Below are 115,343 nucleotides of genomic sequence, written 5' to 3'. Positions count from 1 at the left end.
TCAAAGGAATTATCATCAAAGGGCAAGGCTTCGCTGTCTCCAAGAACCATTTCAATTTTGCTGGTTAAACTCTTTTCAGCAACCTTTTGTTTTCCTACTTCGAGCATACCGGCAGAAATATCCAGACCAACAATTTTTTGGGCATTGGTTTTTAGGGCCATGTTAATGGCAAGGTCGCCGGTCCCGGTGGCAATATCCAAAATACTTTCGGGATTGGTGCCATTTATCATGGCCACCACTTTTCCCCTCCATTTTACGTCGATGCCAAATGAAATAACTCTGTTCAATCCGTCATATTTTCCCGAAATGGTATCAAACATCTGGGTAACCTGTTGCTTTTTACCTAGTTGAGAATCTTCATAAGGTGTAATCTTTTTCTCCATCTGTAAAATTTAGACAAATATACTATTTAGAATTCATCTTGTCGAGTTAATTTTATAAATGGCTGACAATCTATTGAACTAATAATAATTAATATATATTTGTAAGGTAAATTGTTTACAAAAATAAATGAAAATAATTATTGCAGGTGCTGGTGAGGTAGGCTTTCATTTGGCAAAGCTTTTGTCGTACGAATCACAAGACATAACGCTTATCGACAATGAAAAAGAGAGCTTGAATTATGCCGATACCCATTTAGATATTAAAGTGCTAAGAGGTGATGCAACTTCTGTGTCTGTTTTAAAGGAAGCCAGGGTTGATTCTTCCGACCTTGTTATTGGCGTAACCGCATCTGAAACTACAAATATTACCCTTTGTTTACTTGCAAAGCAATTGGGATGTAAACGTACCATTGCCAGAATATCCAATACCGAGTTCATTCATAATAAAGATGAAATAAAATTTGACAAACTTGGTATTGATGAGTTGATTTCGCCCGAAAAACTGGCTTCTGAAGAAATCCAGCTATTACTCGACCAATCTGCTTTTAACGATAGTTATGAATTTGAAGAAGGGGCCCTCATTATGGTAGGGACTTCCTTGCAGCGGACGGCCCCTTTTGTGGGGAAAACCGTACAAGAAGCCGCTAATATTTTTCCCAAACTGCATTTTATGCCCATAGCAATACAGCGGTTTGGTACACAATACACCTTAATCCCAAGAGGTGATGCATATTTTAAGGAAGGCGACCAAGCATATTTTGTTACCCTCAAGAAAGGTGTGGACGAATTGTACAAGCTTACTGGAAAAACCAAAGAAGACATTAAGAATGTAATGATTCTGGGCGGGAGCAAAGTAGGATTTAAAACAGCAAAAAATCTTTGTAAAAGTAAATTCAGGGTGAAGCTTATTGAAAAAGACAAAAATAAAGCTTTCGACCTGGCCGATGAATTGCCCAATGCATTAATAATTAATGGAGACGGAAGGAATGTAGACTTACTTGAAGAAGAAAATATTAGCGATATGGATGCTTTTATTGCCGTTACCGGGAATTCTGAGACTAATATTATGTCCTGTTTAATGGCAAAATCTAAAAATATTAAAAAGACAATCGCGCTTGTCGAGAACATGGATTATTTTCAGTTATCACAATCCATTGGAATAGATACCCTTATCAATAAAAAATTATTGGCCGCAAACAATATATTTAGGCACATCAGGAAAGGCGAAGTGGTAGCCTTGACCAAATTGAACAATTTAAATGCAGAAATGCTGGAGTTTATAGTAAAACCATCTTCTGCGGTAACTGGTAAAATTATAAAAGACCTGGATTTTCCCCGTTCTGCAATTATTGGGGGCGTAATACGAAATGGAAAGGGCATTATTGCATTGGGGGATTTTAAAATTGAAGCAGGAGACAGGGTTGTGGTTTGTTGTTTGCCGAGGTCTATTTCCAGGGTAGAAAAACTTTTCTTATAACTTTCTTCATGAAAAGGCTCAACACTAAAATAATATTTCATTTTATGGGCTTGCTTTTACTTTGCAATGGTGGGTTTATGTTGTTGGCCTCCATTGTAAGCGGTATATACAGGGACGGGGCAACACTGGAAATAAGCTTTGCAGGCATTACGACTGTTTTAATAGGGGTTTTGCTGATGTTTGTTACGCACAATCATAAAAAGGAGATAAAAAAACGCGATGGCTATATTATTGTTTCCTTCGGATGGATATTTATGACACTTTCGGGAATGTTCCCTTATCTATTTACCGGAGCCATACCAAGTGTTACCAATGCTTTTTTTGAAACAATGAGTGGCTACACCACAACGGGAGCCTCTATTTTAAACGATATTGAAGTACTGCCCGAAGGGATTCTTTTTTGGAGAAGCACCACGCACTGGATAGGGGGCATGGGAATTATTGTTTTGGCAATAGCCATATTGCCTTTATTAGGCATTGGCGGGATGCAGCTTTTTGCTGCGGAGGCACCCGGTCCAAGCGCAGATAAGCTTCACCCCAGAATTACCGATACCGCAAAAAGACTGTGGTTTATATATGTGGGCTATACTTTTGCAGAAACATTATTGTTGAAATTGGCCGGGATGGATTTTTTTGATGCTATTAACCATGCAATGGCAACCCTTTCCACCGGAGGTTTTTCTACAAAAAATGCAAGTTTGGCCTATTGGAACGATAATCCGCTTATTCAATATATCGTTGTATTTTTCATGTTCGTGGCAGGAGCCAATTTTATATTGAGCTATTTTGCTTTTAAAGGTAGAGTGAAAAAGGTTTTTGAAGATTACGAGTTTCGTTTTTATGGTTTGCTGGTACTTTGTGTAAGCATTGTAGCAGCACTTGTTATTTATTTAAAAGCGAATGTCCCTGTTAGCGAATACCATCCCATGGTATTGGGAGCTGCCGAAAGTTCTTTTAGGCATGCAATGTTTCAGGTAATTTCCGTAGTTACGACCACGGGGTTTGTATCGGCCGATTATACAAGTTGGACACCTTTTTTGACCATTGTTTTTTTCGGATTGATGTTCGTTGGTGGGTCGGCAGGTTCAACGGCCGGGGGCGTAAAAGTAGTAAGGCATTTATTAATGATAAAAAACGGCTTGCTGGAATTTAAGCGCACGCTACATCCTAATGCCATCATTCCGGTGCGTTACAACAAAAAAACGGTACCTGAAAAAATTATATACAACATCCTTGGCTTCTTTATTATTTATATGCTGTTGTTTATAATTGGTGCGGTAGTATTGGGGTTGTTGGGCTTGGACTTCGAGTCGGCCATCGGTGGGGCTGCATCTTCTTTAGGAAATATTGGCCCAGCTTTGGGATCATTGCATCCGCTCACTAATTATGATTCGCTTCCCATACTTGGGAAATGGTGGTGCTCTTTTTTAATGCTCTTGGGGAGATTGGAGCTTTTTACGGTGTTGATTTTGTTTTCGCCTTTCTTTTGGAAACGAACATAGCAAGAAAAAAATTCAGCCAAATTCATAAAAAGGGGGTTTTTCCCCTTACCTATTTCTACAGGTTTTATGATATTTGTTAAAAGTCTTTGCCATCAAGGCAATGATGAAAGTTTGAGGGAATTAAGAAAAAAATGCGAAGCCTTGGCTTCGCATTTTTATTTTTAAAAACTATTTTGTTTAAGCGGTATCAAGAAAGTGCTTCTTTTATTCTTTTGATGGCTTCTTTAAGCTCGGCTTCTGAAGCAGCATAAGAAATCCTGATGCAGTTGGGGTTACCAAAAGCTTCACCTGTAACCGTAGCTACATTTGCTTCTTCTAAAAGAAGTAATGAAAAATCTGATGCATTCTCTATTTTTTTACCTTTAATTGTTTTTCCGAAGAAATAAGATATGTTTGGAAAGACATAAAAGGCGCCTTCCGGTACATTTAGTTGAAAACCTTCTATTTCACCTAAAAGACGAAGTACTAGATCCCTTCTTTCATGAAATTTGTCTATCATGTATTTAATTTTGCTCACCGGGGCTTCCAGCGCGGTTATGGTTGCCCGTTGTGCAATACAGTTGGCACCACTGGTAATTTGACCTTGCATTTTATTGCATGCCCGGGCAATCCAGTCGGGAGCGCCTATGTAGCCAATTCTCCATCCTGTCATGGCAAAGGCCTTGGAGACTCCGTTTACGGTTACCGTCCTGTCGTACATTCCATCAATAGAAGCAATGCTTGTATGCCCGTCGCCAAAATTTATGTGTTCGTAAATTTCATCTGAAACAACAATGATGTTTGGGTGCTTTCTCAGTACAGCGGCAAGCGATTCTAATTCTTCTTTACTGTAGACGGAACCACTTGGATTGCACGGGGAGCTGTACCAGATCATTTTTGTCTTTGGGGTAATGGCTGCTTCCAATTGTTCGGCAGTCATTTTAAAGTCGTTTTCAATAGAAGTTTGAACTTCTACAGGGACACCCTCGGCAATTTTCACGATATCAGAATAACTAACCCAGTACGGTGCCGGCAAAATTACTTCGTCGCCCGGATTGATAACGGCCAAGGCTACATTGGCCAATGATTGCTTGGCGCCCGTAGAAACTACAATTTGATTTGGTGTATAATTAAGTCCGTTATCTCTTTTAAATTTGTTAATGATGGCTTCTTTTAAATCAGCATAACCATCAACCGGGGAATAGCTGTTGTAATTTTGGTCAATGGCCTCTTTGGCCGCATCTTTAATAAAGTCTGGCGTATTAAAGTCTGGTTCGCCCAAACTTAAACCAATTATATCTTTCCCTTCGGCCCTCAACTCCCTTGCTTTTGCTGCCATGGCAAGAGTTGCGGAAGTTGCCATGTTTAAAACTCTTTCAGATAATTGTTGTGTCATAAAAAAGATTGTTGTTTAATTATAAACATATGTAGGCTTTTCGCCTAACGCTTTTAAGTGTTTAAAGTGCGAAATTATGGCTTTTCTTGTAGTTTTATACTCGTAATAAGGTAAATTAAACTCTTTTGCCGTTTCTCTAACAATTTTCGCAATATTTGTGTAATGTACATGGCTAATATTAGGGAAAATATGATGTTCTACCTGATGGTTTAAACCGCCAGTAAACCAGTTTACAATTTTATTTTTTGTAGAAAAATTGGTCGTGGTGAACAATTGATGAATTGCCCATGTATTTTTTATGGTGCCCGTTTCATCGGGGATAAATGTGGTGGCTTCGTCTACAATATGGGCCAATTGAAATACAATACTTAAAATAAGCCCGGCGGTATAGTGCATTACAAAAAAGCCGATAAGGACTTTCCACCAAGCAAGCTCTATAAAGAACATTGGGATTGCAATCCATACCATAATGTAGATGATTTTGGTAATGATGAGCACGCTCCATTCTTTGGCGGGGTTTGGGAATTTTCCGTAAGACAGCTTTCGTTTCATGTAGCGTCTCATTTGTTTAAAATCGGTCGTAATGGCCCAATTAAGTGTTAACAGCCCATAAAGAAAAACAGAATAGTAATGCTGAAATTTATGAAAACGCCTCCACTTTGAATGTTTGCTGAAGCGGATAATCCTTCCGGCATCCAAATCTTCGTCGTGCCCGGGAATGTTTGTATAGGTATGGTGCAGTACGTTGTGTTGTACTTTCCAGTTGTATACGTTTCCAGCAAGTATGTATATGCTTGCCCCCATTATTTTATTGATCCATTTTTTAGAAGAGTACGATCCGTGATTGCCATCGTGCATGACATTCATTCCAACACCGGCCATTCCAATACCAATAACAATGGTGAGCAATAATTGTATCCATTGGTTCATGTTGATGGTCAAAATTAAAAAATAAGGAGTAAGGAAAATGGCAAACATAATAGCCGTTTTTAAGTAAAGTTTCCAGTTCCCGGTTTTTTTAATATTTTTTTCCTTGAAATATAAATTGACCCTGGAATTTAAAGTTTTAAAAAACTTGGCAGGGTCTTTTCTCGAAAATTTAATTGTATTGTACGTTTTCATAAATTGTTGTAACATTTATATCCTTCATCATTAAAATACAAGGAATTGTAAGTTGACAAAAATAGAAATAATAAAAGTGTCTAACACTGTAAAAAGTTTAAAAGTGCATGTTTTATTGCCTATTTTTGTTAAAATTTTTAAAAAGATGACTGCGCAAATTATAAAAAAATATTTTCCCTCAATTACTGACGATCAATTTGATAAATTTAGCGAACTCGAAAATTTATACAAAGATTGGAACAGTAAAATTAATGTAATTAGCAGGAAAGATATAGACGAATTGTATGTGCGCCATGTATTGCATTCTTTGGGGATAGCAAAAGTACAGCCTTTTAATCGCGGCGCCTCTATTTTGGACGTAGGAACTGGCGGCGGTTTTCCCGGCATTCCTTTGGCTATTTTATTTCCTGAAGCAGAATTTATGTTAATCGATGCCATTGGCAAAAAAATTAATGTTGTTAACGAAGTAGTTGCAGGTTTGGGGCTGCAAAATGTTACCGCCGAACAAGTACGTGCCGAGAATGTAAAAGAGCAGTTTGATTTTATTGTGAGCAGGGCCGTTACCAACATGCCTGATTTTGTAAAATGGGTTAAGGGAAAAACCAAGAAAGAATCCAACCACAGATTGAAAAATGGTATTTTATACCTCAAAGGAGGGGACTTGTCTGAAGAATTAGCAGTGTACCAGACTGCCATAATATTTTCCCTTCCCGATTATTTTGATGAAGATTTTTATGAAACCAAGAAAGTGGTTTACCTCCCTCTAAAATATACAGGAAGGAAATAGGAATGTTTTTTAATGATTTTAATAAAAAATCGGCTCATAAACATAGGTTTAAGAGCCGAAAAGAGTATCTTTTTTAGATAGCCGGTAACCGGGCTGACGTTAAATTTTCAGCATAGAATGGTATGTATATCTCCAACTTTTTAAGAAATGATGGATATACTGCACTTTACGGCTTAAAAAACTTGGTTTTGGTTTTTTTTGAAGCTTGTCTTCAAAGTCCTTTATTTTCCTGAGCAAAATGTTTTTGTTTTTGGCAATAAAGATCCGTTCTATTTCAGTTTCCTTTGCTTTTTTGTTGCTTGAGGTATCCAAAATAGAGTATTTAATGCTTAAAATACAACGTTTGTCATCTTCTTTCATCATGATTTCATTTTAAGTTTAAAATTCAAATATAATAAATATTTACATTAAAATTACATTTTGATAACATTAAATTAACATTAAGCTTATAATTTACTGAATTTCAGTAGTTTAAACTTTATAAAACTTGTAATTAAAAACAATGTACTCCTCCTTTGGAGCAGTCAAGAGGCTATGGAGTGTATCGCTTTCATAATTGGCGATCGATTGGTTCGATCTTGACATTAACCATTATGTTATGACTAATAATAGATGAAGAATCAGTATTAATAAAAGAAAACCCTTGAAAAATTAATCTCAAGGGTTTTTATGGTGATTATGTTCCTAGGGATTATCCTAAAAACGGATATCTGTAATCTACAGGGGTAACAAAGGTTTCCTTAATAAGCCTTGGTGATACCCAACGCAATAAGTTTTGAGATGATCCTGCTTTGTCGTTGGTTCCAGATGCCCTGGCGCCACCAAATGGCTGTTGGCCAACTACCGCGCCTGTAGGTTTATCGTTTATATAAAAATTTCCAGCACAGTTTTCGAGCGTTCTTGTTGCTTCTTCAATAGTGTACCTATCTGAAGAAAAAACAGCGCCTGTTAATCCATACTCGGAAGTGTTGTCTACAAGTTCTAAGGTTTCGCTCCACTTTTTGTCTTCATATACATAAACGGTAACAACGGGCCCAAAAAGTTCTGTTGTCATGGTTTTGTACCGTGGATCGGTTGTAACGATAACGGTTGGGTGCACAAAGTACCCTTTGGATTTATCATAGGTGCCACCTACGTAAATTTCTGCTTCGTTGTCTTTTTTTGCTTGGTCAATATAGCTTGCAAGTTTATCAAAAGAACCTTCATGGATTACAGCGGTAATAAAGTTCTCCATGTTGTTGGGAGCTCCAATTTTGAAAGATTCAACATCTACTTTTACGTAATCCAGAATTTCAGTTGCAATAGATTTTGGCAGATAGACCCTTGAGGCAGCACTACATTTTTGTCCTTGAAATTCAAAAGCACCACGTGTAATGGCTGTGGCTACTTGTTTTGGGTTTGCAGATGGATGTGCAACAATAAAATCTTTTCCACCTGTTTCACCAACAATTCTAGGATATGTTTTGTAGGTGTCGATGTTGTCCCCGATTTTTTTCCAGATACCTTTAAATACCTTGGTTGAACCGGTAAAGTGTATTCCTGCAAAATCTGGACTGGCCAACACAGTATTGGTAATCATTTCGGGGTCGCCATATACTACATTGATTACCCCGTCTGGTAATCCGGCTTCTTTAAATATATCTACAATAATTTTTGCAGAATAGATTTGGCTATCGCTTGGTTTCCAAACAACAACATTCCCCATCATGGCAGCACTGGCTGGTAAATTCCCGGCAATAGCCGTAAAGTTGAACGGCGTTACGGCATATACAAATCCTTCCAAAGGCCTGTATTCCACACGGTTCCATATGCCTTCGTCTGACTCTGGCTGATCGTCGTAGATTTTTGCCATGTACTCGATGTTGAATTTCAAGAAATCGATCAACTCACAAGCCGAATCGATTTCGGCCTGATGGATGTTTTTAGACTGAGCTATCATTGTAGCGGCATTTATTTTGGCCCTGTACGGACCTGCAATTAAATCTGCTGCTTTTAAGAAAATAGCTGCCCGTTGTTCCCAACTTAGGGCGGCCCATTTTTTTCGGGCTTCTAGATTGTTTGCAATTGCCTTTTCAATATGAGATTTTTCGGCCAAATGGTACTGCCCCACAATATGTTGGTGGTCGTGAGGAGGAGATAAAGGCTTGGTATTGCCTGTTTTTATTTCCTCGCTGCCAATGTAAAGTGGAACATCAACTTTGCTGTTGAAAAATTCATCATACTGTTTTAATACAGCCTCTCTTTCTGGGGAGCCCGGCGCATAAGTTTTAACGGGTTCGTTAACTGCCGCAGGGACATGAAAAAAGCCTTTTCCCATACTTTTTGATTTAAACATTAAATTTGCCCCCAAAGGTACTAAATGCCATAGGGTTTAAAAAGTAAAATTGTGTTAAAGGGGATTTCTTTAGTTCAAGGCAAAAGGAGCGTGTAGTTTAAAAGTAGGGATAATTACCCTAAAGCGTCTCGTGGAAGTAAAGTTTACCATATTATAATGACCCCGCATGGCCCCGATGGGCGATGTTAACAAACAGCCAGAGCTGTACGTGTGGGATTCGCCGGGCTTTAAAACCGGTTTTTTGCCAATAACGCCATCGCCGTCTACTATCTCGACTTCGTTGAGGGCATCAAATATTTGCCAGTGCCTTGAAGTAAGCTGTACAGAGTCTTTGCTTTGGTTTTCAATGGTAATCTTGTAACCAAAAGCATAGTGCATTTTATAGTTCTTGAAGAAAGTTCCTTCAAAACTGGTTTTTACCGTAATCTTTATGCCTTTGGTTATTTGTGTAATCATAGTTAATAAGTGAGTGCACTTACAAATAAAATCATGGAAAACGAAAACAAGGCTAAAATAAGAAAAATAGTATTAAGATATATAAATTTAACAATTGTTTTGAATCTTTTCTCCTTGTAAAAGCCTCGCATTGATTTATATAGATAAAGCAGGAATACTATTAAGGCTATCCAATGAAGGTTTATATTGAAAAACCATTTTATAAGGAAGGTTATAATGAGCAAGAGGATGAAAAGGGTCTGTGTATGAAAGCTGAAAATTAAATGGTCTATGTAGTAAAACTTCTGCTTTGGGTAAACCAGCCATATAAAAATGGAAAAAACGGGCAGGTAAAAGAAGATTACAAATGGTAGCTTTGAAACCAGATTTTCAAAAAAACTCCCCGGATGATGATAAGATTTATATGAGCTTTTTGCAATGCTGAAAGCAGTTTTGTTTTCTAGGGTGCTCTCTATTTTTAAGCGTGAAAGTGCATCTTCGTACTGGCGGTATTTTTTTGCTTGTATGCCATTAAAAAAATATACTGTTTTATCGTATATGCTATTGAACATAGGTTTTTGTTCAAGTTCGGCAAAATAGGCTTTTGGATCGAGGTCTAAATTGTCGTTTTTTTCTTTAGGACTGTATTTTGTTATTAGAGAGTCTATTAAAGCCGTATCCTCTTTATTTGTGCTGGCATCTTTTATTTGCTGAAGCGTTGTTTCAATATGTAAACTGTCCTGAAGGAGCTCGTTGTTCCAAAACTCGTCAATACTGCTAAAGTCGCTATTGTAGCTTATCATCAGAAAATATAAAATGGTAATGCTGAAAAAGAATCGGAAAGGGTTGGTGTAGGTGGCTCTTTTTCCCTTTATGAATTCTGATGTAATTTTTCCTGGTCTTAAAATAAGTGCGGTAAGCGTTTTCCTCAGCTTTGAGTCATAAGAGAAAACGCTGCCCATTAATTCCTCGGTTATGTCGAAAACAGAAATCTTTTTGGTGCTGTTTAATTGTCCGCAATTTGGGCAAAAACGATCGCTGCTTTCAAGGGGGATTTTACAATTAAGGCATTGTGTGCCCCTGTATTTTAACTCAGACCGGGTTGTGTTGTCCATATAATGAAAAGGTGTTAGTTGGAAATATCTGTGGACGAGGCACTTCCTATGCCAATAATGCTGTCGTAATTGTTGCCAAATTCACGGTAGTAAACTAAAATGGTATAAGTGTTTTCGGTTTGCCAAAAATTTCCGCAGATAAAGTTGAGATCGGTAATGCCTTGGTCGTTTACTTTTATAAATTTATAGTTGTAAAAACCTTGTTTTAATAAAATGGCCGTATTGAGTGTATTGGTTTCTTCGTTAAACTTAAGCAGGTTTTCATCTGTTAGGGTGTAATTGTTGAATTTTCCATAGACATATATTTTGTCCAGGCCAATGGTATTGTTATATTCCAGGCTAAAGCGTATAAAAGAATAATCGGCTTCGCGGTCGGGGTTTTGGCCGGTGCCATCAATACTCCTAATATAAAAGTCGCCATTAATGTCGGGGTTGTATGTGTAAGGTTTGTCCTTTCTTATTTCATTGGTATAAAGGTAATGGTTGTACCTATTGGTAAGCTTCACTGTTGCAATGCTGTTATTTGCAACCCTGATTTCTTTGGTGTCGAACCAAAAATATTCGTTCCCCCCTTCAAAAGTGGCTTCTTTATCGTATTTGTATATTAGTTGGTTTCCTGAGATAAACTGGGGTTTTAGCCCTGTAATCATGGTAGAGAAGTTGCTGTTTTTTATAAGGGCGACTTTAACTTCCTGTTGTGGGTTTACAAGTTCATAATCTGGTGAATTAATAAAAAACTCCAAGCGTTGGGCCTTGTCGATAATGTCAAAATTACGGGATCTCTTGGTAACCGCACCTACTTGGACAAGCTCTTTGTAAACAGCAAAACGTCGCGAAAATATAACTTCACCGGTATTGTCTACAACTTTTAAAATATAATTTCCAGTTACCTTAAACTTAGTTTGCTGGTTGGGGAGCGTTAACTTATAATTAGTGTAAGGTTGAATGGTGGAGAGCGAGTTTTGGTAGCGCATGATACGCTGGTCGTCGATTCCGTCTAGAAATTGAGACTTTAAAAGCTTGGAAGGGGACCAATCATAATTGCAGTGTTCAATTTTATAATAATAATCTTTCTCATCGGCATACAGATCGTCAAAGGTCAAATTAATGCTTTCCCCTATTTTTACAATAGGAAATTGATCGCCTTCATAGCTCGATTTAAACACGATTGATTTAATGTTTGCCGGGGGGGCTATTTCTTTTTGAACTTGTGCCGTGCATATATTGCCCAATAACAAGATAAAAGCGAAAACCTTATAGTTGAAAATCATTGTCGTTGTCCATTGTTTGGGCTAAAGATACACAAAATACCAACTGTGTTGGTGTTGATTGTTAAAGCACTGAAAAATATAGGTTTTTATTATGCGAACTATGTTTTAATTATTAAATTTGCACGAATTTTTGAGTTAACTAATTTCATTAGATAGATAGCATGTCAAACGACATTAAGATTAGAAAAGGCTTAGATATTAAGCTGAAAGGCGAGGCGGAAAAACTAGTTTCTGATGCGCCAAGATCTAAAAACTTCGCTATTAAGCCTACCGATTTTCATGGTGTTACGCCAAAAATGGTTATCAAGGAAGGTGAGTCTGTTAAAGCCGGAGATACTATTTTTTATTCAAAGTACAGCGACAGGGTAAAGTTTGTTTCGCCCGTTAGCGGAACTTTGAAAGAAATCCGAAGAGGGGCAAAACGAAGAATTTTAGAGGTCGTAATCGAAGCTGATTCAGCCGACACTTACAAGGAATTTGGTCAAAAGGACGTTGAAAAAATGTCTGGAGATGAAGTAAAGGAGCATTTGCTGGAAGGCGGATGTTGGCCATTCATCAAACAAAGGCCATACGATATTGTAGCAAACCCGGAAGATGCCCCCAAAGCAATCTTTATTTCAGGGCTTTCAACGGCGCCATTGGCCGCCGATGTTGAGTTTGTCCTGGAAAAAAGAAAAGAAGAGTTTCAGTTCGGGCTTCAGGCAATATCGAAACTTACCACAGGCAAAACCCACCTCTGCGTAGACAAAAAGTCCGCTTCGTTTTTAAACGAAGTAAAGGGCGTTCAGCTACACACGGTTTCAGGCCCCCATCCTGCTGGGAATGTTGGTGTTCAAATTCACCACATAGATCCCATTAACTCAGGAGAACGCGTTTGGGTTGTAAGCCCGGAAGATGTGGCAATTATAGGCTCCTTTTTTAAAACAGGAAAGTTCGATGCCACCCGTGTTGTTGCCGTAGCAGGGACCGAAGCTCCAAAAGCACAGTATTTCAGGTTTAAAATAGGTGCTAATGTAAAAGACATTATAGGTCAGGTACCGGCTAATGTCCGTATTATCAGTGGAGATGTGCTTACCGGAGATAGAATATCTAACGATGGTTTTATTGGTTATTACAGTAGCACAATTTCCCTAATTCCAGAAGGAAATACCTATAGAATGTTTGGATGGTTGCCTTTTAAAGACAACAATATCCCAAGTATGTCCAAAACTTCTTTGTCTTGGCTGTTCCCGAATAAAAAATATAAGGTGGACACCAATTTAAACGGCGAAGAAAGGGCATTGGTTGTTACAGGGGAGATGGAGAAAGTAATGCCAATGGACATATACCCAATGCAACTTCTTAAAGAATGTATGGTATTAAATATAGAGAAAATGGAAAATCTGGGGATCTATGAAGTGGCTCCCGAAGATTTTGCATTGGTAGACTATGTTAATACTTCTAAGCTTGAAGCACAAGCCATTATCAGGGAAGCTTTAGATGTAATGATAAAAGAAGTTGGTTAAATAAAACGTAAGATATGAACGCTTTAAGAAAAAAGTTAGATCAACTAAAAAAACCTTTTAACAAAGGGGAGAAATGGGAGAAATATGCTCCCGCAATCAATGCATTCGATACTTTTTTATTTGTGCCCAACCATACCACAAAAAAGGGAGCGCACATTCGTGATGCAGTAGATTTAAAAAGAACAATGATTACCGTAGTTATAGCTTTGTTGCCTGCCTTAATTTACGGGATATACAATACAGGCTACCAGCATTTTTCACAATTGGGTGAAGCATTTACGTTTATGGATGCATTTACACATGGTTTGTGGAAGATATTGCCTATGATTGCAGTTTCATATATAGTAGGTCTTGGTATTGAATTTATTTTTGCCATTTACAGAGGCCATGAAGTAAACGAAGGGTTCTTGGTAACCGGATTGTTGGTGCCAATGATTATGCCGATAGACATTCCTTTATGGATGGTTGGCGTTTCAGTAGCTTTTGCCGTTTTAATTGGTAAAGAGGCTTTTGGAGGAACCGGGATGAATATTTTAAACCCTGCATTAACTGCAAGGGTTTTTGCATTCTTTGCATATCCTACTTTTATGTCTGGAAATAAAGTATGGGTCTCTGACGCTAGTAAAATCGATGCTATTTCGGGAGAAACAATTTTAGGTACTTTGGCTGCCGGAAAAGACGTGCATTACAGTATGTGGAATATGTTTGAAGGAGCCATTCCAGGATCAATTGCAGAAACATCTACTTTGTGGATTCTATTTGGAGCCGCCATTTTAGTGCTTACCGGAGTAGGAAGCTGGAGAATTATGGCTGGCGGGGTAATAGGTGGAGCATTTATGGGCTTCCTTTTCAATCTATGGGGAGCAAATGATTTAATGTCCTTTCCTTGGTACCAGCAATTAATTGTTGGAGGATTTGCCTTTGGTATTGTCTTCATGGCCACCGATCCCGTATCTGCCGCCCAGACACAAAAAGGAAAATGGATATACGGAATCCTTATCGGGATATTCTGTATCATGATCCGTGTTTTCAACCCGGCATATCCAGAAGGGGTAATGTTAGCAATTTTATTAATGAACGTCTTTGCGCCGACCATAGACCATTATGTAATTCAGGCTAATATCAAAAGAAGAAAGAAACGTTTATCTGCCGTTAAGGTAAAATCAGCTTAATTATGAATAGAGATAGTAACGCATATACATTTATATTCGCAACTATAATGGTTGTTGTAGTAGCATCTGCACTTGCATTTGCCGCTACTTCCTTACAGCCTAAGCAAGCTGCAAATATTAAAATAGAGAAGATGCAAAACATCTTGTCTACCATAGGGGTCACAGCAACTAAAGAAGATGCAGAAGAAACCTATAAAAAATACATTACAGAAGAGGTTGCCCTCAACAGCAAAGGAGAAGTGGTAACAGATGTAGATCCTTTTAAAGTAGACCTTGCAAAAGAGCTTAAAAAAGATGAGGGGAAACAACGCTTTCCATTATATATTGCAGATGTGGAAGGCAAGAAATATTATGTTATACCACTACGTGGAGCCGGATTATGGGATGCCATTTGGGGATATATTTCTTTAGAAGATGATGTAAATACCGTTAAAGGAGCAGTTTTTGATCATAAAGGCGAAACTCCCGGACTGGGTGGTGAGATTACACAAGCTTGGTTTCAACAACGGTTCCAAAACGAGAAGATATATGATGAATCTGGAAATTTTGTAGGAATTACAGTTCAAAAAGGATATTCAGGTGGAGACAATAAAGACGACAATGCAGTTGATGCTATTTCCGGGGCTACCATTACCGGAAACGGTGTAACGGCAATGATACACAACAGGTTGGAATATTACCTTCCATACCTAAAGGAACAAAATACTAAAGTAGCTTTAAAATAAATATTATGGCTGACACTGAAAACAAAAAAGAGAAATCTCCCGTGGTGCTTTTTGTTGCTGAAGAAAAAGAACCACTTTTCTCTAAGAAAAACAGAAAATTATTAACAGATCCTTTAAACGACGATAATCCGATTACCGTACAGGTATTGGGTATTTGTTCTGCATTGGCAATTACGGTTCAGCTAAAACCTTCTATCGTAATGGCCATTGCTGTATTGGTGGTAGTTGCTGCCAGTAACGTTATTGTATCGCTTTTAAGGAACTTAATCCCTAACAGGATCAGGATTATTGTTCAATTGGTGGTAGTGGCCGCTTTGGTAATCTTGGTTAACGAGGTGCTCAAGGCCTATGCCTACGACGTGAGTAAGGAACTTTCGGTTTTCGTTGGGTTGATTATTACCAACTGTATTGTAATGGGCCGTTTGGAGGCCTTTGCCTTGGGGAACGGACCCTGGAAGTCTTTCCTTGACGGAATTGGAAACGCAGCCGGTTATGGAATGATATTAATTATCGTAGCGTTTTTTAGGGAACTTTTGGGTTCTGGAAAATTGTTTGGTTTTGAGGTTCTTGGACATAAAGGGGTAACCATTGCCGAGTCTACAGGATTGTACGCTCTAGGATATCAAAATAACGGTTTAATGCTGTTATCGCCAGCCGCCTTATTGGTTGTTGGTATTATTATTTGGGTACAGCGTTCCAGAAACCGTAAGTTAATAGAAAAACATTAAGCATCAGACTTTAAAAAATATTTAAAATGGAATATGTAAACCTTTTTGTAAAAAGTATTTTTGTTGAGAACATGATTTTTGCCTATTTCTTGGGGATGTGTTCTTACTTAGCGGTTTCTAAAACCGTAAAAACTGCTGTTGGTCTTGGTGCTGCTGTTATCTTTGTATTGGCAATTACAGTGCCTATCAACTTTTTATTAGATAATTACCTGTTAAAGCCCGGGGCTTTATCTTGGCTTGGGCCAGAATATGCCGAGCTTGACCTTAGCTTTTTAAGTTTTATCATGTTTATTGCCGTAATTGCATCCATGGTACAACTTGTAGAAATGATTGTGGAGCGGTTTGCTCCCGCATTATACGGTGCTTTGGGTATTTTCTTGCCATTAATTGCGGTAAACTGTGCAATTCTTGGTGGATCGCTATTTATGCAACAAAAAGATTTTGGTGGTGTATCCGAGGCGGCCGTTTATGGATTAGGCTCCGGTGTGGGCTGGTTTTTAGCAATTCTGGCTATTTCTGCTGTGCGGGAAAAGATTACCTACTCAAATGTTCCTGCTCCATTAAGAGGCTTGGGAATTACCTTTATCATAACAGGACTTATGGCGCTTGGCTTCATGAGTTTTATGGGAATTAAATTATAAATCGTATTTAGTTAATTAGCATATGGATTATTCAGTAATCATAGCAAGTTTAATAGTTTTTCTGGCACTTATTTTTGTATTGGTAGGAATATTATTAACCGCAAAAGCAAAACTCGTTCCTTCGGGTCCTGTAACATTAAAAATCAACGGGGAAAAAGATGTTGAAGTTTCGTCGGGGGGGACCTTGTTATCAACTTTAGGAAATAGCAAAATATTTTTACCTTCTGCCTGTGGTGGTGGTGGTACCTGTATCCAGTGTAAGTGTATCGTGAAAGAAGGTGGGGGGCAAATGCTTCCAACCGAAGAACCGCACTTTACCCGTAAAGAAGCCGCCGAAGGATGGAGGCTTGGATGTCAGGTAAAGGTAAAACAGGACATGGTTATTCAAGTACCGGAAGAGGTATTTGGTATAAAAAAATGGGAAGCAGAAGTTGTTCGTAACTGGAACGTGGCTTCTTTCATCAAAGAATTTGTTGTACGTATACCGGAAGATATGGATTACCAAGCGGGTGGATATATCCAAATTGAGATTCCGCCGGTGGAAGTTAAATATGAAGATATTGATATTACTGCTCACCCCGAAGAACACGAAGACCCTAAAAAATTCCAGCTAGAGTGGGATAAGTTTAATTTATGGCCTTTGGTGATGAAAAATACCGAGATTGTTGAAAGGGCCTACTCAATGGCTTCTTATCCTGCCGAAGGAAGGGATATTATGTTGAACGTGCGTATTGCTACCCCGCCATGGGATAGAAATAAAAATGGCTGGATGGATGTAAATCCAGGTATAGCATCTTCTTATATATTTTCCAGAAAAGCGGGTGATAAAGTTGTAATTTCCGGACCTTACGGAGAGTTCTTTATCAACCCAAGTGAAGCAGAGATGCTATATGTTGGCGGTGGAGCCGGAATGGCGCCAATGCGTTCACATTTATACCACCTCTTTAAAACCCTTAAAACCGGTAGAAAAGTTACATATTGGTACGGTGGACGCTCTAAACGTGAATTGTTTTACTTAGAGCATTTTAGGGAACTGGAAAGGGATTTCCCTAACTTTAAATTTTATATTGCCCTATCCGAGCCTTTAGAAGAAGATAATTGGAAAGTAAAAGATGGACTTGATGGCGAAGGGGATGGTTTTGTTGGCTTTGTTCACCAAGTAGTTATCGATAATTACTTGAACCATCATGAAGCCCCAGAGGATATAGAATTCTATTTCTGCGGACCGCCATTAATGAACAAGGCTGTTGAAAAAATGTGCGACGATTTTGGTGTGCCACCAGAGAATGTTCGTTTTGACGACTTTGGAGGATAAACAATCATTACACAATATATAGATATAAAAAACCACGCTTTTCGACGTGGTTTTTTTATCATTAAAATTCAGCATTTATTTGGCTTCAACATTTATAATATTGGTTTCGTCCCCCGATTTAAATTCAACGGTTTTTAAACGGTTGTCTCCCGGAAGTTTAAAAATAAGGACAGCCATGCTTGTAAAAGACTGTTCTTCGCCTTCTTCAATATTGTATTCTATAATAATGCTGGACCCAATTCTTTTTGCATCATCAATTTCTATAATCTCTTTCCTATTGCTTTCAGGGAGTAAAATTACGCCAACCCTATTTTTATTAAAATCAATTTGGGTCACTTCGTTGTTCATGGTTTTGGCAGCCCCAAATTTTTGGTCGAACTCCTGTTGGTTGTCAATGGTAAAAAACTGAATTACATTGGGTGCAATATCTTTTTTTGGAAAATAATTAGCTACAATTTCTGTTTTCATAGTTTCTGGTTTTCCAGCACGTGTAAAATCGTTATCACTGCTATCGGAGTTGTTGCCCTTTTTATTGTTGCAGGACATAATCATTGTTGCGGATAGCGCTATAAAAGCTATTTTTTTAATATTCATAATGTTACATTTTTTGTTTGCAATTATAGTAATAAAAATAATCTATAAGCAAAGATACTAAAATCTATTGTAGCTTTTCATCAACCGAACAAATTCTGCACGGTACCCTTCTTTGTCGACCCCTTTGTTGTTTTCGGCCAAGTTTACTATTTGTTCTTTGGTGGCACCGTTTAAATATTCAGAATCCCTTAAATACATCCCCCACATGGCAACAGCCGAAGCAAAGTTAAAACCGACATTGTTCGATGATGGTTTATCGTCAACCGGGTGTACTATTTCTTTGCTGGTTTCTCCATCGGGTTTTTTATACCTGAACTTTATGGTAAGCAGTTCGTTTCCATAAGTATTGTTAGCAGTTGTTTTGGTATATTTTAAAGAATCTATATCTTTTAAATACGGGCTATCAATACCTGCTGGAATAAGCTCGTACAAAGCGGTCACGGTATGTTCACTGCCCAATTCGCCTGCATCTTTGGTATCGTCTTTAAAATCTTCGTCGTTTAAAAGCCTGTTTTCGTATCCAATTAATCTATATGCCTGTATCTTTTCGGGGTTAAATTCCACCTGAATCTTTACATCTTTGGCAATGGTATAAAGTGTGCCTCCAAACTCGGTGCCTAAAACACGTTGTGCTTCCTGCATGGTATCAATATAGGCATGGTTTCCGTTTCCTTTATCAGCTAGGGTTTCTAGCTTGGAATCTTTGTAATTTCCCATTCCAAAGCCCAAACAGGTTAAAAAAACACCACTTTTTCTTTTTTCTTCAATGAGGTCTTCCATTTCGCGGTCGCTGGAAGGGCCTACGTTAAAATCGCCGTCGGTGGCAAGAATTACCCTATTGTTTCCTTTTTTTATAAAATTTTCCTGAGCTGTTTCATAGGCAAGTTGCAAACCTTTGCTTCCGGCTGTCGATCCCCCGGCTTCGAGTTTGTCCAAAGCTTCTAAAATTTTGTTTTTGTCACTGCCCGGGGTAGGTGGGAGTACCATTCCTGCCGCACCTGCATACACCACAATGGAAACCTGGTCTTTAGGGCGTAATTGACCGACCAATAATTTAAAGGCCGATTTTAACAATGGCAGTTTGTTGGGGGCCTGCATGGAACCCGATACATCAATGAGGAATACCAAATTTGATGGAGGAATGTTGTCCAACGAAACGTTTTTCCCTTGAATTCCTATTTTTATAAGTTCGTGCTGCTCGTTCCATGGCGCTTTGTTCAACGTGGTTTCAATTGAAAAAGGGTCGTCTCCTGTGGGTTGTTTGTAATCATACTTGAAATAATTGATCAATTCTTCAATTTTAATAGCGTCCTTTGGTATTTCCTCTCCGTTGTTAATCATGCGTCTCATGTTACTATATGAAGCCTTGTCAACATCAATTGAAAAAGTGGAAAGTGGCTTATAGGTAACCTGCTGAAAGCCATTCTCGTTAATTTCGTCATAGCTTTCAGTGTTTGCTTGAGGAGATGGGGGGTGCACTATTTGCGTGGAATATGTACTTATGCCCCTTATTACATTCATGTTTTTCTTCAACTCTGCAGCATCTTTCACAATCATAATTTCTTCCAATTCTTCACCAGATGGCTCCAATTGTATGTTAAGCTCTTTGCTTTTTTCTTTGACCGTAATTTTTTTTGGTTTCATCCCCAAGAATGAAAAAGAAAGAACGTCCCCGGTTTTGGCGGCAATGGAAAAACGGCCGTTATAATCGGTAGCCGTACTGGCATTGGTTGTTGTATTTACAATGTTTACACCCGGTAGCTGGCTTCCGTCTGATGCATCGGTTACTGCTCCCGTAATCTGTCTAGTCTGGGCTGTAGTCCATGTGGTACTAATAATGAACAATAAAATATATAAGCTTCGCATATGTATAATTTTTACTTTGTTTTTTGTAAAAATCAACATCTGTGCCAAAAGGGCCGTACCAATAAATACCGTTTGACTTAAAAATATTGGTTAATAACTTTTTTGTGCTTATTCTTCCTATAGATTTGTGTAATTTTACTGAGCTTGCTTTTATAACTACAAAGACCGAAAATTTATTAAACGATCCTTATGTCGATAGAACTTACTACACAAGAACTACACAATTTAGCAATGAATGTTGTTGGAAAAGATTTGGAGAAGCAGGGCTTTGAATTTATTTCGGTTAATAGCCAATTAAAAAAAGATCCGCAATTTGTATGCTTAAAAAACAAGAAGCTTCATTTTGTTGTTGTAAAGGCAGTTTTATATCCTAACAATCCGGGAAAATATAATGTTACGTATATGGAAACCATGAAGGAACATGCGTTAAAATTTAAGGCCCGTACATATTATGCCGGCGTTGGTATTGCCAACGCAAAAAACTATGAAGCCCCTATAACTAAAAACGAAAACTATATCATTAACTATAATGGCATTATTGAAATCTAAATTATTACTATGGCAACTAGGATTGGTTGCTGTTTTTTTTATAGGATGCAATTCTCAGGCAGAACCTAACTTTAAAGTAGAACAGGGATATGCACTCGGTACGACTTACAACATAAAGTACGAAGTAGAAAACGAAACAGAAGACCTTAAAGGCCAAATCGATGCCGTTTTTGATACGGTAAACAAATCCATGTCCACATACCTTCCAACGTCAGATATATCTGCTATTAACAGAGGCGATTCTGCCGTAGTGGTCGATAAATACTTTCGGGAAGTGTACCTAAATGCAAAACAAATATGGCGCAAGACCAATGGTTTTTTCGATCCCACCGTGGGCGCTCTTATAAATGCCTGGGGGTTTGGGCCTGAAAAGGCCATAAACCATATGGAAGATTATCAAGTTGACAGTATTTTGGAATTTACTGGTTTTGATAAGGTTTTTATGTCTGATGATTATAGGATTATAAAAAAGAATAAAAACATATACCTGGATTTTAATGCCTTGGCTAAAGGATATACCATCGACCTTATTGGAAGGATGTTTGAAAGAAACGGCGTGAAAAATTACCTAATCGAACTGGGCGGTGAAATTTTAACCAGAGGGAATAGCCAAAACACAAATAAGATTAAAAATTGGGTGGTGGCCATTGACAGCCCTATGCAGGATAAGGAACAGCGCGTTTTAATTGCCAAGGTAAAGCTTAAAGACAAGGCAATGGCCACGAGCGGTAACTACCGTAAATTTAGGGTAGACGAAACAACGGGCGAGCATTATGTGCATATTATAAACCCATTGACCGGATATCCCCAAAAAAGCAGTGTTCTAAGTGTTTCTGTGGTGGCCGATAGCTGTATGGTGGCCGATGCTTATGCAACTGCCCTAATGGTAATGCCCTTGGAAAAGGCAAAGGAACTTTTAAAAGTAACCCCGGAAATTGATGCATACATCATTAGCGCCGATAAAGATGGAGACCTTATTGAATATAAAACTAAGGGCTTTCAGGAGTTGCTTTTGGAATAACAATTTAATTAAAACCGAACGGCGCCTCACTTTTTGGGCTTATGGCACACGGGAATAATCTCGTTGGGGTTAAGAGCATAGCGCTGAATGTCTTTGGAAGATAGTTGTTTTGGGTAATCAACTTCTTCTACTTTAAAGCCTATGTTTCTTAACCTGTTAAAATAATCCATTCCATATACGCGGACATGGTCGTATTGACCAAAGATTTTGGCACGCTCTTTTCTGTTGGTTATGGAATCGTCTTCAAAGGTATTTTTTCTGTTGATATCCTGTGGAATTTGAAAGATGCCCCATCCACCGGGCTTCATTACACGGAACAATTCCTGCATGGCCTTTTCATCATCTTTAATATGCTCAAGTACATGATTGCACAAAATAACATCATATGTGTTATCTTCAAAAGGAAGATTGCAAATATCGGCTTTTACGTCGGCTAAAGGAGATTCAATATCGGTGGTGGTATATTCAATATTGTTTAATTTTTTAAAGCGTTTGTAAAAAGCCTGTTCTGGGGCAAAATGAAGCAATTTAATAGGGGTTTTAAAAAAATCTGTTTCATTGGTAAGGTACAGCCATAAAAGGCGGTGCCGCTCCAGAGAAAGTGTTCCGGGGGCCAGTACGTTGTTTCTTTGGTTGCCGTAACCATAGGGCAAAAACGATTTATAACTTTTGCCGTCTATCGGGTCGGTATATGTGTTGCCTTTGTATAGAACGACTATAAGTGGCCGGACCCAATAGCTTAATTTAATGAGCAGGGGCCTGGGAACGGTATTTAAAACAAGTTTAAAAAGCTTTTTCAATTAAAAGTGGCTATTTTGCGGTTACATGGTTTTTAAACTCAGCTTCCTCGTTGCTTTCAATCCCCAATGCATCATATATGTATTTAAATGTGGAAAGGATTTCGGGTTGCCCGTTAATAAGGGCTACATCATGCTCAAAATGTGCGCTTGGTTTTCCGTCGGCGGTAACAATTGTCCAACCGTCCTTTAATTGTTTTATACGATGGGTACCCATATTAATCATTGGTTCTATGGCGACCACCATACCTTCTACAAATTTTTTGCCACGCCCCCTTTTGCCGTAGTTTGGCATTTCGGGATCTTCGTGCATTTTTTTCCCTAATCCGTGGCCTACCAATTCCCTAACAACGCCATATCCGTGATTTTCGCAATAGTTTTGTATGGCAAAGCCAACATCGCCCACGCGGTTACCGTGTTTAAACTCACGAATTCCAACATACAAAGATTCTTTAGTAACCTGGAGTAATTTTTTGGTTTCGGGGTCTACTTCACCAATTTCAAACGTATATGCATGGTCTCCGTAGAAACCATTTTTCAAGGCGCCACAATCTATGGAAACAATATCGCCCTCTTTTAAGGGGGTGTCTGTTGGGAGCCCATGTACCACTGCTTCATTGGTGCTTGTTAATAGCGTGGAAGGACAGCCGTACAAACCTAAAAAACCGGGCTCGGCGTGGTGGTCCCTTATAAATTCTTCTGCAATTTTATCTAGGTGCTTTGTGGTAACGCCCGGCTTTAATTCTGTAGCCAACATGCCTAATGTTTTAGAAACAATAAGGGCACTTTCTCTCATTAATTCTATTTCTTCGAGCGTTTTTATTTTAATCATATTGCGTTTTTTAAACTGAAAAATTAACCTGCTGTGCGGTTGTTGTATTTAAGTGCATTTGCTTGCCATGTAAGCTTGCTGCTTTGCAACTTTTGTTGTTATTTATGAATCAAACAACTTTAATAACAGCATGCAAAAATAAGTATTATTTTTTAGTTTTTACGTGTTTGGCTTTCTACAAAGGGTTTTGTTGTTTGAGACGGCCATATGCTTGCTGCTGGTTCTAGATTGAGTCAAATATCCTGTTTGTTTGACAAGGAAGGGGAATAATGGCGATAGATGTATAAAAAGAGGATGGTGCCGTAAAAAAATCGAGGCCATTCTTTACGGAATGACCTCGAAATATATATGTTTGGTATAACTAATTTTGAACTTTCTCCTTGAACTTATCGAAGTCTGATTCTCCTTTTTGTTCAGGCCAGCTATTGTTTGAAGTGTCAACATCGGCAGTTTCGGCCTTCGGATCGACTACAATACTGGTAATCTCCTTATTGGTGGCTTCAACTATTTTTACCTCTTTGTCGTTCTTTCTCCAAATTTCCACGGGATACGTAATATCCTTTTTCGTGCCATCTTTATAGGTATATTCAACAATTAATGGCATTGGGATACCGCCCGGCTTGTTGAAGCTTACTTCGTAAAAATATTTTGGTTTTTCCATTTTAGCCCTTTCAGTAGGCGTGAAATTGTCCATTAAGTACTCGTTGAGCGACTTGAAGTTGTCTTCTTCCGATCTTTTTGAAACTTCGTTTTTGTAATCGTCGCTATCTTCAGCAACTAAATATACAAGGTCTGGAAGGTCTGATTCGGCCATGCCTCTTTCTTCCAGAATTTCTTTTACACGTGCATTTGGAGTAGATGAAACATAATATTTTTTAACGCCTTCTACGCCTATGTCAACATGGTCGGTCGTGTAGAACCATTCTCTCCAGAACCAGTCTAGGTCTACCGCCGAGGCATCTTCCATGGTCCTGAAAAAATCTTCGGGGGTTGGGTGTTTAAACATCCAGCGCTGGGCGTATGTCTGGAAAGCATAATCAAACAAATCGTGCCCCATAACGGTTTCCCTTAAAATATTTAAGGCAGTTGCGGGTTTTGCATACGCATTGGCACCCAACTGGAATACATTTTCGGGATTGGACATAATGGGGGCGATAAAATTTTGGTCGCCTTTCATGTAGTCCACAATTTTGCTGGGTTCGCCTCTTCTGGAAGGATATTTCCCGTCAGGGCCTACCGCTTCCGGATGGCTTTTTGCAAATTCCTGTTCGGTCAAATATTGGCAAAAAGTATTGATGCCTTCGTCCATCCATCCCCATTGACGCTCGTCTGAATTTACGATCATTGGAAAATAGTTGTGGCCAACTTCATGGATAATCACGCTAATCATTCCAAATTTAGTACGGTCGCTATAGGTGCCGTCTTCATTTGGCCGTCCGTAGTTCCAGCAAATCATGGGATATTCCATTCCCTGGTTTTTTGCATGCACCGAAATTGCTTTTGGATAAGGATAAGCAAAGGTATGGTGCGAATATGTCTTTAAGGTTTGTACAACGGCTTTTGTGGAATATTCTTCCCAAAGTGGGTTTCCTTCTTTTGGGTAAATGGAGACGGCCATGACCGTTTTGTTTTCACTTGTTTTTACGGCCTGCATTTCCCAGATATATTTTCTGGAAGTTGTAAAGGCAAAGTCGCGCACATTTTCGGCTTTTAGCCTCCATGTTTTTTTGTCTGTAGCATGCCCTTTTTCGTTTTCTCTTGCTTCGTCTTCGGTAACGATAAATACAGGCTTTTTATATGAAGTCTTAGCTTTCTCGTAACGTTTCAACATTTCGTCTGTTAAAACTTCTTTTGGATTTTGAAGCACCCCGGTACCGTCCAGGATATGATCGGCAGGAACCGTAATGTTTACCTCAAAATTTCCAAATGGTAAAGCAAACTCTCCACTTCCCCAAAATTGATGGTTTTGCCATCCTTCTACGTCGTTGTATACGGCCATGCGAGGATAAAACTGGGCAATAACATAGTTTTTATTTCCGTCGGGGAACAGCTCGTAACCACTACGTGCCCTGTCGATGGTATGATTGTTTACATTGTACCACCACTCGATATTGAACGAATATTTTTCTCCCGGCTCCAGTGGTTTGGGAATGTCTATACGCATCATGGTCTGGTTGATGGTGTGCGGTAAGTTTCTGCCTTTGGTATCTTTTACCGATTGAATATTGAACCCACCGTCAAAAGGGGCTTTGTAATATTTATTGGCAAAGTTTGCCGTTTCTTCTGCTGGGGGAACACCGCCACCGTTTCTTAAGGGTGCCTTGGAATCTTTGGCCCTAACGTTTTGGTCTAATTGAACCCAAAGGAACTCTAATTTGTCAGGGGAATTGTTGGTGTAGGTAATGGTTTCTTTACCAGTAATTTTCTGGCTTTCGTCATTAAGCTCGATATCCATTTTATAATCTGCCTGCTGTTGGTAATAAGCTGGACCGGGAGCCCCGGATGCGGTTCGGTACATGTTTGGAGTAGAAAACTCCTCGTACATTTGTCTGAATTTGTTAGTGTTGGAATGGCCCTGTTCTGGCTCCTCGCTGCCGTTTTCCTGAGAAAAAACCGCACTAAAGGACAAGAAGCAGAAACCTGCTAATAAGTACTTGAATTTATGCATAGTTGTTTAGAATGAATTAGGTTTGAAAATTAAATAATTTGAACACTATTTATAATTAAAGTTACAATTTTAACATAGCTTTATCATTTTCTTTTACCAGCATAAAACTTTTTTTGTGTTTTTTTATGCTTATATGCACGACATTTTGTTGTTCCGGATATATATCATATAAAACTTTGCTTTCAACACTAATGTATTTTAGGCCTTCCGGATGAACGTCTGGAATCTCTAAGTAAACTTTCATTACGTCAACATCGTATTCCTTGCCAATATAATTCCAGTCGGTTTTTTTTCCGTTGATACGTATCACAAACTTGTCATGGAGGTACTTTTCAATATAATTGTCTGCGTTTTTTAATTCGTTGTCGCTCATTAATTTAGGTTCTATGCCGTAGCGTTCTTTTAAAAGTTTTTCAATATCGTCTATAAAATAACGGGATATCATTTGGATGGCCTGATCTTCTTCGGCATAATTTACATCGGTAACGCTTACATAGAATTTATGAAAGCTATTGAAACCAAATAGCGAAACAATAAAAAGTAGCAATAACGGCGTTCTAAAAAGTTTTTTAATATGCATGGCTGTTTTTTTATTTCAATCCGTTGAGTTTTCTAAAATCGATACTTTTGGCATTTAGGTATTCTAAAATGCTTAGCGTGTTCTGGTCTTGAAAATCCTTAAAGGATGGGTCGGCAGCACAAAAGTACATAAAACGATCTATATAATCTTCGGGGATTTTTAAACCTTCAACAAAGAGTTCGATTTCAAACCGGTCTTTGGTTGCCTGAATTTTCTTTTCCTCTTTTTGAAGGCGGATAAGTTTTTTGATTTTCTTTATTTTTCCGTTGAGGGTATTTATAAGAAGACTTAACGGGCCGCCAGAAGCACTCATAAGCATGCGTTGTGAATATTCGGGGCGTTTAACCGTTGCATTGGGCAACCCAAGGGAAACTGCGTTTATGGGGGTTTTTACCCGGTTGTACTGAATATCCTTGCTTAAATCTCCCGACAAATTATACGGTGTTACAAAAACGGGTTCGAGGACATTGACCTTTTCTGTTAAAGCAATTTCAAGATATCCATTGTCGATAATGGTATTGTTTATGTGCACAAATTTTACTTCGAATTGAAGCGCAGAAAAAACCAATGTATCATTGAGTTTTACCGGAATATTAAATTCCCCTTGCCGATTGGTAATGGTTGCAGCATTTGAGGTTTTATTGAGAATGTAAATGCCTTCGGTTTCAACAGCATTATCTACAATTTTTCCATGTATTTCCTTTCTAGGGAGTTGGGCATTTAGGTAAACCGGGATCAACAGTAAAATTAATATTGGTAAATTAGTTTTCAGAGGCTTTTAATGCGTTAAATTCTTTGCTTTGATCCACCAAAAAATCAATAAGTTCAAATTCATTGCTCTTTTTCAGCAAGGTTTTAGATGGCAGTTTGTCGTCTACATAATATAGAAACTCATCAATTTGGTCTTGCGGTACTTTTAGATCGGTCACAAAAAATTCATCATCGTAAACCTGGCGTAATACTTGGCTGGGCATCAGCACAATTTCTTCCCCTTTTTCTTTATTGGACTTGAACAAGGCCTTGTAAATATTTACAAAATTTAGCCCGTCCTTCATTCCCCTTTGGCTCACGGGAATTGCATAATTGGTTACATCGGTAGCCTTATCGGTTTTATAATCAACCTGTTTAAATTCTTCATTTTTAAGCTGTATGTACGCTTCCCGGTTTTCTGGGGTAATTACCACTTCGTCCAGTTCGGTTACCTTTTCGTTTACTTCAACCACAATGCGTTTGTTTGCTATAATCGCCTCGGTAATTTTTACGGTTTTTAATTGGTAGTTCATGGCGGCAAAAGCCAGTTCGTCGCCCACATTTACCATAATTTCAAATTCACCTTCGTTATTGGTAATTGTTGCGCGCTCGGTAGTAATGTTGATAACATTTTCATTGGGTACGCTGGTATTTTGGTAAAGCACCTTCCCTCTTATTAAAGTTCCATCAGTTTGTGTATGTGCAATAAAGGGGGCGATAATTAAAAGATATAATATGAATATTTTTTTTTGCATTGGAATAGTTTCTAATATTAAAGAAATTACAACTTACCGAAATTTAAAAGAAAAGTGATGGTAATCTTTTGTTAAATCCTATTTTATGTGAATAAAACGAAAAAATTGCGGCACCTTAAATAAATATGGGCTAAAAGAGTTGGTTACTTTATATAAATTTACAAAAAAATGGAAACAGAATAGCATGAAAAAATTAATAATTGCAAGCACTTCTACCGTTCACGAAAGCAGCTACTTAGCTTATATTTTAAGTGATTTGAATAAGTTTTTCGATAATGAGGATGAAATAATTTTTATCCCTTTTGCACGTCCTGGCGGAATTTCTCATGACGATTATACCAAAATTGCCCAAAATGGCTTTGCTCAAATAGGAAAGAAGGTCACCGGGCTCCATACATATCAAGATCCGGTTGAAGCATTGAGAAGCGCAAAGGCCGTATTTACAGGGGGCGGAAATACTTTTTTATTGGTTTCGCAACTATACGAATACGGCATAATGCCCATTTTGAGGGAGCGTATTTTTGAAGGCATGAAATATTTTGGCACCAGTGCCGGGGCCAATATTACCGGGTTGACCATGCAAACCACCAACGACATGCCCATAATTTACCCGCCGAGCTTTAAAACATTGGGTGCGGTTCCCTTTAACATAAACCCGCATTATCTTGATCCGGTTGAAGGCTCAAAGCACATGGGGGAAACAAGGGAAACCCGTATAAAAGAGTTTCATAAAATAAATACACAGCCCGTGGTTGGGCTCCGTGAAGGAAGTTGGCTTGAAGTTAATGGCGAACAAATAGTTTTAAGGGGAAATTTGCCTGCCCGGATTTTTGAGCAAGGAAAAGAGCCTTATGAGGTAAATTTAGGAAACACCTTAACGCTTTAATCTTTATGCGTTTTTTTTGAAGAAGCTGAAAGTTGTTGAATTTCTTCTAGTTCTGCCTTTGTTAAATAGCGCCATTGTCCCACGGGAACATCCAGTGCAACGTTCATGATTCGTATGCGTTTTAATGTTTCAACATGATATCCCAAATATTCGCACATACGCCTAATTTGGCGGTTTAGGCCTTGGGTTAAAATAATTTTAAAGGTTCGCGTGTCTACCTTTTCAATGTGACATTTTCGGGTTATGGTATCTAAAATAGGGATGCCGTTACCCATGCGTTTTATAAAATTATCGGTAATGGGTTTGTCGACCGAGACGATATATTCTTTTTCGTGTTTGTTTCGAGATCGCAGGATTTTATTAACAATATCCCCGTCATTGGTCAAAAATATAAGTCCTTCACTGGGCTTGTCCAGTCTACCGATAGGGAAAATGCGTTTTGGGTAGTTTATAAAATCAATAATGTTGTCTTTTTCCACCCTGGTATCTGTAGTACAAACAATGCCCACGGGTTTGTTGAACGCCAAATAAACAAAATCGTTTTTTGGTGCTGCAATCAACTTTCCGTCAACCCGAATTTCATCGTCGGCACTCACTTTGGTGCCCATCTCGGGGATAGTCCCGTTAACGGTTACCCGTTTTTGCTGGATAAGTTTATCGGCCGCCCTTCGGGAGCAGTAACCCACTTCGCTTAAATACTTGTTTATTCTGGTCAGTTCTTTTTCCATTTCTATTTAAAGGTACATATTTCCCATAAAAAAAGCCCAACATTAGGTTAGGCTTTTAGAGCGGGAGACGAGGTTCGAACTCGCGACATTCAGCTTGGAAGGCTGACGCTCTACCAACTGAGCTACTCCCGCATAAAATTTATTTATTGGTTGTAATAAAACAACTCGTTTATTCTTTTTAGTGTCCAATACGCTCCTTTAATCGAACATTTTGTTTGGCGCGAGCAAATACCAACTGACTTGCCCGAAACTACTTTTTGTAATGGCGGGGCTACTCCCGTGTTTACGGGTTGTGAGGGCAAATATAAAAAAACTCTTAATTTCTTTCCAAATATTTTTTGGCGATTTTATTTTGAAGACATGTGCGAACGAACATTTTAAATTACCGTATCTTTATGACTCTTTAAAAGTGAAAAATATGAAATTCAACATACAACATGAAGCATCTGCAAGCAAAGGAAGGTTTTATGTAGAAGACAATGGCAAAACATTGGCCGAAATGACGTATTCGGTGGCAGGTTCAGACAAAATAATAATAGACCATACAGATGTTGACGATTCTTTGCGGGGCATGGGGGTTGGATTGAAACTGGTGGAAACTTCGGTAGCATATGCCAGGGAGAACAATATAAAAATACTTCCGTTATGTCCGTTCGCAAATGCACAGTTTAAAAAACATGCCGAATTTCGCGACGTTTTGGTTTAACTAGAAAAAAATGAACGAAATAAAGGTAATTACTTCAGCGGAGGCACATAAAGTAAGGCATCCCGTTTTAAGGGAAGGAAAACCATTTGAAACAGCCATCTTTCCTGAAGATGATTTAAAAGATACGTTTCATGTTGGTTGCGTTTTGGAAAATGAGCCGATAGGAACAGTTACTTTCATGCAAAAAGGCAAAGAGGAGTTTAAAGCAGTAAATCCCTATCAACTTCGCGGAATGGCAGTGCTGCAAAATCATCAAAAAAAGGGATTGGGAGATTTAATGGTAAAGAAAGGGGAAGAGCTTGTAAAAAAGCACAATGGAGATTTAATATGGCTGAACGCCCGGGAAATAGCTGTTGGTTTTTATAAAAAGATAGGCTATCAAGTACATGGCGGTGCTTTTATGGTGGCGGGTATTGGTCCCCATTATTTAATGTATAAAACATTGATATAAAACCGAGACTCTTAAATTAACAATCATAATTTTCAATTTAACATAAAAAACCATGCATTTTTTATCAGAAACAGTAGAAAATTACATAGAACAACACTCTGAAGATGAGCCTGAGCTTTTACGGGAACTTTCCAGGGAAACACATTTGAAGGTTTTACAGCCAAGAATGCTGAGCGGCCATTTTCAGGGACGTGTATTAAGTGTGCTTTCTAAAATGAAAAGCCCCAAAACAATATTAGAAATAGGGACTTATACGGGCTATTCTGCCATTTGCCTTGCGGAAGGGCTAGATAAGGAAGGTGTTTTGCATACCATAGACGTAAACGAGGAATTGTTTGAGTTACAGCGGCGTTATTTTGATAAAAGTGGGTTTGGCGATAAAATTATTCAGCATACTGGAAATGCCATGGATATTATTCCTTCGCTGCACAAGAAATTCGATTTAGTTTTTATTGATGCTGATAAAGTCAACTATGCTAATTATTTCGATTTGATTATCGATAAAATGAACCCGGGTGGAATTATTCTATCAGATAATGTATTATGGAGCGGAAAAGTTGTTGAAAAAGTAAAGGCAAACGACAAAAACACCAAGGCTTTGCTGACATATAATAAAAAATTAAAAGAAGACCCGCGTGTAGAAACGGTTTTACTTCCTATTCGGGATGGCTTAACATTAAGCCGTGTTATTTAGGAATCCATTTTTTATGGATTTGATAAAAGAACAGGGCAATTAAAGTGCCAACGAGTGCCCCGACCAATATGTCTGACGGATAATGAACGCCTACATAAATCCTGCTAAATGAAAAAAAGACCGGCCATATGTACAAAATGTATATCCATTGATATTTATTCCTTAATATAAGTACGATAAATGTAGTTAACGCAAAAGAATTGGCCGCATGGCCGGAAAAAAAGCTATATGAATTTGGTTCTATAATAACGCGTATCAATTCGGTCAGGTCACTATTGCCACTGGGCCTGGTTCTGGCAATTATAGCCTTTACCAAAGATGTTATTAAACTTGTAGTAAGTACAACGGCCAATGTTAACAGGATACTTTTTCTTAAGGGCTCTTTTTGGTAAGTCTTAAAAACTAATATCAGGATAAATATATAAAGAGGAATCCAAACAATGGGCTGTGTAATTGTTTGCCAAAAATAATCATAGTCCTCAATACCGAGGTTATTAAGAAAAATGAGGAGTTCCCGGTCGTATTCCAGGAGTTTGTCGAGCATTAAAGTTTACGTTTTACAGACCCTGTAAAATCTTCAATATCGTCGCGTACCTTGCCTATTTCTTCACTTATCCCCTTGGTGACGTCTTTGTCCAGCCCGTTTTTTTCTGCACTTTTCTGGATTTCGGACTTTACCTCATTGGTTGCGTCCTTAAGTTGACGCATTCCTTTTCCCAGCTCTCTGGCAATGTCAGGAAGCTTGTCTGCTCCAAAAATCATCACTACTAAAAATAGGATGAATACAATTTCTGCTCCACTAATAAATAAAAACATATTTTTTTCTTCCCTTTAGTCGACTAAAAAGTCTGTACAAATATAGTGAAGTTTATTTCCAAAAAAGAAAAAGTTTTTATAAATGCACATCATTCTGCATAGGGGTTTTTATAATCTTTGCCCTGTAGAATTTGTAGCATGTCTTCTTCCATTGTATGGATGGGGTATTCTACAATCCTGTTCATTTCTTTTCCGTCCTTATAAAAAATAATGGTGGGAACATTAATAATGTTAAGTCCTTTTTCTAAGTTGGCCGGGGTTGTTTTATCCCTCGACATGGTAATGAGCGTAAAATCATCATAAGAATATCCTGCCTTGTCCATAATATTAAAAAATACAGGGACTTGGTGTTGGCTGTCGCTGCACCATGTTCCCATAAAAATTTTAATGTTCATGCCTTCTAGAAGGGGCTTTATGGCTTCAAGTGTTTCTTTATCAACTTTATAATCGTTGTAATTTTCATCAAACCATTCTTTATAAGGGGCTTCTTCAAGTGCTTCCCTTGATTGTATGCCCAATAGTATTTTTTCTTGAGTTTCGGTGCTGTTTTGGTCAACATCGGAAACACTATTTTCAACGGCCTGGGTCGTTGCAGTGTCCTTTGAGCTTTTTTTGGTTTTATCGGCACAGGAAATGCCAAACAAGAATATAAACGAAATGAGTACGTACCTTATCATAAAAAAAATTTATGCTAACAAAGTACAAAGAAAAAAGCGACCGTCAAATTAAATTTATCGATCGCTTTTATATAATGGTTTTTCAGTTCTTTACACTAGAGAATGCCTGGTCATTGCCTCAGGTTGTTGTATTCCCATAAGTTTTAGAATTGTAGGGGCGATGTCTCCAAGAACGCCATCTTCTATTTTTTTTATGTCATTGTCAACCAAAATAATGGGTACCGGGTTTGTGGTATGCGCTGTGTTCGGGCTGCCGTCTGGATTTACCATAGTGTCGCAATTACCATGGTCGGCGATTACTATGGTGGTATAGCCATTTTTTGTGGCCGTTGTAATTACGTCGTTGGCGCATTTATCTACGGTTTCACATGCTTTAATGGCTGCTTTCATTACTCCGGTGTGCCCAACCATATCTGGATTGGCAAAATTCAGGCAAACAAAATCAACTTCACCCTTTTCAAGTTCGGGAACAATTTTGTCACGAATATCATAAGCGCTCATTTCTGGTTTTAAATCGTATGTTGCTACTTTTGGGGAAGGGCAAAGCAAGCGTTCTTCGTTAACAAAAGGTTCTTCGCGCCCACCATTAAAGAAAAAGGTAACATGTGGGTATTTTTCGGTCTCGGCGATCCTAATTTGTTTCTTCCCTGCTTTGGAAACGGTTTCTCCGAGCGTATCTATGATGTTATCTTTATTGTAAATTACATGGACTCCCTTAAAGGTTTCATCGTAATTGGTCATGGTAACAAAATACAGATCCAGTTTGTGCATGTTCTGTTCATGGAAATCTTGTTGCGAAAGAGCTTGTGTTAATTGTCGGCCCCTGTCTGTCCTAAAATTAAAAAAGATTACTACATCGCCTTCTTCAATTTTTGCAATGGCATGGTTGTTTGCATCTTGTAAGACAATGGGTTTTATAAATTCGTCGGTAATGCCATTGTCATAGCTTTCTTGCATGGCTTCCAAAGCATTTTTATAAGGAGCTCCTTGGCCATTGACTAATAAATCGTAGGCGAGTTTTACCCGTTCCCAACGTTTGTCCCTATCCATTGCATAATACCGACCAATAACCGATGCAAGCCTTGCATTTGTTTTTGCACAATGTTTTTGTATTTCCTCGACAAATCCCTTGCCGCTTTTTGGATCTACGTCGCGCCCGTCGGTAAAGGCATGCACATATACATCTTTTAGGCCATATTTATTGCCTGCATCCAGCAGCCCTTTTAAATGATTTATGTGCGAATGGACGCCACCATCACTCAACAATCCTAAAAAATGTACTTTTTTATGGTTCTCCTTGGCATATTCAAAGGCTTTTTTTAGTGCGGGTTCGTTGGCTAGGGTGTTGTTTTCCACGGCCATGTTAATTTTGGCCAAGTCTTGGTATACAATTCTCCCTGCGCCTAAGTTCATGTGTCCAACCTCGCTATTTCCCATTTGCCCGTCGGGCAGGCCAACGTTCATTCCGTCGGTGCGGAGATTGGCATTGGGGTATTTGATGTATAGGGAATCTATAAAAGGGGTGTTTGCATTGTCGATTGCTGATATTTTAGGGTCCGGCGATTTGCCCCAACCATCTAAGATCATCAATATTACTTTTTTGTTCATTATCTCGTGCTTATTGTTTGTCTACTTCAAAGATACTACTATAAATATTTTTACGGAAAGCTAAACAATGGTTTGTTGACCTATACAATTGATATAAAAAAATTATTGAAAAATAATAGTAATATAACATTCTGGCAGGTGGATAGTTAAAATTAATATAAAGAAGTTAAACATACGTTAAAGCACAGAAAATACTGAAACATTCCTTTGGGTAAGACGTCTTTCTAATATAACCAGTAAAATTTATTCTCATGAAAAAGTTAGCATTTGTTACCGCCTTACTCCTTACAATTGGAGTGACTTTTGCAAACACATCAAAAAACGAAAAAGACTTTGAAACAAACACCCTTGTTTCTTCCATTGCAGTTACGCCAAACGTATCGCCTTTTTGCATGTCTATTGTTAAAGGAGATTACGAGACTGTAAAAAAACTAATCGATTTAGGTGCCGATGTAAATGCCAAATCCAACGGGATGACCCCCGCCATGTATGCGGCTAAATTTAACCGTGTCGATATTTTAGAACTGTTAATTGCCAAGGATGCCAATTTAAAGGCAAAATGCTCCAAAAAAGGGCTTACCGCTCTGGAGTATGCCGAACTGTCTAATGCAACCGATGCTATTGCAGTTCTTAAAAAAGCATTGAATTCTTAAATCTCAGAATTTAATTTATTTGATTTAGCGATCTAAAAAAATCCCGCAAAGGCGGGATTTTTCATTTTAAGGGTAACCGTATAAAAACATTGAACATTTAACCATAAACTATTGTAATCCATGGTTACATCTTTTAGTGTTTTATATCGGGAAACCGGTAAACAGCCTATAAAAAAATGCATAAATAACTACTCCCAAGGTAAATGCACATAGCCATGTAAGTGCCTTTAAAACAGTGGCGAGATATTCATTTTTTAAATCGGCAAAAGAATTTGTGTAAAGTTGTTTAAGAAGTAAAAATGTTGTCATAATAAATTATTTAAAACTAATTAATAAATTAATGTTTAGCTTTAAATAGATTATTACAAAGTAGAGAATTAGGGGGTAAATTTTACCTTACATCCGTAAAGCTATCTATTTTTTGACAACATAAAAAGTAAAAATACAAGGAAACGATAAGTTACTGGAATTTTGGATAAAATGCAGTTTTACAACGTTTTATATTTGTCTATTGCTTCTTCAATCTTTTCTATCCTGTTTTCGGGGTCGGGATGCGTACTTTGAAACTCGGGAGTCCTGTTTGGCCCTGCGGCCTGCTTTAATATTTCCATGACCCCGATCATTTCTTCGGGATTGTACCCACTTTCAATCATAAACTTAACGCCTAAATCGTCGCTTTCCAATTCGTCATCCCTGCCATATTTCATATTGACCACATTGGCAATAACTGCGGCCATTTGGGTCGTGGCCTGGCTATCGCTACCTACGGCAACGCCGCTTAGCAAGCCTTGTGTTAGTCCTTGTTTAGAAATCCTGTCGGCAGAGTGCCTGCCTATAACATGGCCAATTTCATGCCCCAAAACCCCGGCCAATTGGTCTTCGTTTTGTAATTGAGAAAAAAGTGCATAGGTTATAAACACTTGTCCACCGGGCAATGCAAAGGCATTAATTACGTTTTCATCGGCAAGTAGATGAAATTCAAACTGATACGGTGTTTCGGCGGCAATACTATTTTTAACAAGTTTTCCCCCAACCTGATCGACAAGCAGTTGATATTTGTTTTCCGGGTGGAGCCCGCCGTGCTGCTGTGCCATTTGTGGCGCACTCTGCAACCCAATGGCAATTTCTTCTTCAGGTGATAGCGATATGTGCTGTTTCTTTCCGGTATAAGGATTTGTTTCAGAAGATGCGCAATATTTAATAATTGCAAAAAGCACAATGGCAATCCCTATAAAAAGCCGGACCCTGTTTTTACCTAACATGGTTTTAATCAGTTTAAATCAACATCCTAAAATACAAAAATTAGTCCTTCAACTCAGGATTTATGTCCATGATGTTATCCTCGATATAAGTGTTCATAAAATCGGGGGTTAAATATTCGCTCCCCAATAATTTATTTTCCCGTAAAATAGCAATAATATCAAGTTTTTTGTATGCAACGAGCATGGGCTTGGAAATTGCCTTGTAGCTATAGTGCCAAGGCTCATATTTAAATCCCTTTCGCTTGGGGTCGTCGGTATAGACCAGGTAAAACCCAAAGTCGTTGGCATGTGCATCGAGCCATTCCTTTAATTTGCAAAACGGGCCGTTCCCATGAAATTTACCTGCATCGAGCACATCCCCTTCGGCCGGGACCGCACTGTCTATAATATCCACATCGGTCCCCCAATGGTGCCTGGAAGTTCCCGGAATGGTAGAATATTCAACTATTTTTTCAATGGCTTCTTCCGGCAAAAGCCCAGCGTTTGTATAAGCTTTGTACTTACGCTCCCAAATGGATTTTTGCCTGTTAAAACTACGGTATCCCGACACCACTTTTATATCGATCCCTTTTTTTCCGGCAGCTTTTTTCATCTTTAAAAAAGCATTATAAGCATCTTTTTGCAGGCCAATTCCTTCACCAAACAGCTCCGGCTCCCCTTTTCCTATTAAAATGGCCTCCGAGTATGTTTGGCCCGTTATGGTCCCGTAAATAATTGAAAAAACAATGATTAAAATTCTTTTCATTACTATTTTTTTATTTTGAAGCCCAAATATATGGGCATTTATGCCTTTGTATTTGCCCGCTTTCGTTACTACACATTTTATGGTGTGGCCAAAAAATGGGGCAGTTAACGCAATCGGGGCTAGCAGGAAGCGCCTGCGGGTTTAAGCATTTGCAGAAAATTGCAAAAGCTATTATGCAATAAATATACGCAGAAACAAGTTTGGTTTCAATTTCGGCAGGTCATGTATAAGGATTTTTAAATCTAGCAATATCTCCATCTGCAAATAATTTAAGTGCCTGCCCCGTTTACATAAGTAGCTTCTACACCCTTTGTAATAGAAAGCTTGTTAATTCATAAAAGCCATAAAAACGTCAAATCTGCACTTCTTCCTTCAAAAATATCTCCCTATTTTTGCCTAAACCTCAATTTTATGCAGTTTAAAAACACAAGGGAATTTGCAAGGTCGCTCGATGCCCAAGACAGATTGACTTCCTATAAAGAAGAATTTATCTTTCCCGTAATCAATGGTAAAAAAGTAATTTACTTTACCGGTAATTCTTTGGGGCTTCAACCAAAGCGTGCTCAAAAATATGTAAACGAAATCATGAACGATTGGGCCGGACTTGCGGTAGAGGGGCATTTTAAAGCAGAAAAACCATGGTGGGACTATCATGAGCACCTGGTCAGACCATTGGCAAAGGTGGTGGGGGCATTGCCCGAAGAAGTTACCGTAATGAACACGCTTACGGTAAACCTTCATTTTTTAATGGTATCGTTTTACAGGCCCACTAAAAAGAGGTTTAAAATAATCTGTGAGGAAAAAGCTTTTCCTTCCGATCAATATATGTTGGCCAGCCAGGTGCGGTTTCACGGTTTCGACCCGAAAGATGCCATTGTGGAAATAAAAAAGAGGGAAGGTGAGAATTTTTGGCGTACCGAAGATGTGTTAAAAACCATAGAAAGTACCGGGGATGAATTGGCTTTGGTGTTAATTGGTGGGGTTAATTATTACAACGGACAGGTCTTTGACATGGAAACCATAACCAAGGCCGGAAAAAAAGCCGGGGCCTTTGTTGGGTGGGACTTGGCGCATGCTGCTGGAAACATAACTTTGCAATTACACGATTGGGACGTAGATTTTGCCGCATGGTGCAGCTATAAATACATGAATAGTGGTCCGGGGAATGTTTCGGGTATTTTTGTAAATAAAAAATACCACGGAAAAAAAGACATCCCCCGTTTTGAAGGTTGGTGGGGAACCAAAAAAGAAACGCGCTTTTTAATGGAACCCGAATTTGAGCCCATGCCAAATGCCGAAGCATGGCAAGTGAGCAATGCCCCGGTAATTTCGTTTGCTCCATATTTGGCATCATTGACATTGTTTGATGAGGTCGGTATGGAAGCATTAATAGCAAAAAGGGACCTGCTTACCAGCTATTTGGAGTTTGTACTAAAAACCATTGATGATGAAATTGGCATTAACGATGTGTTCGAGATCATAACTCCCCCCGAACGTGGTTGCCAATTGTCCGTATTTCTTCATGGGCAGGGAAAACCACTTTTTGATTATTTAATGGAAAACGGCGTAATAACCGATTGGCGGGAACCCAATGTAATTAGATTGGCACCGGCACCGTTTTATACTTCTTTTGAAGAAATGTACGAGTTTGGACAGATACTTAAAAAAGGAATATTGGAAAATTGATAAAAAAATGCCGACGGGTTTGTTGAAGTTCCAATTTTGAAAAATTTCAACAAACCCAACTCGACACAATGGTGTATAGACTTTCTTTTTTCCTAGGCCATTGGTACTTCCATTAAAAGTACTTTGGCATTGGTGTCAGCGGTAATGGCTATTTCTGAGGCTTCCCGGATGCCCATTCCGTCTCTTTGGTTTAATTTTTCACCATTTATAGTTACATCGCCAGCCAGTACAAATGCGTACAGTCCATTTTTAGCATGGTGCAACTGGTATGTTAGCGATTTTTTTGCATCCATTTCAGTGATGTTGAACCACGCGTCCTGATTAATGCTAACGCCTTCATCATCCATATCTGGGGAAACTATTTGTTGCAACTTGTTCTTTCTGTCTTTTAGCTGCAAACTTATTTGGTCGTATCGAGGTGTTACATTGCGCTTTTTGGGCATAACCCAGATTTGCAAGAATTTCACCTCTTTATCTTTGTTTCTGTTGTATTCGCTGTGTACAACCCCGGTTCCTGCCGTCATCGATTGGATGTCGCCTTCTTTTATAACCTTTTTGTTTCCCATGCTATCTTCATGTTCTAAATCCCCGGAAAGCGGGATGGAGATAATTTCCATATTGTCGTGGGGGTGTTTTCCAAAGCCCATGCCCGGGGCAACGGTATCGTCGTTTAAAACTCTTAAGACACCAAAATTCATTCGTTGTGGGTCGTAATAGTTTGCAAAACTAAACGTATGGTAACTGTTTAACCAACCGTGGTTGGCATGTCCGCGGGTATTGGATTTGTGTATAATCTTTTTCATGTTTTTTTCTTATTTTTATTAGGTACTTAGACGTATGATGAGGGCTTTTCTTACATTTAAACAGGCTGACGAAAGTACAGAAAGATTGTTGTTAATCTAACCATTTTAATTGGGTATGTATTCTTTACGTTTAATATTTAACAATCAAAAATATTTTTCCGCCGCCTGGGTTTTTGCCTCCCTGAACATTCTTTTTGGTACATGGGCCATATACATTCCGCAGGTAAAGGAAAACCTACAAATAACAGAAGGGCAATTGGGCATTGCATTGTTCTTTTTTGCCTTCGGGACATTGGTATTTATACCTTTTACCTCAGTAATTATTAAAAAACTTGGTCTGGGAAAAGCTACCATTGTGGCAATTATTGGCTATGCCATTGCTTTTTTACTGCCATTTATGGCTACTTCATATTTTTTATTGGCCTTTAGCCTGTTTATAGTGGGCGCAACATCGGGGTTTACAGATGTAGCAATGAATACACTGGTCTCTGAAATCGAAAGGGAAGATAGAGCAAGTTTTATGTCGGCTTCCCATGGATTTTTTAGTTTGGGCGGTGTTATAGGTGCGGGCGTTGGAAGCTATTTAAAATTATTTATAGAGAGCCCGTTGCTTCATATGTGCTATGTTTCTTTGTTCGTGTTGATATCGAACATAGTGCTGGTTAAAAATTATATACATATAAAAGGGACAAAAAGGGGGAAGGAAGTAATGGATTTTAAGTACTTAAAACCATTGCTTGGCCTGAGTTTAATTGGGTTTTTAATTATGGGGAGCGAAGGGGCCATTGCAGATTGGAGCGGCCTGTACTTAAAAAATATAACTATGACAAGTTCTACGGTCCTTATTGGGCTTGGCTATACCATTTTTTCTGCAACGATGACCACAGGAAGGTTTCTTGGAGATTATATTGCAAGCAAGTTTGGGGCATTAAAAATAATAATTGCCGGTGCTCTTTTGGGGGCAATGGGGTATATTTTAATACTTACGGCATACACATTTGTTGCCTTGGCTGGCTTTGGTCTTGTCGGACTGGGATTTTCGGTAATTATTCCAGAGCTGTTCCGGCTTGGTGGAAAAGTAGAAGGTGTAGAAACATCAAAAGGAATTTCTTTTATTGCAGGAACAGGCTATGTTGGGTTTTTAACCGGCCCTGTTTTGCTGGGTTTTTTGGCTGATATTGCCTCTTTAAAACTTAGTTTTATGGCATTGTTGCTTGCTGCCATAATTGTATTTGTTATAGCTTCGATTTTGAGGCATCAATAAAATATTAATCTTCTGAAGTTTTTACGCTTACATTGGTAAAATAAAGTTTAAAGACACCGTTTTCGTTTTGGTGCATCGTTGCTATTTTTAAGCCTTCAATATCTTTGTAGTCTTCCCAGGTCGTTATCATGCAATTGGTTGGGTCGTTGTTTTCCCTGTAGACCCATTCTTTTACCATATTATCTTTGTCTATATAGAAATCATAAGCATCGCCGGGGGTATAACCGCCTTCGGAGCTATAAACAATAGTAACTTTTTGCAAAGAATCCTTGCTAATGGGGGCTTGGGAAAGAATGGGGTCTTTATATTCAATTCCGTCGTCCCAAATTAATTTATAAGGGGCAAGCAACCAATATACATCGTTGATGAAGTTTTTATCGGCGGCCAATTCTTGATCGCTTAAAATCTGACTCCGGTTAAAATCCAGTTCTTCACCGTTTTTTATAAGTGTGATTTCGTTTTTTTTAGGCCTCCATTCCCAACTTCTTTCAAAATGTACGGTGTCCCTGTCTACATTAAAAGTAAATTTAATTTCATCTACTTTGTTCCAGTTCTCAAAACCATGGGCATATGCTATTTTTTCAAGCGGATTCAAGTTTTTGTTTGTTTCCTTTTTACAGCTTCCCAAAAGAAGAAATAAAATTATAAGTAGGCTAATGTTTTTCATCTTTCTTTATTTTTTAACTGATTGTCCATAATCAATTACAAGTAATGATTGTGCTCAACCTCATATTAGGCATTATTTTATGGCCAGCAACGGGTAATCAGAATTTTTTATAAAAGTAATTATATTTTAAAAAATGGAGGGTGATTTTTGTTGTAGCGTACTTTTTTATCTGTTAATGGAAGTATTTTTAACGCAAATGAAAATATATTTTAATGAAAATGAATGATTTATAATGCTTTTTTTCCACATAAAACTGCTCAAAATAAAAAGCCTCCCAATTTAAAATCGAGAGGCTTTTCCCTAAACTAATACCTACTACTATGTAATGATTACTTTATATACGAAGGAAAATTACTTTTGGATTTCGAAAATGTAATTTTTTTTAAATTTTATGGCCTTCTTCCAGTAGCAAGCCGATAAAGTATACCAATAATGGCCAAAACCAACAAGATATGGATTAAACTTCCAACAGCTTCACCAAATCCAAAATAGCCAACTAGCCATCCTATTATTAGAATTACAACGATAAGCCAAATTATATCTCTCATAATATTAAATTTTTTGGTCTTCCGGTAATTATAAATCCAGAAGATAGTTAATATTATTAAGGTAGGAATAAGTATCTAAAAATGTAGGAGATTTAACAGTATTTAACTTGTAATCACCTATATATCAATATTAAAAATAAAAACCCTTGCTGTTTTGGCAAGGGTTCATTGAAATATATATAGACGCTTGGAGCGGTATTTTTTTATCGTATTTGTTATATATACGGGGTATATATTAATACGGATTATACGGCTTTGTTAAAAAAACATTAAAGTTAATGTAAGCTAGATTTTCCCTAAGCAAAATAGCCTTTATGAACCTGAAAAAAAAAGCCACCTTTTTGGTGACCTTTTAAATTATTACGCTTCCGGGGTTAACTTGTTAACGCGTTCTTGATATTCATTAATTGCTTCCCTTACCATATCTACATTGTCAGAGGCCCTTTGGTGGGCATCTTCCATTACTTTTTCTAATTTGGCATCGGGATGCTGAAAAAGATCGGTAATTACATGATTGATTTTGTCAATACTGCTTTCTTGAGTATTCTTGATATCTTCTAATTTAGAAAGGATCTTCCTCATTCTATCCAATTTGTTTTCGCTCATAATGTTATATTTTATTTTTCATATAATATACAAAATTTTCCTAATATGTTTACTTTCAATTTGTTTCATATATGGGCGTACTTACTTTTTTAATAAAATCATGGATTGGTTTAAAGGAAAACGAAGTTGGTTTTTAAAACAAAAAATGGCTAAAGAATACTAAAACGGTACTATTGCTCAATAAATGCAAGAAATTGTTAACTTTGTGATGCATCCCGCATAAGCGGGACTTTTTATATTTTATCTTCTCATGCAAACGCCAAAAAAAATCGCTATAACGGGCAGCGGGCTCGTAGGAAGTTTATTAGCTATTTACCTAAAAAAAAGAGGCCATCAGGTGGACGTCTATGATAGGCGGCAGGATATCCGCACCATGAATTTTTCGGGAAGGTCTATAAACCTGGCAATGTCCAAACGCGGCTGGAAGGCTTTAGAAATAATCGGGATGGACAAGCCAATAAGGGAAATAGCAACTCCAATGGACAAACGCGCCATTCATGTACCGGGCAAACCAGCATATTTTCAATATTACGGAAAAGAAGGCGAGGCCATTTATTCTATTTCAAGGGGGATACTTAATAAAAAAATGATCGATTTGGCCGAGACCGAAGGGGTAAATTTTATTTTTAACTCAAAAGTTTGGGATGTTTCCCTGCCCGAAGCCATTATTTATACCGGGGATAACGAAAAAGAAGAATGGACACCGCACCAGTACGATTTGGTATTTGGTGCAGATGGGGCCTTTTCAAGGATTAGGCATAAAATGCAACGGCGGAGCTTGTTTAATTATAGCCAGCATTTTCTTGATACCGGCTATAAAGAATTAAGTATACCGGCCAATAAAGATGGGTCGCATAAGCTTAACAAAAATTCGTTGCACATATGGCCAAGGGGTAACTTCATGCTTATTGCGCTGCCAAACCTCGACGGAAGCTTCACCTGCACGTTGTTTATGCCATACGAAGGTGTAAATTCTTTTAAAAACCTGGATTCCGAACCAAAGGTCGAGAAATTCTTCAGCAAACATTTTGAAGATGTAAAAGACGATATACCTTATTTAATACGTGACTTTTTTAAAAACCCAACAAGTTCTTTGGTTACCATAAAATGTTTTCCGTGGATATACGAAGATAAAGTGGCACTTATAGGAGATGCGGCACATGCTATAGTCCCTTTTTATGGACAGGGAATGAACGCAGGCTTTGAGGATATTACCATATTGAACGATTTAATGGAACAACATGCCGACGATTGGCAGACCATTTTTTCTGAATACCAACAGGCACGAAAACCAAATGCCGATGCGATTGCCGAATTGAGCTACAGAAATTTTATGGAAATGAGCTCTAAAACAGCCGATGAGCGTTTTTTGCTTCGGAAAAAAATAGAGAAACACTTTTCTGAAAAATATCCCGGTAAGTGGATTCCTCTATATAGCAGGGTTACATTTTCTGAAAACTCATATGCCGAAGCACTCCAGGTCGGAGATTTTCAAAAGAAAATTATGGATGAGGTGATGCAGATTGACAATATTGAAGAAACATGGAATAGTGAAAAAGTAGAAAATTTCATCCTGACAAAGCTAAGCAATGAACAAGATTGATTATAACGGAAAAAGCTTTAAAGCGGTCTCGAATACCGAAAATGGGGAAACTTCAAATGAGACAATTTTTAAGTATGTCCAGCAAGGCAAAATCTTAACAGCTTCTTACGCAGGAGGAAATATTGTGTCGGGGCACTTAATTGGTATGGTAAATGAAAATGGAGAAATAGATATGCGCTACCATCAAATAAACAACAAGGGTGTTTTGCAAACCGGAACCTGCAACTCTGAACCCGAAATATTGAAGGACGGAAGAATTAGGCTACATGAAAAGTGGAAATGGACTTCAGGCGATGAATCATCGGGAATATCTATTATTGAAGAAATAATATAAGGTTATAAGAGTTAAAAACACACTAAAAAATAACTATCACTTCGTTATTTTCCATAACTTTATAAATAACCCAAAATGAAAAATATAAGTATTTTATGGAAATTCTCGTTATAGGTGCCACTGGAAGGACAGGACGCCACATAGTTAGAATGGCACTCAACGAAGGACACCGTGTAACAGCTTTTGTAAGGTCTCCAGAAAAACTGGATCGGCCACAAACCGGGGTCAAGGTTGTGCAAGGAGACGCACTGGACGCAACTGCTGTACACAACCTTATTAACAATAATAATTTTGACAGTGTGGTAATTGCCATTGGTGCCGATACCCTAAAATGCTCGAATGTACGGGGAGACAGTACAAAAAACGTGATAACGGCCCTTGAAAACAGAAATGCCCCAACCCGATTGTGGATAGTGAGCTCCGTAGGGACCAATGAAAGCATGGACCAGTTGGGCTTTTTTAGTAAGGCCTTTGTAAAAACTATTCTAAAAGGACATATAGCAGACCATACCAATCAAGAAAATTACTTAAAAGAGAGCTCCTTGCCATATACTATTGTGCGGCCAACGGGATTAAAGGATGAAAGTTCTAATGGAGGCTATATTGTTCTGGAAAAAGGAAGGTTGCCAACCGACAGGGTTTCAAGACAAGATGTAGCCCATTTCATTATAAAAAACATCGATAATGAGGCTTATTTAGGAAAGGCAGTTACCTTAACCTCTGCAAAAAAAGATTAAGTTTTTATTGATACCCAGCTGCTTGTAATGAAAATAGCTCGGCATACAAATTTTTATTCTTCATTAATGTCTCATGCGTTCCTATTTCAAGGATTTTTCCATCTTTTAATACCAGAATCCTATCGGCCATTCTTACGGTACTAAACCTGTGTGAAATTATAATGCTTGTTTTTCCTTTGGTAAGTCCCATAAACCTTTCAAAAACCTCAAATTCGGCTTTTGCGTCCAGGGCAGATGTCGGTTCGTCCAGAATAAGAATAGCTGCATCTTTCATATAGGCTCTTGCCAGTGCAATTTTTTGCCATTGCCCGCCCGAAAGTTCCTGCCCTTTATTAAAGCGTTTTCCCAATTGTTGTTTATAGCCTTTGTCCAGTTCTTTTACCACTTCGGATGCCAAGCTTAGTTCTGCCGCATTTTCAATACGGCCCATGTTTTCTATTTCGTCTATTTTGCCAACGGCAATGTTTTCCTGAACGGTAAACTCGTACCTGAAAAAATCCTGAAAGATTACACCGAACATTTTTTGATATTCGTCTTTGTTGAACTTTCTAATGTCGGTCCCATCGAGGTATATGGTTCCCGAAGTAGGCTCGTAGAATCTTAAAATAAGTTTTATCAAGGTGGTTTTTCCAGCACCATTTTGTCCAACAAAAGCCATTTTTTCACCGGATTTCAATGTAAACGAAACCCCAGAAAGCACCCTTTCGTTACTGCCCGGATAGCTAAAGGCAACATTGTCTATAAAAAAACCTTCGGTAATTTCACTTGGGATCGGAACTTCTTTTGAATGATCTTTTTCAACATCCAAATCAATAAAATCAAAATAATCCTTTAAATACAATGCGCTTTGGGCTATGTTTGTAAAGCGCGAAAAAAAGCCTTGCAAGTTGTTCCTTAACCTGTTGAAAGAGCCGCTTAAAAACGTAAGTTCCCCAATGGTGATTACGCCCGTAAGTACGCGGTAAATAATTAAAATATAGGCGGCGTAATACGACAGGACTCCCAATAAATTAAAAACGGCGCCATAAGTACTTCTTTTTATTGCCAGTTTTTTGTTGAGTTGGTAGTATTCATCAGAGAGTGCCTTAAAACGGTCGGCAATATAATTGGTAAGCCCAAAAAGCTTGATTTCTTTCGCGGTTTTATCATTTGCCCCTACAAAACGTAGATAATCCAGTTCCCGGCGTTCGGACGTCCAGCTTCTGGCCAGGGAATAGCTTTGAGAGCTAAATTTTATTTCATTTATAAATGAAGGGATGATACTTAAAATCAAGATTAAGATAAGGACAGGTTCAAAATAGATAAGCCCTGCAATAAGGGACACCATGCTGATAACGCTTTGTACTTGGCTAAGTATGTTCGACATTAAATTAACACGGCTGGTTGTTTGTGTACGGGCCCGCTCCAGTTTGTCGTAAAAATCGGGGTCCTCCAACTGGTCAATCCCTATTTCGTTGGTCTTTTTTATAATGCTTACCGATGATTTGTTGGCGTATAAATCTCCGAGAAGGCTGTCGGTAAGGGTGATTAAGCGACTGATAAGGTCTGAAATTAAAGCTAGGGAAAGTTCTAAGGCCACGTATTTCCATAAAAGTGAAAAATCTTTTCCAGAAGCATTTATTTGCGTTATGATTTCATCAATAATTAATTTTCCAACCCATAATAGTGCTATGGGTGCAAACGCATTTATGAGTCTGGCCAATGTATTGATGAGGTACATTGTTTTGTGGGTTTTCCATATTTCTGATGAAAAACGCGGAATGTACTTAAAAGCGGCAAAAGAATCTTTAACAGATGTTTTTTCTTTTTTTTGGTCTTTTATGGATGCTAATTTTCTTGGCAAAGCAATGAGTTGTATGAAAGGAAGATAAAAATAACGAAAAAGCCCCGCAATTTTGCGGGGCCGTGATAAATATTTTGTTTAAAGCATTAAACGGAAGCAAATATATCTTCCATTTTTTGTTTTTCTTCTTCTGCTAAAGTAGGGTCTACAAGAATTCTACCGCTATGCTCATCGGTAATAATTTTTTTACGAGAGGCTATTTCCATTTGCACCTGTGGTGGAATGGTAAAGAAAGACCCTCCAGAGGCACCACGCTCAATGGCAACTACGGCCAAGCCGTTTTTAACGCTGCTTCTTATTCTTTTGTAGGCTCCAAGCAATCTTTCCTCGATAAGCTCTTCATGCTCAATGCTCATGTTCATGAGGGCTTTCTCTTCTTTTTCAGTTTCTTTTAAAATGTCGTCAAGCTCTCCTTTTTTGTGCTTTAGGTGATTTTCCCTTTCGCTTAAACGCTCTTTTGTTTGAGAAATAACCTCTTTCTTTTGCTCAATCTGGACCTTGAATTCTTTTATATGTTTTTCGGCCAGTTCGATTTCTAATTCCTGAAATTCAATTTCTTTGGAAAGCGAATTGAATTCCCTGTTGTTTCGAACGTTTTTTTGTTGCTCGGTGTATTTTTTGATAGAGACTTTTGCTTCTTCAATGAGGTTCTTTTTGTTAGAAATCTCATGGGTTATTTCTTCAAGGTTCCCGTTGAGTTTCTCCAAACGTGTTTTTAAACCTTCAACTTCATCTTCAAGATCTTCTACCTCCAAAGGTAATTCCCCACGAACATTTCTAATCTCATCGATACGTGAATCGATAAGTTGCAAATCGTATAAGGTTCTTAATTTTTCTTCTACTGTTGCTTCTGTTTTCTTTGCCATATTTCTTTATAAATACTTGACGGGATTTGTATTACAAACTGATAAAACGACTGCAAAATTAGTGAATTTTTTTGTAAGATACTCAACTAAAAGACTTTTTGTGAACTGTTCTGTTTCATAGTGGCCTATATCTGCTATAATCATCTTGTTTTCAGCTTTATAAAAGTCGTGATATTTCACATCGCCGGTAATATAGATGTCTGCTCCGGAAGCAATGGCGCTGGAAATGCCAAATGCACCGCTGCCGCCCAATACCGCTACTTTTTTTATTTTTTTGTCAATTAGTTTAGAATGTCTTATGCATTCGGTTTGCATGTGTTCTTTTACGAATTTAAGAAAATCTGCCGGATTTTGAGGGGTTTCCAGCTCTCCGATCATGCCAATACCGATATGCTGATTGGAGTTTTCCAGCGTTGTTATTTCAAAGGCAACCTCTTCATATGGATGATTGTTGAACAAGGCCTTTAATATTTTAGCCTCTGCATGTTTGGGGAAGGTAATTCCAATTTGCGTTTCTTCTTCGTAATGTGTTTTTCCTTTTTCACCAACAATTGGGCTGGAATTTTCGTTTCCTTTAAAGCTGCCTTTTCCTTCAACGTTAAAACTGCAATGGTCATAATTACCAATAGAACCGCCTCCGGCATCAAACAAGGCTTCCCTTACTTTGTTGGCTTCTTTGGTAGGCACAAAAGTAAGTAGCTTTTTTATGGTATGTTTTTGGGGGATGAGCACTTGTTTGTTCTTGAGTCCCAAAACCTCGCATATTTTGGCATTTACACCCACAAAGCTATTGTCTAGGGCGGTATGTATGGCGTAAATGGCAATGTCGTTTTTTATTGCTTTATGCACGACGCGCTCGACATAGTTTTTTCCTGTAATTTTTTTAAGTCCGCTAAAAATAATCGGGTGAAAACTTACAATAAGGTTGCAGTTTTTTTCAATAGCTTCGTCTATAACTTCCTCCAACGTATCCAAGCAAACTAGCACACCGCTTGCTTCGTTGTTTTTATCGCCTACAAGCAGACCTACATTGTCAAAATCTTCGGCATACGGCAAGGGCGCTAGTTCTTCTATTCCATTTATTACTTCCTGAATAAGCATACGATCATTTTTTTTCAAAGATAAAATATTCTAATTTCGCTTTTATGCGAAGTTGGAGAAAATTACTTTTACCACTTTCCTGTATATACGGAATAGTGATTTATGTAAGAAACTGCTTATTTGATGCTCAGGTGCTCAAATCGGTAAGTTATGAATTCCCGTTGATCTGTATTGGGAACCTAAGTGTTGGCGGAACTGGAAAAACGCCCATGACAGAATACGTTGTCACGTTTTTAAAGGAAAAATATAAGGTTGCGATTTTGAGCAGGGGTTATAAAAGAGCCACAAAAGGTTTTGTTTTGGCAGCTAAAAATGTAAGTGTGCGGGATATAGGGGACGAGCCTTTTCAGTATTATCATAAGCTAAAAGGAGTTACCGTTGCGGTTGATGAAGACAGAAGGCACGGGATACGGAAATTGGAGGCTAAAAATGTTGAAGTAATTGTTTTGGACGATGCTTTTCAACACAGAAAGGTAAAAGCGGGGCTTAATATTTTGCTAAGCACGTATTCCGAACTGTATACCGATGATTTTTTATTACCGGCAGGGAACCTTAGGGACTTAAAATCGCAGGCCAAAAGGGCCGACGTTATTGTCGTGACAAAATGCCCAGAGGAATTGAATGTAGAAAGCCGGGAAGAAATTGTAAAAAAATTGAAGATTGCCCCGCACCAAGAGGTGTATTTTTCTAAAATAGCTTATAGTGATACGGTAAGGAACACCGCTGAAGCCATTGGCCTCGATGAACTTAATGACAAAGAAATTACACTGGTTACCGGAATTGCTCATCCAGGGCCCTTGTTGGAATATTTAAAGAAGAAAAAAATTCACTTTAAGCATCAAGTATATGCCGATCACCATAATTTTACAACGTCGGAAATTGAATCTTTAAAGAAGAAGCCTTTTGTCCTTACCACCGAAAAAGATTTTGTAAGGCTTGAGCCGTATCTGGAAAATTTATATTATTTGCCCATTACCACGGCTTTTTTAGCAGATGAGAAGAATTTTCAGGCCCGGATATTGAATTTTACTACTAATAATTCCTAAGCATGGCTTCCGGTCCTCAGGATAGAAGCACCAATTATTTTATAAAAAGAATCGGGTTTAAATGGCTTGGTAATAATGTCGTTGCATCCCGAGCTAAAGAAATCGTCTGTACTTTCGTCCAGGGTTAGGGCCGTTAAAGCAATAATAGGGATGGTTTTGTTGAACTTCCGGATTTCCTCGGTAGCTTTCAGGCCGCTTATTCCTGGCATATGGATATCCATTAAAATTAAATCGTAATTATTTTCTTTGGCAAGTTTAATGGCTTCGTAGCCATTATCGGCCACATCGGACGATATTCCTTTTTTGGCAAGCATTTTTTTGGTAATGACCTGATTTATTTTATTGTCTTCTACCACCAGTAAATGCAAGTTGCTTAGGGAAGCTTCTTCGAGTTCTTCTGTTTTTTCCTCCTCTATTTCTGAAGGGTCTGGGGCCTGGAATTCCAAATCGAAATAAAAAGAGCTTCCCATGCCCAGCTCACTTTTCACATAAATATCGCTGTCGAACAGGCTTAAAAGGCTTTTTACAATGGTAAGCCCCAGTCCTGTACCGCCATATTGCCTGTTGATTTGTATGGAGCCTTGAGAGAAACTTTCAAAGATATTTTTTTGCATTTCCTCAGAAATCCCAATGCCATCGTCATTAACTTCAAAATGAATTTTATAATGGTCATCACTGGCACTGATGAGTTTTGTAAGTAAAATTACTTTGCCGTTTTCGGTAAATTTCAGGGCATTCCCAACAAGGTTAATTAAAATCTGGGAAAGCTTTAGTGGGTCGCCTATAAGTTTTTTAGGCGTGTTTTTGTCCATATCAAGGATAATGGAATTTTTATTTTCTTTTGCGGTTTGGCTTAAAGAAAACGTTACGTCTTCCAGTGTTTTATGCAGGTCGAACAAAGTACGTTCTGCGGTTAATTTGTTGGCATCTATTTTATTTATCTGAAGGATGTCATTGATAAAATCCAAAAGGTATTCCCCGGAAAATTTCAGCGATTTTAAATGCTCTTTTTGGCTGTCCTTGGGGTCTTCTTCCAATAATAAATGTGTGAGCCCGGTTACGGCATAAAGCGGGGTCCTTAATTCGTGGCTTACCGTAGATAGAAACTGTCCTTTGGCTTTCATGGCCCTTTCGGCTTCTTCTTTGGCTATTTGCAGTTCCTTGTTCTTTTTTAAGAGTAAATCGTTTGTTTTAAATTTTATCTGGTTATTCCTGTACAGCGAAATAGTTAACAGCGAAATAATAATAAGCAACGCCGAACTAAGCACCGAAGTTAATTTAGAGATATTTACTTTTTGTTGCTGTTCCAGCTCGTCCTGGCTCATCCTTGCAATAACATTGTTTAAAAACTTGGCTTCATTGGCATAGGCGGCTTCGTTTTGTTTTCTTATAATTTCGGGGTTGAAATATTTTTGGAGGATGCTATCTGCCTTTTTGTAATATAAAAGTGCGGCATAATAATCTTCTTTGGCATTGGCTATTTCATATCTTAAAGTATTTGTGCCGTATAAAATACGTGGGAACTTATGTCGGGCGGCAACCCTTAATACATTGTCAAGTAGTATGTTAGCACTTTCATAATTGTTTTCTTTGGCATAAATCCGGGCCAGGACAAGTTGTGAAGAGGCAAGCAGATATTCTTTTTCATATTTATGATCCGGAGGGATCATTTTTTGTAATATCACTTTGGCCTTATCGTAATCTTTCAGCTCAAAATATATTAGTGCTTGGTTGAACAAAACAAGATTTAGAACACTTTTGTCGTTGTAATCTATGGTTTTTAAGGCTTCGTCTATGTGCTTATAGGCGTCCTCCCTTTTGTTTTTTTTGGCTTGTATATACCCTTCAAGAATAGCTGTTAATGCCCTTCCGTTGTTGTATTTGTATAAATTTAAAACTTCCCGTGCTTCTTTTAGGTAAATCTCGGAATTTATAGGTTTGTTGTATTGAATGTTTAAGCGGGCGTACAAGTTGTAAAAATCAATAATAGCTTCTGCATCATCAATGCTGGCGGCAATTTGTAGCCCTTTTTCAATTTCTAATAAGGATTTTTCGAAACTGCCTTCATTTTTATATTCATAGATACGTTGGGTAATGCTTTCAATGCTATCATTTAAGGCAGTACTTTCTTGTGCTCCTATAGGAATAGGAGACAGGTATAATAAGATTATTAGGACAAAAAAGCGCATAATTATACTAATGCTAAGCAGTAAATATAATTATTTCTATTTAATAAGATGAATTAAATCGACAATACGACTACTATAACCGAATTCGTTATCGTACCAACCAATAATTTTTACCATTTTTCCTATAACCGAAGTCATTTGCGCATCAAAAGTACAGGAATACGGAGTATTGATGATGTCTACAGAAACAATGGGGTCTTCGGTATAAGAAAGGATGTTTTTCAGGTTCCCTTCAGAAGCTTTTCTAAACGCCTGATTTACCGCTTCAATAGAAGTTTCCTTGGTAACGTTAAAAGTAATATCGGTTAAAGACCCATCTGGCACAGGAACCCTTATTCCACAACCTCCAATAACTTTGCTGAGCTCGGGAAAAATGCCGGTAAGTGCTTTTGCTGCTCCTGTTGTGGTTGGTACAATAGACTGCCCCGCAGCCCTTGCCCTTCTAAGGTCCCTGTGCGGTTGGTCGTGCAAACTTTGGTCGCTTGTATAAGAATGTACGGTGGTTATATAAGCTTGCTCGATACCGCAAAGGTCTTTTATTACCTTTATCATGGGTGCTGCATTGTTGGTTGTGCAGGAAGCATTGGAAATAATGGCTTCACTACCGTCCAGTATATGTTCGTTTACGCCCAAGACAACCATTTTAATGCTTTCGTCTAAAGGCGGTACCGTCAAAATCACCTTTTTTGCTCCTCCAATAAGATGGTGTTGCAAGAAGGTTTTTGTTTTATACTTGCCTGTCGCTTCCACCACAATATCGACATTAAAGTTTTTCCAATCTATTTTTTCAATCGAACTGCAATTCAGCAGGGGAAAGGAAACGCCGTTAACTATTATGTGGTCCTTGTCATGGCCTACGGATTTTTTCAATACCCCATGAATACTGTCGTATTTTAATAGATGACTTAATGTTATGGTATCGGCAAGATCGTTTATGGCAACAACCTCTATGTTTGGTTGTTCTATAAGTAACCTGAAAACGGTGCGGCCTATTCTTCCGAAGCCATTAATGGCAACTCTTGTTTTTTTCAATGCAGTAACTAAATTGATTATGTTAAGTTAACAGGGGCTATTTTTTATTTAATATGTTTATGTGCTTTATAAGAAGACCTTACCAAAGCGCCACTCTCTACGTGCCTAAACCCAAGGTCCAGACCAATTTCTTCGTATTTTTTAAATTGATCGGGAGTGATGAATTGTTTTACTGGCAAATGTTTTTTTGAAGGTTGAAGGTATTGTCCAATGGTAACTACATCTACATTGGCGTTCCTGAGGTCGTGAAGCGTTTCTATAACTTCTTCTTCCTGTTCTCCAAGGCCGAGCATAATACCCGATTTGGTCCTGTTGATGCCTTGGGTTTTTAAATATTTTAAAACTTCCAGGCTACGGTCGTATTTTGCTTGAATGCGTACTTCGCGGGTTAACCTTCTTACGGTTTCCATATTGTGGGATACCACTTCGGGGGAAACATCAACGATACGGTGTATGTTACGTTCTACACCCTGAAAATCTGGAATCAACGTTTCCAGCGTCGTGTTTGGGTTCATCCTTCTGATGGCCTTTACGGTTTCGGCCCAGATGATGGAGCCCATATCTTTTAAGTCGTCCCTGTCTACCGAGGTAATAACAGCATGTTTAATGCTCATTATTTTTATGGAACGGGCTACTTTTTCAGGTTCTTCCCAATCTATTGTTTCTGGCCTTCCGGTTTTAACACCGCAAAATCCACAAGAGCGGGTGCATACATTCCCCAATATCATGAATGTAGCAGTCCCTTCCCCCCAGCATTCGCCCATGTTAGGGCAACTTCCCGAGGTGCAGATCGTGTGGAGGTTGTATTTGTCTACCAAGCCCCTTAGTTCTGTATATTTTTTTCCGGTCGGTAGCTTTACCCGTAACCATTTGGGTTTTCCTTTTTTTGGTGGGGCAATGCTACTTGCAGTATCTATGCTCATATCAAAATATTATGAATGCAAAGATACAAAGTTAAGTTTGAAAATTGAGTTAAATGGTTGTAAGATACCATACCGAAAAACCCATCAGAAATAGAATCCCTGCCCAGCTTAAAATATGCATTTTAAGACTCGGCTTCCATTTTTCGGGCATATGCTTGGATGATACCAGTTTATAGTTGATAATAGCATAAAATGGCGCAGTAATGAAAGACAAGATGGTGGCAACGTCAATAAGGGTTTTCATTTCCGACATTAAAAACAGTAAAATGGCAATGGTGCCCGTTACCAAGATCAATATCCAAATGACAAGGTTGTATTTCCCTTGTATATTGAACAACAATGTTGTGCTTTTGGCCATTGCCCTTGGTGAAGCATCCAGGGTTGTAAGGGTAGTGCTAAACATGGCCGTAAATGCGGCGATGGCAATGATGTAATGAGCATAGGGACCTAATGTGTTGGTGTACATATTTATAAACTGAAACGCAAACTGTGTGGCGCCATTATTAAAGCTTTCGTTGGAGCTATGCATGATTAGCGCACCCAGACTGATAAAAAAGATGCCTAAAATAACGGTACCGATATAACCTATATTGAAATCGGTTATGGACCTTTTTGTTTTATAAGATTTTTGAACCTTCTTTTTTTCCAGAGCCCATAAAGAATGCCATACAGAAATATCCAAAGGTGCGGGCATCCATCCCATAAAAGCTATTAAAAAAGTCAACCCCGTTGCGCCGGTAGGAATAATTTGGTTAAAGCTGAGTGTCTCTTTAATTTCGGTAGCAGCAATAACAATGGCAATAAGGGTGCATATGGTTAAAGCGGTTATAATAACCTTCATTAAATTATCAAGTAATTTATATTTACCAATAATTAAAATAATCATACAGAGAAAAGTTATGATGATACTCCAGACGATAGGGTTGGGGGTAATACCGAACAGATTGGAGGCCAATCCCGCAGTAACAATGGTTACAGCGGTCTGGATGGTAAACATAGTGGTGAAGTTTAATATAAAATAGGCGTAGAGCACCCCTTTGCCAAGTTTTTTATAGCCGTCCAAAAGGCTTTCTCCCGTGGCCATTGCATAGCGCGGCCCATATTGAAAAAAGGGATATTTAAACAAATGGACCAACAACAATGCCCATATTAAGCCATAGCCATAATCGGCTCCTGCCCGTGTGGACTGTACAAGGTGAGATACCCCGATAGCGGCTCCCGCAAAAAGTAATCCGGGCCCCAGTTTTTTAAAAAAGGTCTTCACTAAATTTTAATAATTGGCGGTTAATTATTTGTGCGTGAAAATAAGAAAATTTTAAGCTTTTGGTGAGATTTATTTTTTTCAATGCTTTTTTTGAAAAGGTTTTGAGCCTAGAAAAGAGGATGTTATTTTTTTTTAGCGATAATTTCTGCCAATAATTTTTTTGCCCGTAAAAGTTTTACTTTGACATTGTTGAGGGGTTCGTCCAATTCTTTGGCAATTTCATCATAAGACAGTTCTTGGAAATACCTCAAATTGATAACCCTTTGGTAATGTGGCTTTAGTTTTTTTATGTGTTGAAGAAGGGTGGCTAAATTTTGTTCTGTAATAAGTTTGTCTTCAGCGGTAGGAGCATCATCGGCTAGGTTGTAAACGGTGTTTTCTTCCTGTTGCGATATTTTATGTACAAGTTCGAGTTTCTTTTTCCTGATAAGATCTATGTGGATGTTCTTGGAGATAGTAATGAGCCAAGTTTTAAACTCATAAGTATCGTTATAGGTATTGATTTTATCAAAAGCTTTGGAGAATGTCCTTATGGTAATATCTTCGGCTTCGTTTTCGTTTCGGGTACGCATAAGTTGAAAGTTGAATACATCGCCCCAAAAATTATCCAAAAGAAAACTAAATGACTTTTGGTCGCCTTTTTTTGCTTTTTTGATGTATTCTTTTATGTTTTCTGAGGTAACTTCCAATACACTTTGGTGTTTAGGTTCCAAATAAAGATACTAAATTGTCGGAAAAATGAAGAACATACAAACTTTTTATGGTTTATAAATTTCCAAATTTTAGGTGTAAAGAGTTGTGTACTTATGGAAATTAATTATGCTGTGGGGCGGTTTTTTTACAATCTTGTTCGTCCGGCATTTTTCCGCAAAAGCTACAGGCTTCTCCTTCTTTATTTAAAAATGGGGATTGACTAGCACAGGTCCCTGCAAATTTACCATCTTTTTTAGACCATATTTTTATTGCAATTCCTGCAAATGCTAACCCTAATAAAACTACACTTATTAATAAAAGTTTCATGTTTCTGTGCTTTCTAAAATTAGTCGGGATAAGGGGGTAAACATTTCACTGGAAAGAGCAATTTTGAAAAGCTCTCGGGATTGTTGCCCGTCTCGACAAAATATTGGTGCAAAGTTACAAAACCAAAGACAAAATAATCTAAACGTAAGCTTAAAAATACGGTATAAAAAGTATAACCCCAGAAAAATCTGAGGTTATACAAGTGGCTGTTTAAGTGTTATTCTGTTAATTTTATATTGGCTACTTCGCTATCTATAGAGGCAAAGTTATCGTTGCCCTTGGATTCAATGGTAATTTTGTAATTGGACGCATTGTCTTTAAAGGGTAAGGCCATTAATTTTCTGTCTGCTTTTTCAATGACCCCAAGGCAAACCATTTCTCCGTTTATTTCGGCCCACATTTTAAGTTCTTTGTCCTTTGGCAGTTCTGGCATGGACAAAACATTTATGGCAGAGAGTTTTTCTTTCGGGTTTACATAGGCAACCGACCTAAGGTTTTTGGCACGCTCGTTACCTTTAATAATGTATTTGCGCGTTTCCGGGTCGTTTAAAACCGCATACTTGCTTTTAATATTCTCCAACTTTGCATTGGTAGATACGATGTCGTTTTTAAGGTTCTCTATTTGGCTGGCTACTGTGTTTTTTTCAGTAGAAAGCAACCTGTTCTGTTTCCATAAAGTAATTGTGGTGGCACCAAATAATAAGGTGGTAACACAAGCAGCAATAAAATACCAAGGAACACTTTTTTTAGGGGCACTTGCAGCAACGGTTTTGGTTGCTTTAACTTGTGCCATCACTTCGTTTTTTACGTTTGAAGGAACTTGCATGGCATGTGCTTTTGCGTATAGTTCCAAATTTTCTTGCAAAGTAATGTATTCCTGCTCTACTTCAGGGTATTTGCTTATAAAGTGCTCAATACGAACCTCTTCCTCCTGACTTACTTCGCCTAGCATATAGCGTTCCAGTAAGTCGCTTTCCAAAAATATTTTTACTTCATTTTTCATGGCTTTAACTGAATTATCAAATAAAACAAAATTGACAATGTAGCAGGATCATATATTCGTCTTAATTCTCTTAATCCTATCTTTAACCTGGATTTAATAGTACCTAAAGGAATGTCCAGTTCTTCGCTTGCTTCTTGTTGTGTCATGCCTTTGAAGAATAAGGCCTCCATTACAATTTTGTACTTCTCGTCAAGGGAGTTTAAATGTTTCTTGATATCGATGTGTTCCGGATTTACACTTTCAACTCCTAAATTATATACGTCTGAAACTTCGATTTGGATTTCTTGATCGCTTTTTAAATTGGCACTCCGTATTTTATCGATGGCCGTATTGCGCGTAATTCGGAACATCCAGGTAAAAAGTTTTGATTTTTTTGCGTCGTAAGTATCAATTTTTTTCCAGATTTTCATCAAACTAATCTGTAAAACGTCTTTGGCAAGGTCTTCGTCCTTGGTAATTTTCATGGCGACGCCAAAGAGCGTATCTCCATAATATTCGTATAAAAGAGACATCCCTTTTTCATCCCTTTTTTCGAGAAGTGTTATTATATTCTTTTCTAGAAGTTGACTCATCCGATTTTACTTGAAATATATATTTGGGGCATTACCATAGAAGTCAATTTATCAATGGGTAAATCCAAAAGTATTAATTAAAACGTTAAAAAATGCCAGTGCGTATATTTTTCTTTCTTTAGCTCTTTTTGGATATCAGTAGACATTTACTTCCGGCTCTATCAAGATATTAAATTTTTCTTTTACAGATTGTTGTATTTTAAGGGCAAGGTCCCAAAGTTCCTTGCCAGATGCATTTCCGTAGTTAACCAAGACCAGTGCCTGGTTTTTATGGATTCCGGCATCGCCATAGCGCTTGCCTTTGTACCCGCATTGTTCAATAAGCCATCCGGCCGGAATTTTAACTTCGGTTGCCGATACCGTATAATGGGGAATTTCGGGATATGTTTTTTTTAAGGTTTCAAACACTGAGGTTGGCACTACTGGATTTTTAAAAAAGCTACCGCTATTACCCAGCTCTTTTGGGTTGGGCAGTTTGCTTTCGCGAATATTTATAACCGCATTGGAGATTTGCCTGATGTTCGGGTTTTTTATTCCCTGCTTTTGTAATTCGGCCCCAATGGCACCGTATGAAATGTTGATATTATGATTGTTGGATGTAAGCCTAAAAGTTACCGAGGTGATAATGTACTTCCCCTTGTTTCTTTTGAAGAAAGAATCCCGGTAAGCAAACCGGCAATCTTCCCTTGTAAACGAAACGAGTTCAAGCGTATTTGCATCGAGGGCTTCGCACGAATGAAATATATCTTTTAGCTCTACCCCGTAAGCACCAATATTTTGAATGGGCGCCGTACCTACATTTCCGGGAATAAGAGAGAGATTTTCAAGTCCGCCCAGGTCTTTGCCAATGGCCCATTGTACAAATTGGTGCCAATTTTCCCCGGCAGCCACTCTTACATAGGTAAAGTCATTTTCCTTTAAAATAATATCAATGCCCTTTAAATCTATTTTTATTACCAATGCTTCAATGTCCTGCGTTAATAGCATATTACTGCCTCCCCCAAGAACAAATTTTTTTGGGTATGTCTTTAATTGCAATACCTCTTTAAGCTTGTCAACAGAAGAAACAGCAATAAAGTTCTTTGCTTTAACAGCTATTCCAAAGGTGTTAAAAGGTTTTAAGGAAACGTTATGTTCAATAATGTCCGTTTTATGCATTGTATTTTTTTAAAGCCTCTTTTATTATAGTTACGGCCTTTACCAAGTTTTCTTTTTTAAGCACATAGGCAATACGAACCTGATCGTAGCCAATGCCCGGGGTAGAATAGAATCCTGCCGCCGGTGCCACCATAACGGTTTCTCCATTTAGGTTGAATTCTTCGAGCAGCCATTGTGCAAAATCGTCTGTATTTTCAACAGGCAGTTTTACAATGCAATAAAAGGCTCCTTGTGGTTTTGCTACCGTAACACCTTCTATTTTGTTCAGTTCGGTTATTAACAAATCCCTTCGTTCTACATATTCCTCAATTACTTCGTCAAAGTAACTTTGCGGGGTATCCAGAGCGGCTTCACTTGCAATTAAAGCAAAAGAAGGCGGCGAAAGGCGTGCTTGGGCAAACTTTAAAGCCGTGTTTATTATTTCTTTGTTCCGGGAGATCATGCAACCTATCCGGGCTCCACACATACTGTATCTTTTTGATACCGAATCTACTACAATGGCGTTGTTTTCCAAGCCTTCTTCTTGAAGTATTGAATAATGCTCGGCACCGTCGTATGCAAATTCCCTGTACACTTCATCTGCAATCAGGAAAAGATCATGCTTTTTAACAATAGCTGCCAATTTTTTTATTTCTTCCCTTGAATAAAGGTAGCCGGTTGGGTTTCCGGGGTTGCAAATAATTATGGCCTTGGTTTTTGGGGTAATAAGTTTTTCAAAATCTTCAATGGGCGGGAGCGCAAAATTATCGTCAATTTTAGAGACCACGGGAACCACGTTTACACCCGACGCTGTAGCAAAACCATTGTAATTGGCATAAAATGGTTCCGGAATAATAATTTCGTCTCCCGGATCTGTAATCGACCCCATGGTAAACATAAGTGCTTCAGAACCCCCGGTGGTAATGATAATTTCGCTTGGATTGATATCTATATCCCTTTTTTTGTAATATTCGGCAAGCTTGGTTCTGTATTCTTCAGAGCCTTCGCTCCTGCTGTACTCTAATATTTCCAACGTATTGTTTTTAACGGCATCCAACGCCACTTGAGGAGTTTTAATATCGGGTTGCCCAATATTTAAATGGATAACATTAACCCCTCTTTTTTTAGCATCCTCGGCATACGGGACTAACTTTCTAATAGGCGATGCAGGCATTTTTAAGCCTTTCTCAGAAATTATCGGCATATCTCAAATTTTATATCGTGCAAATTTGCAAAATATATTTCATAAATCATTACATCCATGCGGGAGTTATTAAGGGGATTGAATGTTAAATTCTTAAAAAAATTGCATAAAATTTATTAAATTTATACTGATTTCAGTAAGGCTTTGGGTCATGGCTGTTTTAAAACATATTATCTCCTTATTATTGTTAACCGTTTGTTATTTTTCATATGGTCAGGGAGGCTTTAGTTTAAAAAGCGGGGAAAAACATGAAAAAGTCAAGTTTGATTTTGTAAACAACCTTATAATACTGCCCGTAACCGTAAATGGTGTGGAACTTTCGTTTATTCTTGATACGGGCGTGAACAAACCCATTTTATTCAATATTACCCAAACGGATTCCGTAAAGATTAATAATTCCGAAAAAATCCTTATCAAAGGTCTGGGAGATGGGGAGCCCGTTGAGGCAATTCACTCAAAGAACAATAGATTTCAACTGGGCGATGTATTTAACTACAATCAGGATTTTTATTTAATAGCCGACAGCAGCATCAATTTTTCACCCAGGATTGGGTACAGGGTCCACGGGATTATTGGCTACGATTTGTTGAAAAATTTTATTGTTGAAGTAGATTATTCAGCAGAAAAGATAAAGTTTTACGACCCCGATGCATATTCATATAAAAGATGCCGAAAGTGTGAAACCTTGCCACTGACCATTGAAGGGAGCAAGGCCTACATAAATGCCAATATAAAGCAATATACGACCATTGAAGAGATAAATGTGAAGCTTTTGCTCGATAGCGGTAGCTGCGATGCCATTTGGCTTTTTGAAAACAATGAACAGGCAATAACGGGCCCTATTAAATTTTTTGACGATTTTTTGGGTTTTGGGCTCAGTGGTAAAATTCACGGTAAAAGGGCGCGTGTGCAGCGGTTTGGAATTGGTGATTTTGAACTGCACGAAGCAAAGGTGGCCTATCCCGACTCTACGGCATTACAATACATAACGCGTATGGACGACAGGAACGGCTCGGTCGGGTCCGAGATTTTAAAACGGTTTGATATGGTGCTGGATTACCCAAATGCGAAAATAACCTTGAAAAAGAACGGGAGTTTTAACAATCCCTTTAAATATAACATGAGCGGGATTGAATTGCAGCATAACGGACTCAGGCTGGTTAAACAATTGGTGGACGACGTGGAATCTGGCTATGCAAATACCAATGAAAACGGAATTAAGGTATATACCCGTAATCAATTTAGTTTTGAACTGCACCCCGCCTTGGAAATTGCCCAAATAAGGGAAAACAGCCCTGCGGCCCTTGTGGGATTAAAAGAAGGCGATGTAATCGTTAAGGTAAATAACAGGTCCATATACAGGTATACCTTGCAGGAAGTAAGCGAGATGATCAACGAGCGGGAAGGCAAGAAAGTAAACTTAACAATAGACCGCAAAGGTTCCATCCTTAAGTTTTCTTTTGAATTGGTAAAGGTTTTATAAACGAAAAAGCGGCTCCGAAGAACCGCTTTTTTAACTTTTAATAATCAAAAAAAATTATTTCCCTGTGCTATTTGCCAATACGGTACCTTTAATTTTAATGGCTACCGTGGGCGTATCTGCATTCGATTCCACAGTAATGGTCTTTCTTATGGGTCCAACACGATTGGTATCATATTTAACCTCGATTACTCCTGTGTCGCCGGGAGCAATGGGATCTTTCGGTTTTTTGGGTATCGTGCATCCGCAGCTTGAGCGGACATTAGAGATTACTAAAGGAACTTCTCCTGTGTTTGTAAACTCAAATACACGAACTCCATCGCTTCCTTTAGCGATTTCACCATAGTCGATCACGTCTTGTTTAAATTCTATTTTTGCTGTTTTTTCCTGAGCTTGGGCCGCAAAACCTATCACTCCAACAAATAATAGCATTAGTAATTTTTTCATCGTTTTTCAGATTTAAGTGAATATCAAATTTAATTACTTTTAGTTAACCCGCAAAATTTATTGATTGCCTTTTATAATCCTACGGATATAGCTACTTTTGCATTCTTAAACCAAAAAGTGTTCCGAAAATGAATATTCCATCAAAATATGATGCCAAATCGGTTGAAAACAAGTGGTATGAGTACTGGATGAAACACGATTTTTTTCATTCAGAACCCGATGAAAGAGAGCCATACACCATTGTAATTCCGCCGCCAAACGTCACGGGAGTATTGCATATGGGGCACATGCTTAACAACACCATTCAGGATGTTTTGATAAGAAAGGCCCGTTTAAAAGGGTACAATGCCTGTTGGGTGCCAGGTACCGATCATGCCTCTATTGCCACCGAAGCAAAAGTGGTTGCCAAACTAAAAGAACAGGGCATTAATAAAACCGATCTTTCCAGGGAAGAATTTTTGGAACATGCTTGGGACTGGACGCATGAATATGGAGGCGTGATACTCGATCAGCTTAAAAAGCTGGGCTGTTCATGCGATTGGGACCGGACCAAATTTACAATGGATGGCGATATGTCAGCAGCTGTAATAAAGGTTTTTGTCGATTTGTACGAAAAAGGATTGATTTACCGCGGTTACCGCATGGTAAACTGGGATCCAGAAGCAAAAACGACCCTTTCCGATGAAGAAGTGATTTACGAAGAACGGCAAGGATTGTTGTATTACATATCGTATGCTATAGAAGGAAGTGATGAAAAAATTACCATTGCTACCACTCGCCCGGAAACTATTTTAGGAGATACTGCCATTTGCATCAATCCCAACGATGAACGTTACAGCAACTTAAAAGGAAAAAAAGCAATTGTTCCGTTGGCCGGACGCGTAATTCCCATTATCGAAGATGAATATGTGGATTTAGAATTTGGGACAGGTTGTCTGAAAGTAACCCCTGCACACGACGAAAACGATAAAAAACTGGGCGACAAGCACAATCTGGAGGTTGTTGATATTTTTAACGACGATGCCACCCTAAACAGTAACGGGCTTCATTACGAAGGAAAAGATAGGTTTACGGTAAGAAAGGAAATCTCCAAGGAATTGGAAGAAAAGGGTTTTTTGGTTAAAACCGAAAACCACCTTAATAAAGTAGGTACTTCCGAGCGTACCAAAGCTGTAATTGAACCAAGGCTTTCCGATCAATGGTTTCTAAAAATGGAAGAGTTGGTAAAACCTGCCTTAAAAGCAGTCTTGGACGATAAGGAAATTAAACTTTTTCCTTCTAAATTCGAGAATACCTACCGCCATTGGCTGGAAAACATCCGCGATTGGAATATCTCCCGGCAATTGTGGTGGGGGCACCAAATACCCGCATATTATTACGGAGATGGCGAAAACGACTTTGTGGTTGCCGAAAATGCCGAAAAAGCATTGCTAAAAGCCAAAGAAAAATCGGGAAAAAGTGCTTTAACGGTTAACGATTTAAAACAGGATGAAGATTCTTTGGATACATGGTTTTCTTCTTGGTTATGGCCCATGAGTGTCTTTAACGGTATTGTCGAGCCCGAAAACAAAGAGATTTCGTACTATTACCCAACCAACGATTTGGTGACCGGCCCCGATATTTTATTTTTTTGGGTGGCAAGAATGATTTTTGCCGGGTACGAATTCCGTGGCGAAAAACCCTTCAGCAATGTATACTTAACCGGTTTGGTGCGTGATAAACAGCGCAGAAAGATGTCAAAATCTTTGGGAAATTCCCCAGATGCGTTGAAGTTGATTGAAGAATTTGGAGCCGATGGAGTTCGTGTGGGCTTGCTGTTGAGCTCAGCCGCCGGAAACGATTTGTTGTTTGACGAGGCACTTTGCCAACAAGGAAAGAACTTTGCCAATAAGGTATGGAATGCCTTCCGTTTGATAAAAGGGTGGGAGGTTGCAAATATTGAACAGCCAGGGTATGCATCAATTGCTATTGAATGGTATAAGAATAAATTTCAGCATACTTTAAAAAATATAGAAGACCAGTTTTCCAAATACAGGATTTCTGATGCCTTGATGGCTACCTATAAACTTGTTTGGGACGATTTCTGTTCTTGGTTATTGGAAATGATCAAACCTGCATACCAACAGCCAATCGATGCTAAAACATACAAAGAAGTAATTGCTTTGTTTGAAGCCAATTTAAAGTTGTTGCATCCGTTTATGCCGTTTTTGTCAGAAGAAATTTGGCAACATATGGAAGAACGCAAGCCCGAAGAGGCCTTAATTGTTTCGCATTGGCCCGAAATTGAGAATGTAGATGAGAAAATTATAGGTGAATTTGATTTTGCAGCTGAGGTAATTTCTGGCATTAGAACCATCCGAAAGGAAAAAAACATTGCTTTTAAAAACGAGATTTCCGTTTCTGTAATAAATAACGAAAAGGCTTCTACAATGTTCGATTCTATTATACAAAAACTGGGCAATATCGATACGCTTTCTTATGTAGATGATAAAGTTGAGGGGGCTATTTCCTTTAGGGTTAAATCCAACGAATATTTTGTTCCTGTAGCTGGAGCTATCGATGTGGAAGGGGAAATAAGTAAGATTGAAGAAGAATTAAAGTATACGGAAGGCTTTTTAAGGTCGGTTCAAAAGAAATTGTCGAATGAACGTTTTGTAAACAATGCCCCCGACAAAGTGGTTGCAATGGAGAAGCAAAAAGAAGCCGATGCTTTGGCAAAAATTGAAACCCTTAAAGAGAGCCTTGCGAGTTTGAAATAAGACTCCTTTTTTCTTATTAATACCTTACTATTTTTAAATAGAAACAAGCCAAAGACTTTTAATCTTTGGCTTGTTTTTTATATATAATGTAGGAATATACTATTGGAATGAAAGCAATTGTTAAAATAGTGGCTATAAATACCTTGGAAAAAAAATATTTTGGGATTAATAAACTTGCAATGATTACAAAGGTACCTGCAATCATCCATAATTTTCCGGTCATTACATGTGTTTTTTTCCAAACAGATTCGTTTTCGAGTGTCCATGGAGTTTTTACACCAATAAAATAATTGGGCTTAACGGTTTGCATATAATTCCCCAAAACAGCTATAAAAAACCCAATAAGCAAAAACATACTATTTATGTTTAGCGATTCTTTTTTTACGGCATAGATTATATAGCAGGCCGAAGCACTCATAAACAACACTAGAAAAAATTTAATACGGTCGTATTTATTCCCCATTTCACCAATCCTTTTTTTAGGATCGATTTTGGGCGCAAAAAGCATGATTAAATAGGTGAGCAGGGGCAACAATATTGGAATAACAATGAGCTGTATTTTGCCTCCCCAGCGGTCTATTTCACCTTTATAATTAAAGTGCAGGGGGATTTTTTCGTCCAAATCGTTCCATATAATTGCCAAATAGATAAATGGTATTGCCACAATAATTAAATAGCACCACTCGGGAATCTTAAGGGTTTTCATCTGTTTTGTTTTTTAAAGTTAGTATCCAGTTTAATAAGTCATCTAGAATGGTCGTGTTTATGGAGTATATAACAAATTGGCCATCCTTTTTGCTATTGACCAGGTCTGCTCTTTTTAAGAGCTCCAAATGGTGCGAGATACTAGGTTTTGAAATATTGAACTCATTGGCAATTTCACCAGCGCTCAAATCCTTTTCTTTTAATAGAGATAATATCTCTCTCCTGGTGGAATCGTTTAAGGCTTTAAAAAGATGGTTCATTAATTACATATTTAGGTAAATATCTAAATAATTTTGATGAAAACAAATTTCTAGTAAAAAATATACTATTTATACTTAAAATATTCCTTAACTAGTTTGATGTATTTTTCCTTGGCTTCGTTTTCGGTCATACCCCTGGCCTGAAAGAGCGCATTTGCTTTGAACGCATTAATTATGGAGCGCCTGCTGCTTGGCGGCTCGCTATTTTGAGTAGCTTTTTTATAATAAGCATAAAGGCGCAACAAAAAATCTGCCGGAAACAGTTCTTGGTAATTATTAACGCGCTCTACGGCTTCTTCGAATTCTTTATCTATTTTTTCTTGATTCATTTTTAGGATGCAATTACATCAACTCCCCCCTTAACTTTTTGGTGCAATGCAACCTGTACCTCTGCATCTAGGGGAAGAAAAAGGTCAACACGCGAACCAAACTTTATAAACCCGGCATCGGTGCCCTGTATTACTTCTTCTCCTACTTTTGCATAATTAACAATACGCTTTGCCAATGCACCGGCTATTTGCCTATATAAAACTTCTCCATATCCCGGGTTGTTTATAACCACCGTTGTGCGTTCGTTCTCTTCGGATGCTTTTGGGTGCCACGCCACCAAATATTTTCCAGGATGATATTTGCTGTATTTTACAATACCGCTTAATGCATAACGGGTAACGTGTACATTTATTGGGGACATAAAAATAGATACCTGAATGCGCTTTTCCTTAAAGTATTCTTTTTCAAAAACTTCTTCGATTACTACAACTTTTCCGTCAACAGGGGCTATAATGTTTTCATCTGAAATTGTGGTAGAACGTTTTGGGTTCCTAAAAAACTGAAGTATCAATATCAATATGGCCAATAACGATAGCTGGATCAACGTTTTTAGCCAATATGTATGAATGTAAAACTGTGCCGTAATTACACCAATGGCTACCAAAATAAACGTAACGATAATAATTTTATGGCCCTCTTTATGAAACATAATAAAATATTTGAAGTGTTAGGTAAGCAAAAGGCGCTGCAAATATAAGGCTGTCCAATCTATCGAGCAAGCCCCCGTGGCCGGGTAAAATGGCACCGCTATCTTTTACGCCAGCCAGCCGTTTAAATTTAGATTCTACCAAATCTCCTATAGAGCCGGTTATGACAACAACAATAGTAAGAATAAACCATTGTGCCATACTTAGTTCGTTACTGTAAACATATAGTAAGTAGGAGGCTATTAATGCAAATACCAGTCCTCCAATAAAACCTTCAATGGTTTTTTTTGGGGAAACGCTGGGAAAGAGCTTGTGCTTGCCAATACTTTTTCCTACCAAATAGGCAAACGAATCGTTTACCCAGATCAATATAAAAATACCAATAATTAAAGATTTTGCAAAATGGCCTACTTGATAGGGGATCATTGTTAAAAAGATGCACCCGCCGCCAATATAAAAAAGAGTTATAATAAATTTTTGCAGGTTGGAATAGCCCAGCTTTTTAGTTGAAAACAGTTTTAGGATCAATGCTAGGTTCACGGCAATGCATACCGCGAGCAAAACAGTCCGCAACATGGTTTGTTGGTAGATTTCGCCCAACAAATAGATAAATGCCCACCATAGGGAGAGAAACGCAAGAAATATGTAATAACCGCTTAAGCGAATAATTTTTTTAAACTCGTAAATGCAGGTAATGCCAAAAATCAAAAACAGAAAATCAAAAGCGTCATTGCTTAGAAATACGGCCGATAACAGTAAAAAAACATAGAGAATACCTGTTAAGGCACGTTTAAAAAGTTCTTTCACAAGGTTGTTAGTTTTTTAGTTTTAGTCCAATTGCTGTTAGGTTGTCCTACAAGTCTTCCAGCAATAGCAAATATAAGTTTTTTGAACTACTTCCGTAGGTAAGAAAATCTTTTTCTTCTTGTATGCTGAAGTGCTTAATGGTCGTAATGTTTGTGGGGATTTGATTTTTGTTTTTGTTTTTAATACCCCTGAGGCCTTCGCCAATGGTATCGACCAGCTGACTTGTAGTTGCAAAAATGATAAAATTGTCGGGAAGGTCGTTTAATTTACTTTCTTTAATTTGGTTGGACGAGATAAGAATGGCACCATTGTCTGCAACAAGGTTTTCACATGGGGAAAGCAATAAGGTGGCGTTATGGCAATTGTTGGAATTACTAAACTTGTATTTCTTAAAAAGATCGTTCAGTTTTGGGTCCAAACAGCATATATGTTCTTTTGTCCAGTTATTTTCTGATAAAATATTGTTGAAGCATTCATGAATTTCCTCCAATGAGTCGCAATAGAGAAACTTGCCACCATTTTTTTTGAAGTTTATGGTGAATTTTTCATCTGTAGGAAGCTTTATTTCCGGCATAAACTTTCCTCTTTCATCAGCTCCTGCGCCAGACGCTTCTTTCTTTTGTTTAGATCCGAAAAGTTTTTTAAATAAGCTCATTCTGATTTTGTGGGGGAATTATTTTTTATTTTTTCAAATTTTTGATGTATAAATGTATAAAATTATTAATGATAACGAAGAAAACGGGAGTAAATTTTGTAAACTACTCCCGTTTGTTATTATTTATTTTCAAGTAATGTTTGTTCTTCTTTCTCAAAAGGGCGCTTTCCAAAAATTCTTTCAAGGTCATCTTTAAAAATCACTTCTTTTTCAAGTAAATGCTCCGCCAGTTCGGTAAGCTTGTCTTTGTTTTCTTCCAATAATTTTACGGCCCTTATATATTGTTCTTCTATTATTTTAGAGATTTCTTTGTCTATAAGCTGAGCTGTCTCTTCGCTATATGGTTTCGAGAAATTATAATCGGTTTGTCCGCTGGAATCGTAATATGTTAGGTTCCCGATCTTTTCGTTTAGACCATATATGGTTACCATGGCCCTGGCTTGTTTTGTAACCTTTTCCAGGTCGCTTAATGCGCCGGTTGATATTTTGTTGAAGATTACCTTTTCTGCAGCCCTACCGCCTAATGTAGCACACATTTCGTCTGCCATTTGCTCGGGCCTTACAATAAGCCTCTCTTCGGGCAGGTACCAGGCAGCTCCCAAACTTTGTCCGCGGGGAACAATAGTTACTTTTACCAATGGTGCAGCATGCTCGAGCATCCAGCTTACGGTAGCATGGCCTGCTTCGTGAAAAGCAATTGTTTTCTTTTCGCCGGGCGTAATAATTTTGTTCTTTTTCTCAAGTCCGCCAACAATCCTATCTACGGCATCTAGGAACGATTGTTTGTCTACAGCTTTTTTACCATTTCTAGCAGCAATTAAAGCAGCTTCGTTACAAACGTTTGCAATATCGGCACCGGAAAACCCAGGGGTTTGTTTTGCCAAAAATTCCAAGTCCAATGTTTCGGCGGTTTTAATAGGTCTTAAGTGCACCTCAAAAATCTCTTTACGCTCCCTCACATCGGGAAGGTCAACAAATATTTGACGGTCAAAACGTCCGGCGCGCATCAATGCTTTGTCCAGAATATCGGCCCTGTTGGTTGCGGCCAAGACAATTACATTTGTATTGGTGCCAAAGCCATCCATTTCGGTTAAAAGCTGGTTTAAGGTATTTTCGCGTTCGTCGTTGCTTCCGGTAAAGTTGTTTTTTCCACGTGCCCTACCAATGGCATCAATTTCATCAATAAAGATAATAGCAGGCGATTTATCTTTAGCTTGTTTAAATAGATCACGGACCCTTGATGCTCCCACACCAACAAACATTTCAACAAAATCCGATCCCGATAAGGAAAAGAAAGGAACTTTTGCTTCTCCGGCAACTGCTTTTGCCAATAAGGTTTTACCTGTACCGGGAGACCCTACCAACAATGCTCCTTTTGGAATTTTACCTCCCAATGAGGTATATTTTTCGGGGTTTTTCAAGAAATCTACAATTTCCTGCACTTCTTCTTTTGCGCCTTCCAATCCGGCAACATCTTTAAATGTTACCTTCATATCGGTTTTTTCATCAAATAGGCGTGCTTTAGATTTCCCGATGTTAAATATTTGTCCGCCTGCACCTCCAGCGGCACCTCCGGACATTCTTCGCATTAAGAAAATCCATATACCAATGATAAGCACAAAGGGGAGGATGGAAAACAACAATTCCCCGAAAAGGTTCGATTCCTGCTCGTATTCTACCGAAGCAGAGAGTTTGTTGTCGTGAATGGTTTTCTTGATATCGTTCTCGAAATTCTGCAAATCGCCATATTTTAATTGATATTGCGGGATTTGCGTGCTCGACGGGATTAATGTCTTGCTAAGTGCATTTTTATGAATGTCTTTTTCTTTGGCCTGTTTTGTCAAGTATACCTTGGCCTGCCTTGCATTGGTAATAATCTGTATTTTACTTACATCGCCTTCCTTTAGGTATTCTTGCAATTTTGCGGGCGTGATGTCGGGTGGGGTTTGCCAGCCGCTACTGCCAGAAAAAAATTGCATGCCTATAATTATAACCAATATAGCTCCGTAAATCCAATATGAACTGAATTTAGGTTTCTTTGGGTTTGTATTGTTACTGTTCTCTTTTGCCATTAATCTTTTATTCTTGTCCGGCCTTTGTGTATACCAGGCCCGATAATGTTTCGAAATATCTTAATCCTTGTTTTTAAATGCGCGGTAATTTAGTTTGACGAAATCGCGGTTAGCTTTGCGTCGCCCCATAATCCTTCAATGTCGTAATATTCTCTTATATGTTTTTGAAAAACATGAACAACCACATTTACATAATCCATCAGTACCCATTCGGCATTCTCTGTACCTTCTACATGCCATGGTTTGTCTTTAATTTCTCGGCTGACAATTTTTTGAATGGAATTTACGATGGCGTTTACCTGTGTGTTCGAAGTACCATTACAGATTATGAAGTAATCGCAAACCGTATTTTCAATATCTCTTAAATCCAAAATATTTACATCTTTCCCCTTGACCTCTTCAATCCCTTTTAAGATAACTGTTATTAATTGATCTGCGCTACTATTCGTTTTTGCCATTAAAAATTTTTATTTTCACAAAGTTATTATTTTTTTAGCTTTTTGACTATTCAAATTAACATAACATTACATATTTCTAATGTAGTAATTTAAATGAATTTAATCAAACTTGATGCCACCGATTCAACCAACTCCTTTTTAAGGCAGCTGGCAATACAAAAAGAACTCGAAGATTATACCGTTGTAACCGCAAACAGACAAGATGCCGGAAGGGGGCAAATGGGTACAAAATGGGTTTCTGAAGCTGGGAAAAACCTTACGTTTAGCGTTTTTAAGCGAATTGAATGCCTCGATAAAGACGAGCTTTTTTATTTAAGCATGGCCGTATCTTTGGCCATTTACGACGCCCTGGTTTATTTTACAATCCCTCAATTAAAAATAAAATGGCCAAACGACATTTTGTCAGTCAACAGCAAGATATGCGGTATTTTAATCGAAAGCATTATACAAAACGGGAAATTAAGTGCTTCCATAATAGGGGTGGGGCTTAATTTAAACCAAACCAATTTCGACGGTGTTACCAATGCTTCTTCCCTAAAGAAAATTACCGGGGTCTATTATCAAAAAGACGAAGTATTGCTAAAGATCATCGAGAACATTGAAAAATACGAGGCCTGGATTGTTAACAGAGAGCTTTCAAAACTAAAAAAGGCATACGAAAAAAACCTTTTCAGAAGAAATAAACCTTCCACTTTTAAGCTGAACAACGGTACCCTCATTATGGGCTTCATCAAGGGCGTGGCAAATAATGGTTGTTTAAAGGTGCTCATGGAAGACAACGTAATGAAAGAGTTCGATTTAAAAGAATTGAAGCTGCTTTATTGAGTTGAGGGTTTAGGATTGAGAGTTCAGAGGTTCAGGTTTCAAGTTTCTGGCTATTTTTTTTAGACTCCTATCAACTATCAACAAAAACCTAATTCCCTTCCTTTAAATATGTATCGCGTACTTTTTTAAACAAATCAGACGAGTACACAAAATTGGTAACGGCCTCGTTGTCGGTTTTAAATATTTCTTTGTTGGTACCTTCCCATTCCTTGTAGCCATCTTTTAAAAAAACAATCTTCTCGCCAATTTCCATTACCGAGTTCATATCGTGCGTATTAATAATGGTGGTAATGTTGTATTCTTGGGTAATTTCATGTATCAAATTATCTATTACAATGGCCGTTTTGGGGTCGAGGCCAGAGTTAGGTTCGTCGCAAAACAAGTATTTAGGCTTGTTTACAATGGCACGGGCAATGGCAACGCGCTTTTGCATCCCCCCCGATATCTCAGAAGGCAGTTTGTTGTTGGCATCGACCAGGTTTACCCTTTCCAGTACAATAGATGCCCGTTCGGCCATTTCGTTTTTAGAGAGTTTGGAGAACATCCGCAGGGGGAACATAACGTTTTCTATAACGGTCATGGAGTCAAAAAGTGCACTTCCTTGAAAAACCATGCCCATTTCCTGCCGCAGCTCGGTACGTTGGTCCTCGTCCATGTCGGCATAGGCACGGTCATTGTATACAATCTTTCCCTGTTCGGGGCGGTGCAGCCCCAGCAGGCATTTTAGAAACACCGTTTTCCCCGAGCCGCTCTGCCCGATAATAAGGTTGGTCTTTCCTTTGTCAAAACACGTAGAGATGCCTTTCAATACCTCCGTATCTCCAAACGATTTATGTATATCTTCAACAATAATCATCAGCCTAACAACATTTGTGTGAGTAAATAATTGGCAATAATAATGGCAACGCTCGTCCAAACAAACGAAGAAGTACTGGCCTTGCCCACTTCAAGTGCACCACCTTTCATATAATACCCATAAAAGGAAGGGATAGTTGCCAAGATAAAAGCAAAAACAATAGTTTTGGTAAACGCATAAATAACATGAAAGGTGTTAAAATCTACCTGCAATCCCTTTATGAACTCGGCACTGGTACTGTAGCCGCCAAAAACCGCGGCTATCCAACCACCAAGAATACCCATGTACATGGCAATGGCAATTACAAAAGGGTAGAGCATGAGCGCCACAATTTTAGGGAACACCAAATAATTCAACGAGTTCACCCCCATAACCTCCAAAGCATCTATCTGTTCAGTGACCCGCATGGTACCTATACTCGACGTAATATAAGAACCCACCTTTCCCGCCATGATAATAGAGGTAAATGTGGGCGCAAACTCCAGGATTACCGACTGCCTCGTGGTAAAGCCTACCAGGTATTTCGGTATCAAGGGGTTATCTATGTTCAGGGCCGTCTGTATGGCAACTACACCGCCAATAAAAAAGGATATAAAGATAATAATACCCAACGACCCGTATATAAGATCGTCTATTTCTTTAAAAATCAGGTTTTTAAGCATGGACCATTTTGTATGCCTGCTAAAAACTTCCTTTAGCATGATAAAATAACGCCCAAAATTTTCAATATAAATCATGTAATTCAAATAGAACAGCTAAAGTAAAAAAATAAAATTACATCTCTTTTAACCAATATTTAAACTTCTCGTTATTTTAAATTGCTAGTTTTACAAAAATTAATAATCCTAATGAAAAACTACGTATTATTGGGCCTTGCAATTATTGGCTTATCTACCGCCAAGGCCCAGGAAAAAACAGCAACTCAATTGTACACAAGGCCAAAGCTCGTAGTAGGCATCATGGTAGACCAAATGCGCTACGACTACATCCCCCGTTTCTGGGAACGATACGGAAACAATGGTTTTAAACGCATGGTAAACGAAGGCTTTAACTGCAAGAACAACCATTTTAACTACATCCCCACCAAAACAGCCGTTGGGCACACCTCGGTATATACCGGGACCACCCCAAAAATACATGGTATACTGGGGAACGATTGGTACGACAAAGAAGAAGAAAGGATGGTCTACTGTACCGAAGACGCTTCGGTAGCATCTCTTGGCACCACCACCGATGCCGGAAAAATGTCGCCCAAAAGGATGCTATCCAGCACCATGACAGACCAGCTCAAGCTCGCCACCGTTTCCCGTGGCAAGGTAATAGGCGTATCGCTCAAGGATAGGGCCTCCATACTGCCCGCCGGGCACGCCGCTGATGCCGCATACTGGTTCCAGGGCGGAGACGAGGGGCACTGGATAACCAGTACCTACTACATGGACAAGCTGCCAAAGTGGGTAGCCAAGTTCAACAAGTCCAATGCTGCCGAAAAATACAACAAAACATGGAATACCCTTTATGACATCAATACCTATACAGAGAGCATTGCAGACGACAACGAGTTTGAAGGCCCGTTTAAAGGTGAACAGGCACCCGTATTCCCGCACGACATACCCAAACTATGGAACGACAACGGGAAATTCGACCTCCTCAAGGGCGTGCCCTATGGCAATTCCCTTACGGTAGACTTTGCAGAAGCCGCCATAGAAGGCGAAGAACTAGGGAAAGACAATATAACCGATTTTCTCGCCGTAAGCTTCTCGGCAACCGATTACGTAGGCCACCGATTTGGCGTAAGCGCCAAAGAAACAGAAGATACGTACTTACGTTTGGACCAAGACCTGGCTAGACTCTTTGCCTATCTGGACAAACAAGTAGGCAAGGGCGAGTATACCGTTTTCCTTACTGCCGACCATGCCGCTGTTGAGGTGCCAAGTTATTTGGAGAGCCTAAAAATACCCGGGGGGTACTTCAGCAAAAAGGAATTTTACGACCCCTTGAACAAATTTCTTTCCGAAACCTTCCATAGCGATAAGCTCATAAAAAACATGTCCAACGAACAAATATTCCTGGACCAAGAAGTAATCAAGTCGCTCGGGCTAACGTCCACAGAGGTTGAAAATGCAATAGTTAACGAAATAAAGAGCTATAAAAACATAGCCGAAGCATACACCGCAACCGCCATGAGGAATCAAGAATTTACACATGGCATTGCCCACAGCCTGCAAATGGGCTACAACCAAAACGGGTCCGGGGACGTGCTTATTGTACTGCGTCCGGGATACATTCCATCGACTTCCCGTACAGGCACAACGCACGGTTCCGGTTATACATACGATACCCATACACCCCTGCTGTTCTTTGGCAAGGGTATAAAACACGGGGCCACCGTAAAACGTACCGAAATACCCGACATAGCAAGTACCATATGTGCCTTATTGGGTATAGAATTTACCAGCGGAAAAAGCGGAGAGCCCATACAAGAAGTATTGGAATAGATTTTATAAGAAGTTGCCTATTGACTAAAAGGCATTGCGGTGTGTATCATATGTAGCAATGTCTTTTATGAGTTCCTTCTAGAGATGTATCGTCTGGAGATACTGTTTAAATCGGAACTAGAAAAAGAACAAACCATCCTATGGGGTTTTATTTCCCCTAGGGTGGTTTTCTTTTTGCAAAACAAATAAGTGCCCATCCCGAAATAGTGCAGGGCCATTATCTTCAATACAGCACTCATTTGCCTATAGCAGCAATACCAAGCAAAGTAACAGGTTATGTGTATATGGAAGCAGGGGGTCCCATCACGAATTAAATAAAGATAAAGTAAGCGTTAGCATAGATAAGAGGCATGAAGTCATACAGAGCCTCGCACAAAATGAAACTTTTAAATAAAGAGTCAGTTAAAAACCCCCGCAAGTCTTTTAACCTTGTTGGGCTTTCCTAATGAAATAATGCACACTCATAAAGTTAAGAACGGACGTGTGCTATAAAAATTTCCTTTTAATATTTTCCATACGGTAATTTCTAATAAAGGCACCTTCTTTTTGAGTAACAAGAAAAGGGGCTTTTTCTTTTTTGGCATTAAAATAGCCTTTCAGGTTATCTGTAAAAATTTGTACTTTTTTTTGTTTCCATGCCATTTTTCCAGAGGCAATGGCGGTAATTAAAAAACCGTACCGCATGGTGTACATGGCTTTTCCCTGAAGCATACGCGCCTTTTTGTTATAAGATGCTCCGGTGGGGCGTAAATGTTTTACCTTTAAAGAGGTAGCTGTATATATTTCAAAGTCATGATAACGGGCAAGCAGTTCGTCTACGGTATCCCACCCCATGGCGCACCGTAGTCCGCCAATAGCTTTATAGCAGTCCTTGGTGTAGGCCTTAAAGGCACCACGAACATGGTCGTTCCCCATAGGATGGTTGAGCTTCCATGTACCGTTATTGGTTTGTTCATAAGCAAAGCCGCCGGCAATGCCCACATGGGGTTGTTGATTGAAAATACGGGCAATGGTTTCAAAATACGTATCGGGCAGGATAAGATCGGCGTCCAGCTTTACCAAAAAACCGTATTCATCGTCAAGAACGGCCAGGCCTTTGTTAAATGCATTAACTACCTTGCTCCCCGGCATATGTTCTTTTGTAGAAGTTACATTGAGCTTGGTTATATAGGCGTGTTGTTGGGCAAAAGTATCTATAATGGTTTCGGTAGCATCGGTAGAATTATCGTTTACAACTACCACACGTTTGGGCAAAAGCGTTTGACATGCAATACTTTCCAGTGTATGCTTTAAAAAACTTTCTTCGTTATGGGCAGGAATAACAATATAGTAGTTCATTATAAAAAGTCGTTACTTTTTAATCCTTTCGGCATATATTATATAATAGCGTGGTGTAAAAGACCGCAACAATGGCCTAAAGCCTATTTTTTTGACCGGGTTGGTAAACTTTTCCCGTTTTTTAATCTCCCATCCGGCCTTTTCAAGAAGCCAGTCAAACTGCCAATCTTCAAATTCGTGGTAATGCCTGTCCCATGCATCGGTTTTACTTCTGTATGCAGGAGCAAACCACAACCTTAACGGCACCGAAGCAACAAGCTTGTTGCCCTTTATTTTTGTTAAGGCGTTAAAAGGAGCAATAAGGTGTTCGAAAATTTCGAATGCGGTAACTACATCGGCATGGGTGCCTTCAACAGTACGAAAATCAACATCCAAATCTTCGCCCTTGGTATTGGCAACGTGGTAACCACGGTCCTGCATTATCTTGCTAAACGGGTTTTCAATGCCAAGGTCCAATACATTGGCCGGGGCCGGGACGGTAGCTTCTAGAAATTCAATGGTTTTTTTATAGCGCTTGTTCGGAAAGCTATTTTCGTACATACTAATATTTATAAACGAGCGCATTAATATTCATGCCCGCGCCCACACTTGCAAATATAACAACATCTCCTTTATGTAGTTCCTGATTGGTAATATTTCCTTTTTTAACAGAATCAAATAAAGTGGGTATGGTTGCTACCGAACTGTTGCCAAGCTCATGGATGTTCATGGGCATGATCCCGCTTGGTACCTCTTTATGGTATAATTTGTAGAAACGGTGCAGGATGGCCTCGTCCATTTTCTCGTTGGCCTGGTGAATAAATATTTTTTTTAATTGGTTAATGGAAACACCGCTTTTATCAAGGCATTCTTTCATGGCAACAGGTACGTGGGTTACGGCAAATTCGTAAATTTTTCTTCCATACATTTTAATGTACTTGGTATTACAGGTAAGGGCTTTGTTATAAGATTTTCCAAAGAACAGATAATAAGCTTCGTCGTGAGCATACGTAGCCGATGCGTGCGATAATATGCCGCCGTCTTGGGCAGTAGCCTCGATAACCGTGGCACCGGCACCGTCTGAATAGATCATGGAATCCCTGTCGTGGCTATCAACCACTCTCGATAAGGTTTCTGCGCCTATGACCAGGCATTTTTTTGCCATTCCGGCCTTAATGAAGGCCTGTGCCTGGATAACGCCCTCAATCCATCCGGGACAACCAAACAGCACGTCGTAAGCAACGCATTTTGGATTTTTAATTTTAAGGGAATGTTTTACCCTTGATGCAATGCTTGGCACAGTATCGCTCTGGTCGGTGCCCTTTTTAATGTCGCCAAAGTTATGGGCCACTATAATGTAGTCAAGGGTTTCTTTGTCCAGTTGAGCATCTTCAAGGGCCTTTTCGGCAGCAAAGAAAGCAATGTCGGAAGTGGTATGCTGGTCGAGAACGTACCTTCTTTCTTTAATACCGGTTATAGCTTTAAACTTTTCTATTATAACTTCATTGGGATGATGAAAAGGAGATCCATCAACATTTAAAAACTCATGTTGTGCAAAAGTGCTGTTTTCTGTAATATCAGGAGGGATGTAACAACCTGTGCCTGTTATTTTTATATGCATATAGATGTTGGTTTTACCAAAGATACAATTAATACAAACATTACTATTATGCATGCATAGTATAATTTACGACGTTCAACGAGAACGTTTTAGTTGCCAAGTAAAGAAAAAGAACATGAAAAAAGCCTTTCAGATAAATGAAAGGCTTTGTATATATAGTGTATATGGGTTTTTCTATTATGCATCCATATAATCTTCAATGGGAGCACAAGTACACATTAAATTACGGTCTCCATAAGCTTCGTCTACACGTCTAACGGTTGGCCAAAACTTGTTTTCGGCAATGTGTTCCAACGGATAAGCAGCCTTTTCTCTTGAATATGGGAACTCCCAAGTAGAAGCCGTAAGCATTTTTAAGGTGTGCGGTGCGTTTTTAAGCACATTGTCGGCTTGATCGGCTTCGGTAAGCGCTTCAATTTCTTTTCTAATGGAGATCAAAGCGTTGCAAAACCTATCCAATTCGGCCAAGCTTTCACTTTCGGTAGGTTCGATCATCATGGTACCGGCAACAGGGAAAGAAACCGTAGGTGCATGGAAACCATAATCTATCAATCTTTTGGCAATATCGGTTACTTCAATGCCTTTTGCTTTAAACGGCCTGCAATCTATAATCATTTCGTGGGCGGCCCTTCCTTTTTCTCCGGTATACAGTACATTATAAGAGCCGTTTAGCCTTTCTTTTATATAGTTTGCGTTTAAAATTGCGGTACTTGTAACTTGCTTTAAGCCTTTTGCGCCGAGCATTTTTATATAGCCATAAGAAATCAAGCAAACAAGGGAACTTCCCCAAGGAGCAGCAGAAATAGCATCGATGGCATTTTTACCGCCCATTTTGATTATAGGGTTTGATGGTAAAAACGTTACCAAATGGCTGGCAACACATATGGGTCCAACGCCGGGCCCCCCGCCACCGTGTGGAATGGCAAAAGTTTTGTGCAGGTTAAGGTGGCAAACATCGGCACCAATGGTTGCCGGGTTTGTAAGTCCTACCTGAGCGTTCATATTAGCGCCGTCCATATATACTTGTCCGCCATTATCATGGATAATTTTGGTAATTTCTTTAATAGAAGATTCAAATACCCCGTGCGTAGAAGGGTAGGTAACCATTAAAGCGGCCAGTTCGTCTTTGTATTTTTCGGCTTTGTCCCGAAGGTCCTCAACATCAATGTTCCCTTTTTCGTCGGTTTTGGTAACAACAACCTTCATTCCTGCAAGTACGGCAGAAGCGGGATTGGTACCGTGCGCCGAGGCCGGGATTAAACAAATGTTCCTGTTATTATCGCCACGGGATTCATGATAAGCCCGAATGACCATAAGACCGGCAAATTCTCCCTGCGCCCCGGAATTGGGTTGAAGCGAGGTTCCGGCAAATCCTGTAATAACGTTAAGCTGTTCTTCTAAAGTTTTAAGGACTTCTTGGTATCCGGCAGCTTGTTCTACCGGAACAAACGGATGGATGTTTCCCCACTCGTCCCAGCTTAACGGAAGCATTTCTGAAGCGGCATTAAGTTTCATGGTACAAGAGCCCAGTGAAATCATGGAATGGTTAAGCGCAAGGTCTTTGCGTTCCAGTTTTTTAATGTAGCGCATCAAAGCAGTTTCTGAGTGGTAAGCGTTAAACACTTCATTATCCAGAAAAGAAGAAACGCGCGCAGATCCGTTTAAAATGGCACGATCTTCGATCAATGCATCAATGGAAATGGTATTTTTTCCTGCGGCATCGGCAAATATCTGAACGATTTTATTCAGATCGGCCAATGTGGTCGCTTCATTTAAGGAAATGGCAACTTGATCGTTACCGATATATAAGAAGTTTACTTCCTCAAGTTCGGCGATGCTTTTTACCTGTTGTACATCTGCTTTAATTAAAATAGTATCAAAATACGATTCGTTTAATTGCCCGTAACCTAATTTGGCGAGTGTATTGGCAAGTGCAACGGTAGAATTGTGTACTTTATCTGCAATGTATTTTAAACCTTTAGGGCCGTGATATACTGCATACATTCCAGCCATAACGGCCAAAAGCACCTGTGCCGTACATATATTGGAAGTGGCCTTATCTCTCTTTATGTGCTGTTCCCTGGTTTGCAGGGCCATACGAAGGGCGCGGTTGCCGTCCATATCTTTGGTCACGCCAATAATTCTTCCGGGAAGGTTACGTTTGTAGGCTTCTTTTGTAGCAAAATATGCCGCATGCGGCCCACCGTATCCAAGAGGGATACCAAAGCGTTGTGTGGTTCCTACAACGACTTCGGCGCCAAATTCCCCGGGAGGGGTGAGGTTTACCAAACTTAAAATATCGGCAGCAACGGCTACTTTTATGTTGTTTTTAGTTGCTTCAGAAACAAATTCGACATAATTATAAACAGCGCCGTACTTTCCGGGGTATTGTAAAAAAGCACCGAAAAAGTCCTGAGAAAAATCAAAAGAAGTATGGTCGCCAACAACGAGGTCTATTTCTAAAGGCATGGCATGCGACTTTAAAACCGACAATGTTTGCGGCAAAACTTCATCAGAAACAAAAAACTTGTTAACGTTGTCTTTCTTTTGCCCGCGGGTCCTGGCACTAAATAGCATGGACATAGCCTCGGCGGCGGCGGTACCTTCGTCGAGAAGCGATGCATTGGCAATTTCCATTCCGGTAAGATCGCAGACCATGGTCTGGAAATTTAACAAGGCTTCTAACCTTCCTTGAGCAATTTCGGCCTGATATGGGGTATACGCCGTATACCAGCCCGGGTTTTCAAGAATGTTCCTTTTTATAACCGAAGGAGTAATAGACTCGTGATAACCAAGGCCAATGTACGTTTTAAAAATACTGTTTTTTGCGGCCAATTGTTTAAGATGGGCCAGATACTCGTGTTCTGTCATGGCTTCCGGGAGATCAAGGTCGGTTTTTAACCTGATACCGTCGGGGAAGGTTTCATACAGTAATTCATCTATGTTTTTTACACCAATTGTACTGAACATGGTGTTTAAATCCTCTTCTTGGGGGCCGATATGCCGGGTAACAAAAGAATCTGTTTTCATTATAACCGTCTAAAAATGTTTTAATTTGCGCAAAAGTACATATATTATTTGTTTAAAAAAGTACTTTTGAACTGGCTTTGACCTGCTAAGTGAGATTTAACATAGTTTAATGCTTGACCAGTAGCCCGTTCGGGCAGAAACCGAAATATTTTTTGTTTTTTAACTTGTTCCCAGAGAACTTTTTTGGGGTTTGTTGACTGATGTTTTTAAATGCTGTAAACATTAAATTATCTTTTGTTAATTTGTGACCATGAAGCTGCTTAAACAGATTTTTGATTTTTACCTAGACTCCAGCATTCACGTAGCTTTGGCGGTATATGCGCTAGCGCGGATAACAATGCTTAGTTTTGGTCTGGGTTATGATGAAGTAATAAGTTATGCACTTTTTTTTGGTACTATTGTAGAATATGGCTTTATAAAGTACAGCTCGCTTGCCAAGCACTATCTTTTTGTGGATAAAAAATATTTAAAGACCATACAGTTTTTTGGGGGCATCTGTTTTATTATTGCGGCTTATTATGTTTTTCGGCTTAATTATAAAACACTTTTTGTTGCAGGCGGACTCGTAGTCCTGGCATTTTTGTATGTAGTCCCTGCATTGACCACAAAAAGGAACATAAGAAGCCTAAAGGGCATAAAAATATATATTGTGGGGCTAACATGGTCTGTTTCTACCGTTATCCTGCCGCTTCTAAACAACGATATGCCCATGCAGGCTAATGCCTATGTGGAAGTATTGCAGCGTTTTATCTATATTATTGCTATTATGATTCCGTTTGAGATAAGGGATTTAAATACAGATGAAGCATGGTTACGAACCCTGCCACAGGTTTTGGGCGTTCGTTGGGTAAAATTATTGGGGACGCTTTTGGCGGTATTCTTTTGCGTTTTAAGCTTGTTTAAGTACAATTTTGCGTATAAATATCAACTGGTGGAGCTTGGGGTTGGCGGACTTATAATTTTATCTATTTTGTTTGCAACAAAAAATAGATCAAAGTATTATGCCAGTTTTTTTGTAGAAAGTATCTCGGTGGTGTGGTGGCTTGCCATGCTTTTGGTTTAGCATTTGGAGTTGATGTTCTTTCTCATTTCTTCCTTTTTGTCGGGGTTTAAGGTCTTTATTTCGGCTTTGTTACAGAGTTGGGTTAGGTTCCTGTTCTTTTTAGTATAAGATTTGGTTGCCCTGCACCACATCAATCTAAGGTTGAGCTTCATTTTTTCTATAAAAGTAGCTTCGCCATATTGCACCTTGTCGCAAATCTGCTTTGCTTCTTCGCAAGAAGCAAAAAGGATATTTTTTTTATTACTCATTTTTAAACCAATTATTTTCTAAACAATCCATTAAAGCGGTTCTGGCACGATGTACTATTACCCATAAATTAGACGCAGTGATATTCAGTTCTTTACAAATATCTTCTGTCTCCATGCCCTGTATTGTTTTTTTTATAAAGACATCGGCTTGTTTTTTAGGAAGCTTCATAAGGCATTCCTGAATGGCAATTCCTAATTCTTCGTTTTGTAAAACATCTTCTGCATTGAGATCGAATGGATCTGCCACCCGTTCTTCCAGCCAGTCACCATCTTGGTCGTCGGCATTGGTGTAGCCCATTTTAATTTCAGCTTTGCCCTTTTTTGAATTTATTTTTCGGTAATGGTCAATTATTTTTCGTTTTAAAATAGAGATAAGCCAAGTACGTTCTGCGGCATCTCCTTTAAAATTTTCAGCAGATTTTAATCCGGCCAGAAATGTTTCCTGAACTAAATCTTCGGCTACAATGGTGTCGTTCACTCTGGTAATGGTGTAGTTAAAAAGGTAATCTGCATATAGATCCACCCATTTGGAAGGATTTAGTTTGTGTTTAGGCACGCCGAATAAATTTCTTTCAAAAATATAATAAAAACTTTAATTATCACTTTTGTAACTTTACATTTTAAGAAAATACTGGCTTAAAAGAAAATGATTACTTACTTTAAAAAATAAGCGCATGAACAAAAGTATATTTATAGTTTTTCTGCTGATGGCTACACAATTTACTTTTTCTCAAGTACAGGACGAAGATATTACTGAATTTAAAAACGAATTGTCTGAAAACGACATGCTTTTGGACGTGAGGACCCCGAAAGAGTATCGGGAAGGATATATTGAAAATGCAATCAATATAGATGTGAAAAGTGATGATTTTGTTGAAAAGGTGAGTGCATTGGATAAAAATGCCAATATATACCTTTATTGTAAAGCTGGTGGCAGAAGCGCTAAAGCCTCTGAAAAATTAGCGGCCCTGGGCTTTAAAAACATCCATAACCTGGATGGTGGTTTTGATGCTTGGGTAAATGCGGGAAAACAATTTGTCAAGGAATAAAATTGAAATACACTTTGCCGATAAGAAAACTATTTATCGGCAAAGCGGTCTGTTTTTTTAAATTATTTCTTTTCAATAAGTCCGGCCCTTCTTAACAAAGCATCTGGTTGAGGTTCTTTGCCCCTAAAGCGTTTGTAAAGCTCCATGGGGTCTTCTATACCCCCTTGGGAAAGCACATTGTTTTTGAATTTGGTAGCAACTTCCTTACTAAAAATTCCTTTTTCCTTAAAATATTCAAAGGCATCGGCGTCGAGAACCTCGGCCCATTTATAGCTGTAATATCCCGCCGAGTAACCGCCCTGAAAAATATGAGAAAAGGCTGTGCTCATACAGGTTTCGGGAGTTTCCGGGTACAATCGGGTAGCTTCAAAAACAGCATCTTCATGTTTTTTTACATTTTCAATGTTACTGGGGTCTGTGCCGTGCCAGCTCATGTCGAGCATGCCAAAGCTTAATTGCCTAAGGGTTTGCATCCCTTCCATAAAAGTAGCCGATTCTTTAATTTTCTCTACATATTCCATCGGGATAATCTCTTCGGTTTGGTAATGTTTTGCAAAAATTTCCAAGGCATCTTTTTCATAGCACCAGTTTTCCAGTACTTGACTTGGAAGTTCTACAAAATCCCAATACACACTGGTTCCGCTTAAACTCGGATATGTGGTGTTGGCAAGCATACCATGGAGCGCATGGCCAAATTCGTGAAATAAGGTAGTTACTTCATTGAAAGTTAATAATGAAGGTTTGGACTCGGTTGGTTTGGTAAAATTGCATACAATGGAAATATGTGGCCTTGAGTTTTCCCCGTTTAATTTATACTGTCGCTTGTAAACTGTCATCCAGGCACCGTTTCTTTTTCCGCCACGCGGATGGAAATCGGCATACAGAATTGAAACAAGTTCTTTGTTTTCGTCCAGTACTTTGTATGTTTTTACGTCTTTATGGTATTTGTCTATTTCGGCAGTTTCTTCAAATGTAAGTCCGTACAACCTTTCTGCAACCGTAAAAACCCCGTTGATAACGTTTTCGAGTTTAAAGTAGGGCTTTAGTTTTTCATCATCCAGGTTAAAAAGTTTTTGTTTTAATTTTTCGGTATAAAAAGCACCGTCCCATTTTTCAAGTTTGTCTATACTGCCCAATTCCTTTGCAAAATTTTCGAGTTGGGTATATTCCCGTTTGGCGGCAGGTTTGGCTTTGGTCAGCAATTCTTCCAGAAAGAGGGTTACTTTTTCCGGAGTTTTTGCCATGCGTTCTTCCAAAATAAAATGCGCATGTGTTTTGTAGCCCAACAACTCGGCGCGTTGTTGACGAAGATTGGCAATTTGCCTGATGATTTCCCGATTGTCGTATTTGTTGCCTTGAAAAGACTTGCTCCCAAAGGCAAGCGACATTTTTTTGCGGAGCTCACGATTTTCGGCATAGGTCATAAGCGGGATATAGCTTGGGTAGTTTAAGGTAAAGACCCACCCGTCTTTATTACGTTCTTTGGCTTCTCCGGCAGCGGCCTCCAACGCACTTTCAGGAAGCCCTTTTAATTGGTTTTCTTCTGTAATATGAAGCTCGAAATTATTGGTTTCGGCCAACACATTTTCTCCAAATTTAAGGCTCAGCGTAGAAAGTTGTTTGTCAATGTCCCTTAAAATGTCCTTTTTATCGTTGGCTAGATTTGCACCGTTTCTGGAGAAACTTTTATAGGTTTTTTCCAAGAGCATTTGCTGCTCTTTGTTGAGATTTAATTTTTCTTTTTGTTCCCAAACAGATTTTACTCTTTTAAAAAGCGTTTCGTTGAGGCGTATATCGTTACCGAATTCAGATAAAAGCGGAGAGATTTCCTGTGCGAGCTTTTGAATTTCCTTATTGGTTTCGGCACTGTTTAAATTGTAAAAAATAGAAGTAATCCTGTCAAGTTGTTCGCCCGAAAATTCTAACGCCTCAATCGTATTTTTAAAGGTTGGGGCTTCCCTATTGGTAGTTATTGCGTTTATTTCTTCTTTGGTTTTTTGAATTTCCTTTTTAATAGCCGGAAGAAAATCTTCATTTTTTATTGCTGAAAAAGGAGCTGTTTTATAGGGGGTTGTAAACGTATTGTTAAGCAAATTTGCCATAAGTTATTTTTTTATTTCTTTTTCTGAAGTACAAAGTAATAAACTTTATGTAGAATGTGGTTTCTATTTTAAAATTGATTAACATTTCTTGAAGTTGCAAAAAATAAAGTTTTGTGTTGTATTGAAGGGAGTGGTATGGTTATGGTAACCGATATTGATTTGTTTAAAATTTTTATTAAAAACTCTTTGTAATGATGCCTCGTTGTATTGCCGTACAGCAATGCCGCTACATTTTTTTGGCCCGTTTGTAGAAAAAGCACCCAAAATAAGGTGTCCGTTTACCGATATTGCTTTGCAGGCCAATCGAGCATATGTTTTAATGGTTTCTGCTTGGGTTAAAAAATGAAAAGCAGCACGGTCGTGCCAAAGGGAATATGTTCTGTTTGGGGTAAAATCAACAATGTTACATACAATCCATGTAACCTTTTTTGCATGCTCCTCGCCAAGCCTTTCTTTAGCACGGTCGAAGGCGGTCTTGGAAATATCCAATACAGTAATATCGGTATAGCCATTCCGTAACAAATAATCAACCAAAAAGCTATCGCCGCCGCCAACATCTATAACGGCTTCATTTTTTTTAAGCTGAAGTGCTTCGATATAGTCAATAGATGTTTTTGGAACATCTTGAAACCAGCTTACTTTGTCAGGCTTTTTGGTTTTATAGATGTCTTCCCAATGTGTTTTTGCATCAAAATCGCTCATTTAAACGCTTATTTTGTACCTGTTATCGATTATTTGGCAATTCAGCAGTAAATATAAAACCGCCAAGGGCGGGAATGTCGTAAATGTTGGCATAATACAACAATAGAAAAATAGACATTTAAAATACACATCAAACCTACTTATTCAAATTATAGCTGTGTAATGCGTTAACCTGAAGTAAAAAGGATTGGCAGAAAAAAATAGGCTCTATCCCCGGGCCTATTTTTTTATTTCCTGTGCGCCCTTAATAACTTTATCTTTAAGGGATTCTTTATAAGAAACAATAGTTGCCTGAATTTCCTTATTGGAGCTTCCAATAATTTGTGCTGCTAAAATCCCTGCATTTTTGGCACCGTTTAAAGCTACCGTTGCTACCGGAACACCGCCGGGCATCTGAAGGATAGAAAGTACAGAATCCCATCCGTCTATAGAATTACTGCTTTTTACCGGAACCCCGATAACGGGCAACGGAGACAATGAAGCTACCATTCCTGGAAGGTGTGCAGCACCACCAGCGCCTGCAATAATAACCGAAATTCCTTTTAGATGGGCATTTTTACCAAAATCGTACATTTTTTCGGGGGTTCGGTGTGCAGAAACTATGTCTACCATGGTCTCAACTCCTAATTCTTTTAAAACGTCTATTGCGTCCTGCATAACCGGGAGGTCACTTGTGCTCCCCATAATTACTGCTACTTTGGCCATACTTTTATGTTGAAGGTTTTAAAACGGTAAAGGTACGAAGAAGCCGGAAGATGGAAGCCCGAAGCGGGGATTTTTTATTTTTATAGGTTTGTGGAATGATTTTATCAAATAAACTTATCGATACTATTAAACCAACAATGCCTTACATAAAATTCCAGGGCTAAGAATCTAATCTTCTGCAATTACTTTAATGCTTTTCTTAACAAGCTCGGCTGTTTTTCTGGCTTCATTTACATTGGGGTTTACAATGGTAACGTGCCCCATTTTTCTAAACGGGCGAGTTTCCCGTTTTCCGTATATATGCGGGGTAACGCCTTCCATATCCATGATTTTCTCGATATTTTTATAAACAACGGGACCTGTGTGATCTTCGGCACCAACAAGGTTTACCATAATACCGGCAACCTTGCTTTCGGTAGTTCCCAATGGAAGTCCCAAAATAGCCCGGATATGCTGCTCAAACTGATTGGTATAACTGGCTTCAATACTGTAATGGCCACTGTTGTGCGGGCGCGGGGCCACTTCGTTTACCAAAATTTCGTCGTTTTGTGTCTGGAACATTTCCACGGCCAATAAACCAACATGTTGGTATGCCTGCGAAACTTTTAAAGCCACCAATTGTGCTTTTTTGGCTACGTTTTCATCAATACGTGCCGGACAAATAACATATTCCACTTGGTTGGCTTCCGGATGAAATTCCATTTCTACTACCGGATACGTTTTTACGTTTCCTTTTGGGTCCCTCGAAACAATTACCGCCAGTTCGTTTTTAAACGGTATCATTTTTTCGGCAATACATTCTGCGCTCGGCAGCCCTTCCAGATCAGAATATGTTTTAATAACCTTTACGCCTTGTCCGTCGTACCCAAAGCGGGCACTTTTCCATACAAATGGGAAGGAAAGCGATTCGTTTTTAATCGCCGTAAGCATCTCGTCTGGATAGGCAAAACGTGTAAAGTCTGCCGTAGGGATGTTGTTGTCTACATAAAACAGTTTTTGTTTGGCCTTGTTTTGTATGGTTTTAAGCGTTTTAGCCGATGGATATACTGTTTTCCCTTCTTTTTCCAATTGTTCCAAGGCATCAATATTTACGTTTTCAATTTCAATGGTCAGTACATCTGTTTTTTTACCAAATTGGTAAACAGTATCGAAATCCATCAAATCGCCTTGAAAAAATTCGTTGCAGGCAATTTTGCAGGGGGCTTCATTGCTTGGGTCGAGCACCAGCGTGTAAATATCAAATTTGCGAGTTTCGTATAGCAGCATTTTACCAAGTTGGCCACCGCCTAAAATTCCCAATTTAAAATCAGAAGAAAAATAGTTCATTATACGAGTTTATATGTTTGAATAAGGTTATGAGTTTTTGGTTTTTAAATACCAAGCACAAACTTTTGCAAAAATACAGTTTAAAATGAAATAGGAGCGATAATACTGCGCTATCTGTATGAGGGGATTATGGAAAAACAAGCTTAAAAAGCAAGCTGTTTAGGTAGGAGAAATAGCACATAACCGACTTTTTTTGTAAGTATTGCTTAAAAAAATAACTTTTTTGATGTGAAAATAATTGACAAATAGTTGAAATCGATTAAATTTAAAGGAAAAACAAAAATCTAAATAGTATCTTTGCAACTTTATAATTTTAAGAAACTTGATTAAGCTTCACGACACATATTTTGAGCCTTTTATTTCTGCCGAAGAAATAAATGCTGCCATTGAGCTAATGGTAGAAAAGGTAAAAGCCGACTTTAAAAATGAGACGCCCATTTTTATTTGTGTCCTTAATGGTGCGTTCATGTTTGCTTCAGATTTTATAAAAAAATACGATCAGGACTGCGAACTCAGTTTTGTAAAATTGAGCTCGTATCACGGAATATCATCAACAGGAATTGTAAAAACACTATTGGACGTGCCAGACAATGTAGAGGGGCGTAGCGTAGTAATTCTTGAAGATATAATAGATACGGGAAAAACGGTAAAAGAACTGGTCTCCATGTTCTCCAACATCAACGTAAAAAAATTTAAAATAGCTTCCATGTTTTACAAACCCGATGTCTATTCGGGGGAATACAACATAGATTACGTAGGCATAGAAATCCCCAACAAATTTATTGTGGGGTACGGGCTTGATTATGACGAATTAGGAAGAAACTTACCAGAAGTATATCAAATAAAAGAAGAGTAAATATGATCAATTTAGTGCTGTTCGGGAAACCGGGTGCAGGGAAAGGTACACAGGCTAACTTTTTAAAAGAAAAATACAATTTAAAACACATATCCACCGGCGATGTATTTCGTTACAATATTAAAAATGGGACCGAACTGGGGACGCTGGCAAAATCGTATATCGATAAAGGCGATTTAGTGCCCGACGAGGTGACCATAAATATGTTGAAAGATGAAGTTGATAAAAACCCGGATGCAAGCGGATTTATTTTTGATGGATTCCCCCGCACCAATGCACAAGCAAAAGCACTAGACAGATTGATGGAAGAAAAAGGAATGAAGATACATGCTACCATTGCCTTGGAGGCCGATGATGAGGTTTTGATTCAGCGTTTGTTGGAAAGAGGCAAAGTAAGCGGGCGCAGTGACGATCAGGACGAAAATAAAATAAGAAACCGTTTTGAGGAATACAACCAAAAAACAGCTCCTTTAATGCATTATTACAAAGAACAGGACAAATTCCATAGCGTAAACGGAATTGGCAGCATTGAAGAAATTACAGGAAGATTAAGTAGGGTTATAGAGGCTCTTTAAAATAAAACGCTCTTAATGATATAAATTCTACTGTCATACTGAGCCTGTCGAAGTATATTTAACCTATAAATACAACAAAGTCTTCGACAAGCTCAGACTGACACTAAGTTCTTCAAAAACTTTTAAGGCGCGTTTTTATATTAAAAAAACATATTTAAATGACAGAAGGAAATTTTACAGATTACGTAAAAATAAAAGTAGCATCTGGAAAAGGAGGACAGGGTTCTGCACACCTGCGTAGAGAGAAGTATGTTGCCAAAGGTGGTCCCGATGGTGGCGATGGAGGCCGTGGCGGTCATATTATCGTGAAAGGGAATAAAAACCTTTGGACTTTGTACCATTTTAAATTTAAAAAACACTTTCAAGCCGGTCATGGCGAGCATGGCGGCAAACAAACAAGTACAGGTGCAGACGGGCAAGATGTGTTTATAGAAGTACCTTTAGGGACACAAGTAAAGAACCCGGAGACCGACGAAGTACTTTTTGAAATTACCGAAGACGGAGAAGAAAAAATAGTTGCAACAGGGGGCAAAGGCGGATTGGGGAACTGGCATTTTAAGTCGTCTACCAATCAAACCCCGCGTTATGCACAACCGGGGCTTCCAGGTGAAGAAGCCGAACTTTTATTAGAGCTAAAACTTTTAGCAGATGTTGGCCTGGTTGGGTTTCCCAATGCAGGAAAATCCACGCTTTTATCGGTAATAACTTCGGCAAAACCAAAAATTGCCGATTACGAATTTACTACTTTAAAACCCAATTTAGGCATTGTGGAATACCGCGATTACCGCACTTTTGTCATGGCCGATATTCCCGGGATCATTGAAGGAGCATCAGAAGGAAAAGGGCTCGGGCACTATTTTTTACGCCATATTGAACGTAATTCAACGTTGCTTTTTTTAATTCCCGCCGATACAAAAGATATTTACAAAGAATACGAGGTATTGTTAAACGAACTCCAAAAATACAATCCCGAATTATTGGATAAAGAGCGTTTGGTGGCCATTTCAAAGGCAGATATGCTTGACGAAGAATTGAAAAAAGAAATGAAACAGGAGCTCGACCAACAATTTACAAATGTAGAATACCTGTTTATATCTTCAATAGCCCAACAAGGTATCCAACCATTAAAAGACAAACTCTGGGAAATGCTAAATAAAGGAGAGGAAAAAGTCTAAGTAGCCCATTTTTTACGTATTTTTAGTAAAAGATAAGTTATGAAAACTCTATTTGCATCCATATGTATATGCTTTTTAATTTACTCATGTTCAGGGGTTAAAGTGACCTATGATTATGATAAAAAAACCGATTTTTCGCAATTCAAAACATATGGCTTTTACCCAAAAATGCAAAGCGGGCTAAGTCAGCTGGACGAAAAAAGGTTGTTTCGCAGTATTGACAGTGTTATGCAGGCCCGTGGTTATGAAAACTCAGCTTCGCCAGATTTATATATCAATATTGAAAGTTCAAACAGACCTAAGCCCGTAAATAGTTCGGTAGGTATCGGCATTGGCGGTAGTAACAGAAATATAGGCGGTGGGGTATCTGTTGGTGTGCCCATTGGGCAACAAGACCAATACCGCCAAATTGTCTTCGATTTGGTTGATGTAGATAACGATGAACTTATTTGGCAGGCAGTAAGCGAAGGAACTATATCTGAGGCCATGACCCCCGCAATGCGCGAGGCAAAACTCAAAGAGGTGGTAGAAAAGGTTTTTTCTAAATATCCGCCGGAATAACTGCAAAATAATTCCATGAATAGATTTTAAGGGTTCCCAGTTTGACCAAGATTGCCTATTTACTATCTTTACGCTCGATTATCAATTACAGAAATACAAACATTGAAGATACATTTCATCGCCATAGGCGGAAGTGCCATGCACAATTTGGCATTGGCATTACAACAAAAAGGATATACCATAACCGGCAGCGACGATATAATTTACGAACCTTCCAAATCCCGTTTGGAGGCCAAAGGTTTATGCCCGGATGAGTTTGGTTGGTTTCCCAAAAAAATCACCGCAGATTTGGATGCAGTTATTTTGGGAATGCACGCCAAGCCGGACAATCCCGAATTGCTGAAAGCGCAAGAACTGGGTTTGAAAATTTATTCGTACCCCGAATTTATTTTTGAGCAAAGTAAATACAAAACCCGGGTGGTTATTGGAGGGAGCCATGGTAAAACAACCATAACTTCCATGATTCTCCACGTACTTCATTACCATGACAAGGATGTGGATTATATGGTGGGAGCACAGCTTGAAGGCTTTGAAACAATGGTAAAACTTACCGAAGAAAACGATTTTATTGTTTTGGAAGGCGATGAGTATTTGTCTTCCCCCATTGACAGGCGACCCAAATTTCATCTATACCAACCCAATATTGCCTTGTTGAGCGGTATTGCTTGGGATCATATCAATGTATTTCCAACCTTCGAAAATTATGTGGAGCAGTTTCAGGTTTTTGTCGATTCTATTGTTGAAGGCGGAAGCATTACCTACAATAGCGAAGACGAAGAAGTGTTGAAAGTTGTAGAAGCTTCTGAAAACCAAATACGCAAAATACCCTATTCTACGCCCGAATTTACTGTTAAAGATGGCATAACCTATCTTGAAACCCCCGAAGGAGAAATGCCCATTGAAGTTTTTGGGAGGCATAACCTGAACAATCTCGCCGGCGCTAAATGGATTTGCCAGCATATGGGCGTTGACGAAGACGATTTTTACGAGGCCATTGCAAGTTTTAAAGGCGCTTCCAAGCGGTTGGATAAACTGGCTGAAAACTCAAAAAGTGTTATCTACAAAGATTTTGCGCATGCGCCAAGCAAGGTCAAGGCAACGCTTACAGCCGTAAGGGAACAATATCCCGATAAAAAAGTAGTGGCTTGTTTAGAGCTGCATACCTACAGCAGTTTAAATGCCACTTTTTTAAAGCAATACAAAAATACGTTGAACAATGCCGATACAGCCGTGGTTTTTTATTCGCCCGAAGCGGTAAAAATAAAGAAGCTTGATGAAGTAACTACCGACCAAATAAAAGAAGCTTTTGAAAAAGAAGGGTTAATCGTATATACCAATCCAGATGCGTTCAAGGACTTTATTTTTAACTTGAATATGGGCAATACGGCCTTACTTTTAATGAGCAGCGGTAATTATGGAGGCCTTGATTTTGAAGCGGTAAAAAAACTGATTGATTAGAGAACTCTTTAAAAAGTTTAATTGAAGGTCATCAATTCTTAAAAAGCAACAATCAAATCCCAAACTGTCTTAAATGATGATCTAAATGCTTGTACTGCATTTGTCCCCATTGTTGTTTGGTGAACTTCCCGAAAACGGGATGGGGCGGTAACTCATTTTTTGTTTTTAGTTGATGGTATTCGGTTATCAGGCCAATTAATTTGTCTTTTTCCTGTTCAAAGTTTTTAGGGTTTTCTACAACAAATTCTTTTGCGGTCGGTAGGCCATGTTTCCACGGTTTGTCGTTATAGAGCATGGGCTTGAACAGTCTGGACGCCCATTTAAAAAAGAGATTTGTCTTAACGGTCAGTTTTCCCATGGCAACTTCCATAGGTTTTTGGCAATGGTGCAACATTTGAGAGACATTCATAGTGCCCCATTCTGCTTTGGAGGTTGGCGTAAGCTGTTTAATGCGGGAAAGGGTTTCGCGGTACGCTTCTTCAGAAAATATAGACTTCATATTGGGTATAGAGTGGTTTGTTTTTTATGAAAGATACAACTTTTTGTAGAATTTAGTATCTTTATAAAATGAAAGAAAATCCCCCGTACTTTTCGATTAAAACTGGAATACAGACGACCGTCCCAGAGAAAAACTTCTTATAAAAAGCAAATCAGCATTGTCCGATGCAGAGCTTGTGGCCATTCTATTGGGCAGTGGAAGCAGGAACGAAAGTGCTGTTGCATTATCTCAGCGTATATTGGCTTCCGTAGATAATAATTTAAATAGATTGGGTAAGTTAAGTATTGGTCAGTTATCCGCTTTTAAAGGTGTGGGAAAGGCCAAAGCTGTTTCAATTGTAGCCGCTTTGGAATTGGGCAGGAGGAGAGGTTCAACGGAAGACCTTGCCAAGAAGAGGATCAAGAGCAGTAAAGATGCATTTTCCTTAATGCAAACCTATATAGGCGAGCTCGACCACGAAGAGTTTTGGATTGTATACTTAAACAATTCCAATGCGGTAATTAAAACCCTTCAATTAAGTAAGGGCGGCATTACCGGGACATTGGTAGATGTTAGGTTGGTCTTAAAGCAGGCACTGGAGCTTAATGCCACCGCCATGATCTTGGCGCATAACCACCCATCAGGGACCTTAATGGCAAGTGCGGCCGATAAAGAGATAACAAAATAAATAAAAAATGCAGCCGAAGGAATGGATATAAAGCTGTTAGACCACCTTATTGTAACCGAAAAATCTTACTTTAGCTTTGCAGACGAAGGACTTTTTTAAAAATGCTATTAGTTTATACGTATAAAGTTACACCGAGATTAACCTATATCATGAGGCATATTTTTACAAAAATGCTTCTCATAGATATAAGTATAACTACCAAGGTGGAAGATTTTATAGCCCATAAGGGCCCTAAAATAACATATACCAAACAACCTTTACAGAGCGAGTTTTTTGTTAAAAGCCATGAGCTGTTGTTCGAGCAGGGAATTTCAGATGTGGAAATTAATGTTCAGGACTGGAACGGGGTGCCGTGCTTTTTTCCAACTACGGAAAAATGTGCATTGCCTTTTGATATTTTTGCTGCTAGTTTTTATTTGTTGAGCAGGTACGAAGAATATCTGCCGCATGTAAAAGACGAGCATGGCCGCTTTCCGGCAAGCGAGAGCCTTGCGTACCAAAACAGGTTTTTAGAATTGCCCGTTGTGGATATTTGGGTACTGAAATTAAAAAAAGCCTTGCAGGAACGGTTTCCCGAAATAGAATTCCCGAAACGTACCTACCAGCAAACATCCATAATGGACATAGCCTCGGCTTTTGCCTACAAAAAAAAGGGCTTCATCAGGACCCTAGGGGGAACACTTATAGATTTAACTTCCCTAAAACTGGGGAGGGTATTAGACCGTTATCTGGTATTGTTGGGTTTTAGAAAAGACCCTTTGGACTTTTTCGACAGGCTTACGGCATTTCATAAAAGGCACAAGGTCTCGGCTATTTTCTTCTTTTTAATGGCCAATTATTCAACGTACGATAAAAATATTTCGGTAATCAACCCCACCTTTCGCTCCTTGGTTAAATCGGTGGCCGATTATAGCATCGTGTCGTTAATGGCTTCTTATAACTCGTTCAACGACATTGCCGAACTTAAAAAAGAACGTAGAAGGCTTATAGACTTTATAAACCGGCCGGTAAAAAGGGCACGGCAACGCTTTAACCGGCTTAACATACCAGACACATACCGTTTATTGGTAGATGCGGGCTTTAATGAAGACTATACTATGGGATATACCAAAGAGGTTGGTTTTAGGGCGGGAACTTGCACTCCGTTTTATTTTTACGATATAAGCTTTGAAGAACAGATACCTATTAAAATCAATTCTTTTTGTATTCAGTATACTGCATTGTACAAATACAGGAGTGTGAGAAAGGCTCAGGAAAAAATTGCCGAAATTTCGCAAAGGGTTCGTGCTGTAAACGGAGAATTCAATATTGTGTTCTCGAACGAAATTTTAAATATGCACGAGCGGAGTTCGTGGCAGGATTTATACATTAATTACATAAAAAGCAATAACGAAAAATGAAATGGAAGGATGAAGGTATTACCGATGTTTTTTTTGACTTGGACCATACGCTATGGGATTTTGAAAAAAACTCCCAACTTACCTACGAAAAAATTTTTACCAGCAATAATGTAGCAATTGACCTAACCGAATTTCTAGAGGTTTATGTTCCCAATAATTTTAGGCTATGGGAATTGTACCAGAAGGACAAAATAACAAAAGAGGATTTGCGGTACCAGCGCCTTAAAACAACTTTTGACGCCCTGGACATGGTTGTTTCTGATGAAATGATACTAAAACTATCAGATGAATATATAAAATACCTCTCTACGTACAATCATTTATTTAACGATTCCATAGAAATACTGGAATACCTGTTCCCCAATTATAAACTTCATATCATTACCAATGGTTTTGCCGAAGTTCAGCAGGGAAAACTTAAAAACTCCAAGATAGACCATTATTTTCAGGTAATAATGAATTCCGAGACTGCAGGCGTTAAAAAACCAAACCCCATCATTTTTAAAATGGCATTGAATCAGGCCAAGGTAAAGCCAGAAAAAGCCATTATGATAGGTGATAGTTACGAGGCAGACATCCTTGGTGCAAAAAACGTTGGCATGCACACGCTTTTCTATACGCCCTTACATAAAAATATAAACATTAATACCCATAAAATTAACACGTTAAGGCAAATAAAAAACTATCTTTAATAAACAATACTTTGTTTTTTAAACCGTTTTATTTACATGCCAATACCAACTAAAAAATATAGACCTTACTTATTGTTGTTGCTATGCAGTATGCTTTGGTGTTCTTGCGTAAAAGATGTAGATTTTAGCCAGGCCGAAGACTTCAGGTTAGAGCCCGTTATGGAGGTAAGCTTGGTTTATTTCGACCTCCCCGCTTCGTTAATTGGCGAAATCCCGGATAATACAACAGGCTATACCGTGAAAGATTCAACTAAAATAGAACTGTTCTCCGAGCCTTTCTTTGACGATAACCTGCAAAAAGCCACTTTTACTTTTGAGTTTACCAACACCATAGAGCGTTCTTTTTCAGCAAATATAATTTTATACAACGAGGCCAATGTGCCCATAGACAGCATTCCTATTTCTATTGAAGCGTCTTCGGGAATCCCCATAAAGGTAACATCTATTGTAACTTACAACGAGGCCGACATCCAAACAATAAAAAACATGGAAAGCCTGGAAGTGGTATTGTCCCTCGATAGTGGCACCCCAAATTTGCAGCCCGATTCAGAAGGCGTGCTCGACCTTAGATCCGCAGGAACCTTTTTTATGTCAATAGATGACAAATAAACAAGCAATAGCATTCCTCCTTTTTATATCGGGCATATGCACATATGCTCAAAACAAACAATTGCTGTACAATTTTACCGAAATCCCACAGTCGTTAATGGTCAATCCCGGTGCCACTATACAAAACAGAGGGTATTTTGGCATACCCGTGCTCTCGGGCATATATGTAAATGCAGGCTCAAGCAATATGTCGGTTTACGACCTTTTTGCCGATAATGGCGTAGATTTTAACACCAAGGTAAACAATATGGTATATTCATTAAAGGCGGGGGACGTACAACGGGTTAACCAGCAATTAGAAGTGCTAAATATAGGCTTTAAAATAGGGGGGCATTTTGGTAAAAGTTACATTACCTTTGGCGCATACCAGGAAATAGATTTTTTTAACTATTGGCCAAAAGACCTAGCCATTTTAGCTTACGAAGGAAATGCCCCAAATATAGGTAGAGCCTTCAACTTATCACACCTTAACGTAAAAGGAGAGCTGTTAACGGTATATCATGCCGGGTACCATAAAATGGTAAGCGACCGGTTTAGCTACGGGGTGCGCGGAAAAATATATTCCAGCATTATAGATTTTACTTCAACTAAAAATAGCGGTACGTTTATAACCACAGAGGGAGAAAATAATTTTTACAGGCATGCCTTGGTTTCAAATGTAGAAGTAAAAACTTCGGGCTATGCCAGTTTACGGGAAGACGACGTAAATGGTGGCCGGGACGTTGTCAATAAAATGATGCCTAGGGCTTTTCTTGCCGGAAACTTGGGGCTGGGCATCGATTTTGGCATTACTTACAGCCCAAACGAAACATGGACTTACACGGCCAGTATTCAAGATTTGGGTTTTATATATCATAATAAAGACGTAGAGCGTTATACCTTAAAAGGACAAGATGCTATTGAGGGTATAGAACTTCCGTTTGATGATATTTTTAACGATACCGGACTTTCCAACAATTGGCAGGAGCTTGTAGACGAGATAGAAGAAGCATTCCCCCGGGATACTATTCGGGATCCGTACACCACCATGAGGCCCGTAAAGTTAAATGCGGCCGCAATATATAATTTTGGGGGATACGCGGGAAAGAATGCGTGCGATTGTACTGCGTCTGGCTTCGATGGTTTGATAAATTCGGTAGGGTTGCAGTTGTTTGCCGAAAAAAGGCCTAAATATCCCGAGGTAGCCCTTACCGCCTTTTACTACAGGAGGTTAGCACAGGCATTGCGTATAAAGGCAACCTATACCGTCGATAAATTTTCAAAAAAGAACATCGGTCTTGGATTGTCAACGCATTTTGCTAACTTTAACTTCTATTTATTGGCCGATAATTTGTTGGAATATTATAATTTAGCCAAAGCAAATAACGCATCAATACAGCTGGGATTTAACTATATGTTCCCAATGAGAAACTAAAATTTTTTTTAAATGAAGAAGCTATTATTTTTAGGGTTGGTTTTTATGTCAATTTCAATCCTTGCACAAGAAAATGTAAACAACTACAAATACATTATCGTTCCAAAAAAGTTCGATTTTTTAAAGGAAGCAAATAAATATAGGGTCAATACCTATACCAAGTTTATGTTCGAAAAGGCTGGCTTTAACGCCATTTATGACGACCAAAAACCGGCCGACCTATTGGCAAACCCTTGTTTGGGCCTAAAGGCAAACGTACTGGATAACTCCAACCTATTTACAACCAAAATGAACGTCACCTTGGAAAATTGCCAAGGGGCCATTATATACACTTCAGACGAAGGGAAAAGTAAAATAAAGGAATATGAAGGCGCATATCAGGAAGCCCTGGAAAATGCCTTTGTTTCCATTAAAGGCCTAAACTATAACTACCAGCCCGTAGAGAACACCCAAGTATACGTTCCCTCGCAAAACAATACCGTTCCCGCAACAACAGCGGCGGTGGCGGTTACGGCAAACACGGCTGCCAATCAGGCAACAAGCGTAACACCACAAACCACGGCACCGGCAACGGCCACTTCAGTAGAAACCAATACTAACACCCTATTCGCGCAACCTATAAACAACGGTTACCAATTGGTAGACACCACGCCAAAGGTTGTTTTTAAAATAACAAAAACCACGCAGCCAAACTATTACATCATTCAGGACAAAAATGGTTTCCTTTATCAAAAAGATGGCAAATGGATAGCCGAATATTACGAAGGCGACGAGCTAAAAAAGCAGGAACTGCAAATAAAGTTTTAGGCATTCCGTATTAAAATAATTGCCCCGAAAGGGCATATAAATAAAAATAAACAAAAAACCTCAAGATTTTCATAGGTCTTGAGGTTTTTTCATTTCTACCAAAAAAAGATATACATAGGCGCACTAGCTATCCATACAGGCATATATAGAACAGGCAGGATAAATTGACATACCGGTACAAATCCAACTGCCAATGGCATCCACATACTTTTTTGTAACCAAAATGGTCAATACATAGTCAAACCATCAAAATCAATAATTAAAAATCAAGAAATGAAAAACACATTCTTTTTAAAATGCCTGTTAACAGTAACTTCCATTTTCTTCCTTAATTATCAATCTATTTGCCATGCACAAAATATACAGTCCAATATAGATAGTTTGATGCAAAAACAGTACCGCCCGCATGAAACCGGGGCCAGCTTCCTTATCGCCAAAAAGGGAAAGATTATATACAAAAAAGCATTTGGCCTCTCCAACCTTGAGTTAAACGTTCCTATGGAGCCCGATAATGTTTTCGAAATCGGTTCCATAACAAAACAGTTTACGGCCATAGCCATTTTAATGCTCATGGAAGAAGGCAAATTGAATTTAGAAGACACCATAACCAAATTCATCCCAGATTATCCTCACGGAAATAAAATTACAATACATCATCTATTGACCCATACTTCTGGAATTAAAGACTTTACCAGTGTTGATGGATTGAATGAAATATCAAAAAAAGACATGACGCCAACAGCACTCATTAATTTTTTTAAAAACGAGCCAATGGACTTTTTACCGGGTCAACAATACAAATATTCAAACTCCGGTTACATTCTACTGGGTTACATAATAGAAACAGTCTCTGCAGAAAGTTATGCCCATTTTATTGAGCAGCATATATTTAAAAAACTACAATTAAAAAACACCTATTATGCTAGCCATAAAAAAATTATAAACAACAGGGCTTCGGGATATCAAAAAAAAGACGGTAAGTATATAAACAATACCTACATAAGCTTCTCTTTGCCATACTCGGCAGGGTCCATTATGTCTACCGTAACCGATATGTACAAATGGAATCAGGCTATAAAGGACAACTTGTTAATCAGTAAACAAACCACCAAGAAAGCATTTACAAATTATACGTTAAACAATGGAACGCATATCGACTATGGCTATGGCTGGCACATTAAAACAAAAAACAACGTGCAGCGTTATGAGCATGGTGGTTCCATTTTCGGCTACAAGTCAATGGGGGTTTATTTGCCCGCGCAAGATATTTATGTAATCGGGTTGACCAACTGCAACTGCAATTCGCCAACACAAATTACAAAGGAAATAGCCCAATTGGTTGCAGAAAATTAAATTTAAATACAGGGGAAGCCGTTAAATTAAAAACGACAACCACTCAATCTTCAATACAAGAAATGGACTGTTTTATAGGAAGTTTTTCTGCTGAAGGCCTTCCTATAGGACATTTCATAAAAACGCATAACAATCATTCAAATTAAAAATCGTAAAATAAGAGGTTATATGAATAAAAAGAAGAAGTAGATTGGTAAATAGGATTCTTACATGTTCATTTAGCATTCTCGCATGCGCCAAAAAGGAAATTTGTACCAACAAAAAAGGCGAGGGCACATCGGCTCAATACGTGGGCATTTGCAAGTGGGGCAATGTAAAAGTTACAGTAGTAAACAGGAGTTGTGTATATGTTAGCACATACTACAATAAGCATATGTGCAAAGCATAATGCCTAATAGCCATATTTATTTTTCCAACGGTTCTTTAAAAAATCCCTTAAAGCATTTTCTCGTTGGTTGTTCCCGGGATTGTAGAAAGTAGTGTTCTCCAATTCCTGCGGAAGAAACTCTTGCTCCACAAAATTATTGGTGTAACTATGTGCATATTTATAATCTTCGCCATAACCAAGTTCTTTCATAAGTTTTGTAGGTGCATTTCTTAGATGAAGCGGAATAGAAAGGTCGCCTGTTTGCTTAACGGCCGTTATGGCCTTGTTAATGGCCTCGTAAGAAGCGTTGCTTTTTGGAGATGTGGCCAAATAAACTGCACATTGGCTTAAAATAATACGTGCTTCCGGATAACCAATAGTGGTAACCGCTTGAAATGTATTGTTGGCAATAACCAGAGCAGTGGGGTTTGCGTTGCCAATATCTTCAGAGGCGGCAATAAGCATCCTTCTGGCAATAAATTTTACATCTTCGCCACCCTCTATCATACGGGCAAGCCAATACACGGCACCATTGGGGTCGCTACCCCTGATAGACTTAATAAAAGCCGAGACGATATCGTAATGTTGTTCGCCGGTTTTATCATAGCGTACAATATTCTTCTGTACCTTTTTCATTACCAAGTCATCGGTAATGGTAATGGCATCTTTATCTTCAGAATTAATGACCAGCTCAAAAATATTTAGCAGTTTTCTTCCGTCACCGCCAGAAAGCCTCAGCAGAGCCTCGGTTTCTTTTAAGTTAATGCTTTTCTCTTTCAGCAAACGGTCTTCTTCAATTGCCCGCTTCAAAAGTGCTTCCAGGTCTTCCTTGTTAAAGGCGTTCAAAATATAAACCTGGCAACGGGAGAGCAGGGCGGGAATTACCTCAAAGCTTGGATTTTCGGTAGTGGCGCCAATAAGCGTTACCCAACCTTTTTCAACGGCGCCCAAAAGCGAGTCTTGCTGTGATTTACTAAACCTATGAATCTCGTCTATAAACAAAATAGGGTTCTTGGCTGTAAAAAGTCCGCCACTTTGCTTTGCCTTGTCAATAACTTCCCGTATATCTTTTACGCCGCTGTTAATAGCACTCAAGGTATAAAAAGGCCTTTTGCTCTCATGGGCTATAATATTTGCCAATGTGGTTTTTCCGGTGCCGGGAGGGCCCCATAAAATCAATGAAGGAATGGCCCCTTTTTTAATTTGGGACGTTAAAGAGCCGTCGTCGCCAACCAAGTGTTTTTGACTAATGTATTCTTCTAAACTTTTAGGGCGTATACGTTCTGCTAAAGGTTCATTCATAATCCAAAATTACAATTATAACTACAAGGGCTCAAGTATATTTCTGACAATTTATCAGTAAATTTAAACTGGTTCTAATTTTGATGAGGATTGTACATGCAAAAAGACGACAGTTTAAACTTTTCTTTATGGATGCTTATATACCCGCTCTTTTTTGGCCTTGCCATTTGGGGTGTGTATTGGTTTGAGTTAAACTTTGGCTTCGATTTTTCCGATTATGGAATATACCCACGGAGTTTTAAAGGGCTCAGGGGCATTTTTTTTAGCCCATTTATCCATGGTTCCGTAAGTCATTTGTACAGCAATACGCTGCCTTTAATGATATTAAGTGCCGCACTTTTTTATTTTTATAACAAAATAAGTTGGAAGGTAATTCTCTTGGGCATCCTTTTTAGCGGCCTGTTAACATGGCTCATCGGGAGGCCTTCTCATCATATTGGTGCCAGCGGACTTATTTATGTGCTGGTAAGTTTTATATTTTTTAAAGGCATTATAGCCAAAAACAAGCGTTTAATAGCATTGTCTCTGGTCACGGTTTTTTCATACGGGAGCATGTTCTGGTTTATATTTCCCATAAAAGAAGAAATTTCCTGGGAAGGGCACCTTTCTGGGTTTATGGTGGGATTGGCACTGGCATTTATATTCAAAGACGAAGTCCTTCGCAAGGAAACATACGAATGGGAGCACGAAGATTTTGACGAAGCCAGCGACCCTTTTTTAAAGCACTTCGACCAGGATGGCAATTTTATTGAAAATACAGTAGATGAAGCCGAAGCATTAGGGCAGGATAACAATTCTATATCGATTACCTATCATTATATTGAAAAGGGCAAAGAAAAAGATTCCAATGAATCAAAATAGAAAGGCCTTTAAAACAAAAAAATAGAGAAAAGCCGGGTTATACAGGATAATTTGTTTTACAAACGTTGCCTTACCACTTCATACAAAAAAGCACCACAAGCCACCGAAACATTCAAAGACCCGATTTCCCCCAAAAGCGGCAGCTTTGCCTTTTGGTCTGCAACCTTTAGGATAGAAGGGGAGATGCCCGCATCTTCAGAACCCATTACAATTGCAGTTGGCAGTGAAAAATTGGCATCATAAACAGTGTTGTCTGTTTTTTCGGTAGCCGCAACAATTTGAATCCCCGACGCCTGCATATGGAAAACAGCATCCTTAATATGGTCTACCTTGCAAATGGGCACTTTAAATACTGCCCCGGCCGAAGTTTTTACGGTATCGGCAGTAACGGGAGCCGCTCCTTTTTTCTGAATAATTATCCCGTGCACGCCAGTGCATTCGGCGGTACGTATTATGGCACCAAAGTTTCGCACATCCGACAATTGGTCCAACAACAAGAACAATGGCGTAACCCCCGATTCTATAGTCTGCATAACCAAGTTGTCAAGGTCGTGAAACTCAATGGGCGAAATATTGGCAACAACCCCTTGATGATTTTTTTTGGTAAGCCGGTTAAGCTTTTCAACGGGTACATAAGCTTTATTAATATCGTTTTTCTTGATAAGCTTGTCAAGCTCATGAAACAGGTTTCCTTGCAATCCTTTTTGAACAAAGACCTTATCTATTGTTTTACCCGATTGAATGGCTTCCATAACCGCGCGGATACCAAAAATTTGATAGTTGTTTTCCATGTGGCAAAAGTACATGATTTTTTTTATTGGGAACTTAGTAAAGCACTCAATATAAAAAATCATGTACTTTCCTGAAGTGAAACCAAAATTTATACTTTTTTGAAATGGATTTTAGTTTTACAGAAGCAAAGTACATAAAAAAACCACCTCATCTCGAGGTGGTTTTAATTTTATAAAATGGTTATGTTTTTTTACTAATAAATATTAGTTAACATCCCAGAATAGCTTAGTGGTTTGATTGTCCCCACCAATAGCATCTGAAGCGGCAGACCAATTAGCTTCATTAAGGTTTTGTTCGTTTATAGGGTATGTATACCTTGTTGGGATGGGATTTTCACTAGAAACAGGTAAAGTAAACATGTTTATGTCGTACTTTCTCCAAACAGTCCATCCTTCAAAACCTCTGTTGTACATGGCAATCCAAAATTGATTACCAATCTTTTCTCTCCAGTCAGCTCCCGGTGCAGTTGCATATGCCACTTCTGGCATGGCTAGATATGCACTCGCATCACCTGCATTCCAATATTCAAATGAAGCGGTAATACCTTCTTCATAGAATTCTTCAACAGTGCCTCCTACATTGTAAGATCTAGCAGCGGCTTCAGCTAAATAGAAAGAAACTTCTGCATAATCCAATAAGTCTCCAGGATATGTTGGCTCTAACATAACAGGTCCTATATGTGTATAGGAGTTAAAGTTGTTGTTATCTCCATAAGGACCACCTTCGTATGTATCTGCTCCTAAGTTATCATCAAAATATACCATTCTTCTTGGGTCATCAAGTCCATTCATGAAATCAACAATGGTACTTGCTACCACAAAGTCAGATCTACCAGATTGAACTAAGTCTACCCAAAGTGGATTGGTATTAGGTGCAAAGCCTTGATATGGTATAAGTGCATTATCTTCATTTGAGGTAAATACACCCGCAGCTACAGCAGCTTCAACTGTTTGTTGGGCAAGAGATGGATTTACGTCACTTAACCTGATACCTAGTCTCAATTTTACAGAATTAGCAAATTTTGACCATTGTGCCATATCGCCTTCATATATCTGGTCTTCATCCATATAGCCGCTTCCAGTTTGAAAATCAGGAATAACAGTATTGATTCTGCTGATTAGATCTTCGTAGATAGTAGCTGCGTCATCGTATTCTGGAAGGGGGTAATTTTCGATATCCAATGCTTGAGTATAAGGAATATCCCCAAAACTATCTACTAATTGTTGCCATGTATAAATTGCCAATAGTTCTATTTGAGCTAAGCGGCCAGTTTTTTCAGAACTTGATAATTCAGGATCTTCCATAACTTTAGCTTTAGCATCTTTTAAATCGAACAATACATCACGATACATTTCACTCCAGTGATTTTGGGTGATATTTCTCCCATTTAAATCATAATTGGATTCGTCGATATATGTCGTTTCAGTCCAGTACTGAGATAACAACCTATAAACATTCAGGTTTACACTGGTGCTGGTCATTTGATCAAAAAGGCTCTTTGTAGCTGATGTGAAAAGAGCACCGGAGGCTACTTGCTGAGGATTTTTTGGGTCCTCGTTGTAGCTTTCATATTTATCATCGCTCTGACAAGATGATAGTACGAGAGCGATTGTGAATATAGATACAAATATTTTTTTCATGATTAATTTTTTAGAATTGTAGTTTAAGACTTGCTCCTATTTCCTTTACAGCAGGATAAGAACCTGATTGGTACCCTTGGATATTACCAGAGCTTAAACCAGCTTCGGGATCAGCATAAGGAACATTCTTATGAATAATCCATAGGTTTCTACCTATTAATGAAAGAGAAGCTCCGCTTAGAGGTAGTTTGCTGATAAAATCTTTACTAAAGTTGTATGTTAAGCTAGCTTCTCTAAGTTTAATATAAGATGCGTCATAAACATGAGCGGCATTTGGTGTTCTAACATAACCCCATGGATTTGCATAGGTGGTAGCTGCAGCTCTAACATCGTTTGGAGTTCCATCTTCTTTTACACCTGGGAGAATAACCCCTCCGCTATCTGCACCACTGGTAACAGGATTTCTTACAGGGTTTCCTAAATCGTTAGTGCCTGCTGTAAAATCATATAAACCTGTAGCGTAACCATACCATGTATCAAGCGAGAATACATCTCCACCTTTTTGGATATCGATTAAGAAACTCAAGTTAAATCCTTTGTATGTGAAGCTGTTGTTAATACCACCTTTCCAATCTGGATTTATATTTCCTATAACATTGTTACTAGCAGAGGTTCTTAAATAATAACCATTGCTACCTACAACCTTTTGTCCATTATCATCATAGATATAATCTGAACCTCTAATGGTACCATATGGTTCTCCAGGTGTGGCATTAATACTAACACCTCCTTGAAGGCTAGCCATTACTAAGTTATCAATACCTTCTCTAAGCTCAACTACTTCACTTCTGTTTCTAGCCCAGTTTAACGTAATGTCCCATTTAAAGTCTTCTGTTCTGATTGGCGAACCATACAAAAGTACTTCAACCCCTTTATTTTCAATAGTACCGGCATTTAGCCATCTTGAAGAATAACCAGTGGCATTAGAAAATGGAACATTTACAATTTGATCTTCGGTTCTTGTATTGTAATAGGCAACATCAAAACCTAATCTTCTTTCTGCAAAAGCCATTTCAAGACCAAATTCATAAGATTTTTGTCTTTGCGGCTTTAAATCTATTGTGTTTAATGCACTTGGGTTAGTGGCAACACCAGAACTATTAAATGCAGTAGAAACATCATATGTATTAAAAACCCTATATGGGTCGGTATCATCACCAACTTCTGCGTAGTTAGCTCTTAATTTTCCCAAGTTTAACCAACTTGCTTCCATCAACTGAGAAAACAAGAAACTTCCAGAAACTGAGAAATAGCCATATGTATTGTCTGCTTTAGGTAAAGCAGAAGAACGGTCTCTTCTGTATGTACCTTCTAAGAACAAAAGATTGTCATATCCTAAACTTGCTCGTGCATATACACCGTCTACCATTTTAGTTGCATCGTATTCGTCTGGTGCTTCTAGCGGGCTAACGGTATTAATTAGTGAGTATAGTCCAGGAATTGCTAAACCTCCATTTGTTGTAGCTCTAATAGAGTTCCAAGTTTGTCTTCTAAGGTTAAATCCAATGTTTCCATCTAAATTTAATTTTTCAGAAAGATCTTTATTGAAATTTAAAATTAAATCGTAGTTGTATTCTGCTACATCATTGTTGTATCTGGAATATTGAGACACATCTGCACTTCCTACATTTATTCTCTCTTCTTGTAATTCACTATATGTATCGTACGTGAACCTTCCCAATAAACTAAATACATCGTTTATTTGGTAGTTTAAAACAACATTACCAAAATATCTATTTCTTGAATCTGTTTCATAGTTTTCATAGAAAACCCAGTATGGATTGTCTGAATATATAGGACGAAGGTTGGTAGATGAGTTAGGGTTCCATGATAAGTTTTTCCCTGTAGAAAAATAAGCTTCTTTCTGCTCTTGGAAATCTACATTGGTTTGGAACCATTGTCTAAACTGTTGCATAACGTTTTTAGAATCGTATCCAGTTCCATAACGTCCTTTACCACTTGTTTTGGTGTAAGTCATAGCTGCTGACAACTTTAATTTGTCAGTCAGGTCATGAGATGCATTAAAGTTTATGGTATTTCTTTTAATTCCACTATTTGGAATAATACCTTCTTGATCAAAATTAGTGATACCAACTCTAAAGCTACTTTTGTCGGTGCTACCATCAAAAGATACTGAATTGATTACAGTAGCAGCACTTTCAAATATAGAATTAGGGTTGTTTTTACCTGCTACCCAAGGAGATGCTTGTTGATAGGTAGATAATTCTGGATAAATAGAATTCCATTGATAAATCATTAAGTTTGGATCAAAAGCGGCACCATAAGAGGCATCTTCTGTAAATGGTGTAGTTAAATCATCTATTCCATCACCATTGATATCAGCAAGGTTAAAGTAACCGTCGTCTGATGAATAATAAGGACCATAACCAGCACCATATTTATCTTGATATGTAGGAAGGGTAGACTTATCTACTGTGCCAACAGTTACACTGGAATTAACAGTTACTCCAATACCTTTTTTAGTTCGGCCTTTTTTAGTTGTGATAATCACGGCGCCGTGCATACCTCTAGACCCGTAAAGAGCTGTTGCGGCAGCACCTTTTAGTACGTTAATGCTTTCAATGTCATCAGGGTTAATATCTGAAGCGGCATTACCATAGTCAAAACCACCACCACCACTTCTTTGGGCTGATGTGTTTGTATTTTCGTTGCTAATTGGAATACCATCCACAACGAATAATGCTTGGTTGTTTCCAGAGATGGAGTTGTTACCACGAATTACAACATTGGAAGATCCACCTAAAGTACCGGAACTTTTTACGTCCAATCCAGCAACTTTACCAGAAAGCGAATTTACGAAGTTGTTAGTCTTCACCTTTGATACAGCTTCGCCATCAACTTTTTGTGTTGCATATCCTAATTGTTTCTTTTCCCTTGAAATACCTAAAGCCGTAACTACAACTTCATCAAGAGCTTGCGCATCTTGCCCTAAAGTAACATCTATGCTGCTGGCAGCACCTACAGTTCTTTCTTCAGTTTTTTGCCCTACAAAGGAGAATACCAGTACATCTCCTGTGCTAGTTTGGATGGAATAATTACCATCAAAATCAGTTTGGGTACCATTACTGGTCCCTTTAACTACTACATTCGCACCAGGTAGTGGCAGTCCATCTTGGTCTGTGATCACACCCGTTACGGTTTTTTCTTGCGCAAAAGTTATTTGCACAATTAACGCTAGTATTAGCGTCAAAAATCCACTAAACTTTGTTCTCATTTTATAAATTTATTTGAATTAGCTGACGCGAAAATGGTAATTTAATGTTAATAATCCAACTTTTCTTAAGAAAAAATAAAGAAAAATAACATTTAAAACTTTAACATTACGTACTTGATAATTAAGAATACCCCTATTTAACAATACGCTAATATTGATGTATTGTATAGTTTAAATTTTGACATATTCTTAATTTTCTATTGGAAGGTTAAAAAAGTAAAAAAATTGTTAGATGATATTGTTTTGAATATGAAAGTGAAGTTTTGTATAAAAAGGGATCAGTGTATGTAAACTGTTATTTTTAACTATGCTATGGAAGTTATAACATGGTGAAAATATTATTTGGGTTTTAGAATTATAATAAAAGCAGTCCCATTATACAAAAATGAGACTGCTTTTATTATGGAATATGATTTAATTAAAAATCATTGTTTTTCAAATACTGTTCTAAATTGACCAAATGAACCAGCATCTACGGTGTTTGTTGTAGTAATATCTATAATGCCAACACAATTACCCGGGGATGGAGCACTTGTTCCAGTTCCTTCCCATCTTAATTCACCATAGGTATATCCAATGTTATTTGTATTAAAAGCAGGTTGCTTAGCAATTGTTAAATCTCCAGTAGCTGGGTCAACATCAACTATTACATCATATGCTTCAGGATGTGCAGCTACATTTACCATAGTAAATTGATTTTCGCCTGGCCCATCTATAACCTCAAATGGTTGAGGCTGTCCAATATAAAAACCAAACTCATCAGTGGTTGCAATATATGTTCCCGCATAATCATTAATGTTATATGGACAGGTATACGCAATAGATGCGCTCAAAGATTTGGTTTTGTCGTTGATTACTATTTCACCATTAGATGAAACTTCCGATATCATTAAATTTAATATTGGAGTCTCTGATACTGGTGTAGATATCCCATCTGTGATGATAGTGATGGGGATTCCACCTTCATAGATATCTTCTGAAGCATCAGGAGTTAAAGTTATCGTTTTGGAATTTAATCGATAATTAACTCCCTCCTCTGCTGTAGAACTGGGATCAACACTTATGGTAACCGTGACTTCATCACTGAATTTGTTTACAGAAGGTCCTATTATTTGAACAGGAATTTCAGAGTTAACTTCTTGGCCATTAGCCTCAGCTTTGAAAGTAGCTGTGCTGTTTGCAAAGCCGACTAAATTAGGCCCTGTTCCAAAATCGGTGACTTCATCATCGAGTAAACATGAAGCAAACATTATCCCCACCGCTATACAAATAGCTAATAATTTTATGTTTTTTATATTTTTATTTTTCATGATTTAGAATGTTTTATTTCCAAAAAGGGTTCTTGGTGAATGCATCTTCAGTTGTTGTAGGCGGAACATTGTCAGAATTTCTTGAATATTCGGAAGTAGGATACAACAATCTAATAGGGCGTCTATTCCCTCCATCAACGGATGTTGGTAAATCAGTTGGGAATCCGGTTCTGGTATATTCAATCCATGGTTCAATAGAAATACCATTTAGTGCAATCCATTTTTGAGTGATTATAGCCTCAATTTTATCGCTGGAAGAAGCCCAGGACACGTTTTCAATTGCTTGACTATAATAAGTTTGCGCATCTTCTGCTTCTAAATAGTCGAAGGAAGCCTCAATCGCCTGGTTATATAAATTCATTGCCACAGCATCTCCCCCTGGAATATAACCTCTTGTAACAGCTTCAGCTTGTAAAAAAAGAGCTTCAGATAATAACATAAGGGGTTGATCTTGATCAGCGCTTTTTAGAATTCCTGGACCAACAGCAGACAAATCATCTGAAGTGAACCCTTCACCTGGAAGATTTATAGATTGATTTACACCTTTAAGCTCATCGGCATTATCACTTCCTGTATATATTCTTAGTATACGAGGGTCATTAGTGCTATCCAATAAATCTATAGCATAATCGGTAGCAACTGTAAAATCATGACGATCGGTTTCAACCCCGGTTGATTGATACCCGAGATAGCCATAAACAGGTGTTTGTTGGTCAGCATTTTGAGAATAACCTGGGTTTGCTGAAATATTATCAGTTATATACCCTGCTCCATTTGCATCTATGAGGGCAATCTGTTCCTGTATATAACTATCTTGCCCAGAATTACTCATGCGCATTAACATCCTTAATTTGACAGTATTGGCAAATTGAGCCCAAGCTGTCATGTCGCCATGTAAAATAATATCGCTATCTCCAGGATTCTCTGAATTTTCTGAAGGAATGTTAAGGGCAAGGTTAGCAGCAGTCGTTAATGAGTCTATAACATTTTTATATATAGTCTCTTCATTATCGTATACAGGTGTAGTATTTCCCCCTCTTTGATTAGCTTCCGAATAAGGAACATCTCCATATAGGTCAACAAGGTATTGATATTGGAACCCTGAAAGAGTCTCAGTGATAACTTTGTATGAACTATAATCTAGAACACCTTGGGGATCGGCATACTCTTCAACGAATGTTAAGTTTTTAAAAATATCCGCATATGAGCTCTCGAAAATGTTGGTGTAAAATGTATTTGTGACATTATATCTTAACAAATCACCATTGGCAGACCAGTTCGAAGGTACTGCATAAGAATATGCAAAGTATTGTCCAAGATACATCATAGAAGTGCCATAGAGATTTGCTAACTGTTGTTGAGCAACTGGCAATGTGAGTTTGGGTGTCGATGTTGGAGGATTGTTTGGATTGTCATTTACATCCAAAAAATCATCACTACAGCTTGCTAATACTGTCAAACAGATGATTAGCAATATTCTTCCAATTTTATTAATTTTTATTTTCATCATTATTTCTTTAAAATTTTGCCGTAAGTGTTATACCATACTGTCTTGTAGGTGCAGTTTGGCTTTGAGAGCCGAAACCTGTAGCATTACCACTATTGTAGTTAAATTCTGGATCAGTATATACATTATCCTTAGGCCTCCAAGTGACTAAATTTCTCCCGTAAATACCAATATTTAAATTGGTAAGTCCTAAATTACCTATTGCGTCTAAATCAAAGCTATAACTCAAAGCGACTTCTCTTAATTTAAGTGTTGTAGCATCGGTAACATAATTTGATTTTGTGTTATTATAGGTGTCCCAGAAATTATTACCCCCACCTGTTGTAGGTCTATCTGTATTTTCTACATAACCTCCGTTTCCATCTGAATAAACAGAATTAGGAAATATAAACGGTTGTCTATTTGATGTAACACTGTGTTGTGTAAGTCCTGTAAATTCTAGGGCATCAACTAAATTATTATAAAATACGTGGCCTGTTCTGTAATCCATAACAGTATACAATTTAAATCCTTTGTAATTTAGCGTTGAATTTAAGCCAACAATATAGGTAGGCACAGTTTTGCCTTGACTTTTTAAGTCTCCGTCTTCGAGTGGGTCTCCATCATCACCTACGATAACTCTTCCAAATTCATCTCTTTGATAATCGGTAGTTTTAATTAATGGATAAGGTTGCCCGATTTCAGCTACGATTACTGCACCATATGCTGAATTATCAGCATAAGGGCCACCGATTTCTACCTGATTAACTCCATCTTTTAATGATAAAACTTTTGAGTCATTTAAGGAATAATTAAGGTTTACATCCCATGAGAGGTCTTCATTTCTAATAATTCCTCCTCTTAGATCGATTTCAATACCTCGGTTTTGTATTTCACCAATATTGGTGAAAATGCTTCTTGCTCCTGAAGTGACCGAGGTGTTAATAGGAACAAGTTGGTCTGTTGAATTTGTTTTGTATAATGTTACACCACCAGAGAGTCTATCTCCATTAAAGAAACCAAATTCGACGCCAGCTTCCATTGAAGTTGTAAACTCCGGTTTTAGATTTGGATCAGGCTCTTGAGATGATAATGAAAGCCCTGCATTGGCTCCATAGGGGAAAGAACCATAGCCTTGTGATCCATCTGGCGCAAAGAATGAGCGGTTCGAATCATATGGGCTTAAGTCATTACCGGTTTTAGCTATGTTAAATGTAGTTTTTAGATAATTCAAGGTCCCTTTAATAGCGGGGAAGGCAGTTGTAGGAACGAATGAAATTCCTCCGCTGGGGTAAAAGTAAGACCTACTATCTTTAGGTAGAGTTGAAGTCCAATCATTACGGCCAGAAGCGTTTAAAATAAGGTAGTCCTTATAATTTAAAGTAAGGTCACCATAAACTCCAATCTTTCTGTACTCTTCAGAATTTTCAAAACCTTCTAAATTTCCCGTTCTAGTTGAAACATTATAAAAATCAGGTAAAATTAAGTTGTTCCCAGAAACTTGTATATTTTTTTCATTCTCAATTCTTACATTATTACCGATATTAACATTCGCATGTAAATCCCCTAAATCTTTGTCGAATGTCAAGATAAAGTCGCTATTAAACCTGCTACGGTTAAAAATTTCGTCACGTACTGAAGGAGGAAATTCAGCAATAGTTGCATAATCATTAGGAATAGTGAAATCATACGATAAGCCACCTAGTTCATCTTTTTGTTCGTCGCTATATTTCGTATAACCCATTCGAACATTGGCCTCAAACCAGTCTGTGAATTCATAGTTTGCGTCTGTTATAAAAGTAAATTCAAATGTATCGGATAAATTTCTTTGAGTATCAACTATAAAATAAGGGTTTTCATAAAAACGATAATACGAAACCTCATTTCTTGTAAATTCTCCATTTCTCCAATTTTTATAATTCGTAATTGGAATATGCAATGGCGTATTAATTACATACCAATAAAGAGGCCTTGATTGATGACCTCCTGAGCCGACTTGGTTAGTGTGAGATCTAAAAAAAGAAGCATTCCCATTAATTGTAAACTTTCCATATTCTAATCCTCCCTTTAATCTAACATTCGTCCTGTTATATTGATCTTTCGGGATGGTTCCCTTAATATTGGAGTGGTCAATTGAAAACAGGAAATTACTTACATTATCACCACCTTGAACCGTAACACCATTTCTAATTGTACTTCCGGTTTCAAAAAAACTTCTATGGTTATTAGGGATAGGGGAATATGGTACTTGAAGGACTCTTCCGTCGGGATAAGTTTCACTTGCGTCAACAAGTCTTCCGTCAAATCTTGGCCCCCAATTTACGTTTTCTAATGGATAAAGGGTTCCGTCAGGAAATCCTCCGACACCAAATTCATCTTGGAATTCAGGCATATAGGATATGGATTCCTGTTGATAAGTACTGTTAAAAGTAACTTGGAGTTTATTCGTACCTTTTTTTGTTGTGATTAAGACAACTCCATTTGATGCATCTGATCCGTATAGGGCAGCTGCATTAGATCCTTTTAACACAGTAATGTCTTGAATGTCATCAGGGTTGATTCGATCTAAAACACCCCTATTGCTAGGGTAACCATCAATAACAATTAAAGCTTCATTATTTCCTAGTAGAGATCTATTACCACGTAAGATCACTCTTGTATTTGGATTAACTCCACTACTAATAGTGTTTACTTGCAAACCAGAAACTTTACCTGCAAGAGCCGTAGCGGCATTAACTGAACGTGTCTCAGTTAGTTGGTCATTGTCCACTTTGGCAACGGAATAAGAAAGTTCTCTTGAATTTCTTTGAAGACCTAATGCTGCTGTAACTACCACTTCGCCTAATGTTTGAGCATCAGTGCTTAAAGTAATGTCGATAGTGTTTTGGGTACCAATACTTCTTTCTTCTGTTTTTTGTCCTACATAGGAAAAAACCAGAACATCACCTGTGCTGGCCTGGATGGAATAATTACCATCGAAGTCAGTTTGAGTGCCATTGTTTGTTCCTTTAACTACTACACTCGCACCAGGTAGTGGCAGCCCATCTTGGTCTGTGACCAAACCTGTTACGGTTTTTTCTTGTGCAAAAGTTATTTGCACAACTAACGCTAGTATTAGCGTTAAAAATCCACTAAACTTTGTTCTCATGTTTTAATATTTATTTGAATTAGCTAACACTAAAATGGTAATTTTTTGTTAAAAACACAACTTTTATTAACAAAAAATAAAGAAAAATAACATCTGAAGCCATCGAATGTAATTGATGATTAAGAATATACATGTGTAGAAATGTGCCAATATTAGGGTGTTGCTACTATAGAATATAGTTAAAATCATAATTTCATTTTAGT

General features: G+C 38.4%; 108 protein-coding genes, 1 tRNA gene and 2 pseudogenes (1 of these 111 running past the window's edge). 40 read left to right on the top strand and 71 right to left on the bottom strand.

Annotated features, from left to right (window positions below):
• Positions 1-383 carry the 5' portion of a bifunctional demethylmenaquinone methyltransferase/2-methoxy-6-polyprenyl-1,4-benzoquinol methylase UbiE gene (ubiE, locus tag UXI14_RS10220; protein WP_335966054.1) on the bottom strand. 349 nt of this gene lie to the left of the window's left edge, so 383 of the gene's 732 nt are visible here — the first part of the coding sequence; it begins with the start codon at positions 381-383; its stop codon lies off the left edge, out of view.
• Between the two features lie 127 nt (positions 384-510).
• Here ubiE and trkA point away from each other — a divergent pair, with 127 nt between their 5' ends.
• Positions 511-1,860 carry a Trk system potassium transporter TrkA gene (trkA, locus tag UXI14_RS10215; RefSeq protein WP_335966053.1) on the top strand — a complete coding sequence of 450 codons (1,350 nt, stop codon included), beginning with the start codon at positions 511-513 and terminating at the stop codon, positions 1,858-1,860.
• Between the two features lie 44 nt (positions 1,861-1,904).
• Positions 1,905-3,362, top strand: a complete 1,458-nt coding sequence (locus UXI14_RS10210) for a potassium transporter TrkG (protein ID WP_277903967.1) — start codon at positions 1,905-1,907, stop codon at positions 3,360-3,362.
• Between the two features lie 187 nt (positions 3,363-3,549).
• Here UXI14_RS10210 and UXI14_RS10205 read toward each other — a convergent pair whose 3' ends face one another.
• A complete protein-coding gene (locus UXI14_RS10205) occupies positions 3,550-4,737 on the bottom strand; it encodes a pyridoxal phosphate-dependent aminotransferase (protein ID WP_335966052.1) in 1,188 nt (395 codons plus the stop codon).
• A 15-nt stretch (positions 4,738-4,752) separates the two neighbouring features.
• Positions 4,753-5,859 (bottom strand): acyl-CoA desaturase, encoded by a 1,107-nt coding sequence (locus UXI14_RS10200; protein ID WP_335966051.1) that lies wholly within the window; start codon positions 5,857-5,859, stop codon positions 4,753-4,755.
• Positions 5,860-6,004: 145 nt separating this feature from the next.
• On the opposite strand from UXI14_RS10200, the gene rsmG reads away from it, so the two are divergent.
• Positions 6,005-6,646, top strand: a complete 642-nt coding sequence (rsmG, locus tag UXI14_RS10195; RefSeq protein ID WP_335966050.1) for a 16S rRNA (guanine(527)-N(7))-methyltransferase RsmG — start codon at positions 6,005-6,007, stop codon at positions 6,644-6,646.
• Between the two features lie 99 nt (positions 6,647-6,745).
• On the opposite strand, the gene UXI14_RS10190 is transcribed toward rsmG, so the two are convergent.
• From UXI14_RS10190 to UXI14_RS10170, 5 genes are all read right to left on the bottom strand, one after another.
• Positions 6,746-7,009 carry a hypothetical protein gene (locus UXI14_RS10190; RefSeq protein ID WP_335966049.1) on the bottom strand — a complete coding sequence of 88 codons (264 nt, stop codon included), beginning with the start codon at positions 7,007-7,009 and terminating at the stop codon, positions 6,746-6,748.
• 328 nt (positions 7,010-7,337) lie between these two features.
• Positions 7,338-8,963 (bottom strand): L-glutamate gamma-semialdehyde dehydrogenase, encoded by a 1,626-nt coding sequence (gene pruA, locus UXI14_RS10185; RefSeq protein ID WP_335966048.1) that lies wholly within the window; start codon positions 8,961-8,963, stop codon positions 7,338-7,340.
• A gap of 87 nt (positions 8,964-9,050) precedes the next feature.
• A complete protein-coding gene (gene apaG / locus UXI14_RS10180; RefSeq protein ID WP_277898021.1) occupies positions 9,051-9,437 on the bottom strand; it encodes a Co2+/Mg2+ efflux protein ApaG in 387 nt (128 codons plus the stop codon).
• A gap of 2 nt (positions 9,438-9,439) precedes the next feature.
• The gene (locus UXI14_RS10175; protein ID WP_335966047.1) at positions 9,440-10,531 is read right to left on the bottom strand and encodes a DUF3667 domain-containing protein; all 1,092 of its coding nucleotides are present in this window, start codon (positions 10,529-10,531) and stop codon (positions 9,440-9,442) included.
• Positions 10,532-10,545: 14 nt separating this feature from the next.
• Entirely contained in the window at positions 10,546-11,802 is a 1,257-nt protein-coding gene (locus UXI14_RS10170; protein WP_335966046.1) for a DUF5103 domain-containing protein, read from the bottom strand.
• A 161-nt stretch (positions 11,803-11,963) separates the two neighbouring features.
• Between UXI14_RS10170 and UXI14_RS10165 the strand changes: the two genes are divergently transcribed.
• From UXI14_RS10165 to nqrF, 6 genes are read left to right on the top strand one after another with little or no spacing between them, the layout of a single operon-like run.
• On the top strand, positions 11,964-13,307 hold the full coding sequence (locus UXI14_RS10165) for a Na(+)-translocating NADH-quinone reductase subunit A (RefSeq protein ID WP_335966044.1): 1,344 nt from the start codon (positions 11,964-11,966) through the stop codon (positions 13,305-13,307).
• A gap of 14 nt (positions 13,308-13,321) precedes the next feature.
• Positions 13,322-14,479 (top strand): NADH:ubiquinone reductase (Na(+)-transporting) subunit B, encoded by a 1,158-nt coding sequence (locus tag UXI14_RS10160; protein WP_335966043.1) that lies wholly within the window; start codon positions 13,322-13,324, stop codon positions 14,477-14,479.
• 2 nt (positions 14,480-14,481) lie between these two features.
• A complete protein-coding gene (nqrC, locus tag UXI14_RS10155) occupies positions 14,482-15,204 on the top strand; it encodes an NADH:ubiquinone reductase (Na(+)-transporting) subunit C (RefSeq protein WP_335966042.1) in 723 nt (240 codons plus the stop codon).
• Positions 15,205-15,209: 5 nt separating this feature from the next.
• The gene (locus UXI14_RS10150; RefSeq protein ID WP_277898027.1) at positions 15,210-15,932 is read left to right on the top strand and encodes an NADH:ubiquinone reductase (Na(+)-transporting) subunit D; all 723 of its coding nucleotides are present in this window, start codon (positions 15,210-15,212) and stop codon (positions 15,930-15,932) included.
• A 26-nt stretch (positions 15,933-15,958) separates the two neighbouring features.
• On the top strand, positions 15,959-16,573 hold the full coding sequence (nqrE, locus tag UXI14_RS10145) for an NADH:ubiquinone reductase (Na(+)-transporting) subunit E (protein WP_277898028.1): 615 nt from the start codon (positions 15,959-15,961) through the stop codon (positions 16,571-16,573).
• A 22-nt stretch (positions 16,574-16,595) separates the two neighbouring features.
• The gene (gene nqrF / locus UXI14_RS10140; protein ID WP_335966041.1) at positions 16,596-17,888 is read left to right on the top strand and encodes an NADH:ubiquinone reductase (Na(+)-transporting) subunit F; all 1,293 of its coding nucleotides are present in this window, start codon (positions 16,596-16,598) and stop codon (positions 17,886-17,888) included.
• Between the two features lie 75 nt (positions 17,889-17,963).
• Here the strand turns inward: nqrF and UXI14_RS10135 are convergent, their stop codons facing one another.
• Both UXI14_RS10135 and UXI14_RS10130 read right to left on the bottom strand, forming a co-directional pair.
• The gene (locus tag UXI14_RS10135) at positions 17,964-18,482 is read right to left on the bottom strand and encodes a hypothetical protein (protein ID WP_335966040.1); all 519 of its coding nucleotides are present in this window, start codon (positions 18,480-18,482) and stop codon (positions 17,964-17,966) included.
• A 57-nt stretch (positions 18,483-18,539) separates the two neighbouring features.
• The gene (locus UXI14_RS10130) at positions 18,540-20,348 is read right to left on the bottom strand and encodes a von Willebrand factor type A domain-containing protein (RefSeq protein WP_335966039.1); all 1,809 of its coding nucleotides are present in this window, start codon (positions 20,346-20,348) and stop codon (positions 18,540-18,542) included.
• Between the two features lie 189 nt (positions 20,349-20,537).
• Here UXI14_RS10130 and UXI14_RS10125 point away from each other — a divergent pair, with 189 nt between their 5' ends.
• Together UXI14_RS10125 and UXI14_RS10120 are read left to right on the top strand one after the other, a co-directional pair.
• Entirely contained in the window at positions 20,538-20,897 is a 360-nt protein-coding gene (locus tag UXI14_RS10125; protein ID WP_335966038.1) for a Na(+)-translocating NADH-quinone reductase subunit F, read from the top strand.
• The gene (locus UXI14_RS10120; RefSeq protein WP_335966037.1) at positions 20,878-21,918 is read left to right on the top strand and encodes an FAD:protein FMN transferase; all 1,041 of its coding nucleotides are present in this window, start codon (positions 20,878-20,880) and stop codon (positions 21,916-21,918) included. Before UXI14_RS10125 ends, UXI14_RS10120 begins: the two co-directional genes overlap by 20 nt.
• Before the next feature lie 26 nt (positions 21,919-21,944).
• Here UXI14_RS10120 and UXI14_RS10115 read toward each other — a convergent pair whose 3' ends face one another.
• The 6 genes from UXI14_RS10115 to UXI14_RS10090 form a co-directional block, all read right to left on the bottom strand.
• Positions 21,945-22,718 carry a methyltransferase domain-containing protein gene (locus tag UXI14_RS10115; RefSeq protein WP_335966036.1) on the bottom strand — a complete coding sequence of 258 codons (774 nt, stop codon included), beginning with the start codon at positions 22,716-22,718 and terminating at the stop codon, positions 21,945-21,947.
• Between the two features lie 10 nt (positions 22,719-22,728).
• Entirely contained in the window at positions 22,729-23,547 is an 819-nt protein-coding gene (gene map / locus UXI14_RS10110; RefSeq protein WP_335966035.1) for a type I methionyl aminopeptidase, read from the bottom strand.
• Positions 23,548-23,908: 361 nt separating this feature from the next.
• Complete coding sequence (locus tag UXI14_RS10105) at positions 23,909-26,215, bottom strand: M1 family metallopeptidase (RefSeq protein ID WP_335966034.1); 2,307 nt, start codon at positions 26,213-26,215, stop codon at positions 23,909-23,911.
• Positions 26,216-26,276: 61 nt separating this feature from the next.
• Positions 26,277-26,795, bottom strand: coding sequence for a DUF6702 family protein (locus UXI14_RS10100; protein WP_335966033.1), 519 nt, complete (start codon positions 26,793-26,795; stop codon positions 26,277-26,279).
• Positions 26,796-26,805: 10 nt separating this feature from the next.
• Positions 26,806-27,534, bottom strand: a complete 729-nt coding sequence (locus tag UXI14_RS10095) for a hypothetical protein (RefSeq protein WP_335966032.1) — start codon at positions 27,532-27,534, stop codon at positions 26,806-26,808.
• A gap of 22 nt (positions 27,535-27,556) precedes the next feature.
• Positions 27,557-28,300, bottom strand: a complete 744-nt coding sequence (locus tag UXI14_RS10090) for a carboxypeptidase-like regulatory domain-containing protein (protein WP_277898039.1) — start codon at positions 28,298-28,300, stop codon at positions 27,557-27,559.
• Positions 28,301-28,484: 184 nt separating this feature from the next.
• Between UXI14_RS10090 and pepE the strand changes: the two genes are divergently transcribed.
• The gene (pepE, locus tag UXI14_RS10085; RefSeq protein ID WP_335966030.1) at positions 28,485-29,186 is read left to right on the top strand and encodes a dipeptidase PepE; all 702 of its coding nucleotides are present in this window, start codon (positions 28,485-28,487) and stop codon (positions 29,184-29,186) included.
• Here the strand turns inward: pepE and rluF are convergent.
• Both rluF and UXI14_RS10075 read right to left on the bottom strand, forming a co-directional pair.
• Entirely contained in the window at positions 29,183-29,914 is a 732-nt protein-coding gene (gene rluF, locus UXI14_RS10080) for a 23S rRNA pseudouridine(2604) synthase RluF (RefSeq protein WP_335966029.1), read from the bottom strand. The genes pepE and rluF overlap by 4 nt on opposite strands.
• A 59-nt stretch (positions 29,915-29,973) precedes the next feature.
• Positions 29,974-30,046: transfer RNA gene (locus tag UXI14_RS10075), tRNA-Gly, on the bottom strand.
• Positions 30,047-30,332: 286 nt separating this feature from the next.
• On the opposite strand from UXI14_RS10075, the gene UXI14_RS10070 reads away from it, so the two are divergent.
• The 3 genes from UXI14_RS10070 to UXI14_RS10060 are packed head-to-tail and all read left to right on the top strand — an operon-like array spanning position 30,333 to position 31,765.
• The gene (locus tag UXI14_RS10070) at positions 30,333-30,620 is read left to right on the top strand and encodes a GNAT family N-acetyltransferase (RefSeq protein ID WP_335966028.1); all 288 of its coding nucleotides are present in this window, start codon (positions 30,333-30,335) and stop codon (positions 30,618-30,620) included.
• Positions 30,621-30,630: 10 nt separating this feature from the next.
• Positions 30,631-31,071 (top strand): GNAT family N-acetyltransferase, encoded by a 441-nt coding sequence (locus UXI14_RS10065; protein ID WP_335966027.1) that lies wholly within the window; start codon positions 30,631-30,633, stop codon positions 31,069-31,071.
• 52 nt (positions 31,072-31,123) lie between these two features.
• Positions 31,124-31,765, top strand: coding sequence for an O-methyltransferase (locus UXI14_RS10060; RefSeq protein WP_335966026.1), 642 nt, complete (start codon positions 31,124-31,126; stop codon positions 31,763-31,765).
• Here UXI14_RS10060 and UXI14_RS10055 read toward each other — a convergent pair.
• From UXI14_RS10055 to gpmI, 4 genes are all read right to left on the bottom strand, one after another.
• On the bottom strand, positions 31,758-32,309 hold the full coding sequence (locus UXI14_RS10055; protein WP_335966025.1) for a phosphatase PAP2 family protein: 552 nt from the start codon (positions 32,307-32,309) through the stop codon (positions 31,758-31,760). The genes UXI14_RS10060 and UXI14_RS10055 overlap by 8 nt on opposite strands.
• Positions 32,309-32,581: a twin-arginine translocase TatA/TatE family subunit gene (locus UXI14_RS10050; protein WP_277898046.1), complete on the bottom strand. Its 273-nt coding sequence runs from the start codon at positions 32,579-32,581 to the stop codon at positions 32,309-32,311. The genes UXI14_RS10055 and UXI14_RS10050 overlap by 1 nt, the downstream gene beginning before the upstream one ends.
• A gap of 89 nt (positions 32,582-32,670) precedes the next feature.
• A complete protein-coding gene (locus UXI14_RS10045; RefSeq protein WP_335966024.1) occupies positions 32,671-33,258 on the bottom strand; it encodes a thioredoxin family protein in 588 nt (195 codons plus the stop codon).
• Positions 33,259-33,348: 90 nt separating this feature from the next.
• Positions 33,349-34,866, bottom strand: coding sequence for a 2,3-bisphosphoglycerate-independent phosphoglycerate mutase (gene gpmI / locus UXI14_RS10040; RefSeq protein WP_335966023.1), 1,518 nt, complete (start codon positions 34,864-34,866; stop codon positions 33,349-33,351).
• A gap of 251 nt (positions 34,867-35,117) precedes the next feature.
• Between gpmI and UXI14_RS10035 the strand changes: the two genes are divergently transcribed.
• Positions 35,118-35,519, top strand: coding sequence for an ankyrin repeat domain-containing protein (locus UXI14_RS10035; protein WP_335966022.1), 402 nt, complete (start codon positions 35,118-35,120; stop codon positions 35,517-35,519).
• A 141-nt stretch (positions 35,520-35,660) separates the two neighbouring features.
• Here UXI14_RS10035 and UXI14_RS10030 read toward each other — a convergent pair whose 3' ends face one another.
• The 3 genes from UXI14_RS10030 to UXI14_RS10020 form a co-directional block, all read right to left on the bottom strand.
• On the bottom strand, positions 35,661-35,828 hold the full coding sequence (locus UXI14_RS10030; RefSeq protein WP_335966021.1) for a DUF6747 family protein: 168 nt from the start codon (positions 35,826-35,828) through the stop codon (positions 35,661-35,663).
• A 179-nt stretch (positions 35,829-36,007) separates the two neighbouring features.
• A complete protein-coding gene (locus UXI14_RS10025) occupies positions 36,008-36,781 on the bottom strand; it encodes a M48 family metalloprotease (protein ID WP_335966020.1) in 774 nt (257 codons plus the stop codon).
• Positions 36,782-36,821: 40 nt separating this feature from the next.
• A complete protein-coding gene (locus UXI14_RS10020; protein ID WP_335966019.1) occupies positions 36,822-37,526 on the bottom strand; it encodes a M15 family metallopeptidase in 705 nt (234 codons plus the stop codon).
• Positions 37,527-37,937: 411 nt separating this feature from the next.
• Between UXI14_RS10020 and kynU the strand changes: the two genes are divergently transcribed.
• On the top strand, positions 37,938-39,212 hold the full coding sequence (gene kynU, locus UXI14_RS10015; protein WP_335966018.1) for a kynureninase: 1,275 nt from the start codon (positions 37,938-37,940) through the stop codon (positions 39,210-39,212).
• Positions 39,213-39,304: 92 nt separating this feature from the next.
• Here kynU and UXI14_RS10010 read toward each other — a convergent pair whose 3' ends face one another.
• A complete protein-coding gene (locus UXI14_RS10010) occupies positions 39,305-40,015 on the bottom strand; it encodes a pirin family protein (protein WP_335966017.1) in 711 nt (236 codons plus the stop codon).
• A gap of 115 nt (positions 40,016-40,130) precedes the next feature.
• On the opposite strand from UXI14_RS10010, the gene UXI14_RS10005 reads away from it, so the two are divergent.
• On the top strand, positions 40,131-41,279 hold the full coding sequence (locus UXI14_RS10005) for an MFS transporter (RefSeq protein WP_335966016.1): 1,149 nt from the start codon (positions 40,131-40,133) through the stop codon (positions 41,277-41,279).
• A 4-nt stretch (positions 41,280-41,283) separates the two neighbouring features.
• On the opposite strand, the gene UXI14_RS10000 is transcribed toward UXI14_RS10005, so the two are convergent.
• The 3 genes from UXI14_RS10000 to UXI14_RS09990 all read right to left on the bottom strand — a co-directional run bounded on the left by UXI14_RS10000 (position 41,284) and on the right by UXI14_RS09990 (position 43,100).
• Positions 41,284-41,946: a hypothetical protein gene (locus UXI14_RS10000; protein WP_277898056.1), complete on the bottom strand. Its 663-nt coding sequence runs from the start codon at positions 41,944-41,946 to the stop codon at positions 41,284-41,286.
• A gap of 389 nt (positions 41,947-42,335) precedes the next feature.
• Positions 42,336-42,494, bottom strand: a complete 159-nt coding sequence (locus UXI14_RS09995; protein ID WP_008612219.1) for a lmo0937 family membrane protein — start codon at positions 42,492-42,494, stop codon at positions 42,336-42,338.
• A 360-nt stretch (positions 42,495-42,854) separates the two neighbouring features.
• Positions 42,855-43,100: a hypothetical protein gene (locus UXI14_RS09990; protein WP_277898057.1), complete on the bottom strand. Its 246-nt coding sequence runs from the start codon at positions 43,098-43,100 to the stop codon at positions 42,855-42,857.
• Between the two features lie 250 nt (positions 43,101-43,350).
• On the opposite strand from UXI14_RS09990, the gene UXI14_RS09985 reads away from it, so the two are divergent.
• From UXI14_RS09985 to UXI14_RS09975, 3 genes are all read left to right on the top strand, one after another.
• Positions 43,351-44,703, top strand: a complete 1,353-nt coding sequence (locus UXI14_RS09985; protein ID WP_335966014.1) for an NAD(P)/FAD-dependent oxidoreductase — start codon at positions 43,351-43,353, stop codon at positions 44,701-44,703.
• Entirely contained in the window at positions 44,690-45,037 is a 348-nt protein-coding gene (locus tag UXI14_RS09980; protein WP_335966013.1) for a n-acetylglutamate synthase, read from the top strand. Before UXI14_RS09985 ends, UXI14_RS09980 begins: the two co-directional genes overlap by 14 nt.
• A 95-nt stretch (positions 45,038-45,132) precedes the next feature.
• Positions 45,133-45,774 carry an NAD(P)H-binding protein gene (locus UXI14_RS09975; protein WP_277898060.1) on the top strand — a complete coding sequence of 214 codons (642 nt, stop codon included), beginning with the start codon at positions 45,133-45,135 and terminating at the stop codon, positions 45,772-45,774.
• Positions 45,775-45,778: 4 nt separating this feature from the next.
• Here the strand turns inward: UXI14_RS09975 and UXI14_RS09970 are convergent, their stop codons facing one another.
• The 3 genes from UXI14_RS09970 to UXI14_RS09960 all read right to left on the bottom strand — a co-directional run bounded on the left by UXI14_RS09970 (position 45,779) and on the right by UXI14_RS09960 (position 49,584).
• Positions 45,779-47,617 carry an ABC transporter ATP-binding protein gene (locus UXI14_RS09970; RefSeq protein ID WP_335966012.1) on the bottom strand — a complete coding sequence of 613 codons (1,839 nt, stop codon included), beginning with the start codon at positions 47,615-47,617 and terminating at the stop codon, positions 45,779-45,781.
• 86 nt (positions 47,618-47,703) lie between these two features.
• Positions 47,704-48,483 (bottom strand): C4-type zinc ribbon domain-containing protein, encoded by a 780-nt coding sequence (locus UXI14_RS09965; protein ID WP_277898062.1) that lies wholly within the window; start codon positions 48,481-48,483, stop codon positions 47,704-47,706.
• A 6-nt stretch (positions 48,484-48,489) separates the two neighbouring features.
• The gene (locus tag UXI14_RS09960; RefSeq protein ID WP_335966011.1) at positions 48,490-49,584 is read right to left on the bottom strand and encodes a Nif3-like dinuclear metal center hexameric protein; all 1,095 of its coding nucleotides are present in this window, start codon (positions 49,582-49,584) and stop codon (positions 48,490-48,492) included.
• A 44-nt stretch (positions 49,585-49,628) separates the two neighbouring features.
• On the opposite strand from UXI14_RS09960, the gene lpxK reads away from it, so the two are divergent.
• A complete protein-coding gene (gene lpxK, locus UXI14_RS09955) occupies positions 49,629-50,630 on the top strand; it encodes a tetraacyldisaccharide 4'-kinase (protein ID WP_335966010.1) in 1,002 nt (333 codons plus the stop codon).
• Here lpxK and UXI14_RS09950 read toward each other — a convergent pair.
• From UXI14_RS09950 to UXI14_RS09905, 10 genes are all read right to left on the bottom strand, one after another.
• Positions 50,627-52,819: a response regulator gene (locus tag UXI14_RS09950; RefSeq protein ID WP_335966009.1), complete on the bottom strand. Its 2,193-nt coding sequence runs from the start codon at positions 52,817-52,819 to the stop codon at positions 50,627-50,629. The two genes, lpxK and UXI14_RS09950, sit on opposite strands and share 4 nt — an antisense overlap.
• 36 nt (positions 52,820-52,855) lie before the next feature.
• Positions 52,856-53,851 (bottom strand): type I glyceraldehyde-3-phosphate dehydrogenase, encoded by a 996-nt coding sequence (gene gap / locus UXI14_RS09945; RefSeq protein ID WP_335966008.1) that lies wholly within the window; start codon positions 53,849-53,851, stop codon positions 52,856-52,858.
• A gap of 44 nt (positions 53,852-53,895) precedes the next feature.
• Positions 53,896-54,774, bottom strand: coding sequence for a lipoyl synthase (lipA, locus tag UXI14_RS09940; RefSeq protein WP_335966007.1), 879 nt, complete (start codon positions 54,772-54,774; stop codon positions 53,896-53,898).
• Positions 54,775-54,823: 49 nt separating this feature from the next.
• Positions 54,824-56,038: an Nramp family divalent metal transporter gene (locus tag UXI14_RS09935; RefSeq protein ID WP_335966006.1), complete on the bottom strand. Its 1,215-nt coding sequence runs from the start codon at positions 56,036-56,038 to the stop codon at positions 54,824-54,826.
• Positions 56,039-56,160: 122 nt separating this feature from the next.
• On the bottom strand, positions 56,161-56,727 hold the full coding sequence (locus tag UXI14_RS09930) for a sigma-70 family RNA polymerase sigma factor (protein WP_335966005.1): 567 nt from the start codon (positions 56,725-56,727) through the stop codon (positions 56,161-56,163).
• A 124-nt stretch (positions 56,728-56,851) separates the two neighbouring features.
• A complete protein-coding gene (locus UXI14_RS09925) occupies positions 56,852-57,058 on the bottom strand; it encodes a membrane or secreted protein (protein ID WP_277898069.1) in 207 nt (68 codons plus the stop codon).
• Positions 57,059-57,275: 217 nt separating this feature from the next.
• Positions 57,276-58,061 (bottom strand): anti-sigma factor, encoded by a 786-nt coding sequence (locus UXI14_RS09920; protein WP_277898070.1) that lies wholly within the window; start codon positions 58,059-58,061, stop codon positions 57,276-57,278.
• Positions 58,058-58,633 (bottom strand): RNA polymerase sigma factor, encoded by a 576-nt coding sequence (locus UXI14_RS09915; protein ID WP_277898071.1) that lies wholly within the window; start codon positions 58,631-58,633, stop codon positions 58,058-58,060. Before UXI14_RS09915 ends, UXI14_RS09920 begins: the two co-directional genes overlap by 4 nt.
• 135 nt (positions 58,634-58,768) lie before the next feature.
• The gene (gene murB / locus UXI14_RS09910) at positions 58,769-59,791 is read right to left on the bottom strand and encodes a UDP-N-acetylmuramate dehydrogenase (RefSeq protein WP_335966004.1); all 1,023 of its coding nucleotides are present in this window, start codon (positions 59,789-59,791) and stop codon (positions 58,769-58,771) included.
• On the bottom strand, positions 59,784-60,974 hold the full coding sequence (locus UXI14_RS09905) for a pyridoxal phosphate-dependent aminotransferase (protein ID WP_335966003.1): 1,191 nt from the start codon (positions 60,972-60,974) through the stop codon (positions 59,784-59,786). Before UXI14_RS09905 ends, murB begins: the two co-directional genes overlap by 8 nt.
• Positions 60,975-61,125: 151 nt before the next feature.
• Here UXI14_RS09905 and UXI14_RS09900 point away from each other — a divergent pair, with 151 nt between their 5' ends.
• Positions 61,126-62,457, top strand: a complete 1,332-nt coding sequence (locus UXI14_RS09900; protein WP_335966002.1) for a PDZ domain-containing protein — start codon at positions 61,126-61,128, stop codon at positions 62,455-62,457.
• Positions 62,458-62,511: 54 nt separating this feature from the next.
• Here the strand turns inward: UXI14_RS09900 and UXI14_RS09895 are convergent, their stop codons facing one another.
• Positions 62,512-62,901, bottom strand: coding sequence for a DUF1573 domain-containing protein (locus UXI14_RS09895; RefSeq protein ID WP_277898075.1), 390 nt, complete (start codon positions 62,899-62,901; stop codon positions 62,512-62,514).
• 128 nt (positions 62,902-63,029) lie between these two features.
• On the opposite strand from UXI14_RS09895, the gene UXI14_RS09890 reads away from it, so the two are divergent.
• A complete protein-coding gene (locus UXI14_RS09890; RefSeq protein WP_335966001.1) occupies positions 63,030-65,660 on the top strand; it encodes a valine--tRNA ligase in 2,631 nt (876 codons plus the stop codon).
• A gap of 58 nt (positions 65,661-65,718) precedes the next feature.
• On the opposite strand, the gene UXI14_RS09885 is transcribed toward UXI14_RS09890, so the two are convergent.
• The 8 genes from UXI14_RS09885 to rsfS form a co-directional block, all read right to left on the bottom strand.
• Complete coding sequence (locus UXI14_RS09885; RefSeq protein ID WP_335966000.1) at positions 65,719-66,366, bottom strand: SdpI family protein; 648 nt, start codon at positions 66,364-66,366, stop codon at positions 65,719-65,721.
• Complete coding sequence (locus UXI14_RS09880; protein WP_335965999.1) at positions 66,353-66,625, bottom strand: autorepressor SdpR family transcription factor; 273 nt, start codon at positions 66,623-66,625, stop codon at positions 66,353-66,355. Before UXI14_RS09880 ends, UXI14_RS09885 begins: the two co-directional genes overlap by 14 nt.
• Positions 66,626-66,690: 65 nt before the next feature.
• Entirely contained in the window at positions 66,691-66,954 is a 264-nt protein-coding gene (locus tag UXI14_RS09875; protein ID WP_277898079.1) for an acyl-CoA-binding protein, read from the bottom strand.
• Between the two features lie 2 nt (positions 66,955-66,956).
• Entirely contained in the window at positions 66,957-67,604 is a 648-nt protein-coding gene (locus UXI14_RS09870) for a phosphatidylserine decarboxylase family protein (protein ID WP_335965998.1), read from the bottom strand.
• Positions 67,594-68,409, bottom strand: a complete 816-nt coding sequence (locus tag UXI14_RS09865) for a phosphatidate cytidylyltransferase (protein WP_335965997.1) — start codon at positions 68,407-68,409, stop codon at positions 67,594-67,596. The genes UXI14_RS09870 and UXI14_RS09865 overlap by 11 nt, the downstream gene beginning before the upstream one ends.
• A 46-nt stretch (positions 68,410-68,455) precedes the next feature.
• Entirely contained in the window at positions 68,456-69,064 is a 609-nt protein-coding gene (locus UXI14_RS09860) for an LUD domain-containing protein (protein WP_335965995.1), read from the bottom strand.
• 119 nt (positions 69,065-69,183) lie between these two features.
• A complete protein-coding gene (gene ftsH, locus UXI14_RS09855; RefSeq protein WP_277898083.1) occupies positions 69,184-71,136 on the bottom strand; it encodes an ATP-dependent zinc metalloprotease FtsH in 1,953 nt (650 codons plus the stop codon).
• A gap of 89 nt (positions 71,137-71,225) precedes the next feature.
• Positions 71,226-71,594, bottom strand: a complete 369-nt coding sequence (gene rsfS / locus UXI14_RS09850) for a ribosome silencing factor (protein WP_277898084.1) — start codon at positions 71,592-71,594, stop codon at positions 71,226-71,228.
• 93 nt (positions 71,595-71,687) lie between these two features.
• Here rsfS and UXI14_RS09845 point away from each other — a divergent pair, with 93 nt between their 5' ends.
• Positions 71,688-72,419, top strand: coding sequence for a biotin--[acetyl-CoA-carboxylase] ligase (locus UXI14_RS09845; RefSeq protein WP_335965993.1), 732 nt, complete (start codon positions 71,688-71,690; stop codon positions 72,417-72,419).
• 88 nt (positions 72,420-72,507) lie between these two features.
• Here UXI14_RS09845 and UXI14_RS09840 read toward each other — a convergent pair whose 3' ends face one another.
• Positions 72,508-73,275, bottom strand: coding sequence for an ATP-binding cassette domain-containing protein (locus tag UXI14_RS09840; protein ID WP_277898086.1), 768 nt, complete (start codon positions 73,273-73,275; stop codon positions 72,508-72,510).
• The gene (locus UXI14_RS09835) at positions 73,275-74,012 is read right to left on the bottom strand and encodes an ABC transporter permease (RefSeq protein WP_277898087.1); all 738 of its coding nucleotides are present in this window, start codon (positions 74,010-74,012) and stop codon (positions 73,275-73,277) included. The genes UXI14_RS09840 and UXI14_RS09835 overlap by 1 nt, the downstream gene beginning before the upstream one ends.
• A 111-nt stretch (positions 74,013-74,123) precedes the next feature.
• Between UXI14_RS09835 and pafA the strand changes: the two genes are divergently transcribed.
• Positions 74,124-75,770, top strand: a complete 1,647-nt coding sequence (pafA, locus tag UXI14_RS09830) for an alkaline phosphatase PafA (RefSeq protein WP_335965992.1) — start codon at positions 74,124-74,126, stop codon at positions 75,768-75,770.
• Positions 75,771-76,256: 486 nt separating this feature from the next.
• Here the strand turns inward: pafA and UXI14_RS09825 are convergent, their stop codons facing one another.
• From UXI14_RS09825 to gcvP, 4 genes are all read right to left on the bottom strand, one after another.
• Complete coding sequence (locus tag UXI14_RS09825; protein WP_335965991.1) at positions 76,257-77,108, bottom strand: glycosyltransferase family A protein; 852 nt, start codon at positions 77,106-77,108, stop codon at positions 76,257-76,259.
• A 12-nt stretch (positions 77,109-77,120) separates the two neighbouring features.
• Positions 77,121-77,648 (bottom strand): methyltransferase, encoded by a 528-nt coding sequence (locus UXI14_RS09820; protein WP_277898090.1) that lies wholly within the window; start codon positions 77,646-77,648, stop codon positions 77,121-77,123.
• Between the two features lies 1 nt (position 77,649).
• The gene (locus tag UXI14_RS09815; protein ID WP_335965989.1) at positions 77,650-78,708 is read right to left on the bottom strand and encodes a ketoacyl-ACP synthase III; all 1,059 of its coding nucleotides are present in this window, start codon (positions 78,706-78,708) and stop codon (positions 77,650-77,652) included.
• A 177-nt stretch (positions 78,709-78,885) separates the two neighbouring features.
• Positions 78,886-81,738, bottom strand: a complete 2,853-nt coding sequence (gene gcvP / locus UXI14_RS09810) for an aminomethyl-transferring glycine dehydrogenase (protein ID WP_335965987.1) — start codon at positions 81,736-81,738, stop codon at positions 78,886-78,888.
• Between the two features lie 250 nt (positions 81,739-81,988).
• Here gcvP and UXI14_RS09805 point away from each other — a divergent pair, with 250 nt between their 5' ends.
• A complete protein-coding gene (locus UXI14_RS09805) occupies positions 81,989-82,801 on the top strand; it encodes a hypothetical protein (protein ID WP_335965986.1) in 813 nt (270 codons plus the stop codon).
• On the opposite strand, the gene UXI14_RS09800 is transcribed toward UXI14_RS09805, so the two are convergent.
• Positions 82,798-83,049 carry a hypothetical protein gene (locus UXI14_RS09800; RefSeq protein ID WP_277898094.1) on the bottom strand — a complete coding sequence of 84 codons (252 nt, stop codon included), beginning with the start codon at positions 83,047-83,049 and terminating at the stop codon, positions 82,798-82,800. The genes UXI14_RS09805 and UXI14_RS09800 overlap by 4 nt on opposite strands.
• The gene (locus UXI14_RS09795; protein WP_335965985.1) at positions 83,042-83,605 is read right to left on the bottom strand and encodes a sigma-70 family RNA polymerase sigma factor; all 564 of its coding nucleotides are present in this window, start codon (positions 83,603-83,605) and stop codon (positions 83,042-83,044) included. Before UXI14_RS09795 ends, UXI14_RS09800 begins: the two co-directional genes overlap by 8 nt.
• A 118-nt stretch (positions 83,606-83,723) precedes the next feature.
• Between UXI14_RS09795 and UXI14_RS09790 the strand changes: the two genes are divergently transcribed.
• Complete coding sequence (locus UXI14_RS09790; protein ID WP_335965984.1) at positions 83,724-84,098, top strand: rhodanese-like domain-containing protein; 375 nt, start codon at positions 83,724-83,726, stop codon at positions 84,096-84,098.
• Between the two features lie 62 nt (positions 84,099-84,160).
• Here the strand turns inward: UXI14_RS09790 and UXI14_RS09785 are convergent, their stop codons facing one another.
• The 4 genes from UXI14_RS09785 to UXI14_RS09770 form a co-directional block, all read right to left on the bottom strand.
• On the bottom strand, positions 84,161-86,200 hold the full coding sequence (locus UXI14_RS09785) for a M3 family metallopeptidase (protein ID WP_335965983.1): 2,040 nt from the start codon (positions 86,198-86,200) through the stop codon (positions 84,161-84,163).
• Positions 86,201-86,278: 78 nt separating this feature from the next.
• The gene (locus UXI14_RS09780) at positions 86,279-86,902 is read right to left on the bottom strand and encodes a class I SAM-dependent methyltransferase (protein WP_335965982.1); all 624 of its coding nucleotides are present in this window, start codon (positions 86,900-86,902) and stop codon (positions 86,279-86,281) included.
• A 219-nt stretch (positions 86,903-87,121) separates the two neighbouring features.
• On the bottom strand, positions 87,122-87,607 hold the full coding sequence (gene purE / locus UXI14_RS09775; RefSeq protein WP_335965981.1) for a 5-(carboxyamino)imidazole ribonucleotide mutase: 486 nt from the start codon (positions 87,605-87,607) through the stop codon (positions 87,122-87,124).
• A gap of 168 nt (positions 87,608-87,775) precedes the next feature.
• Complete coding sequence (locus UXI14_RS09770; protein ID WP_335965980.1) at positions 87,776-88,933, bottom strand: 5-(carboxyamino)imidazole ribonucleotide synthase; 1,158 nt, start codon at positions 88,931-88,933, stop codon at positions 87,776-87,778.
• A 322-nt stretch (positions 88,934-89,255) separates the two neighbouring features.
• On the opposite strand from UXI14_RS09770, the pseudogene UXI14_RS09765 reads away from it, so the two are divergent.
• The 4 genes and pseudogenes from UXI14_RS09765 (at position 89,256) to UXI14_RS09750 (ending at position 93,558) form a co-directional block, all read left to right on the top strand.
• Positions 89,256-90,364: pseudogene (locus UXI14_RS09765) on the top strand (adenylate kinase).
• Positions 90,365-90,522: 158 nt separating this feature from the next.
• A complete protein-coding gene (obgE, locus tag UXI14_RS09760) occupies positions 90,523-91,539 on the top strand; it encodes a GTPase ObgE (RefSeq protein WP_335965979.1) in 1,017 nt (338 codons plus the stop codon).
• Positions 91,540-91,578: 39 nt separating this feature from the next.
• Positions 91,579-92,100, top strand: a complete 522-nt coding sequence (locus UXI14_RS09755; protein ID WP_335965978.1) for a DUF4136 domain-containing protein — start codon at positions 91,579-91,581, stop codon at positions 92,098-92,100.
• A gap of 102 nt (positions 92,101-92,202) precedes the next feature.
• The gene (locus tag UXI14_RS09750; RefSeq protein ID WP_335965977.1) at positions 92,203-93,558 is read left to right on the top strand and encodes a Mur ligase family protein; all 1,356 of its coding nucleotides are present in this window, start codon (positions 92,203-92,205) and stop codon (positions 93,556-93,558) included.
• Between the two features lie 52 nt (positions 93,559-93,610).
• Here UXI14_RS09750 and UXI14_RS09745 read toward each other — a convergent pair whose 3' ends face one another.
• A complete protein-coding gene (locus UXI14_RS09745) occupies positions 93,611-94,057 on the bottom strand; it encodes a DUF1569 domain-containing protein (protein ID WP_335965976.1) in 447 nt (148 codons plus the stop codon).
• Positions 94,058-94,125: 68 nt separating this feature from the next.
• Here UXI14_RS09745 and radC point away from each other — a divergent pair.
• From radC to UXI14_RS09710, 7 genes and pseudogenes are all read left to right on the top strand, one after another.
• A pseudogene (gene radC / locus UXI14_RS09740) lies at positions 94,126-94,823 on the top strand (DNA repair protein RadC).
• Between the two features lie 71 nt (positions 94,824-94,894).
• Positions 94,895-96,124, top strand: coding sequence for a polysaccharide deacetylase family protein (locus UXI14_RS09735; protein ID WP_335965975.1), 1,230 nt, complete (start codon positions 94,895-94,897; stop codon positions 96,122-96,124).
• Positions 96,121-96,816 carry a YjjG family noncanonical pyrimidine nucleotidase gene (locus UXI14_RS09730; protein WP_335965974.1) on the top strand — a complete coding sequence of 232 codons (696 nt, stop codon included), beginning with the start codon at positions 96,121-96,123 and terminating at the stop codon, positions 96,814-96,816. The genes UXI14_RS09735 and UXI14_RS09730 overlap by 4 nt, the downstream gene beginning before the upstream one ends.
• A gap of 36 nt (positions 96,817-96,852) precedes the next feature.
• Positions 96,853-97,425, top strand: coding sequence for a hypothetical protein (locus UXI14_RS09725; protein ID WP_335965973.1), 573 nt, complete (start codon positions 96,853-96,855; stop codon positions 97,423-97,425).
• Positions 97,415-98,839 (top strand): DUF5723 family protein, encoded by a 1,425-nt coding sequence (locus UXI14_RS09720; RefSeq protein ID WP_335965972.1) that lies wholly within the window; start codon positions 97,415-97,417, stop codon positions 98,837-98,839. The genes UXI14_RS09725 and UXI14_RS09720 overlap by 11 nt, the downstream gene beginning before the upstream one ends.
• A 12-nt stretch (positions 98,840-98,851) precedes the next feature.
• Positions 98,852-99,646, top strand: coding sequence for a hypothetical protein (locus tag UXI14_RS09715; RefSeq protein WP_335965971.1), 795 nt, complete (start codon positions 98,852-98,854; stop codon positions 99,644-99,646).
• Between the two features lie 273 nt (positions 99,647-99,919).
• Entirely contained in the window at positions 99,920-100,999 is a 1,080-nt protein-coding gene (locus UXI14_RS09710) for a serine hydrolase domain-containing protein (RefSeq protein WP_335965970.1), read from the top strand.
• A gap of 391 nt (positions 101,000-101,390) precedes the next feature.
• Here UXI14_RS09710 and UXI14_RS09705 read toward each other — a convergent pair whose 3' ends face one another.
• On the bottom strand, positions 101,391-102,668 hold the full coding sequence (locus UXI14_RS09705) for a replication-associated recombination protein A (RefSeq protein WP_335965969.1): 1,278 nt from the start codon (positions 102,666-102,668) through the stop codon (positions 101,391-101,393).
• A 96-nt stretch (positions 102,669-102,764) separates the two neighbouring features.
• On the opposite strand from UXI14_RS09705, the gene UXI14_RS09700 reads away from it, so the two are divergent.
• The gene (locus UXI14_RS09700) at positions 102,765-103,529 is read left to right on the top strand and encodes a rhomboid family intramembrane serine protease (protein WP_335965968.1); all 765 of its coding nucleotides are present in this window, start codon (positions 102,765-102,767) and stop codon (positions 103,527-103,529) included.
• Positions 103,530-103,585: 56 nt separating this feature from the next.
• On the opposite strand, the gene rlmB is transcribed toward UXI14_RS09700, so the two are convergent.
• The 6 genes from rlmB to UXI14_RS09670 form a co-directional block, all read right to left on the bottom strand.
• Complete coding sequence (gene rlmB, locus UXI14_RS09695) at positions 103,586-104,320, bottom strand: 23S rRNA (guanosine(2251)-2'-O)-methyltransferase RlmB (RefSeq protein ID WP_335966061.1); 735 nt, start codon at positions 104,318-104,320, stop codon at positions 103,586-103,588.
• Positions 104,321-104,524: 204 nt separating this feature from the next.
• Positions 104,525-105,961 carry a SusD/RagB family nutrient-binding outer membrane lipoprotein gene (locus UXI14_RS09690; protein ID WP_277898114.1) on the bottom strand — a complete coding sequence of 479 codons (1,437 nt, stop codon included), beginning with the start codon at positions 105,959-105,961 and terminating at the stop codon, positions 104,525-104,527.
• 10 nt (positions 105,962-105,971) lie between these two features.
• A complete protein-coding gene (locus UXI14_RS09685) occupies positions 105,972-109,196 on the bottom strand; it encodes a SusC/RagA family TonB-linked outer membrane protein (protein WP_335965967.1) in 3,225 nt (1,074 codons plus the stop codon).
• 425 nt (positions 109,197-109,621) lie between these two features.
• The gene (locus UXI14_RS09680) at positions 109,622-110,506 is read right to left on the bottom strand and encodes a hypothetical protein (RefSeq protein ID WP_335965966.1); all 885 of its coding nucleotides are present in this window, start codon (positions 110,504-110,506) and stop codon (positions 109,622-109,624) included.
• 13 nt (positions 110,507-110,519) lie between these two features.
• Positions 110,520-112,016 carry a SusD/RagB family nutrient-binding outer membrane lipoprotein gene (locus UXI14_RS09675; RefSeq protein ID WP_277898117.1) on the bottom strand — a complete coding sequence of 499 codons (1,497 nt, stop codon included), beginning with the start codon at positions 112,014-112,016 and terminating at the stop codon, positions 110,520-110,522.
• 7 nt (positions 112,017-112,023) lie between these two features.
• Positions 112,024-115,140 carry a SusC/RagA family TonB-linked outer membrane protein gene (locus UXI14_RS09670; RefSeq protein WP_335965965.1) on the bottom strand — a complete coding sequence of 1,039 codons (3,117 nt, stop codon included), beginning with the start codon at positions 115,138-115,140 and terminating at the stop codon, positions 112,024-112,026.
• Between the last annotated feature and the right edge of the window lie 203 nt (positions 115,141-115,343).

Origin of the sequence: Galbibacter sp. PAP.153, assembly GCF_037029175.1 — a bacterium.
Taxonomy (GTDB): domain Bacteria; phylum Bacteroidota; class Bacteroidia; order Flavobacteriales; family Flavobacteriaceae; genus Galbibacter; species Galbibacter pacificus.
The sequence above is the reverse complement of the archived record's forward strand: the minus strand, read 5'-3'. Positions and strand labels throughout refer to the sequence as shown.

Coding starts and splice junctions, on each gene's coding strand:
- trkA (WP_335966053.1), top strand. CDS start 511: ATGAAAATAATTATTGCAGGTGCTGGTGAGGTAGGCTTTCATTTGGCA.
- UXI14_RS10210 (WP_277903967.1), top strand. CDS start 1,905: ATGGGCTTGCTTTTACTTTGCAATGGTGGGTTTATGTTGTTGGCCTCC.
- UXI14_RS10205 (WP_335966052.1), bottom strand. CDS start 4,737: ATGACACAACAATTATCTGAAAGAGTTTTAAACATGGCAACTTCCGCA.
- UXI14_RS10200 (WP_335966051.1), bottom strand. CDS start 5,859: ATGAAAACGTACAATACAATTAAATTTTCGAGAAAAGACCCTGCCAAG.
- rsmG (WP_335966050.1), top strand. CDS start 6,005: ATGACTGCGCAAATTATAAAAAAATATTTTCCCTCAATTACTGACGAT.
- UXI14_RS10190 (WP_335966049.1), bottom strand. CDS start 7,009: ATGATGAAAGAAGATGACAAACGTTGTATTTTAAGCATTAAATACTCT.
- pruA (WP_335966048.1), bottom strand. CDS start 8,963: ATGGGAAAAGGCTTTTTTCATGTCCCTGCGGCAGTTAACGAACCCGTT.
- apaG (WP_277898021.1), bottom strand. CDS start 9,437: ATGATTACACAAATAACCAAAGGCATAAAGATTACGGTAAAAACCAGT.
- UXI14_RS10175 (WP_335966047.1), bottom strand. CDS start 10,531: ATGGACAACACAACCCGGTCTGAGTTAAAATACAGGGGCACACAATGC.
- UXI14_RS10170 (WP_335966046.1), bottom strand. CDS start 11,802: ATGATTTTCAACTATAAGGTTTTCGCTTTTATCTTGTTATTGGGCAAT.
- UXI14_RS10165 (WP_335966044.1), top strand. CDS start 11,964: ATGTCAAACGACATTAAGATTAGAAAAGGCTTAGATATTAAGCTGAAA.
- UXI14_RS10160 (WP_335966043.1), top strand. CDS start 13,322: ATGAACGCTTTAAGAAAAAAGTTAGATCAACTAAAAAAACCTTTTAAC.
- nqrC (WP_335966042.1), top strand. CDS start 14,482: ATGAATAGAGATAGTAACGCATATACATTTATATTCGCAACTATAATG.
- UXI14_RS10150 (WP_277898027.1), top strand. CDS start 15,210: ATGGCTGACACTGAAAACAAAAAAGAGAAATCTCCCGTGGTGCTTTTT.
- nqrE (WP_277898028.1), top strand. CDS start 15,959: ATGGAATATGTAAACCTTTTTGTAAAAAGTATTTTTGTTGAGAACATG.
- nqrF (WP_335966041.1), top strand. CDS start 16,596: ATGGATTATTCAGTAATCATAGCAAGTTTAATAGTTTTTCTGGCACTT.
- UXI14_RS10135 (WP_335966040.1), bottom strand. CDS start 18,482: ATGAATATTAAAAAAATAGCTTTTATAGCGCTATCCGCAACAATGATT.
- UXI14_RS10130 (WP_335966039.1), bottom strand. CDS start 20,348: ATGCGAAGCTTATATATTTTATTGTTCATTATTAGTACCACATGGACT.
- UXI14_RS10125 (WP_335966038.1), top strand. CDS start 20,538: ATGTCGATAGAACTTACTACACAAGAACTACACAATTTAGCAATGAAT.
- UXI14_RS10120 (WP_335966037.1), top strand. CDS start 20,878: ATGGCATTATTGAAATCTAAATTATTACTATGGCAACTAGGATTGGTT.
- map (WP_335966035.1), bottom strand. CDS start 23,547: ATGATTAAAATAAAAACGCTCGAAGAAATAGAATTAATGAGAGAAAGT.
- UXI14_RS10105 (WP_335966034.1), bottom strand. CDS start 26,215: ATGCATAAATTCAAGTACTTATTAGCAGGTTTCTGCTTCTTGTCCTTT.
- UXI14_RS10100 (WP_335966033.1), bottom strand. CDS start 26,795: ATGCATATTAAAAAACTTTTTAGAACGCCGTTATTGCTACTTTTTATT.
- UXI14_RS10090 (WP_277898039.1), bottom strand. CDS start 28,300: ATGCAAAAAAAAATATTCATATTATATCTTTTAATTATCGCCCCCTTT.
- pepE (WP_335966030.1), top strand. CDS start 28,485: ATGAAAAAATTAATAATTGCAAGCACTTCTACCGTTCACGAAAGCAGC.
- rluF (WP_335966029.1), bottom strand. CDS start 29,914: ATGGAAAAAGAACTGACCAGAATAAACAAGTATTTAAGCGAAGTGGGT.
- UXI14_RS10070 (WP_335966028.1), top strand. CDS start 30,333: ATGAAATTCAACATACAACATGAAGCATCTGCAAGCAAAGGAAGGTTT.
- UXI14_RS10065 (WP_335966027.1), top strand. CDS start 30,631: ATGAACGAAATAAAGGTAATTACTTCAGCGGAGGCACATAAAGTAAGG.
- UXI14_RS10060 (WP_335966026.1), top strand. CDS start 31,124: ATGCATTTTTTATCAGAAACAGTAGAAAATTACATAGAACAACACTCT.
- UXI14_RS10055 (WP_335966025.1), bottom strand. CDS start 32,309: ATGCTCGACAAACTCCTGGAATACGACCGGGAACTCCTCATTTTTCTT.
- UXI14_RS10050 (WP_277898046.1), bottom strand. CDS start 32,581: ATGTTTTTATTTATTAGTGGAGCAGAAATTGTATTCATCCTATTTTTA.
- UXI14_RS10045 (WP_335966024.1), bottom strand. CDS start 33,258: ATGATAAGGTACGTACTCATTTCGTTTATATTCTTGTTTGGCATTTCC.
- gpmI (WP_335966023.1), bottom strand. CDS start 34,866: ATGAACAAAAAAGTAATATTGATGATCTTAGATGGTTGGGGCAAATCG.
- UXI14_RS10035 (WP_335966022.1), top strand. CDS start 35,118: ATGAAAAAGTTAGCATTTGTTACCGCCTTACTCCTTACAATTGGAGTG.
- UXI14_RS10030 (WP_335966021.1), bottom strand. CDS start 35,828: ATGACAACATTTTTACTTCTTAAACAACTTTACACAAATTCTTTTGCC.
- UXI14_RS10025 (WP_335966020.1), bottom strand. CDS start 36,781: ATGTTAGGTAAAAACAGGGTCCGGCTTTTTATAGGGATTGCCATTGTG.
- UXI14_RS10020 (WP_335966019.1), bottom strand. CDS start 37,526: ATGAAAAGAATTTTAATCATTGTTTTTTCAATTATTTACGGGACCATA.
- kynU (WP_335966018.1), top strand. CDS start 37,938: ATGCAGTTTAAAAACACAAGGGAATTTGCAAGGTCGCTCGATGCCCAA.
- UXI14_RS10010 (WP_335966017.1), bottom strand. CDS start 40,015: ATGAAAAAGATTATACACAAATCCAATACCCGCGGACATGCCAACCAC.
- UXI14_RS10005 (WP_335966016.1), top strand. CDS start 40,131: ATGTATTCTTTACGTTTAATATTTAACAATCAAAAATATTTTTCCGCC.
- UXI14_RS10000 (WP_277898056.1), bottom strand. CDS start 41,946: ATGAAAAACATTAGCCTACTTATAATTTTATTTCTTCTTTTGGGAAGC.
- UXI14_RS09995 (WP_008612219.1), bottom strand. CDS start 42,494: ATGAGAGATATAATTTGGCTTATCGTTGTAATTCTAATAATAGGATGG.
- UXI14_RS09990 (WP_277898057.1), bottom strand. CDS start 43,100: ATGAGCGAAAACAAATTGGATAGAATGAGGAAGATCCTTTCTAAATTA.
- UXI14_RS09985 (WP_335966014.1), top strand. CDS start 43,351: ATGCAAACGCCAAAAAAAATCGCTATAACGGGCAGCGGGCTCGTAGGA.
- UXI14_RS09980 (WP_335966013.1), top strand. CDS start 44,690: ATGAACAAGATTGATTATAACGGAAAAAGCTTTAAAGCGGTCTCGAAT.
- UXI14_RS09975 (WP_277898060.1), top strand. CDS start 45,133: ATGGAAATTCTCGTTATAGGTGCCACTGGAAGGACAGGACGCCACATA.
- UXI14_RS09965 (WP_277898062.1), bottom strand. CDS start 48,483: ATGGCAAAGAAAACAGAAGCAACAGTAGAAGAAAAATTAAGAACCTTA.
- UXI14_RS09960 (WP_335966011.1), bottom strand. CDS start 49,584: ATGCTTATTCAGGAAGTAATAAATGGAATAGAAGAACTAGCGCCCTTG.
- lpxK (WP_335966010.1), top strand. CDS start 49,629: ATGCGAAGTTGGAGAAAATTACTTTTACCACTTTCCTGTATATACGGA.
- UXI14_RS09950 (WP_335966009.1), bottom strand. CDS start 52,819: ATGCGCTTTTTTGTCCTAATAATCTTATTATACCTGTCTCCTATTCCT.
- lipA (WP_335966007.1), bottom strand. CDS start 54,774: ATGAGCATAGATACTGCAAGTAGCATTGCCCCACCAAAAAAAGGAAAA.
- UXI14_RS09925 (WP_277898069.1), bottom strand. CDS start 57,058: ATGAAACTTTTATTAATAAGTGTAGTTTTATTAGGGTTAGCATTTGCA.
- UXI14_RS09920 (WP_277898070.1), bottom strand. CDS start 58,061: ATGAAAAATGAAGTAAAAATATTTTTGGAAAGCGACTTACTGGAACGC.
- UXI14_RS09915 (WP_277898071.1), bottom strand. CDS start 58,633: ATGAGTCAACTTCTAGAAAAGAATATAATAACACTTCTCGAAAAAAGG.
- murB (WP_335966004.1), bottom strand. CDS start 59,791: ATGCATAAAACGGACATTATTGAACATAACGTTTCCTTAAAACCTTTT.
- UXI14_RS09905 (WP_335966003.1), bottom strand. CDS start 60,974: ATGCCGATAATTTCTGAGAAAGGCTTAAAAATGCCTGCATCGCCTATT.
- UXI14_RS09900 (WP_335966002.1), top strand. CDS start 61,126: ATGGCTGTTTTAAAACATATTATCTCCTTATTATTGTTAACCGTTTGT.
- UXI14_RS09895 (WP_277898075.1), bottom strand. CDS start 62,901: ATGAAAAAATTACTAATGCTATTATTTGTTGGAGTGATAGGTTTTGCG.
- UXI14_RS09890 (WP_335966001.1), top strand. CDS start 63,030: ATGAATATTCCATCAAAATATGATGCCAAATCGGTTGAAAACAAGTGG.
- UXI14_RS09885 (WP_335966000.1), bottom strand. CDS start 66,366: ATGAAAACCCTTAAGATTCCCGAGTGGTGCTATTTAATTATTGTGGCA.
- UXI14_RS09880 (WP_335965999.1), bottom strand. CDS start 66,625: ATGAACCATCTTTTTAAAGCCTTAAACGATTCCACCAGGAGAGAGATA.
- UXI14_RS09875 (WP_277898079.1), bottom strand. CDS start 66,954: ATGAATCAAGAAAAAATAGATAAAGAATTCGAAGAAGCCGTAGAGCGC.
- UXI14_RS09870 (WP_335965998.1), bottom strand. CDS start 67,604: ATGTTTCATAAAGAGGGCCATAAAATTATTATCGTTACGTTTATTTTG.
- UXI14_RS09860 (WP_335965995.1), bottom strand. CDS start 69,064: ATGAGCTTATTTAAAAAACTTTTCGGATCTAAACAAAAGAAAGAAGCG.
- ftsH (WP_277898083.1), bottom strand. CDS start 71,136: ATGGCAAAAGAGAACAGTAACAATACAAACCCAAAGAAACCTAAATTC.
- rsfS (WP_277898084.1), bottom strand. CDS start 71,594: ATGGCAAAAACGAATAGTAGCGCAGATCAATTAATAACAGTTATCTTA.
- UXI14_RS09845 (WP_335965993.1), top strand. CDS start 71,688: ATGAATTTAATCAAACTTGATGCCACCGATTCAACCAACTCCTTTTTA.
- UXI14_RS09840 (WP_277898086.1), bottom strand. CDS start 73,275: ATGATTATTGTTGAAGATATACATAAATCGTTTGGAGATACGGAGGTA.
- UXI14_RS09835 (WP_277898087.1), bottom strand. CDS start 74,012: ATGATTTATATTGAAAATTTTGGGCGTTATTTTATCATGCTAAAGGAA.
- pafA (WP_335965992.1), top strand. CDS start 74,124: ATGAAAAACTACGTATTATTGGGCCTTGCAATTATTGGCTTATCTACC.
- UXI14_RS09825 (WP_335965991.1), bottom strand. CDS start 77,108: ATGAACTACTATATTGTTATTCCTGCCCATAACGAAGAAAGTTTTTTA.
- UXI14_RS09820 (WP_277898090.1), bottom strand. CDS start 77,648: ATGTACGAAAATAGCTTTCCGAACAAGCGCTATAAAAAAACCATTGAA.
- UXI14_RS09815 (WP_335965989.1), bottom strand. CDS start 78,708: ATGCATATAAAAATAACAGGCACAGGTTGTTACATCCCTCCTGATATT.
- gcvP (WP_335965987.1), bottom strand. CDS start 81,738: ATGAAAACAGATTCTTTTGTTACCCGGCATATCGGCCCCCAAGAAGAG.
- UXI14_RS09805 (WP_335965986.1), top strand. CDS start 81,989: ATGAAGCTGCTTAAACAGATTTTTGATTTTTACCTAGACTCCAGCATT.
- UXI14_RS09800 (WP_277898094.1), bottom strand. CDS start 83,049: ATGAGTAATAAAAAAAATATCCTTTTTGCTTCTTGCGAAGAAGCAAAG.
- UXI14_RS09790 (WP_335965984.1), top strand. CDS start 83,724: ATGAACAAAAGTATATTTATAGTTTTTCTGCTGATGGCTACACAATTT.
- UXI14_RS09785 (WP_335965983.1), bottom strand. CDS start 86,200: ATGGCAAATTTGCTTAACAATACGTTTACAACCCCCTATAAAACAGCT.
- UXI14_RS09780 (WP_335965982.1), bottom strand. CDS start 86,902: ATGAGCGATTTTGATGCAAAAACACATTGGGAAGACATCTATAAAACC.
- purE (WP_335965981.1), bottom strand. CDS start 87,607: ATGGCCAAAGTAGCAGTAATTATGGGGAGCACAAGTGACCTCCCGGTT.
- UXI14_RS09770 (WP_335965980.1), bottom strand. CDS start 88,933: ATGAACTATTTTTCTTCTGATTTTAAATTGGGAATTTTAGGCGGTGGC.
- obgE (WP_335965979.1), top strand. CDS start 90,523: ATGACAGAAGGAAATTTTACAGATTACGTAAAAATAAAAGTAGCATCT.
- UXI14_RS09755 (WP_335965978.1), top strand. CDS start 91,579: ATGAAAACTCTATTTGCATCCATATGTATATGCTTTTTAATTTACTCA.
- UXI14_RS09745 (WP_335965976.1), bottom strand. CDS start 94,057: ATGAAGTCTATATTTTCTGAAGAAGCGTACCGCGAAACCCTTTCCCGC.
- UXI14_RS09735 (WP_335965975.1), top strand. CDS start 94,895: ATGCTTCTCATAGATATAAGTATAACTACCAAGGTGGAAGATTTTATA.
- UXI14_RS09730 (WP_335965974.1), top strand. CDS start 96,121: ATGAAATGGAAGGATGAAGGTATTACCGATGTTTTTTTTGACTTGGAC.
- UXI14_RS09725 (WP_335965973.1), top strand. CDS start 96,853: ATGCCAATACCAACTAAAAAATATAGACCTTACTTATTGTTGTTGCTA.
- UXI14_RS09720 (WP_335965972.1), top strand. CDS start 97,415: ATGACAAATAAACAAGCAATAGCATTCCTCCTTTTTATATCGGGCATA.
- UXI14_RS09715 (WP_335965971.1), top strand. CDS start 98,852: ATGAAGAAGCTATTATTTTTAGGGTTGGTTTTTATGTCAATTTCAATC.
- UXI14_RS09710 (WP_335965970.1), top strand. CDS start 99,920: ATGAAAAACACATTCTTTTTAAAATGCCTGTTAACAGTAACTTCCATT.
- UXI14_RS09705 (WP_335965969.1), bottom strand. CDS start 102,668: ATGAATGAACCTTTAGCAGAACGTATACGCCCTAAAAGTTTAGAAGAA.
- UXI14_RS09700 (WP_335965968.1), top strand. CDS start 102,765: ATGCAAAAAGACGACAGTTTAAACTTTTCTTTATGGATGCTTATATAC.
- rlmB (WP_335966061.1), bottom strand. CDS start 104,320: ATGGAAAACAACTATCAAATTTTTGGTATCCGCGCGGTTATGGAAGCC.
- UXI14_RS09690 (WP_277898114.1), bottom strand. CDS start 105,961: ATGAAAAAAATATTTGTATCTATATTCACAATCGCTCTCGTACTATCA.
- UXI14_RS09685 (WP_335965967.1), bottom strand. CDS start 109,196: ATGAGAACAAAGTTTAGTGGATTTTTGACGCTAATACTAGCGTTAATT.
- UXI14_RS09680 (WP_335965966.1), bottom strand. CDS start 110,506: ATGAAAAATAAAAATATAAAAAACATAAAATTATTAGCTATTTGTATA.
- UXI14_RS09675 (WP_277898117.1), bottom strand. CDS start 112,016: ATGATGAAAATAAAAATTAATAAAATTGGAAGAATATTGCTAATCATC.
- UXI14_RS09670 (WP_335965965.1), bottom strand. CDS start 115,140: ATGAGAACAAAGTTTAGTGGATTTTTAACGCTAATACTAGCGTTAGTT.